The organism is Pseudomonas sp. Pse79 (genome assembly GCF_024519615.1).
Lineage (GTDB): Bacteria > Pseudomonadota > Gammaproteobacteria > Pseudomonadales > Pseudomonadaceae > Aquipseudomonas > Aquipseudomonas veronii.
Map to the genome: position 1 here is coordinate 1 of NZ_JALJRR010000005.1, position 115,343 is coordinate 115,343.

Annotated in this window: 94 protein-coding genes and 3 pseudogenes (1 of these 97 running past the window's edge); 53 read left to right on the top strand and 44 right to left on the bottom strand. The window is 62.2% G+C overall.

The window, feature by feature from the left end; translation table 11 throughout:
- Positions 1-109 precede the first annotated feature (109 nt).
- Genes NR164_RS08350 through glnT form a run of 4 tightly spaced genes read right to left on the bottom strand, consistent with a single transcriptional unit; the run spans position 110 to position 4,396 of the window.
- A complete protein-coding gene (locus NR164_RS08350; RefSeq protein WP_201022139.1) occupies positions 110-1,432 on the bottom strand; it encodes an FMN-binding glutamate synthase family protein in 1,323 nt (440 codons plus the stop codon).
- A gap of 15 nt (positions 1,433-1,447) precedes the next feature.
- Positions 1,448-2,122, bottom strand: coding sequence for a protein glxC (locus tag NR164_RS08355; protein ID WP_046383914.1), 675 nt, complete (start codon positions 2,120-2,122; stop codon positions 1,448-1,450).
- 11 nt (positions 2,123-2,133) lie between these two features.
- Complete coding sequence (locus tag NR164_RS08360) at positions 2,134-3,039, bottom strand: glutamine amidotransferase family protein (protein WP_046383915.1); 906 nt, start codon at positions 3,037-3,039, stop codon at positions 2,134-2,136.
- A 22-nt stretch (positions 3,040-3,061) separates the two neighbouring features.
- Entirely contained in the window at positions 3,062-4,396 is a 1,335-nt protein-coding gene (gene glnT / locus NR164_RS08365; RefSeq protein ID WP_057005902.1) for a type III glutamate--ammonia ligase, read from the bottom strand.
- 282 nt (positions 4,397-4,678) lie between these two features.
- Here glnT and NR164_RS08370 point away from each other — a divergent pair, with 282 nt between their 5' ends.
- From NR164_RS08370 to NR164_RS08410, 9 genes and pseudogenes are all read left to right on the top strand, one after another.
- A complete protein-coding gene (locus tag NR164_RS08370; RefSeq protein WP_046383917.1) occupies positions 4,679-5,278 on the top strand; it encodes a helix-turn-helix domain-containing protein in 600 nt (199 codons plus the stop codon).
- Between the two features lie 342 nt (positions 5,279-5,620).
- The gene (gene purU, locus NR164_RS08375; protein WP_256822605.1) at positions 5,621-6,487 is read left to right on the top strand and encodes a formyltetrahydrofolate deformylase; all 867 of its coding nucleotides are present in this window, start codon (positions 5,621-5,623) and stop codon (positions 6,485-6,487) included.
- On the top strand, positions 6,484-7,389 hold the full coding sequence (gene folD / locus NR164_RS08380; protein ID WP_079443521.1) for a bifunctional methylenetetrahydrofolate dehydrogenase/methenyltetrahydrofolate cyclohydrolase FolD: 906 nt from the start codon (positions 6,484-6,486) through the stop codon (positions 7,387-7,389). The genes purU and folD overlap by 4 nt, the downstream gene beginning before the upstream one ends.
- Positions 7,371-8,612, top strand: a complete 1,242-nt coding sequence (locus NR164_RS08385) for an FAD-dependent oxidoreductase (protein WP_046383920.1) — start codon at positions 7,371-7,373, stop codon at positions 8,610-8,612. The genes folD and NR164_RS08385 overlap by 19 nt, the downstream gene beginning before the upstream one ends.
- A 13-nt stretch (positions 8,613-8,625) precedes the next feature.
- Positions 8,626-8,925, top strand: coding sequence for a sarcosine oxidase subunit delta (locus tag NR164_RS08390; RefSeq protein ID WP_057005905.1), 300 nt, complete (start codon positions 8,626-8,628; stop codon positions 8,923-8,925).
- The gene (locus tag NR164_RS08395; RefSeq protein ID WP_256822606.1) at positions 8,922-11,819 is read left to right on the top strand and encodes a 2Fe-2S iron-sulfur cluster-binding protein; all 2,898 of its coding nucleotides are present in this window, start codon (positions 8,922-8,924) and stop codon (positions 11,817-11,819) included. Before NR164_RS08390 ends, NR164_RS08395 begins: the two co-directional genes overlap by 4 nt.
- Before the next feature lie 3 nt (positions 11,820-11,822).
- Entirely contained in the window at positions 11,823-12,395 is a 573-nt protein-coding gene (locus NR164_RS08400) for a sarcosine oxidase subunit gamma (RefSeq protein ID WP_079443519.1), read from the top strand.
- 480 nt (positions 12,396-12,875) lie between these two features.
- Positions 12,876-13,361, top strand: coding sequence for a flavin reductase family protein (locus NR164_RS08405; RefSeq protein ID WP_057005908.1), 486 nt, complete (start codon positions 12,876-12,878; stop codon positions 13,359-13,361).
- Between the two features lie 143 nt (positions 13,362-13,504).
- A pseudogene (locus NR164_RS08410) lies at positions 13,505-13,615 on the top strand (flavin reductase); the annotation flags it as partial.
- A gap of 53 nt (positions 13,616-13,668) precedes the next feature.
- Here NR164_RS08410 and NR164_RS08415 read toward each other — a convergent pair.
- A complete protein-coding gene (locus NR164_RS08415; protein ID WP_046383925.1) occupies positions 13,669-13,887 on the bottom strand; it encodes a hypothetical protein in 219 nt (72 codons plus the stop codon).
- A 188-nt stretch (positions 13,888-14,075) separates the two neighbouring features.
- On the opposite strand from NR164_RS08415, the gene NR164_RS08420 reads away from it, so the two are divergent.
- On the top strand, positions 14,076-15,119 hold the full coding sequence (locus NR164_RS08420; RefSeq protein ID WP_256822607.1) for an LLM class flavin-dependent oxidoreductase: 1,044 nt from the start codon (positions 14,076-14,078) through the stop codon (positions 15,117-15,119).
- 50 nt (positions 15,120-15,169) lie between these two features.
- On the opposite strand, the gene NR164_RS08425 is transcribed toward NR164_RS08420, so the two are convergent.
- The gene (locus NR164_RS08425) at positions 15,170-16,345 is read right to left on the bottom strand and encodes a XylR family transcriptional regulator (RefSeq protein WP_126587217.1); all 1,176 of its coding nucleotides are present in this window, start codon (positions 16,343-16,345) and stop codon (positions 15,170-15,172) included.
- Positions 16,346-16,484: 139 nt separating this feature from the next.
- On the opposite strand from NR164_RS08425, the gene xylA reads away from it, so the two are divergent.
- The 6 genes from xylA to NR164_RS08455 all read left to right on the top strand — a co-directional run bounded on the left by xylA (position 16,485) and on the right by NR164_RS08455 (position 23,306).
- Positions 16,485-17,801, top strand: coding sequence for a xylose isomerase (xylA, locus tag NR164_RS08430; RefSeq protein WP_017847899.1), 1,317 nt, complete (start codon positions 16,485-16,487; stop codon positions 17,799-17,801).
- 232 nt (positions 17,802-18,033) lie between these two features.
- Positions 18,034-19,032, top strand: a complete 999-nt coding sequence (gene xylF, locus NR164_RS08435) for a D-xylose ABC transporter substrate-binding protein (RefSeq protein WP_017847900.1) — start codon at positions 18,034-18,036, stop codon at positions 19,030-19,032.
- 135 nt (positions 19,033-19,167) lie between these two features.
- Positions 19,168-20,712, top strand: a complete 1,545-nt coding sequence (xylG, locus tag NR164_RS08440) for a D-xylose ABC transporter ATP-binding protein (RefSeq protein WP_169865995.1) — start codon at positions 19,168-19,170, stop codon at positions 20,710-20,712.
- Positions 20,713-21,849, top strand: coding sequence for a sugar ABC transporter permease (locus tag NR164_RS08445; protein WP_057005910.1), 1,137 nt, complete (start codon positions 20,713-20,715; stop codon positions 21,847-21,849).
- A gap of 391 nt (positions 21,850-22,240) precedes the next feature.
- Entirely contained in the window at positions 22,241-22,549 is a 309-nt protein-coding gene (locus NR164_RS08450) for a DUF6124 family protein (protein WP_256822610.1), read from the top strand.
- Positions 22,550-22,997: 448 nt separating this feature from the next.
- Complete coding sequence (locus NR164_RS08455; RefSeq protein ID WP_017847907.1) at positions 22,998-23,306, top strand: DUF6124 family protein; 309 nt, start codon at positions 22,998-23,000, stop codon at positions 23,304-23,306.
- Positions 23,307-23,435: 129 nt separating this feature from the next.
- Here NR164_RS08455 and NR164_RS08460 read toward each other — a convergent pair whose 3' ends face one another.
- Positions 23,436-24,935, bottom strand: coding sequence for a CoA-acylating methylmalonate-semialdehyde dehydrogenase (locus NR164_RS08460; protein WP_046484042.1), 1,500 nt, complete (start codon positions 24,933-24,935; stop codon positions 23,436-23,438).
- A gap of 109 nt (positions 24,936-25,044) precedes the next feature.
- Here NR164_RS08460 and NR164_RS08465 point away from each other — a divergent pair, with 109 nt between their 5' ends.
- Complete coding sequence (locus NR164_RS08465) at positions 25,045-25,983, top strand: LysR family transcriptional regulator (protein WP_017847909.1); 939 nt, start codon at positions 25,045-25,047, stop codon at positions 25,981-25,983.
- Positions 25,984-25,988: 5 nt separating this feature from the next.
- Here the strand turns inward: NR164_RS08465 and NR164_RS08470 are convergent, their stop codons facing one another.
- On the bottom strand, positions 25,989-27,500 hold the full coding sequence (locus NR164_RS08470; protein ID WP_256822612.1) for a serine protease: 1,512 nt from the start codon (positions 27,498-27,500) through the stop codon (positions 25,989-25,991).
- Positions 27,501-27,674: 174 nt separating this feature from the next.
- On the opposite strand from NR164_RS08470, the gene NR164_RS08475 reads away from it, so the two are divergent.
- The 3 genes from NR164_RS08475 to NR164_RS08485 are packed head-to-tail and all read left to right on the top strand — an operon-like array spanning position 27,675 to position 30,403.
- Positions 27,675-28,622 (top strand): ornithine cyclodeaminase family protein, encoded by a 948-nt coding sequence (locus NR164_RS08475; RefSeq protein WP_017847911.1) that lies wholly within the window; start codon positions 27,675-27,677, stop codon positions 28,620-28,622.
- A gap of 21 nt (positions 28,623-28,643) precedes the next feature.
- A complete protein-coding gene (locus tag NR164_RS08480) occupies positions 28,644-29,777 on the top strand; it encodes an FAD-binding oxidoreductase (RefSeq protein WP_057005924.1) in 1,134 nt (377 codons plus the stop codon).
- Positions 29,777-30,403 carry a transcriptional regulator gene (locus NR164_RS08485; RefSeq protein ID WP_017847913.1) on the top strand — a complete coding sequence of 209 codons (627 nt, stop codon included), beginning with the start codon at positions 29,777-29,779 and terminating at the stop codon, positions 30,401-30,403. Before NR164_RS08480 ends, NR164_RS08485 begins: the two co-directional genes overlap by 1 nt.
- A 92-nt stretch (positions 30,404-30,495) precedes the next feature.
- On the opposite strand, the gene NR164_RS08490 is transcribed toward NR164_RS08485, so the two are convergent.
- Positions 30,496-31,272, bottom strand: coding sequence for an ABC transporter substrate-binding protein (locus tag NR164_RS08490; protein ID WP_017847914.1), 777 nt, complete (start codon positions 31,270-31,272; stop codon positions 30,496-30,498).
- A 135-nt stretch (positions 31,273-31,407) separates the two neighbouring features.
- Entirely contained in the window at positions 31,408-32,094 is a 687-nt protein-coding gene (locus NR164_RS08495) for a glycosyltransferase family 2 protein (RefSeq protein ID WP_104903474.1), read from the bottom strand.
- Between the two features lie 199 nt (positions 32,095-32,293).
- On the opposite strand from NR164_RS08495, the gene NR164_RS08500 reads away from it, so the two are divergent.
- Entirely contained in the window at positions 32,294-34,693 is a 2,400-nt protein-coding gene (locus NR164_RS08500) for a DUF3772 domain-containing protein (protein ID WP_256822613.1), read from the top strand.
- A 19-nt stretch (positions 34,694-34,712) separates the two neighbouring features.
- Here the strand turns inward: NR164_RS08500 and NR164_RS08505 are convergent, their stop codons facing one another.
- Positions 34,713-35,495, bottom strand: coding sequence for a DNA-binding transcriptional regulator (locus tag NR164_RS08505; protein WP_017847917.1), 783 nt, complete (start codon positions 35,493-35,495; stop codon positions 34,713-34,715).
- 133 nt (positions 35,496-35,628) lie between these two features.
- Here NR164_RS08505 and NR164_RS08510 point away from each other — a divergent pair, with 133 nt between their 5' ends.
- The 8 genes from NR164_RS08510 to NR164_RS08545 all read left to right on the top strand — a co-directional run bounded on the left by NR164_RS08510 (position 35,629) and on the right by NR164_RS08545 (position 44,570).
- Entirely contained in the window at positions 35,629-37,287 is a 1,659-nt protein-coding gene (locus NR164_RS08510; RefSeq protein ID WP_057005927.1) for a bifunctional 3-(3-hydroxy-phenyl)propionate/3-hydroxycinnamic acid hydroxylase, read from the top strand.
- 1 nt (position 37,288) lies between these two features.
- Positions 37,289-38,242: a 3-carboxyethylcatechol 2,3-dioxygenase gene (mhpB, locus tag NR164_RS08515; protein ID WP_256822614.1), complete on the top strand. Its 954-nt coding sequence runs from the start codon at positions 37,289-37,291 to the stop codon at positions 38,240-38,242.
- A 17-nt stretch (positions 38,243-38,259) separates the two neighbouring features.
- Positions 38,260-39,123, top strand: a complete 864-nt coding sequence (locus tag NR164_RS08520; protein ID WP_017847920.1) for an alpha/beta fold hydrolase — start codon at positions 38,260-38,262, stop codon at positions 39,121-39,123.
- Positions 39,124-39,137: 14 nt separating this feature from the next.
- Positions 39,138-39,944 (top strand): 2-keto-4-pentenoate hydratase, encoded by an 807-nt coding sequence (gene mhpD / locus NR164_RS08525; protein ID WP_256822615.1) that lies wholly within the window; start codon positions 39,138-39,140, stop codon positions 39,942-39,944.
- A gap of 32 nt (positions 39,945-39,976) precedes the next feature.
- On the top strand, positions 39,977-40,912 hold the full coding sequence (locus NR164_RS08530) for an acetaldehyde dehydrogenase (acetylating) (protein ID WP_256822616.1): 936 nt from the start codon (positions 39,977-39,979) through the stop codon (positions 40,910-40,912).
- 10 nt (positions 40,913-40,922) lie between these two features.
- A complete protein-coding gene (gene dmpG / locus NR164_RS08535) occupies positions 40,923-41,933 on the top strand; it encodes a 4-hydroxy-2-oxovalerate aldolase (RefSeq protein WP_108525598.1) in 1,011 nt (336 codons plus the stop codon).
- 84 nt (positions 41,934-42,017) lie between these two features.
- Positions 42,018-43,223, top strand: a complete 1,206-nt coding sequence (mhpT, locus tag NR164_RS08540; protein ID WP_256822618.1) for a 3-(3-hydroxy-phenyl)propionate transporter MhpT — start codon at positions 42,018-42,020, stop codon at positions 43,221-43,223.
- 75 nt (positions 43,224-43,298) lie between these two features.
- Positions 43,299-44,570 (top strand): OprD family porin, encoded by a 1,272-nt coding sequence (locus NR164_RS08545; protein WP_079443506.1) that lies wholly within the window; start codon positions 43,299-43,301, stop codon positions 44,568-44,570.
- A 148-nt stretch (positions 44,571-44,718) separates the two neighbouring features.
- Here NR164_RS08545 and NR164_RS08550 read toward each other — a convergent pair whose 3' ends face one another.
- The 8 genes from NR164_RS08550 to NR164_RS08585 form a co-directional block, all read right to left on the bottom strand.
- Positions 44,719-46,137 carry an aldehyde dehydrogenase family protein gene (locus NR164_RS08550; protein WP_256822619.1) on the bottom strand — a complete coding sequence of 473 codons (1,419 nt, stop codon included), beginning with the start codon at positions 46,135-46,137 and terminating at the stop codon, positions 44,719-44,721.
- A gap of 18 nt (positions 46,138-46,155) precedes the next feature.
- Complete coding sequence (locus NR164_RS08555) at positions 46,156-47,487, bottom strand: aminotransferase class III-fold pyridoxal phosphate-dependent enzyme (protein ID WP_046383948.1); 1,332 nt, start codon at positions 47,485-47,487, stop codon at positions 46,156-46,158.
- Between the two features lie 110 nt (positions 47,488-47,597).
- Positions 47,598-48,878, bottom strand: a complete 1,281-nt coding sequence (locus NR164_RS08560) for an OprD family porin (RefSeq protein ID WP_046383949.1) — start codon at positions 48,876-48,878, stop codon at positions 47,598-47,600.
- Between the two features lie 128 nt (positions 48,879-49,006).
- A complete protein-coding gene (locus NR164_RS08565) occupies positions 49,007-50,632 on the bottom strand; it encodes an ABC transporter ATP-binding protein (protein WP_256822620.1) in 1,626 nt (541 codons plus the stop codon).
- A gap of 2 nt (positions 50,633-50,634) precedes the next feature.
- Complete coding sequence (locus tag NR164_RS08570) at positions 50,635-51,513, bottom strand: ABC transporter permease (protein ID WP_046383951.1); 879 nt, start codon at positions 51,511-51,513, stop codon at positions 50,635-50,637.
- Positions 51,510-52,451 carry an ABC transporter permease gene (locus NR164_RS08575; protein WP_046383952.1) on the bottom strand — a complete coding sequence of 314 codons (942 nt, stop codon included), beginning with the start codon at positions 52,449-52,451 and terminating at the stop codon, positions 51,510-51,512. Before NR164_RS08575 ends, NR164_RS08570 begins: the two co-directional genes overlap by 4 nt.
- A 9-nt stretch (positions 52,452-52,460) precedes the next feature.
- The gene (locus NR164_RS08580; RefSeq protein WP_256822621.1) at positions 52,461-54,044 is read right to left on the bottom strand and encodes an ABC transporter substrate-binding protein; all 1,584 of its coding nucleotides are present in this window, start codon (positions 54,042-54,044) and stop codon (positions 52,461-52,463) included.
- Positions 54,045-54,227: 183 nt separating this feature from the next.
- Positions 54,228-55,109, bottom strand: a complete 882-nt coding sequence (locus tag NR164_RS08585; protein ID WP_046383954.1) for a hydrolase — start codon at positions 55,107-55,109, stop codon at positions 54,228-54,230.
- Positions 55,110-55,239: 130 nt separating this feature from the next.
- Between NR164_RS08585 and NR164_RS08590 the strand changes: the two genes are divergently transcribed.
- The 3 genes from NR164_RS08590 (at position 55,240) to NR164_RS08600 (ending at position 58,407) form a co-directional block, all read left to right on the top strand.
- A complete protein-coding gene (locus NR164_RS08590) occupies positions 55,240-56,118 on the top strand; it encodes a LysR family transcriptional regulator (protein ID WP_177029962.1) in 879 nt (292 codons plus the stop codon).
- Positions 56,119-56,365: 247 nt separating this feature from the next.
- Entirely contained in the window at positions 56,366-57,427 is a 1,062-nt protein-coding gene (locus tag NR164_RS08595) for an aromatic ring-hydroxylating dioxygenase subunit alpha (protein ID WP_046483772.1), read from the top strand.
- Between the two features lie 29 nt (positions 57,428-57,456).
- A complete protein-coding gene (locus NR164_RS08600) occupies positions 57,457-58,407 on the top strand; it encodes a PDR/VanB family oxidoreductase (protein ID WP_046383957.1) in 951 nt (316 codons plus the stop codon).
- Between the two features lie 6 nt (positions 58,408-58,413).
- On the opposite strand, the gene NR164_RS08605 is transcribed toward NR164_RS08600, so the two are convergent.
- From NR164_RS08605 to NR164_RS08630, 6 genes are all read right to left on the bottom strand, one after another.
- Complete coding sequence (locus NR164_RS08605; RefSeq protein ID WP_256822624.1) at positions 58,414-59,127, bottom strand: GntR family transcriptional regulator; 714 nt, start codon at positions 59,125-59,127, stop codon at positions 58,414-58,416.
- Between the two features lie 79 nt (positions 59,128-59,206).
- On the bottom strand, positions 59,207-60,961 hold the full coding sequence (locus NR164_RS08610; RefSeq protein ID WP_256822625.1) for an acyl-CoA dehydrogenase family protein: 1,755 nt from the start codon (positions 60,959-60,961) through the stop codon (positions 59,207-59,209).
- Between the two features lie 42 nt (positions 60,962-61,003).
- The gene (locus NR164_RS08615; RefSeq protein ID WP_169884012.1) at positions 61,004-62,245 is read right to left on the bottom strand and encodes a thiolase family protein; all 1,242 of its coding nucleotides are present in this window, start codon (positions 62,243-62,245) and stop codon (positions 61,004-61,006) included.
- Entirely contained in the window at positions 62,242-64,116 is a 1,875-nt protein-coding gene (locus NR164_RS08620) for a feruloyl-CoA synthase (protein WP_256822626.1), read from the bottom strand. Before NR164_RS08620 ends, NR164_RS08615 begins: the two co-directional genes overlap by 4 nt.
- A 62-nt stretch (positions 64,117-64,178) precedes the next feature.
- Positions 64,179-65,627 carry an aldehyde dehydrogenase gene (locus NR164_RS08625; protein WP_017847932.1) on the bottom strand — a complete coding sequence of 483 codons (1,449 nt, stop codon included), beginning with the start codon at positions 65,625-65,627 and terminating at the stop codon, positions 64,179-64,181.
- Between the two features lie 108 nt (positions 65,628-65,735).
- Positions 65,736-66,566, bottom strand: a complete 831-nt coding sequence (locus NR164_RS08630) for a p-hydroxycinnamoyl CoA hydratase/lyase (RefSeq protein ID WP_046483783.1) — start codon at positions 66,564-66,566, stop codon at positions 65,736-65,738.
- A 213-nt stretch (positions 66,567-66,779) separates the two neighbouring features.
- On the opposite strand from NR164_RS08630, the gene NR164_RS08635 reads away from it, so the two are divergent.
- Positions 66,780-67,268: a MarR family winged helix-turn-helix transcriptional regulator gene (locus NR164_RS08635; protein WP_046383963.1), complete on the top strand. Its 489-nt coding sequence runs from the start codon at positions 66,780-66,782 to the stop codon at positions 67,266-67,268.
- A gap of 4 nt (positions 67,269-67,272) precedes the next feature.
- On the opposite strand, the gene NR164_RS08640 is transcribed toward NR164_RS08635, so the two are convergent.
- Entirely contained in the window at positions 67,273-68,598 is a 1,326-nt protein-coding gene (locus NR164_RS08640; protein ID WP_057005581.1) for an OprD family porin, read from the bottom strand.
- A 312-nt stretch (positions 68,599-68,910) separates the two neighbouring features.
- Here NR164_RS08640 and mhpT (NR164_RS08645) point away from each other — a divergent pair, with 312 nt between their 5' ends.
- Entirely contained in the window at positions 68,911-70,140 is a 1,230-nt protein-coding gene (gene mhpT, locus NR164_RS08645; RefSeq protein WP_017847936.1) for a 3-(3-hydroxy-phenyl)propionate transporter MhpT, read from the top strand.
- Here the strand turns inward: mhpT (NR164_RS08645) and NR164_RS08650 are convergent.
- The 3 genes from NR164_RS08650 to NR164_RS08660 form a co-directional block, all read right to left on the bottom strand.
- A complete protein-coding gene (locus NR164_RS08650) occupies positions 70,137-71,084 on the bottom strand; it encodes a transporter (RefSeq protein ID WP_104903483.1) in 948 nt (315 codons plus the stop codon). The genes mhpT (NR164_RS08645) and NR164_RS08650 overlap by 4 nt on opposite strands.
- Positions 71,085-71,165: 81 nt before the next feature.
- A complete protein-coding gene (locus NR164_RS08655; RefSeq protein ID WP_046383966.1) occupies positions 71,166-71,933 on the bottom strand; it encodes a coniferyl-alcohol dehydrogenase in 768 nt (255 codons plus the stop codon).
- Positions 71,934-71,990: 57 nt separating this feature from the next.
- Positions 71,991-73,466 (bottom strand): benzaldehyde dehydrogenase, encoded by a 1,476-nt coding sequence (locus tag NR164_RS08660; protein ID WP_108525606.1) that lies wholly within the window; start codon positions 73,464-73,466, stop codon positions 71,991-71,993.
- 270 nt (positions 73,467-73,736) lie between these two features.
- On the opposite strand from NR164_RS08660, the gene NR164_RS08665 reads away from it, so the two are divergent.
- Both NR164_RS08665 and NR164_RS08670 read left to right on the top strand, forming a co-directional pair.
- Complete coding sequence (locus tag NR164_RS08665) at positions 73,737-75,509, top strand: sigma-54-dependent Fis family transcriptional regulator (RefSeq protein ID WP_057005577.1); 1,773 nt, start codon at positions 73,737-73,739, stop codon at positions 75,507-75,509.
- A 98-nt stretch (positions 75,510-75,607) separates the two neighbouring features.
- Entirely contained in the window at positions 75,608-76,219 is a 612-nt protein-coding gene (locus NR164_RS08670; RefSeq protein ID WP_017847941.1) for a TetR/AcrR family transcriptional regulator, read from the top strand.
- A gap of 26 nt (positions 76,220-76,245) precedes the next feature.
- On the opposite strand, the gene NR164_RS08675 is transcribed toward NR164_RS08670, so the two are convergent.
- The 4 genes from NR164_RS08675 to NR164_RS08690 form a co-directional block, all read right to left on the bottom strand.
- Positions 76,246-77,349, bottom strand: a complete 1,104-nt coding sequence (locus NR164_RS08675; protein WP_046383970.1) for a polyamine ABC transporter substrate-binding protein — start codon at positions 77,347-77,349, stop codon at positions 76,246-76,248.
- Positions 77,350-77,389: 40 nt separating this feature from the next.
- Positions 77,390-78,727, bottom strand: coding sequence for a hypothetical protein (locus tag NR164_RS08680; RefSeq protein ID WP_046383971.1), 1,338 nt, complete (start codon positions 78,725-78,727; stop codon positions 77,390-77,392).
- A 116-nt stretch (positions 78,728-78,843) separates the two neighbouring features.
- The gene (locus NR164_RS08685) at positions 78,844-80,106 is read right to left on the bottom strand and encodes a serine hydrolase (protein WP_026140145.1); all 1,263 of its coding nucleotides are present in this window, start codon (positions 80,104-80,106) and stop codon (positions 78,844-78,846) included.
- A 183-nt stretch (positions 80,107-80,289) separates the two neighbouring features.
- On the bottom strand, positions 80,290-82,500 hold the full coding sequence (locus tag NR164_RS08690; RefSeq protein WP_108525610.1) for a TonB-dependent siderophore receptor: 2,211 nt from the start codon (positions 82,498-82,500) through the stop codon (positions 80,290-80,292).
- A 116-nt stretch (positions 82,501-82,616) separates the two neighbouring features.
- On the opposite strand from NR164_RS08690, the gene NR164_RS08695 reads away from it, so the two are divergent.
- The 7 genes from NR164_RS08695 (at position 82,617) to NR164_RS08725 (ending at position 90,977) form a co-directional block, all read left to right on the top strand.
- Positions 82,617-83,861: an MFS transporter gene (locus tag NR164_RS08695; protein WP_256822627.1), complete on the top strand. Its 1,245-nt coding sequence runs from the start codon at positions 82,617-82,619 to the stop codon at positions 83,859-83,861.
- 135 nt (positions 83,862-83,996) lie between these two features.
- The gene (locus NR164_RS08700) at positions 83,997-84,512 is read left to right on the top strand and encodes a sigma-70 family RNA polymerase sigma factor (RefSeq protein ID WP_079445008.1); all 516 of its coding nucleotides are present in this window, start codon (positions 83,997-83,999) and stop codon (positions 84,510-84,512) included.
- Positions 84,513-85,490 carry a FecR domain-containing protein gene (locus tag NR164_RS08705; protein ID WP_256822628.1) on the top strand — a complete coding sequence of 326 codons (978 nt, stop codon included), beginning with the start codon at positions 84,513-84,515 and terminating at the stop codon, positions 85,488-85,490.
- Between the two features lie 114 nt (positions 85,491-85,604).
- Complete coding sequence (locus NR164_RS08710; protein WP_256822629.1) at positions 85,605-87,980, top strand: TonB-dependent receptor; 2,376 nt, start codon at positions 85,605-85,607, stop codon at positions 87,978-87,980.
- Between the two features lie 20 nt (positions 87,981-88,000).
- Positions 88,001-89,170 carry an ABC transporter substrate-binding protein gene (locus NR164_RS08715; protein WP_169881428.1) on the top strand — a complete coding sequence of 390 codons (1,170 nt, stop codon included), beginning with the start codon at positions 88,001-88,003 and terminating at the stop codon, positions 89,168-89,170.
- Complete coding sequence (locus tag NR164_RS08720) at positions 89,167-90,228, top strand: iron ABC transporter permease (protein WP_169881429.1); 1,062 nt, start codon at positions 89,167-89,169, stop codon at positions 90,226-90,228. Before NR164_RS08715 ends, NR164_RS08720 begins: the two co-directional genes overlap by 4 nt.
- Entirely contained in the window at positions 90,222-90,977 is a 756-nt protein-coding gene (locus tag NR164_RS08725; RefSeq protein WP_017847952.1) for an ABC transporter ATP-binding protein, read from the top strand. The genes NR164_RS08720 and NR164_RS08725 overlap by 7 nt, the downstream gene beginning before the upstream one ends.
- 122 nt (positions 90,978-91,099) lie before the next feature.
- On the opposite strand, the gene NR164_RS08730 is transcribed toward NR164_RS08725, so the two are convergent.
- The 4 genes from NR164_RS08730 to NR164_RS08745 form a co-directional block, all read right to left on the bottom strand.
- Entirely contained in the window at positions 91,100-91,801 is a 702-nt protein-coding gene (locus NR164_RS08730) for a VacJ family lipoprotein (RefSeq protein ID WP_256822683.1), read from the bottom strand.
- Positions 91,802-91,887: 86 nt separating this feature from the next.
- Positions 91,888-93,282 carry an efflux transporter outer membrane subunit gene (locus NR164_RS08735; protein ID WP_046383979.1) on the bottom strand — a complete coding sequence of 465 codons (1,395 nt, stop codon included), beginning with the start codon at positions 93,280-93,282 and terminating at the stop codon, positions 91,888-91,890.
- Positions 93,279-96,413 carry an efflux RND transporter permease subunit gene (locus NR164_RS08740; RefSeq protein WP_256822631.1) on the bottom strand — a complete coding sequence of 1,045 codons (3,135 nt, stop codon included), beginning with the start codon at positions 96,411-96,413 and terminating at the stop codon, positions 93,279-93,281. Before NR164_RS08740 ends, NR164_RS08735 begins: the two co-directional genes overlap by 4 nt.
- A gap of 2 nt (positions 96,414-96,415) precedes the next feature.
- Positions 96,416-97,600: an efflux RND transporter periplasmic adaptor subunit gene (locus tag NR164_RS08745; RefSeq protein ID WP_046383981.1), complete on the bottom strand. Its 1,185-nt coding sequence runs from the start codon at positions 97,598-97,600 to the stop codon at positions 96,416-96,418.
- Positions 97,601-97,744: 144 nt separating this feature from the next.
- On the opposite strand from NR164_RS08745, the gene baeS reads away from it, so the two are divergent.
- Together baeS and NR164_RS08755 are read left to right on the top strand one after the other, a co-directional pair.
- A complete protein-coding gene (gene baeS / locus NR164_RS08750) occupies positions 97,745-99,130 on the top strand; it encodes a sensor histidine kinase efflux regulator BaeS (protein ID WP_046383982.1) in 1,386 nt (461 codons plus the stop codon).
- Between the two features lie 3 nt (positions 99,131-99,133).
- Positions 99,134-99,817 (top strand): response regulator, encoded by a 684-nt coding sequence (locus NR164_RS08755; protein ID WP_108525618.1) that lies wholly within the window; start codon positions 99,134-99,136, stop codon positions 99,815-99,817.
- 86 nt (positions 99,818-99,903) lie between these two features.
- Here the strand turns inward: NR164_RS08755 and NR164_RS08760 are convergent, their stop codons facing one another.
- From NR164_RS08760 to adhP, 3 genes are all read right to left on the bottom strand, one after another.
- A complete protein-coding gene (locus tag NR164_RS08760; RefSeq protein WP_079443487.1) occupies positions 99,904-100,665 on the bottom strand; it encodes an SDR family NAD(P)-dependent oxidoreductase in 762 nt (253 codons plus the stop codon).
- Positions 100,666-100,758: 93 nt separating this feature from the next.
- On the bottom strand, positions 100,759-101,376 hold the full coding sequence (locus NR164_RS08765) for a LysE family transporter (RefSeq protein WP_046383985.1): 618 nt from the start codon (positions 101,374-101,376) through the stop codon (positions 100,759-100,761).
- Between the two features lie 178 nt (positions 101,377-101,554).
- Positions 101,555-102,565 (bottom strand): alcohol dehydrogenase AdhP, encoded by a 1,011-nt coding sequence (adhP, locus tag NR164_RS08770; RefSeq protein WP_017847956.1) that lies wholly within the window; start codon positions 102,563-102,565, stop codon positions 101,555-101,557.
- A 489-nt stretch (positions 102,566-103,054) separates the two neighbouring features.
- Between adhP and NR164_RS08775 the strand changes: the two genes are divergently transcribed.
- Both NR164_RS08775 and NR164_RS08780 read left to right on the top strand, forming a co-directional pair.
- Positions 103,055-104,446 (top strand): NAD-dependent succinate-semialdehyde dehydrogenase, encoded by a 1,392-nt coding sequence (locus NR164_RS08775; protein WP_046383987.1) that lies wholly within the window; start codon positions 103,055-103,057, stop codon positions 104,444-104,446.
- Between the two features lie 52 nt (positions 104,447-104,498).
- Positions 104,499-104,951, top strand: coding sequence for a VOC family protein (locus NR164_RS08780; RefSeq protein ID WP_017847958.1), 453 nt, complete (start codon positions 104,499-104,501; stop codon positions 104,949-104,951).
- Positions 104,952-105,021: 70 nt separating this feature from the next.
- On the opposite strand, the pseudogene NR164_RS30505 reads toward NR164_RS08780, so the two are convergent.
- A pseudogene (locus NR164_RS30505) lies at positions 105,022-105,333 on the bottom strand (hypothetical protein); the annotation flags it as partial.
- Positions 105,334-105,389: 56 nt separating this feature from the next.
- On the bottom strand, positions 105,390-106,286 hold the full coding sequence (locus NR164_RS08790; protein WP_079443486.1) for a universal stress protein: 897 nt from the start codon (positions 106,284-106,286) through the stop codon (positions 105,390-105,392).
- 416 nt (positions 106,287-106,702) lie between these two features.
- On the opposite strand from NR164_RS08790, the gene NR164_RS08795 reads away from it, so the two are divergent.
- On the top strand, positions 106,703-107,269 hold the full coding sequence (locus NR164_RS08795) for a phosphoribosyltransferase family protein (RefSeq protein ID WP_256822632.1): 567 nt from the start codon (positions 106,703-106,705) through the stop codon (positions 107,267-107,269).
- 874 nt (positions 107,270-108,143) lie between these two features.
- Complete coding sequence (locus tag NR164_RS08800) at positions 108,144-109,418, top strand: glycoside hydrolase family 68 protein (protein WP_017847970.1); 1,275 nt, start codon at positions 108,144-108,146, stop codon at positions 109,416-109,418.
- 628 nt (positions 109,419-110,046) lie between these two features.
- Here NR164_RS08800 and NR164_RS08805 read toward each other — a convergent pair.
- Positions 110,047-110,967, bottom strand: coding sequence for an AraC family transcriptional regulator (locus tag NR164_RS08805; protein ID WP_046383991.1), 921 nt, complete (start codon positions 110,965-110,967; stop codon positions 110,047-110,049).
- 164 nt (positions 110,968-111,131) lie between these two features.
- On the opposite strand from NR164_RS08805, the gene NR164_RS08810 reads away from it, so the two are divergent.
- From NR164_RS08810 to NR164_RS08825, 4 genes and pseudogenes are all read left to right on the top strand, one after another.
- The gene (locus NR164_RS08810) at positions 111,132-112,181 is read left to right on the top strand and encodes an NAD(P)-dependent alcohol dehydrogenase (RefSeq protein WP_128192014.1); all 1,050 of its coding nucleotides are present in this window, start codon (positions 111,132-111,134) and stop codon (positions 112,179-112,181) included.
- Positions 112,182-112,226: 45 nt separating this feature from the next.
- Positions 112,227-113,249 carry an alpha/beta hydrolase gene (locus NR164_RS08815; protein WP_046383993.1) on the top strand — a complete coding sequence of 341 codons (1,023 nt, stop codon included), beginning with the start codon at positions 112,227-112,229 and terminating at the stop codon, positions 113,247-113,249.
- Between the two features lie 88 nt (positions 113,250-113,337).
- Positions 113,338-114,546, top strand: a complete 1,209-nt coding sequence (locus NR164_RS08820) for an MFS transporter (RefSeq protein ID WP_256822633.1) — start codon at positions 113,338-113,340, stop codon at positions 114,544-114,546.
- Between the two features lie 288 nt (positions 114,547-114,834).
- Positions 114,835-115,092, top strand: a pseudogene (locus tag NR164_RS08825) (winged helix-turn-helix transcriptional regulator); the annotation flags it as partial.
- 106 nt (positions 115,093-115,198) lie between these two features.
- Here the strand turns inward: NR164_RS08825 and NR164_RS08830 are convergent.
- A protein-coding gene (locus tag NR164_RS08830; protein WP_046383995.1) for a TetR/AcrR family transcriptional regulator crosses the window boundary here: on the bottom strand, positions 115,199-115,343 show its final stretch. 476 nt of this gene lie beyond the right edge of the window; only the last 145 of its 621 coding nucleotides appear in the window; the start codon falls outside the window, past its right edge; the stop codon is at positions 115,199-115,201.

Here is a 115,343-nt window from a genome sequence, read left to right on the forward strand (position 1 = left end):
CAGGCAACGCGGTCATCCAGGATGCCCGCGTTATCGTTAACGACCTTCGCGAGCAGGCTCGCTCCTACAGGGGTGGAACGCCGTAGCAGCCGGCAAGCCGGCTCGTCACTCAGTAACCGGAACCCGGTATCCAACGGGTCCCCGCCAACGGCACCCGGGCCATGGCGGCCGACTCCACCGTCAGCGCCACCAGGTCCTCGGGGTCGAGGTTGTGCAGGTGCGACTTGCCGCACGCACGGGCCATAGTCTGGGCCTCCAACACCATCACCCGCAGGTAGTTGGCCAAACGACGCCCGCCTTCCACCGGGTCCAGGCGTTTCGACAGCTCCGGGTCCTGGGTGGTGATGCCGGCCGGGTCGCGGCCGTTCTGCCAGTCGTCGTAGAAGCCGGCGGCCGAGCCGATCTTTTTCAGTTCCGCGTCCAGCCGTGGGTGGTTGTCGCCCAGGGCAATCAACGCCGCCGTGCCGATGGCCACCGCATCCGCGCCCATCGCCATGGCCTTGGCCACATCGGCGCCGTTGCGAATCCCGCCCGACACAATCAACTGGACCTTGCGGTGCATGCCCATCTCTTGCAAAGCCTGTACCGCTTGCGGGATCGCCGACAAAATCGGGATGCCGACGTGTTCGATAAACACTTCCTGGGTCGCCGCAGTGCCACCCTGCATGCCGTCGAGCACGATCACATCGGCACCGGCCTTGACCGCCAGCTTCACGTCGTAATACGGCCGGCTGGCGCCGATTTTCACGTAGATCGGTTTTTCCCAATCGGTGATTTCGCGCAACTCGGCAATCTTGATCGCCAAGTCGTCCGGACCGGTCCAGTCCGGGTGGCGGCAGGCGCTGCGCTGGTCCACGCCGATCGGCAAGGTACGCATGCCGGCCACGCGTTCGGTGACCTTCATGCCCAGCAACATGCCGCCACCGCCGGGCTTGGCGCCCTGGCCGAGGACGATCTCGATGGCGTCGGCCTTGCGCAGGTCATCGGGGTTCATGCCGTAGCGCGACGGCAGGTACTGGTACACCAGGTGCCGCGACTGGCCGCGCTCTTCCGGGGTCATGCCGCCGTCACCGGTGGTGGTGCTGGTGCCGGCGATGCTCGCGCCACGGCCCAGGGCTTCCTTGGCGTTGGCCGACAACGCACCGAAACTCATGCCGGCGATGGTCACCGGGATCTTCAGGTGGATCGGCTTCTTGGCGAAGCGGTTGCCGAGGATCACATCGGTGCCGCACTTCTCGCGATAGCCTTCCAGCGGGTAACGCGACACGCTGGCGCCCAGCAGCAGCAAGTCATCGAAGTGCGGCAACTTGCGCTTGGTACCGCCGCCGCGAATGTCGTAGATGCCGGTTTCGGCGGCACGCTGGATTTCCTGGATGGTCAGGCGGTCGAAGGTGGCCGACTCGCGCAACACTGGAGGGTTTTTTTCACTCATGGTGTAGCTCCTGGTTCAGTACGCGGAGGCGTTGTCGACTTTGAAGTTGTACAGCTGGCGGGCCGAGCCGTAGCGCTTGAAATCCGCCGCGCGGTGGGCGAAACCGGCGCGATCGAGCAGCTCCTGCAGCTCTTGCAGGTGCTCGCTGCGCATCTCTTTTTCGACGCAATCGGAGCCCAGCGACTCGACCGTGCCCTTCACGTAGATGTGGGTCTCGTACAGCGAATCGCCCAGCGCATCGCCGGCATCGCCGCAGACGACCAGACGCCCGGCCTGGCCCATGAAGCAGCTCATGTGGCCGATGCTGCCGCCGACCACGATGTCGATGCCTTTCATGGAAATCCCGCAACGTGCCCCCGCGTCGCCTTCGATCACCAGCAAGCCGCCATGGGCCGTGGCCCCGGCCGCCTGGGACGCGCTGCCTTTGACGCGCACAGAACCAGACATCATGTTCTCGGCGCAGCCCACGCCGACGTTGCCGTGTACGGTGATCGACGCCTGTTGGTTCATGCCCGCGCAGTAGTAGCCGGCGTGGCCTTCGATATCGATGGACACCGCCTGATTCACCCCCACCGCAAGGTTGTGCTTGCCGTTGGAGTGGGTGACGCGCCACTCGTTGTCGATGGCCTGGGCGTGCAGCGCCTGGTTGAGGTCACGCACGGTCGCGGTGGAAAGGTCGATGGTTTTCATGTGTGCGCTCCTTAAGCTGACTGGCGTTCCCAGATGTACAAAGTGGCCGGTGCGGGCTCCCAGATGCGGGCATTCTCGATGCCTGGCAGGCTCGACAGCGCCTGGTACTCGGAGGCCATGGCGACGTAGTCGTCGGTCTCGGCGAGGATCGCCGGCTTGCACGCGATCGGATCGCGGATCACCGCAAAACCGTTGCGCGTGCCGATGGCGAAGGTGAAGAAGCCGTCGAGGTCTTCCAGGGCGTGGTCCAGCGCGTCTTTGAGCGAGTCGCCCTGTTGCAGGCGCCAGGTCAGGTAGCCGGCGGCGACTTCGGTGTCGTTGTCGGTTTCGAAATGGATGCCTTCGCGCTTGAGTTCCTGGCGCAGGCGGAAGTGGTTCGACAGCGAACCGTTATGCACCAGGCACAGGTCGGCACCGGTGGAAAACGGGTGGCTGCCTTCCATGGTCACCGCGCTTTCGGTGGCCATGCGGGTGTGGCCGATGATGTGGCTGCCCTGCATGCTCGCCAGGCCGAAGCGCTGGGAAATCTCCTGGGGCAGGCCCATGCCCTTGAGGATCTCGATGCTCTGCCCGGCGCTCATGACGCGCACGCTCGGCGCCAGTTCGGCCAGGGCCAGGCGCACCGGGGCTTCGTCGGCGTGGACCTTCAACACGGCGGCGCTGGCGTTCTGAAACCAGTCCAGCGAACAGCCCAGCCGCCCTTCCAGCTCGCCCATCAGGGCTTTCCAGTCGAAGGCCTCGGTGGTTGCTTGCAGGGTCAGCTTGACCCAGCCGTCAGCGACTTCATCACCGTAGATGGCAAAGCCCGCACTGTCCGGGCCACGGTCGGTCATAGCCTGCAACATCGGTTCAAACAGCTGGCCGAGCTGGGGTTCCAGCCGGGGGTTTTTCAGGTACAGACCTACGATTCCACACATATCAAGTCTCCGTCACACGGTGTCAGAAAAATTCGGTATAGCGCTGGACTTCCCAGTCGCTCACATGGCGGCTGTATTCCACCCACTCCATGCGCTTGAGTTTGATGAACTCACCCACGATCTGCGGGCCGAGCACCTCGGCGAACAGCGGGTCGGCTTCCAGCGCGTCGCAGGCTTCCTTGAGGGATTGCGGCAAGGTCTTGATGCCGCGCTCGGCAATCTGTTCCAGGCTCAGGCTGTAGAGGTTTTCATTGCAGACGTGGTCGATTTCCAGCTGGCGATCGATACCGTCCAGGCCCGCCGCGATGATCGCGGCGCTGACCAGGTAAGGGTTGCAGCCGGCATCCGGCAGGCGGAACTCCAGGCGGCCGTAAGGCACGCGCACCATGGCCGAACGGTTGTTGGCGCCAAACGCGATAAACGCCGGGGCCCAGGTGGCGCCGGACAGCGAGTGGCCCACCACCAGGCGCTTGTAGGAGTTGACGGTGGGCGCGGCGAACGCACACAGCGCCGGGCCATGGGCGAGCAGGCCGGCGGCGAAGTGATAGGCCAGCTTCGACAGGCCCATGCCGCTCGGGTCGCTGGCGTCGTGGAACAGGTTCTTGTTCTCGGCGCTGCTGATCGACAGGTGAAAGTGCATGCCGTTGCCGGCGCGTTTCGGGTCGGGCTTGGGCATGAAGGAACAGATCATGCCCAGGTCATTGGCGATCTCGCCGGCGGCCATGCGGAAGAAGGTGAAACGGTCGGCCGAGGTCAGGGCGTCGCTGTAGGTGTAGTTGATCTCGAACTGGCCGTTGGCGTCTTCGTGGTCGATCTGATAGACCTCGAAATCCACCGCCTGCAAGGCTTCGGTCAGGCGTTCCAGGAATACCCGCGAGCGCGACAGGCCCTTGTAGTCGTAGCAGGGCTTGTCGAGGTTGTCGCTGGGGTCGACCAGTTGCAGCTTGCCCTGCTCGTCGCGGCGCATCAGGTTGAATTCGGGTTCCAGGCCGGTGTTCAGCGTCCAGCCCTTGTCCTGCAGGCGCTGCACCTGCTGCTGCAGCACGTAGCGGCTATCAAAGGGATGGGGCTTGCCGTCGACATGCCCGACGCACACCACGCGCCCGTAACCCGGCTGCCAGGGCACCGGGGTCAGCGTGGACAGGTCACCCCGCGCCATGAAGTCCGGGCCGTGGGGTTCCATGCCCATGCCGCTGATGGCAAACCCGGCAAACCCGGCGCCCTCTTCGGCCACCGTCTTGAGCCCGCAAATCGGCACCGACTTGGTCTTGGCCGCACCGTGTATATCCACAAACTGCGCAAGCACGTACTTGATGCCGTACTTGTCGATGATGCGCTGGGTTTCTGCTGGCAACATTGCGTGTCACTCCTCGCGAAAGGCAAAACCGTGTGGGTGGGCCTGGACTGTCTTTTTATTCCTAAAAAGAAAGTTAGTTTCTCCACAGGAATGCAATACCCTTGCCAGATTCGCGAGCGGCCGATTGAAGTGCCGGTGAAAGCGCTTTTGTGCTGTATATATGGGAAAATTGTTTTCCCCGTGGGAATACGTGCCTGGGCACGGCCGCCAAGCGCCGCTGCTTGCACTTTCCTAGTGCGAAACTAATATTACTGAACGGAAAGCGTGCAGGATCTGATGACTATGTCCACCGAAACCGCCCCCCGCCTCAAGCTGGAGCAATACCTGGGTTTGCAGATCAAACGCCAGCGCCAGGCCCAGGACCTGAAGCTGTCCGACGTGGCGAAGATTGCCGATATCAGCCAGGGCATGTTGAGCAAGATCGAAAACGCCCAGGTCTCCACCAGCCTCGACACCCTCAGCCGCCTGTGCGATGTGCTTGGGCTGCCGTTGTCGAAATTGTTCGCCGAATACGATCAACAGGACGGCAGTGCCTTGCTGGTCAAGGCCGACCAAGGCATGGAAGTGGTGCGCCGGGGGACGGAAAAGGGGCATACCTACCATCTGCTCAACCATACCCGGGGGCCGAAGAAGAGCTTCGAGGCGTACATGGTCAGCATGGATGACGCCAGCGAGGAGTTCCCGACCTTTGCCCACCCTGGGACCGAGTTTCTGCACTTGTTGGAAGGGGAGCTGATTTATCGGCATGGGAATCAGCTGTATCGGATGGAAGCCGGCGACAGCCTGACGTTCGAGGGCGAAATTCCCCATGGGCCGGAAGAATTGGTGCGGGTGCCGATTCGCCTGCTGTCGATCATGAATTACGGCAACGACAAAGAATAATCCGGACTCGCGATACACCTGAAGCACAGAGATCCAATTGTGGGAGGGGGCTTGCCCCCGATGAGGGAGTGTCAGTGAATGCATCTTTCACTGACCCCCCTCATCGGGGGCAAGCCCCCTCCCACATTTTTGACCGCGTTCGACGCCGTCCTCCCCGATAAAAATTCCCCTCAGTTAAAAAACTTTCCCAAAACCCCTAGACGCCCTGCGCCCATTCCCCTATAAAGCCACTTCAGGAATATTTTATTCCTCACAAGAAAATGCGCTCACGGAATGAGCCTGCTGTCCTCTGACGTTTTTTCGCTATGCGATGAGCTGCCGCCATCATCCCGAGGACGTGTCATGCAACACGAAAAAAACCATTTCATCATCAAGGTCACTTGTCCCGCGGTGTCCGGCATTGTCGCTGCCGTCACCACGTACCTGGCGGACAACGCGTGCTACATCGGGGAGATGGCGCAGTTCGATGATGACTTCAGCGGTCGCTTCTTCATGCGTGCCGTGTTCCGTTTCAACGATGGGCATGACGGCGACCTGGAACAGATCCGCGCCGGTTTCGCCGACGTCGCCCAGGCCTTCGACATGCAGTGGGCGCTGTACGACACCCGCGAGCCGATGCGCGTGCTGCTGATGGTGAGCAAGTTCGACCACTGCCTCACCGACCTGCTCTACCGCTACCACAAGGGCGAGATGGACATGACCATCACCGCCATCGTCTCCAACCACCTCGACCTGCGGCCCATGGCCGAGCGCGAGGGCATCCGCTTTATCTACCTGCCCGTGACCAAGGACACCAAGGCCGCGCAGGAAGCCGAGCTGATGAAGATCGTCGACGACACCCGCACCGAACTGGTGGTGTTGGCGCGCTACATGCAGATCCTCTCCGACGACCTGTGCCGGCAACTGTCGGGGCGCGCGATCAATATCCACCATTCGTTCCTGCCCGGTTTCAAAGGTGCCAAGCCCTATCACCAGGCCTATCAGCGTGGCGTGAAGTTGATCGGCGCCACCGCGCATTATGTGACCAGCGACCTGGATGAGGGCCCGATCATCGAGCAGGAAGTGCAGCGCGTGGACCACGTGTACAAGCCCGACGACCTCGTCGCCATCGGCCGCGACACCGAAACCGTGGCCCTGTCCAAGGCGGTCAAGTACCACCTGGAGCATCGGGTGTTCCTCAACCAGGACAGAACGGTGGTGTTCCGGTGAGCGCGCCCAAACTGATCGACGGCAAAGCCGCCGCCGCACGGGTACTGCTGCAAGTGCGCGAAGACGTGGCGCGCCTGCACGAGCAAGCCATTCAACCGGCCCTGGCGGTGATCCTGGTGGGCAACGACGCCGCCAGCCAGGTGTATGTGCGCAACAAGATCCTGCGCGCCGAAGAAGTGGGCATCCGCTCCGTGGAGCATCGGCTGCCCAGCGACACCAGCACCGAACAACTGTTGATCCTGATCGCCCAGTTGAATGCCGACCCGGCGATCCACGGCATTCTCCTGCAATTGCCGCTGCCCAAGCAGATGGACGAACTGCGCGCCCTGGAAGCCATCGCGCCGCAGAAAGACGTGGACGGTTTCCACAGCCAGAACGTCGGCGGCCTCAGCCAGGGGCGCGCCGTGCTCACGCCCTGCACTCCCAGCGGTTGCCTGTACCTGCTGGAGCAAACCTGTGGCGACCTGCGCGGTAAACACGCGGTGGTGGTCGGCCGCTCGAACATCGTCGGCAAGCCCATGGCGGCGCTGCTGCTCAAGGCCGATTGCTCGGTGACGGTGCTGCATTCGCGCAGCCACAACGCCCAGGCCCTGTGCCGCCAGGCCGACATCGTGATCGCCGCCGTGGGCCGCCCACGCTTGATCGATGCCAGCTGGCTCAAGCCCGGCGCGGTGGTGATCGACGTCGGCATCAACCGTATCGATGACGACGGCCGCAGCCGCCTGGTGGGCGATGTCGACTTCGACGCCGCCCTGCCCCACGTCGCCGCCATCACCCCGGTCCCCGGCGGTGTCGGCCCGATGACCATTGCCTTCCTGATGAAAAACACCGTGACCGCCGCCCTTGCGCAACATCACGCCCTACGCAGCCAATCGGAGGCCGTATGCCATTCAATCTATTGAAATACGGGCTGAGTTCGGAGTACCCGGTGGAGGTGGATCTGCCGCCGCCCAAAGAACTCAAGTCGAGTTACGACGTGGTGATCATCGGCGCCGGCGGCCACGGCCTGGCGACCGCCTACTACCTGGCCAAGTACCACGGCATCAGCAACATTGCCGTGCTGGAAAAGTCCTATCTGGGCGGCGGCAACACCGCGCGTAACACAGCGGTGATCCGCTCCAACTACCTGACCAGCGAAGGGGTGCGCTTCTACGCCGAGTCAGTGAAGATGTTCCAGGCGCTGTCCAACGAATTCGATTTCAACATCATGTATTCCGAGCGTGGCCAACTGACCCTGGCCCACACGGACGCCACCGTGCGTTCGTTCCGCCAGCGCGCCGAGGTCAACAAGCACTTCGGCGGGCGCACCGAGATGATCGACCGCCAGCAGATCCGCGAACTGGTGCCCAGCCTCAACCTCGACCCCGGCCACCTGCCGGTGCTCGCCGGGCTCTGGCACATCGACGGCGCCACCGCGCGCCACGATGCCGTGGCCTGGGGCTACGCCAAGCAGGCGGCCAAGCGCGGCGTGGAAATCCATCAGCTCACCGAAGTGCAAGACCTGATCATTGAAAACGGCGCCATCACCGCGGTGAAAACCAATCGCGGCACCATCCGGTGCGGCTGCGCGGTGCAGGCGATTGCCGGGCACAGCTCACTGTTGATGGCCAAGGCCGGCATCCGCTCGCCGATCCAGACCTTCCCGCTGCAGGCCATGGTCACCCAGCCGTTCAAGCCGTTCCTCGACCCGCTGGTGAGCTCCTCGGCCCTGCACTGCTACGTGCAGCAAACCAGTCGCGGCGAAGTGGTGTTCGGCGGCGGTTCCGACCCCTACCCGCTGTTCAACACACGCTCGACCCTGGACCTCAAGGAAAGCCTGCTGGCCCATGCCATCGAGATGTTCCCGTTCCTGGCCAACGCCAAGTTGATGCGCCAGTGGGCCGGGATCACAGACATGACCCCGGACTACAGCCCGATCATGGGCCTGTCGCCGGTGAAGAATTACTACCTCGACGCCGGTTGGGGCACCTGGGGTTTCAAGGCCACGCCGATCTGCGGCAAGACCATGGCCGAGTTGGTCGCCAGCGGCGGCAAGGTGCCGGAGCTGATCAAACCCTTTGGCCTCGAACGTTTCTCGACCTTCCAGCAAGTCAATGAGATGGGCGCCACGGCGGCCAGTCACTGATGGAGAGCGGACTATGAAAATCATGATGTGCCCGCTCAACGGGCCGCGCAATATCAGCGAGTTCACCTACGGCGGCGAGTTCAAGCCCATGCCCGATCCGGTCAACTGCAGCGACGCCGAATGGGCCGACTACGTGTTCAACACCGACAACCTCGCCGGTGTAGTGCGTGAATGGTGGATGCACACGCCGTCCAGCTACTGGTTCCTCGCCGAGCGCCACACCGTCACCGACGAGATCCTGCGCACCTTCGATCCCAAGGAACTGTTCACCCACCGCGTCGACTTCAACACCCCCCAGGAGATCGCCGGATGAACCGCCTCCCCGCCCCCATGGGCCTGCTGATCCAACGCGATCAGCCACTCGATTTCAGTTTCGACGGCCACCCCTACCAGGGCCTGCAGGGCGACAGCATCGCCAGCGCCCTGCTCGCCAACGGGCGCTTTCTGATGTCGCGCTCGTTCAAATACCACCGCCCACGCGGGCCGCTGAGCATGGCCGGCCAGGACGCCAACAGCCTGGTGCAATTGCCCCAGGAACCCAACGTGCTGGCCGATGCCCACGCACTGAGCAACGGCCTGGCGGTGACCGCGCAGAACGTCAACGGCACGCTGGACCACGACCGCGATGCCTATATGGGCAAGTTCTCCAAATTCATGCCGGTGGGTTTCTACTACCGCTCGTTCTACAAGCCCAAGGGCATGTGGAAAGTGTGGGAGCCGATCATCCGTAAAAAAGCCGGCCTGGGCGTGCTCGACCTGAACTTCCAGCCCGAGTACTACGACAAGGCCTACCTGTTCACCGACCTCGCCGTCATCGGCGCCGGCCCCGCCGGCTTGCAGGCGGCGCTGACCGCCGCGAATGCCGGGGCGAAGGTGCTGCTGATCGAGCAGCAGCCGATCCTCGGCGGTTCGCTCACTTATGCGCGTTTCGATATCGCCGGCACCCGCGCCGACAACCTGCGCCGCGAATTGCTCAGCGCGGTGCAGCAACACGCGAATATCCAGGTGCTCACCGAGGCCACCTGCAACGCCTGGTTCACCGACAACTACCTGCCGGTGATCCAGGGCAAGCGCCTGTACAAGGTGCGCGCGCAGCAGTGCCTGGTGTGCAGCGGCTCGTTCGACCAGCCGGTGATCTTTCGCAACAACGACCTGCCGGGGGTGATGCTGACCAGCGCCGCGCAACGCCTGATCAAGCTCTACGCCGTCAAGCCCGGCAAACGCGCGGTGGTGCTCACCGGCAACGATGACGGTTACCTCGCTGCCCTCGACCTGCATGACCAGGGCGTGGACGTCGCCGCCCTGATCGACCTGCGCCACGCCCCCGCCGACCAGGCCCTGGCCGGCGCGCTGGCGCAGCGCAAGATCCGTTGCCTGACTAACAGCACGGTGTTCGAGGCCTTGCATGAAAAAGGCCTGCGCCATGTGAAGGGTGTCGATGTGCGCCAGATCACCGCTCAGGGCCAGGTCAGCGACAAGGGGCAGGTGATCGACTGCGACCTGCTGTGCATGTCGGCCGGCTATATGCCGGTGTACCAACTGCTGTGCCAGGCCGGCGGCAAATTGGCCTATGAGGACTCGCGTGCAGAGTTCAGCCTCAGCGGCCTGCCGCAGAACCTGAATGTGGCCGGTTCGGTCCACGGTCGGCACCAACTGGACAATGTGCTGGCGGACGCGAGCAACGCCGCCCACGACATCGCCCTCGCCCTCGGCTTGAGCCCTGCCGCAGCGCGTACCCCGCTGCGTAGCGAAGCCCAGGTCAACTTCAACTGGCCGATCTTCCCGCACCCCAAGGGCAAGGATTTCGTCGACTTCGACGAAGACCTGCAAGTGGCGGATATCGTCAACGCCACCCGCATCGGCTACCGCGATGTGCAGTTGGTGAAACGCTACTCCACCGTCGGCATGGGCCCGTCCCAGGGCCGCCACTCGGCGTTGCCGACCGCGCGCCTGGTGGCCTGGGCGACCCAGCGCAATATCAGCGAAACCGGGGTCACCACCGCACGGCCGCCGTTCGTGGCGGAGAAACTCGCCCACGTCGCCGGGCGCGCCTTCGACCCCTACCGGCAAACGCCGATGCATGCGCGGCACCTGCAGGCCGGGGCGAAGATGATGCCCGCCGGCATCTGGCAGCGCCCGGCCTATTACGGCAAGGCCGAGGACCGCGACGCGTGCATGCAGGCCGAAGCCCTGCATGTGCGCAACAAGGTCGGGCTGATCGATGTGTCCACCCTCGGCGGCCTGGACGTGCGCGGCCCGGATGCCGCCGAACTGCTCAACCGGATGTACACCTTCGCGTTTCTCAAGCAGCCGGTGGGCCGTTCGCGTTATGCGCTGATGACCAATGAACACGGGGTGGTGATCGACGACGGCGTGTGCGCGCGGCTGGCCGACAAGCACTTCTACGTCACCGCCACCACCAGCGGCGTCGACCGCATCTACCAGCAGATGCTCAAGTGGAACGCGCAATGGCGCCTGGACGTGGATGTGGCCAACGTCACCGCCGCGATCTGTGCGGTGAACGTGGCCGGGCCGGATTCGCGCAAGGTGCTGGAACAGCTGTGCAGCGACCTCGACCTGAGCGCCGAGGGTTTCCCTTACCTGGGCGTGCGCCAGGGCACGGTGGCCGGGATCAAGGCGCGGCTGCTGCGGGTCGGTTTCGTCGGCGAACTGGGTTATGAAATCCACGTTGCCGCACGTCATGGCCTGGCATTGTGGGATGCGTTGATGGCCGCCGGCAAAGCCTTCGACATTCGTCCCTTCGGCGTCGAAACCCAGCGCCTGCTGCGCCTGGAAAAAGGCCACGTGATCATCAGCCAGGACACCGATGGCATGACCCACCCGGCGGAAATCGACATGGGCTGGGCGGTCAGTCGCAACAAACCGTTCTTCGTCGGCCGCCGCTCGGTGGACATCCTCGAAGCCCAGCCGCTGAAACGCAAACTGGTCGGCTTCAGCTTGCCCAAGGGCAGCGTGCAGCCGCTGGAAGGCCACCTGGTGCTCAACGGCCCGGACATCAGCGGCAACGTCACCTCGTGTGAATACTCCGCCAGCCTGGGCCGGATCATCGGCCTGGCCTACGCCGGGATCGACCAGAGCACACCGGGGCAATGCATTCCGATTCGCGTCGAAGGCGGCATCGTCGTCCAGGCCGAAGTGGTGCAGCTACCGTTCTTCGACCCCACCAACCAACGCCAGGAGGGTTAAGCCATGACCAGTCTGAAAGCCCACGAATTGCTCACGCCGCCCTGCCGCCTGATCGACCAGACCGACCTGCCCCGGGTCGGCTTTCGCGGCGCACACAGCGCCGAGTACCTCACGGCCCGCGGTTTCACCCTGCCCGACGCGCCCAACCGAGCGACCGCGCAGGCGGACGGCAGCTGGGTGGCGCGCCTGTCACAGAACGAATACCTGCTGCTGGGCAGCCCGGCGGATCAAGGCCAGCGCATCGCCGATGAAGAAGCGCGCTGGGAACTCGACCACCGCGCCCACTACCTGCTGCCGCGCCAGGACAGTCATGCTTGCGTGCTGCTCAGCGGCACGGTGATTGCCCAGGTGATGGCCAAGCTGTGCGGCGTCGATCTCAGTTTTCCGGCCTTCAAGCCGGGAGCGGTGGCGCAGACGGCGGCGGCGCGGATCAATGTGATCGTCATCCACTCGGGAAGCGTGGACGCGCCGGCGTTCCATATCCTCTGGGACCGCGCCTCGAAGGACTACTTCGACGGCGCGTTGCGGGATGCGTTGGAGGAGTTTGGCGGGGTGGGGCTTGCCGATCGCGCGTAAAACCAGGGTCAACGCGGCGCTCTCGGGGTTTTCGCGAGCAAGCTCGCTCCTACAGATGACCCCGTAGCCGTAGGAGCGGAGCTTGCCCGCGAGGGTCGTTAACGATGACGCGGTAAGCCAGGGTCAACGCCGCGCTCTCGCCAGAAAAACCTGTTCAGTCGGTATACCCCAACCGCCCCGCCCTGACCGCCTGCGTGTGCTGACGCGTCGCCAGGCAGCAACCGATGAGGATCACGCTCGACAGCGCCACACGCCCCCCAGTTTTTCACACGACTGATCCGTAGCTCTGGCGCTAATCTGATCGGCTAATGTGCCGCATGGCCAATAGCTATCTATCGCCTTTACCCCAGTATTTATTGGTTACAAGACCAAGAATTGACGTTCATCGGGCGCTTGAAAAAGCAGTTGCATGCCTTATATTACGGTATACCATAATACCTACAAACCTATAAAAACCGCTCCACCGCCGAGGACCGTCCCATGATCGATGCCGCTATCTACAAACAAGTGATGGGTTCGTTTCCGTCTGGGGTCACCGTGATCACCACGCTCGATGACGACGGGCAAATCGTCGGGCTGACCGCCAGTGCTTTCAGTTCGTTGTCGATGGACCCGGCGCTGGTGCTGTTCTGCCCCAACTACAGCTCCGACTCATACCCGGTGTTGATCAAGAACAAACGCTTTGCCATCCATGTGCTCTCCGGCGGCCAGCAAACCGAAGCGTATGCCTTTGCGCGCAAGGGCAAAGACAAGGCCCAAGGCCTCGAATGGACGCTCAGCGAGCGGGGCAATCCGATCCTGGCGAATGCCACGGCGGTGATCGAATGCGAGCTGTGGCGCGAGTACGAAGGCGGCGACCACGCGATCATGGTCGGCTCGGTGAAGAACCTCATCGTGCCCCAGCAGAACGCCGCGCCACTGGTGTATTGCCACGGCAAGATGGGCGCATTGCCCATGCCGGCTTAAGCCACACACAAAACTTTGTGGGAGGGGGCTTGCCCCCGATGGCGGTGGGTCAGCTACAGATAAGCTGGCTGTTCCTCCGCCATCGGGGGCAAGCCCCCTCCCACAGTTTGATTGCGGGGTGTCAGCCCCTCCCAGTGGCGTGAGACCACGCGATCATGGTCGGCTCGGTGAAGAACCTCATCGTGCCCCGGCAGAACGCCGCGCCACTGGTGTATTGCCACGGCAAGATGGGCGCATTGCCCATGCCGGCTTAAGTCACACACAAAACTTTGTGGGAGGGGGCTTGCCCCCGATAGCGGTGGGTCAGCTACAGATAAGCTGGCTGTTCCTCCGCCATCGGGGGCAAGCCCCCTCCCACAGTTTGATTGCGGGGTGTCAGCCCCTCCCAGTGGCGTGAGACCACGCGATCATGGTCGGCTCGGTGAAGAACCTCATGCACGTTGAGGATGATCAGCACAGCCACCAGAATCACCGGTAGGCTGGCAATCACCGCAAAGGCCAGGATCAGTTTTTGTTTTATGTTCATCGGGCTCGCCTTCCTTGTGAGGTGGGGGTGTAATCGTTGGAGAGAAAAGTTTTGTGGATATTCCATATTATGGTATACCAACAATCAATCCGCCGAACAGCCGTTATCCCCGGCAAGCGTTACAACGGCGAGAGCACTTAAGGGCCCGCGGTCGACAGGCCGATCACAATAGATCCGAGGTACGCGTCATGAAGTTTTCCCTGTTCGTACACATGGAACGTTGGGACGAGAGCATCAGCCACCGCCAGTTGTTCGAAGACTTGACCGAATTGACCCTGATGGCCGAAGCCGGTGGCTTCAGCACCGTATGGATTGGCGAACACCACGCCATGGAATACACCATCTCGCCAAGCCCGATGCCGTTGCTGGCTTACCTCGCGGCCAAGACCACCACCATTCACCTGGGCGCCGGCACCATCATCGCGCCGTTCTGGCACCCGCTGCGGGTGGCGGGTGAATGCGCCTTGCTCGACGTGATCAGCAACGGCCGCATGGAAGTCGGCCTGGCCCGTGGCGCCTACCAGGTTGAGTTCGACCGCATGGCCGGCGGCATGCCCGCTTCCAGCGGCGGCCAGGCGCTGCGCGAAATGGTCCCGGTGGTGCGCGCGTTGTGGCAAGGCGACTACGCCCACGACGGCGACATCTGGAAATTCCCCACCTCCACCAGCGTGCCCAAGCCCGTACAGAAGCCCAACCCGCCGATGTGGATCGCCGCCCGCGACCCGGACTCCCACAACTTCGCAGTGGCCAACGGCTGCAACGTGATGGTCACGCCGCTGATGAAGGGCGACGAAGAAGTCCTGGACCTGAAAAACAAATTCCAGACCGCCCTCGACAACAACCCCGGCGTGCCGCGCCCGCAATTGATGGTGCTGCGCCACACCCACGTACACGCCGCCGACGACCCGGAAGGCTGGAAAGTCGGGGCCAAGGCGATCTCCAAGTTCTATCGCACCTTCGATGCCTGGTTCGGCAACAAGGAAGTGCCGATCAATGGCTTCCTGGCGCCAAGCCCGGAAGAAAAATTCGCCGGCCGCCCGGAGTTCGAGCTGGACAGCCTGCACAAGACCGCGATGATCGGCACCGCCGCAGAAATCATCCCGCGCATCAAGTACTACCAGGAACTGGGCGTGGATGAGTTCAGCTTCTGGTGCGACAACAGCCTGCCCCATGCCGAGAAGAAAAAGTCCCTGGCGCTGTTTATCGAGCAGGTCGTGCCAGCGTTTCGTTGATCGGTGAATGACCAAGCCGCTTGCCTCTTCACGGAGCAGGCGGCTTTTTTCTAGGCCGCGCCTTGCTGGTACTCCCGCGGCGTACAGCCAAACTCACGGCGAAACACCGTATGCAGGTACTGCGCCGACTTGAAGCCGCACTGCTGCGCCACATCGGCAATCGCCAGGGCGTGGTTTTCCAGGCCCTTGGCGGCGGCGGCGAGTTTGAAGCGCAGGATCTCGTCATGCACGCTGCACCCGCGTGTCTTGCGAAAGTGCGATTCCAGGGATGAGCGCGACACGCCGACATACGCCGCGACCTGGGCCGTCTTGATGCCCTGGCAGGCGTACTGGCGGATGAACAGCAGCGCCTGCATCACATACGGATTGCCCAACGGCTGATGCAAGCTGGAAGCCTGCACATTGATTGCATCCGGTGGCACCAGGATCTGCGTGCCGGTGCAGGGTTTGCCGTGCAGCATCTGATGCAGCAGCGCAGCGGCCGTGCGGCCCATGGTTTCCGTGCCCTGAATCACCGAACTCAGCGGCACCCGCGTGAGGGTGCGGGTCAGCGGGTCGTTGTCGATGCCGATCAGCGCCACCTCCTCCGGCACGGCGATACCGGCAGTGAGGCAGGCCTGCAGCAATTGCCGGGCGCGGGCGTCGGTGACGGCGATGATGCCGATGGGCTTGGGCAGGCTTTGCAGCCAGGCGATCTGCTGCTCCACCGCGCTGTCCCACAACGGCGCGCTGGTGCCCAGGCCGCGGTACACCTCCACCGGCAAACCATCGCGTTGCAGCAGGTGCTTGAAGGCCTTTTCGCGCTCCTGGGCCCAGCGATTGGCCTGGGCTGGCGGCAGGCTGAAACAGGCAAACCGGGTCAGTCCGGCCTCGATCAAATGCTCATACGCCAGCTTCATCAGCGCATGGTTGTCGGTGGCCACGTAGGGGATGCCCCTGGGGTAGGCACGCGCATCCTCATAGGAACCGCCCACCGCCACCACCGGCAGCTTGATATCGGCCAGTGCCTCGCCGATCAGCGGGTCGTCGAAGTCGGCAATGATGCCGTCGCCCTGCCAGCGCTCGATGCCTTTGAGGCGGCACAAAAAATCTTCCTCCAGGAACAAATCCCAGGACGCGCGGGTGCTGCTCAGGTAATTGCCGATGCCGGTGATGATGCCGCGGTCATAGATTTTGCTGCCGTTGAACAGCAAGGCGATGCGGTGGACGGGCGGTAGGGTTTTCATTGTTTTTGTCCTGAGGCCGGTCGCCACAGGTTAGACCCCGCCACTCAAAATCGCACTACACCTTGACGATTTTCATAATCGCCGGGCCCAGTGCCGTTGCTAGTATCCAGACACCGCCAAGAACAATAAGGAACACGCCATGACGTACTTCCCCGGTGTCGAGAAGGTTCGCTTCGAAGGCCCCGCCAGCGACGCCCCCCTCGCCTTTCGCCACTACGACGCCAACAAACTGATCCTCGGCAAACCGATGCGCGAACACCTGCGCATGGCCGCCTGTTATTGGCACACCTTCGTCTGGCCCGGCGCGGATATGTTTGGCATGGGCACCTTCAAGCGCCCGTGGCAGCGCAGCGGCGAGCCGATGGAAGTGGCGATCGGCAAGGCCGAGGCGGCCTTTGAGTTTTTCTCCAAGCTGGGCATCGACTACTACAGCTTTCACGACACCGACGTGGCGCCGGAAGGCAGCTCGCTCAAGGAGTACCGCAACCACTTCGCGCAGATGGTCGATCACCTCGAACGCCACCAGGAACAGACCGGCGTCAAACTGCTGTGGGGCACCGCCAATTGCTTCAGCAACCCGCGCTTTGCCGCCGGCGCCGCGAGTAACCCGGACCCGGAGGTGTTCGCCTACGCCGCCGCCCAGGTGTGCAGCGCGATGAACGCCACGCTGCGGCTCAAGGGCGCCAATTATGTGCTGTGGGGCGGCCGCGAAGGTTACGAAACCCTGCTCAATACCGACCTCAAGCGCGAGCGCGAACAGCTCGGGCGCTTTATGCACATGGTGGTGGAGCACAAGCACAAGATCGGCTTCAAGGGCGACCTGCTGATCGAACCCAAGCCCCAGGAGCCGACCAAGCACCAATACGATTACGACAGCGCCACGGTGTTCGGCTTCCTGCATGAATACGGCCTGGAACACGAGATCAAGGTGAATATCGAGGCCAACCACGCGACCCTGGCCGGGCACAGCTTTCATCATGAGATCGCCACCGCCGTGTCCCTCGGGATCTTCGGCAGCATCGACGCCAACCGCGGCGACCCGCAGAACGGCTGGGACACCGACCAGTTCCCCAACAGCGTCGAGGAGATGACCCTCGCGACGTATGAAATCCTCAAGGCCGGCGGCTTCAAGAATGGCGGCTACAACTTCGATTCCAAGGTGCGCCGCCAGAGCCTGGACGAGATCGACCTGTTCCACGGCCACGTCGCCGCCATGGATGTGCTCGCCCTGGCGCTGGAACGCGCGGCGGCGATGGTGCAGAACGATCGGTTGCAGCAGTTCAAGGACCAGCGCTATGCCGGCTGGCAGCAACCGTTGGGCCAGGCGGTACTGGCGGGCGAATTCAGCCTGGAATCCCTGGCCGAACATGCGTTTGCCCACGAACTCAACCCGCAGGCCGTGAGTGGTCGGCAGGAGATGCTGGAGGGCATCGTGAATCGATTTATCTACACCTGATCACGCAGCCCTCTGCGTAGGAGCGAGCTTGCTCGCGAAAAACGTCAACGATGACGCGTGATGCCTGGATAAACGTGTCGAGTTCGCGATTTTCGCGAGCAAGCTCGCTCCTACACAGGGGGCGGCGGTGACATTTGCGCGACAAATCTACGCACAGAGCGTCGAGGGACGCTCTACAGTTCTACCCGCATCACGCTGTGTCTTTCCAACAACAATAAAAGGACGCACCACCATGAAGTCATTTAAACGCACCCTGCTCGCCTCTGCCCTGGCCCTGCTCGCCCTGCCGGTCATGGCCGATCCGGCCCATCCGAAAATCGGTTTTTCCATCGACGACCTGCGCCTGGAACGCTGGTCCCGCGACCGTGACTACTTCGTCGCGGCGGCGGAAAAACTCGATGCCAAGGTGTTTGTGCAGTCGGCCGATGCCAACGAGCAAAAGCAGATTTCCCAGATCGAAAACCTGATCTCCCGCGGCGTCGACGTGATCGTGATCGTGCCGTTCAACGCCACCGTGCTGACCAACGCCATCGCCGAAGCCAAGAAGGCCGGGATCAAGGTGGTGTCGTATGACCGCCTGATCCTCAACGCGGATATCGACGCCTACATCTCCTTCGATAACGAAAAGGTCGGCGAGATGCAGGCCAATGGCGTGCTGCAGGCGGCGCCCAAGGGCAACTATTTCCTGCTCGGCGGTGCGCCCACCGACAACAATGCCAAGGTCCTGCGCGAAGGCCAGATGAAGGTGCTGCAACCGGCCATCGACAAGGGCGACATCAAGATTGTCGGCCAGCAGTGGGTCAAGGAATGGAACCCGACCGAAGCCCTGAGCATCGTCGAAAACGCCCTGACCCGGAACAACAATAAGATCGACGCCATCGTCGCCTCCAACGACGCCACCGCCGGCGGTGCGATCCAGGCCCTGGCCGCGCAGAAGCTGGCGGGCAAGGTGCCGATCTCCGGGCAAGACGCCGACCTCGCCGCCGTCAAGCGCGTGATCGACGGCACCCAGACCATGACCGTGTACAAGCCGCTCAAACTGATCGCCACCGAAGCCGCCAAGCTCTCGGTGCAACTGGCGCGCAACGAGAAGCCCACCTACAGCTCGCAATACGACAACGGCAGCAAGAAAGTCGACACCATCCTGCTCACCCCGACCCCGCTGACCAAGGCCAATATCGACCTGTTGGAGAAGGACGGCTTCTACACCAAAGAGCAGATCGGCCTGTAGGAGCGGGCTTGCCCGCGAAAAACGTCAACGATAACGCGGGCATCCTGGATGTGCGCGTTGCCTGGGGGTTCTTCGCGAGCAAGCTCGCTCCTACGGGAAACCGCGTTTCTTCGGCCTTTTGTGTGAGCCATCGCCATGTCGCACTACCTGCTGCAAATGAACGGCATCGTCAAACGCTTTGGCGGTGTCAACGCGCTCAACGGCATCGATATCAAGGTGCGGCCGGGGGAATGTGTCGGCCTGTGCGGCGAGAACGGTGCCGGTAAATCCACCTTGATGAAGGTGCTGTCGGCGGTTTATCCCCATGGCACCTGGGACGGCGAAATCCTCTGGGACGGCCAGCCGCTCAAGGCCCAGTCGATCAGCGAAACCGAGGCCGCCGGCATCGTCATCATTCACCAGGAACTGACCCTGGTGCCGGACCTGTCGGTGGCCGAGAACATCTTCATGGGCCACGAGCTGACTCTGCCCGGCGGGCGCATGAACTACCCGGCGATGCTGCACCGCGCCGAAGCGTTGATGCGCGAGCTGAAGGTGCCGGACATGAACGTCGCGCTGCCGGTGTCGCAGTATGGCGGTGGCTACCAGCAACTGGTGGAGATCGCCAAGGCCCTGAATAAACAGGCGCGCCTGCTGATTCTCGACGAGCCCTCCTCGGCCCTGACCCGCTCGGAAATCGAGGTGCTGCTGGAGATCATCAAGGGCCTCAAGGCCAAGGGCGTGGCCTGCGTGTACATCTCCCACAAGCTCGATGAAGTGGCGGCGGTGTGCGACACCATCACGGTGATCCGCGACGGCCAGCACATCGCGACCAGCGCCATGGCCGACATGGATATCCCCCGGATCATCACGCAGATGGTCGGACGCGAAATGAGCAACCTCTACCCCACCGAGCCGCATGAGATCGGTGAGGTGATGTTCGAAGCACGCCATGTCACCTGCTACGACGTCGACAACCCCAAGCGCAAACGCGTGGACGACATCTCCTTCGTACTCAGGCGCGGGGAAATCCTCGGCATTGCCGGGCTGGTCGGCGCCGGGCGCACGGAGCTGGTCTCGGCCTTGTTCGGCGCCTACCCCGGCCGCTACAGCGCCGAAGTCTGGCTCGATGGCCAACTGATCGACACGCGCACGCCGCTCAAATCGATCCGCGCCGGGCTGTGCATGGTGCCCGAGGACCGCAAGCGCCAGGGCATCATTCCCGACCTGGGCGTGGGCCAGAACATCACCCTGGCGGTACTCGACACCTACGCGCACCTGACGCGCATCGACGCCGAGGCCGAACTGGGCAGCATCGACCGGCAGATCGCGCGCATGCATCTCAAGACCGCCAGCCCGTTTTTGCCGATCACCAGCCTGTCCGGCGGCAATCAGCAAAAGGCCGTGCTGGCGAAAATGCTCATGGCCAAGCCCAAGGTGCTGATCCTCGACGAGCCCACGCGCGGGGTGGATGTGGGCGCCAAGTATGAGATCTACAAACTGATGGGCGCGCTGGCGGCCGAAGGCGTGGCGATCATCATGGTCTCCTCGGAACTGGCCGAAGTGCTCGGCGTGTCCAACCGCGTGCTGGTGATCGGCGACGGCCAGTTGCGTGGGGATTTCATCAACGAAGGCCTCACCCAGGAACAGGTCCTCGCCGCTGCGCTCAGCCAAAATAATAATGATCGGAAGACCGCTTAGATGAATCAGCTCAAACAGCTGTTTACCCGCTACAAAATGCTCGCGTTGGTGATCGCCGTGGCGTTCATCTGGCTGTTTTTCAGCTGGCAGACCGAGGGCGGCTTCCTCACCCCGCGCAACCTGTCCAACCTGCTGCGGCAGATGTCGATCACCGGGATTCTGGCCTGCGGCATGGTGCTGGTGATCATCAGCGGCGAGATCGATTTGTCGGTGGGCTCGATGCTCGGCTTGTTGGGCGGGCTCGCGGCGATTCTGGACGTGGTCTATCACCTGCCGCTGCTGGCCAACCTGAGCCTGGTGGCGCTGTGCGGGTTGATGATCGGTTTGGCCAACGGCTACATGACCGCGTACCTGCGCATCCCGTCGTTTATCGTCGGTTTGGGCGGCATGCTGGCGTTTCGCGGGATTCTGCTGGGCATCACCGGCGGCACCACCATCGCGCCGGTGTCGCCGTCGCTGGTGTACGTGGGCCAGGGCTATCTGCCGCATGCGGTGGGCATCGGCCTCGGGATTTTGCTGTTTGCCCTGACCCTGTTTTTGACCTGGAAACAACGGCGCAACCGTGCACTGCATGGCTTGGCCTCACACTCATTGACTCGCGACGTGCTGCGCGTGGCGGTGATCGGCGCGGTGCTGGCCGGGTTCGTCACCATCCTCAACAGCTACGACGGCATCCCGGTGCCGGTGCTGCTGTTGCTGGTGTTGCTCGGCGTGTTCAGCTACGTCACCAGCCAGACCGTATTCGGCCGCCGCGTGTATGCGGTGGGCAGCAACATGGAAGCCACGCGCCTGTCGGGCATCAACGTGCAGGCCGTCAAACTGTGGATCTTCGGCATCATGGGCGTGATGTGCGCCCTCGCCGGCCTGGTCAACACCGCACGCCTCGCCGCCGGTTCACCGTCGGCGGGCAACATGGGCGAACTCGACGCCATCGCCGCCTGCTTTATCGGCGGCACCTCCATGCGCGGCGGCTCGGGCACGGTGTATGGCGCGCTGCTCGGGGCGCTGGTGATTACCAGCCTGGATAACGGCATGTCGATGCTGGATGTGGACAGTTACTGGCAGATGATTGTGAAGGGCAGCATTTTGGTGCTGGCGGTGTGGGTGGATGTGAGTACGCGGGCGGGTCGGCGATAAACCCCATTCTTCCATGTGGGAGGGAGCTTGCTCCCTCCCACATGGACCGCATTTCATTGGAGTTAGTGGCATTTGGTCATGGTTTTTAAAGGGCCAGCAAGTCGGGTCGCTTTAAATTGCAGGACGTTTCCTAGACAATCTGCGCCGCCTTGTGCCTGTTGGAATCGATGGCTAGTCTGCGGTCCGTCACTGCCAAATCAGTGATCGGGTTTAGTCGCCCGACCTCTCATCACGTGCACGGTCTTCCATCAGTTTTTATGGTGGCTGTGCGCAGGGCGCCTTCGGGTGCGCCGGATTTTCGTGATGACCGGTCGACTAACCTGCGTACAGCCGCCACCCTACGTTTAGTCGCGGCGGGGTGGCGAATCTCAATCCATCACGGAATTACACCATGAATAAAGTCCTACCCGACCCACCCATCAATCCCACCAAAGACCGCGCTGCCTTCAACCGCGCCATCGACCATTACCTGCCCACCCAAGGTTTCCACGCCGTCAACGAAGACCTGAGCTTCGAAGACGCCCTGCTCTACACCGCCAGTTTGCTGGACAGCGCTTCAGCGACGGCGCTGGATTGCGGGGAGCTGCTGGAGAAACCGGAGCGGGCGAAGATCCTCGCGGTGTGGCATTTGCTGGAAATCGCCAAAACCACGGTTGACCGCTCCATCGAATGCCTCAAGCCCACGAAGACCACTGCCTGACCACGCACAAAAAAAGTGGGAGGGAGCTTGCTCCCGATAGCGGTGGTTCAGGCACTCATGCAGTGATTGCCACTCCGTCATCGGGGGCAAGCCCCCTCCCACATGGACCGCATTTCATTGGAGTTAGTGGCATCTGGTCATGGTTTTTAAAGGGCCAGCAAGCCGGGTCGCTTTAAATTGCAGGACGTTTCCTAGACAATCTGCGCCGCCTTGTGCCTGTTGGAATCGATGGCTAGTCTGCGGTCCGTCACTGCCAAATCAGTGATCGGGTTTAGTCGCCCGGATTCAGAACAGGCGCATGGTCCCATGAAGCTCAATGGTGGCTGTGCGCAGGGCGCCTTCGGGCGCGCCGGGTTCCTGTTCTGACCGGTCGACTAACCTGCGTACAGCCGCCACCTTCGTTTAGTCGCGAAGAGTGCCGTCTCCTTGATCAGACAGGAGTTTCACCATGACCAAAGCCCTACCCGACCCACCCCACGACCCCGCCAAAGACCGCGCTGCCTTCAACCGCGCCATCGACCATTACCTGCCCACCCAAGGTTTCCACGCCGTCAACGAGGACCTGAGCTTCGAAGACGCCCTGCTCTACACCGCCAGTCTGCTGGACAGCGCTTCGGCGACGGCGCTGGATTGCGGGGAGCTGCTGGAGAAACCGGAGCGGGCGAAGATCCTCGCGGTGTGGCATTTGCTGGAAATCGCCAAAACCACGGTTGACCGCTCCATCGAATGCCTCAGGCCCACGAAGACCACTGCCTGACCACGCACAAAAAATGTGGGAGGGAGCTTGCTCCCGATAGCGGTGGTTCAGGCACTCATGCAGTGACTGCCACTGCGCCATCGGGGGCAAGCCCCCTGCCACATGGGTTTCTCTGTGTTCCTTAGGCTGTCATTTGGAGACGGGCATCGCAAACTCCGCACCTTGCTCAATGCTCTCCGACCAACGCTGCATGATCGACTTCTGCTTGGTGTAGAAGCGCACCCCCTCAGTGCCGTAGGCATGCATATCGCCGAACAGGCTCTTCTTCCAGCCGCCAAAGCCGTGCCAGGCCATCGGCACCGGGATCGGTACGTTGATGCCGACCATGCCCACTTCGATACGCCGTGCGAATTCGCGGGCGATGTTGCCGTCGCGGGTGAAGCAGCTGACGCCGTTGCCGAATTCGTGGTCGTTGACCAGTTTCACCGCTTCGGCAAAATCATTCACGCGCACGCAGGCCAGCACCGGGCCGAAGATTTCTTCGCGGTAGATGCTCATCTCTTGAGTCACATGGTCGAACAAGGTCGCGCCGAGCCAGAAGCCGTTTTCCAGGCCGGGTTCGGTCGGCACGTAATCGCGGCCGTCGAGCAGCAGTTGCGCGCCGGCCTGGACGCCTTGTTCGATATAGCCGCTGATGCGCTCCAGTGCGGTGCGCGAGACGATCGGGCCCATTTCGGCCTTGAGGTCGCGGCCATCGGTGATGCGCAGCTGCTTGGCCCGCTCGGTCAGGGCGGCGATGACTTTGTCACCCACATCGCCCACCAGCACCGCCACCGAGATCGCCATGCAGCGCTCGCCGGCACTGCCGTAGGCGGCGCCCATCAGCGCGTCGACGGTGCGTTCGATGTCGGCGTCGGGCATCACCACCATGTGGTTTTTCGCGCCGCCCAGGCCTTGCACGCGCTTGCCGTGGCGCGCGCCGGTTTCGTAGATGTATTGGGCGATCGGCGTGGAGCCGACAAAGCTCACGGCCTTGACGTCCGGGTGTTCGATCAGCGCGTCCACCGCTTCCTTGTCGCCCTGCACCACGTTGAACACGCCGCTGGGCAAACCGGCTTCGCGCAACAACTCGGCCATGAACAGCGCGGCGCTCGGGTCGGTCGGGCTGGGCTTGAGGATGAAGGTGTTGCCCGCCGCGATGGCGATCGGGTACATCCACATCGGCACCATCACCGGGAAGTTGAACGGCGTGACGCCAGCGACCACGCCCAGGGGCTGGCGCATCGTCCAGTTGTCCATGCCTCGCGAGACCTGGTCGGAGTGTTCGCCCTTGAGCAGGTTGGGAATGCCGCAGGCGAATTCGAGGATGTCGATGCCACGGTCGACTTCGCCCTGGGCATCGGTAAACACCTTGCCGTGTTCGGCGACGATGATGCGCGCCAGGTCGTCCTTGCGTGCGCGCAGCAGGTGCAGGTATTCGAACAATACGCGGGCGCGGCGGATCGGCGGGGTATCGGCCCAACTGGCGAAGGCGGCTTGGGCAGCGGCGACGGCTTCGCCGACGGTCTGGCGGCTGGCCAGGGCGACGCGCCCGGTCACGGCGCCGGTGGCCGGATTGTAGACGTCCTGATAGCGATCATCGCGGCTCACGCGCTGGTCGTTGATGTAGTGCTCGATGGTGCTGGTCATGGCAGTAGGTCCCAGGTGGGTAGCGTTGGGACACACGATAGGCTTTCGATTTGTTCCGAACCAGAGCAGAATCCAGAACTGATTGTCCTTATAGGCGAACAATAACCCCATGGAAAAGTCTGAGATCGAAGGGCTGTGGAGCCACATTCACTGGCTCTCGGTGCTGGAAGAACACGGCACCTACACCGCCGCCGCTGCGCGCCTGGGGGTGAGCAAATCGGCGGTCAGCCAGCGCATCAGCGACCTGGAAAAAGCCACCGGCACGCGCCTGGTCACCCGCACCACCCGCAGCGTGCGCCTGACCGACGCCGGGCAGTCACTGACGCGGGACGTGCGCAGCGCCTACGAACAGATCGCCCGCAGTTTTTCTTCGGTGCGCGACGCCGCCGGGGAAATCCGCGGCCTGGTGCGCTTGACCGCGCCGGTCGCGTTCGCCCGGCAGCAACTGGTGCCGCACCTGTCGGCCTTCCTGCAACTGTACCCGCAGGTGCGGGTCCAGCTGGAGGTGTCGGATGCCTTGAGTTCACTGGCCGCCGAAGGCTACGACCTGGCGGTGCGCCACGGTTTTCAGGTGCCGGAAACCCACGTCGCATGGAAGCTGTGCGACACCACCTCGGTGCTGGTCGCCACCCGCGACTACCTGCAACGCCACGGCGAACCGCGCAGCCCCGGCGAGCTCAGCGCGCATAACTGTCTCTACTACCCGCGCGGCACCGAGCAGCCCGCCTGGACCTTCGAGCGCGGCGGCAAAACCCTCGAACGGGTCACCGTGCCGATCGCCGGAAGCTTCTCGACCAACAACAGCGAAGCCTTGCGCGACTCGGCGCTCAATCACCTGGGCATCGCCCTGCTCCCGGATTTCAGCGCCCATGCGGCGCTGGCCGGCGGCACGCTGGTGCAGGTGCTCAAGGGCTGGACGCTCAAGGGCGCGTTTGCCGATGAGATTTACTTGATACGGCCCTACTCGCCCCATGTACCCAAGTCCGTAAGTGCATTGGTGGGTTATCTGAAGGAAAAACTCTCCGGAGGCTTTCGTGTCACAGGTTGACCGCCTCATCGCTGAGACGCTGCCGGCTGGCGCGTTTGGGTGGGCGGCAGGTAGGCGGATCGCTCGATCACATCCGTGCGTACCGCCGAAGGTTGCCCCGCCGGGTTACGCGCAAAGCTGCACAGGGTGACGGGCAGTTGCGAGAGCGGGTAACTCGTTCCGCCCGTGGCGAGGATGTAGCGGACGTCGTCATTGTCACGGCAGGCAGCTTCCGCCGAGGTGTCCACATAGAAATAATGGTGGCTGAAGGCGGTTTGCGGGTCGTCCCAGTTGACGCTGTAGTTCAGGCCGATGCGCGGGACTGGCGCCGGGTCGGTCAAGAACACCGAGTGGGTGAACGCATTGTGCAGCAAGGCCGGCGTCAACGGCTCGTCGGGGGTTTGAACGCCGATGATGCACAGCACATACGCCCCCAGCGCCGGGCCGATGGCCTGATTGATGTAGCCCTGGGTTGACGCAATGGCACGTTGATAGCCATTGGGCAGCCTGCATTCATTGACGTTGCGCACAGCCTTGAAGCGATAGAACGGGTCCTGGATCGAGAACCTGATGTTCCAGGTGGGCTGCACACTCTGCCCGAATTCGCCCAGTTGCATATGCACATAGGGATTGAGCTTCCAGGGTTCCTCAAGGTGGATATCGACGGCTTTGAGCTGGCAAGCGGGCGTATCGTTCGAGAATTGGCCCTCGACAAAACAACGGTGCAGGTCGTTGGCGGGATAGCTGTAGTTGAACTTGGCCGCTTCACACGCCGAGACGTTCTGGCAGTTGTTGAGGATGTCTTTTTTAATGACCGCCGCGACTTTGCTGACAATGCCGGTGACTTCATTGGTATGCCGGTCCAGCATCGGGCTGCCGGAACTGCCGTACTGCAGGTCATTGCAGCGGTTTTTCAGGGCGCCGGGAAACACCCCGGGATGCTCGACAAAGCTGTTGGTCGCGGTTTCCTTGCAGGCACTCATACGCAAGCCCTTCTGGCGAAACCCGCTCGGCGAACCGACATTCACGACCTCACGTTCCCCGGTACTTTGATGGGTGGCGAGCTTGAGCGGCATGATGCCGTCGGTGATCAGCCCGGCGAGTGAGGTATCCAGTTCGAGCACCGCCAGATCAGTGCCGACCATGCTGGTCCAGTGCGCCGTTTTAATGCGAAACGTGCGCTGTTGCGCCGGCGTGTCGTGGAAATAATTGAACGTGATGCTCGCCTCGATGGCTTGGTTGACATGGGCCGTGCCGAAGCTGAAGTACACGCAATGCCCACTGGTCAAGACATACGCCGGGCCGACGGCCTTGCTCTGGCGGTTGCGGGTGTCCAGCAGCACCGCGTTGCAGGTTTGGCCGATCGCATTTTTCAACAACCCGATACCGGACCACAGCGCGTAACGCTGGTCGTGGTTCTGCAGCGCCAGGGAGGCGCTGCCATCGTTCAGTCCCTCGGCCAGGTCTCTGGCGTGGGTGAGGCCGGTAAGGCAAGGCAACAGCAGTAACACGAGGGGGAAGATGCAGCGGGTCAGCATGGTCGAACGTCCGGGTGGCAACAGGGGTGGTGCCGAAACGTACTTGAGGCGTGGCGAACAGGTGACCTACATAGATGTGGGGGCTGCCGGTTTGAACGTATTTTTTTCGCCGGGATATTGCCCGCAACGACTAAAAGTCCATAATGGACAAATTAGTTTACAGCGGAGTTCCCCATGTCCAGCACGCCCCATGTCATCCAGCAGGCCCAAGCGCGCGAGTTACTCGCTCAGATCGACGTACCCCAGATCCTGCACAAGCTGTTCCGCGACCTCGCCGCCGGGCTGGCGGTGCAACCGCCGCAACAGTTAGTGGCGTTTCCGAAGGGCGCCGGCGACTTCATCAACTACCTGGGCGTGCTGGCCGAGGACGGCGTGTACGGGGTCAAGACTTCGCCGTACATCGTAGGGGAGCAAGGGCCATTGGTGACGGCCTGGACGCTGTTGATGTCGATGCACAGCGGCCAACCGTTGCTGCTGTGCGATGCCCATGAACTGACCACGGCACGCACCGCCGCCACCACGGCCCTCGCGGTGGACGCCCTGGCGCCATTGGCGGCCCGGCGCCTGGCGATCATCGGCAGCGGCAAGGTCGCCCAGGCGCACTTGCGCTACGTGCAAAACCTGCGGGACTGGCAGCACATCAGCCTGTTTTCACCGAGCCTGGCCAGCGCCAGCCCCGCCACCCTCGCGCAGCTCACCGGCCTCGACCCGCGCCTGAGCATCGCCGACAGCTGCGCGGCGGCCGTGGCGGATGCCGACGTGATCATGCTGTGTACCTCGTCGGCAGGCCCGGTGCTCGACCCGGCGCACCTGAGCAAACCGGCGCTGATCACTTCGATCAGCACCAATGCGCCCCGCGCCCATGAAGTGCCGCCCCACAGCCTTAACGCGATGCAGGTATTCTGCGACTATCGCCAGACCACTCCGGACGCAGCCGGCGAAATGCTGATCGCCAGCGAACAGCACGGGTGGGACAAACGCGCGGTGATGGGCGACCTGCCCGAGCTACTCAGTGACATGGCACAGCGCCCGGACTACCAGCGCCCGGTGTTTTTCCGGTCCATCGGGCTGGGGCTGGAAGACATTGCGCTGGCTAACGCGCTGTACCAGCTGCAGCGCTAACCCCACCTTCAGGAGATGTTCATGAGCCACGCAGACTTCATCATCATCGGCGGCGGGATTGCCGGCGCGTCCACGGGTTTCTGGCTGTCGCCCCACGGCAAGGTACTGGTGCTGGAGCGTGAGGCCCACCCCGGCTATCACTCGACCGGGCGTTCGGCCGCGCTCTACAGCGCCGCCTACGGCACCCCGCAAGTGCGCGCACTGACCCTGGCCAGCCGGGCGTTTTTCGACAACCCGCCCGCCGGTTTCTGCGAACACCCGCTGCTCACGCCCCGGGGCGAGATGACTGTGGACTTCAGCGGCGACCCGGCCGAGCTGGACAAGCAATACCTCAGCGCCAAGGCCACCGTGTCGCAGGTCGAACGACTGAGTGCCGACGAAGCCTGTGCACGCTTGCCGATCCTGCGGCGCGACAAAGTCCACGGGGCGATCTACGATCCGACCGCCAGCGACATCGACACCGACGCCCTGCACCAAGGCTACCTGCGCGGCATCCGCCGCAACCACGGCGAAGTGCGGACCGACAGCCACGTGCTGGGCCTGAGCCGCACTGCCGACGGCCTGTGGCACGTACAAACCCAGCATGAAACCTGCACCGCGCCGATCATCATCAACGCTGCCGGCGCGTGGGCCGACCATATCGGCGGGCTGGCCGGCGCCGCGTCCGTCGGCCTGCAACCCAAGCGTCGTTCGGCGTTCATCTTCGCCGGCCCCGAAGGCGTGGACAGCCACGCCTGGCCGATGCTGGTGGCCCTCGACGAAGCGTTCTACATGAAACCCGATGCCGGCATGTTCCTCGGTTCGCCGGCCAACGCCGACCCGGTGGAACCCCAGGACATCCAGCCCGAAGAACTGGACATCGCCATGGGGATCCACCAGATCGAAGAAGCCACCACCCTGACCATCCGCCGCCCGACCCGCACCTGGGCCGGCCTGCGCAGTTTTGTCCACGACGGTGATTTGCTGTCCGGCTTCGATCCGCGGGTGGCCGGGCTGTTCTGGGTGGCGGCACAGGGCGGGTACGGCATCCAGACCTCGCCCGCGATGGGCCAGGCCAGCGCGGCCTTGGTGCGCGGCGCGGCGCTACCGGAGCCACTGACGCGGTTCGGCCTGGACGCTGGTATGCTCTCCCCCGAACGCCTGGAGCCGCATTGATGAACACCGCTGAACAAGACAAGGTCCTGCAGAACTTCCGTGCGATCGCCGATGCGATCGCCACGTTGTTCTTCCCCCACGCCGAAGTGGTGCTGCACGACCTGCGCACGCAAAAGGTCGACTACATCGCCAACAACCTGTCGAAACGGGCCATCGGTGACGATTCGGCGCTGGAAGACATGCTGAGCGACGACATCCGCGAAGTGAATATCGGCCCCTACGAAAAGCTCAACTGGGACGGTCAGAAAATCCGCAGCCTGAGCACCGTGCTGCGCGACCACAAGGGTCGCCCGCTGGCCGTGCTGTGCATCAACCTGAATATCTCGCTGTTCGAAAACGCCAAGGCGGCGCTGGACCTGTTTCTGTCACCCAGCAAACTGATCCCGCAACCGGACTCACTGTTTCGCGATGACTGGCAGGAACGGATCAACACTTTCTTGCACGCCTGGCTGCGCGAACGCCAGTTGAGCCTGAACCTGCTGACCCGCGACCACAAGCGCGAGCTGGTGCTGGCGCTGCACGCCGAAGGTGCGTTCAAGGGCAAGAGCGCCTCGAACTACGTGGCCAATGTGTTGGGCATGGGGCGGGCAACGGTCTACAAGCACTTGAAGGAACTGAAGGGCTGAAGCCGGCAGCCGCGATCAAATGTGAGAGCGGGCTTGCCAGGGCTCGACAGCTCTCACACTGACCTACAGCGTTTTCAAGTGCGTATTCAGCATCAGTCGCCGTAGATATCGGACTTGAAGTACTGCGCGGAAATCTTCTGGTACTCGCCATTGGCGCGGATGCCGTCGATGGCCGCATTCAACTCACTGACCAACGCGCTATTGCCCTTGCGCACCGCAATGCCGGCGCCCTCGCCCACGTATTTCGGGTCTTTGAGTTCCGGCCCGACAAACGCATAACCCTGGCCTCGCGGCAGCGACAGGAAGTCACTCAGGGGGATGGTGTCGGCAAAGATCGCATCCAGGCGCCCCGCCGCCAGGTCCATGTAGATTTCTTCGTTATTGCTGTAGCGCTTGACGTTGATGCCCTTGGGTTCGAACACCTCGGTGGCATACCGGTCGGTAGTCGTGGCCCGCTGCACGCCGACGGTCTTGCCTTTGAGGCTGGCGTACTGGTCGTCCACCACCGCGCCGTCCTTCATCACCAGACGCGATGAGGTGAAGTAATACTTGTGGGTGAAATCCACCGACTTCTTGCGGTCTTCGTTGATGGTCATGGACGACAAGGCCATGTCGATTTTCTTCACTTTCAGCGAAGGAATCAGCCCATCGAACTCGCCTTCGACCCACACACACTTGACTTTCATCTGCGCGCACAAGGCGTTGCCGATGTCATAGTCGAACCCGACGATTGTGCCTTCCTGGGTCTTCGATGCGAACGGCGGGTAAGCCGCCTCGATGCCGATGCGCAGGGTTTTCTCGGCGGCCAGGGCGTGGCCGCAAGCGAACAGGCTCAGGGCCAGGGCGGTGATGAGGGAGCGTTTCTTCATGGTCGTGGTCTCGCAAGTTATTGTCGATTTGGCAAGATTGAAGAAAAAGTCAGGCGGGTTTTTTGTACTTATAAATCCATAATGGACTTTGGCGTATTTTCCGTCAATCGCTTCCAGGCAATCCACGCACGGGGCTCAGGTGCAGGGGGAATCGGCTTCGGTGTGAGCGGACGGCGGGATCAGCGAAGCCAGGTATTCGCCAAACCCGCCCTGGCACTTGTAGTCCCGACGCGCGCTGGTAATCACCGGAATGGTGGCCGTCCAGGCGATCCGCGCGCCGGTCCGTTCAAGGTCGGCCACCAGGCGGACGTCTTCATCCGCGGCCAGGTGCTGAAACCCACCGGCGGTGCGATAGGCCTCGGCACTCAACCCAAGATTTGCACCATGGATGTGGCGGTGGTTTTCGATGAATCGGTAGCGCTCCAGGTATTGCGCGCGCACCCGTTCGCCGTGCTCGTTCCAGCTGTCGACCTCGACGGTGCCGCACACCGCGTCAGCGCCAAACCCGAGCTGGCGCACCAGCCAATCCTGGGGAACCCGCGTGTCTGCATCCGTGAAGGCAAGCCACTGCACGCCGCGCTTGAGCAACGTCTCGGCGCCGACGGCTCTGGCCTTGCCCACATTCTGAAAACGCACGTCGAGTGTCGCCGCACCGTGGGCCGCCGCCAACGCGTCGGTGCGGTCGGAACAGTCATCCAGAACCACGAGTATCTCAACCGGGCGGCCGTCAAGCGCGGGATGTTCACTGGCGAGCCGCACAGAAGCGAGGCACTCGCTGATCTGCCGCTCTTCATTATGGGCGGGTATCACGACTCCTATCATTGGCGTTGCCTCAGCTGGCGAAGTATGTCCAGCTATCGACATAGCGCTGAGGCAGAAGGTTTAAACAATCTTGTGCCGCCGCCTGACGACGCGCATCGTTGCCGCCGTGCCTCCCCAAAAAATTCGCACGAATGGCTTGCCTTCGCCTCATAGAGTGGTGACGCTTAGGTATTTGGGTAACCGTCAAAGGGCAAGGCGCATGCATCGAGTCACCACGAGCCGTTTTTTCACCGGGCTGTTCGCCCTGCTGATGCTGTGCGCTACGTTGCCCAGCCTCGCGCAGGCTGCGCCTTCGCCGATCAGCGACCCGCGCAGTGTGCCGCTGCTGGCTGAGGACGCCAGTGTGCAAGACCTCAACGACCAACTCGACCTGATCCGCCAGAAAGTCACGGGCAGCGCCAACGACGACCTGCTCTCGACCTTGCGCCAGGCCGCCTTGCAGGTGCAAAAACAGGCCGACACCCTGGCCGCCAAACAAATCCTCGATCTTGAACACCTGGATGACCAGCTCAACGTGCTTGGCCCAGTACAGGTCAATGAGCCTCCCAGCCTGACCCAACAACGCAGCGCATTGACCCGGCAGAAGAACACCCTGCTCAACGAGCAGCGCCAGGCCAGCAGCCTGAGCCAATCCGCCAGCGACATGGCCGCGCAGATCTTCAGCCTGCGCCGCAGCCTCTTCGACTCACAGATCAGCACCCGCTCGGCGAGCCCGATCAGTGTGGTGTTCTGGTCCAACATCATCCGCCCGACCGACGACGATCTCAGCCGTTTACGCGGCCTGTACGCCGATGTCCGCAGCGTGACGGACACCGCCGTGGCGCCGGGAAACCGCTGGTTTTTCGTGAGCATGCTGTTCGGTGCGCTGCTGGTCTGGGTGACGGGACGACGGGTGTTGGAGCACACGCTGGTCCGGCTGACGGTGCGCTGGATCCCCGAAGGCCGCCTGCGTCGCAGTGCCCTGGCGCTGGCGGTGGGGCTGGCCACCGTGCTGACCATCAGCCTGGCCGCCACGCTGCTGCGCTGGGGCGTGCTACGCGACACCGTGCCCAGCGCCGACATGCTCACGCTGCTCGATCAATTGCAGACCCTGGTGGTGTTCTGCGCCTTCATTGTCGGCCTCGGTCGCGCCCTGTTAATGCGCGCGCATCCGTCCTGGCGCCTGCCCCAGATCCCCGACCAGATCGCCGTCGCCCTGGGTCCCTTCCCCGTGCTGATGGGCCTGGCCTTGATGCTGATCGGCACCCAGGAACGCATCAACAGCGTCATCGCCAGCAGCCTGGCACTGACCGCGGCGGTGAACGGCCTGACCGCGCTGGCCATCGCGCTGGTGTTCTTCTTCGGCCTGCTGCGTTACCGCCGCACCCGCCGCCGATACGCGCTTGAACGCATGAGCGGCATCGCCGGGCTGATTCCGTTTGTCGCCGGGACCTGGATCGGGATCGCCCTGCTGGCGCTGTTGAGCGGCTACCTGACCCTGGCTTACTTCCTCACCGTCAAACTGCTGTGGATGAGCGTGGTCGCGGCGACGGCTTATCTGCTGATCGCCTGCTTCGGCGACCTCTGCGAGACCCTGCTCTCGCCGAAACAGCCTGGCGGCCTGGCGCTCGGCTCGGCCCTGGGCCTGTCCGAACGCCACCAGGCACAGGCCAGCACGATACTCGCGGGCGTGGGCCGCACCCTGCTGATGTTCACCGCGGTGCTGTTGGCGTTCCTGCCCTCCGGCTCCAGCCCGGGCGAGCTGCTGGCGGGGCTGACGCAACTCGACCTGGGCAGCAAGCCGCTGGGCAACCTGAACATCGCGCCCGGCGATATTCTGCTGGCCCTTGTCCTGCTCGCGATCGGCCTGTTCGGCGTGCGCGTGCTCAAGAACTGGCTCGGCGAACGGCTGCTGCCGGAAACCAACATGGACGCCGGCATGCGCGCCTCGCTGGTGACCCTGGTGGGTTACATCGGCTTCGTGCTGGTCGCGGTGGTGGTGATGTCCACGCTGAATATCAGCCTGACCAACTTGACCTGGGTGGTCAGTGCGCTGTCGGTGGGCATCGGTTTCGGCCTGCAGGCGATCGTGCAGAACTTCATCTCCGGCCTGATCCTGCTCACCGAACGCCCGGTCAAAGTCGGCGATTGGGTCAGCCTCGCGGGCGTCGAAGGCGATATCCGCCGCATCAACGTGCGCGCCACGGAAATCCAGATGTCCGATCGCTCAACGGTGATCGTGCCCAACTCGCAGTTCATCACCCAGAACGTGCGCAACGTGACCATGGGCAATGCGCTGGGCGTGGTCGGCATCACCCTGACCCTGCCGCTGGAAACCGATGTGCTGCAGATCCGCGAACTGCTGTTGACGGCATTCACCGAACACGAAGACGTGCTGGACACGCCGGCGCCGTCGGTGACGTTCAAGGACCTGACCGCCAACGGATTGGTCATCGGCGTCAGCGGTTACGTCAACAGCCCGCGCTCGGTGGGAACAGCCCGCAGCGACCTGCTGTTCACCGTCCTCGGGCGCCTGCGCGAACTCGGCGTGGCGCTGTCATCGCCGCAGAGTATGGTGCTGATCAATGAGGCGGCGGAAAAAGCCTCGCCGGCCGATTAGAGCGCCACACAACCAAGCATCAGCACTCCGCCAATTGCGTTCTGATTTTTTCCACCACGCCCTGCATGGCCGGCAGATAGCGGCGGGCGGCTTCCTCAACTGACATCGCCTTGGCGATGTAGACCAGATTCAGGCAGCCCATCACCCGCTCCTCGTGCCTGATCGGAATCGCAATCGCAGCGATTTTACGCTCAAGGCCCCAGTGGGAATTGTTTTCGCCGTAGCCCTTGCCGAGGGTGTGCTCGACCAACCGATCGACAAAGCCGCGATCCGCCGCCAGCGCCGACTGTTCATCGTCGCGGCTGATCAACAACTCGATCAGCTCTTCGCGCTCGGCCGGCGGGCAGAACGCGAAGTACGCGCGCCCGATGGCGGTCATGAGCAAGGGTAAACGCCGGCCGACCATGGAGCGGTGAAACGACAGGCGACTGAAGCGATGCGTGGTCTCGCGTATCACCATGGCGTCGCCGTCCAGCGTACACAGGTCGGTGGGCCAGACCACTTGTTGCAGCAACTCGCCGAGCAGCGGTGCGGCAATCGACGAAATCCATTGCTCGTCGCGAAATCCCTCGCTCAGTTCACGGACTTTCAGCGTCAGGCGATAGCTGTCATCCGACTCGCTGCGGCGCACATAACCCTCGGCCTGCAAGGTCTCCAGCAGCCGGCGAACCGTGGTCCGGTGCAGCCCGCTTTGCTCGGCCAACTGCGCCGTACTGGCCCCGCCATCGAAACGATTCAAGCCATTGATCAGGGCCAAACCCCGCATCAGCCCACGAACGGTTTTGTATTCTGTTTCGCTCATGGACGCTCCATTATCGTTTCAAATCAACGCTGTGCACCTGGTGCACACTAGCAGGGGTTTTCGTTGTCCACCAGCCTCGTGATTTCCATACTGCGCCCCACAAGAAATCCAAAAACGCTGTACGGAGATACCCATGAGTCTTGCACCCGCTCCTTCCACATTGGAGCTGACCGCCGACGTTGCCATCGTCGGCGCCGGCCCTGTCGGCTTGATGATCGCCAATTACCTGGGACAACGTGGCGTGAACGTCACCTTGGTGGAAAAGCTCGACACCCTGATCGACTACCCCCGCGCCATCGGCCTGGACGATGAAAGCCTGCGCACATTCCAGGCCGTCGGTCTGGCGGACAAGGTGCTGCCGCATACCACGCCTTGGCACGCCATGCGTTTCCTGACGCCCAAGGGTCGCTGCTTTGCCGATATCCAACCGAAAACCGACGAGTTCGGCTGGTCCCGCCGCAACGCGTTCATTCAACCTTTGGCCGACCGCGTGCTGTTCGACGGCCTGCAGCGCTTCAGCAACGTCAAGGTACTGTTCAGTCGCGAGCTAGACAGCTTTGAACAAAGCGACAGCGCGGTGGTGCTCAACCTCAAGGATCAGCATGGCCGCAGCGAACGCCTGAATGCCCGTTACCTGATCGGTTGCGACGGTGGCAACAGCCTGGTGCGGCGCAGCCTGGACATCAGTTTCGAAGGCAAGACCGCGCCCAATCAGTGGATCGTGGTCGACATCGCCAACGACCCGCTGGCCACGCCCCATGTCTATCTGTGCTGCGACCCGGTGCGTCCTTACGTGTCCGCCGCCCTGCCCCACGGCGTGCGTCGTTTCGAGTTCATGGTGATGCCCGGCGAAACCGAGACCGAGCTGAGCAAGCCCGAGAACCTGCGCAAGCTGCTGAGCAAAGTCTTGCCCAACCCCGACCGCATCGAGCTGATCCGCAGCCGCGTCTATACCCATAACGCGCGTCTGGCCGGGCGGTTCCGCCAGGGCCGGGTGCTGCTGGCCGGCGATGCCGCGCACATCATGCCGGTATGGCAAGGCCAGGGTTACAACAGCGGCATGCGCGATGCCTTGAACCTGGCGTGGAAACTCGCGCTGGTGATCAAGGGCCTGGCCGCCGACAGCCTGCTCGACAGCTACGAACAGGAACGCCGCGACCACGCCAAGGCGATGATCAACCTCTCCGTACTCGCCGGCCACGTATTGGCGCCGCCGAAACGCTGGCAAGGCACCCTGCGCGATGGGGTGTCGTGGTTGCTCAACTACCTGCCGCCGGTCAAGCGTTACTTCGTGGAAATGCGCTTCAAACCGATGCCGCAATACACCCGGGGCGCGTTGATCGTGCCGACTGCAAAAGGCTCGCCGGTGGGCAAGATGTTCATTCAGCCAAAGGTCTTGACCGACGCCGGCACCACCGTGCTGCTGGACGAAGTGATTGGCGACAACTTTGCGATCATCGCCTGGGGCTGCGATCCAACCTGGGGCCTGTCGGCCACGCAAATCGCCCATTGGAAAGCCCTGGGCACGCGCTTCATCCAAGTGTTGCCGGACGTCCAGCTCCGAGTACCGAGCGATGCCGGCCAAGACGTGATCCGCGTGGGTGACAGCAGCGGGCGCTTGAAAGAATGGTTCGCGCTCGGCACCTCGTCCATCGCCCTGGTGCGTCCGGACCGCTTCCTCGCCGGCCTGGCCATCCCGCAAACCGTCGGCCAGGCCTGCGATGACCTGGCCCGGGCGCTCAAAGCCGTGCCACCGACCTCGGCGAACGCTGTTGTCAGCAAGGTCGCGTGACATGAGCGCCTTTGTGCATTGTTTGTCTCATACGCCGTTGGTGGGCTACGTCGATCCGGCGCCGCATGTGTTGGCTGAAGTCGACGGCGTGATCGACGCCGCGCGCGAGCGTATCGCCCGCTTCGACCCGCAGTTGGTGGTGCTGTTCGCTCCCGACCATTACAACGGCTTTTTCTACGACGTGATGCCGGCCTTTTGCATCGGCATGGCGGCCCACGCGATTGGCGATTTCGACACCGCCGCCGGCCCGCTCGACGTGCCCAAAGCGCTGGCCGAATCCTGCGCCCAGGCGGTGCTGGATGCCGGTGTCGATGCCGCGGTGTCGTATCGCATGCAGGTCGACCATGGGTTCGCGCAACCGTTGGAACTGTTGCTCGGCGGCTTGCAGCGCTGCCCGGTGATTCCGGTGTTTATCAACTCGGTGGCCGTACCGCTGCCGAGTTTCAAACGCGCCCGACTGCTGGGTGAAGCGATCGGCCAATGGGCCAAAGCGCTGGATAAACGTGTGCTGTTCCTCGCTTCCGGTGGTTTGTCCCATCAGCCACCGGTACCGGAACTGGCCAAGGTCGACGCGCGCATGGCTGACCGTCTGATGGGCAGCGGGCGTCAGCTCCCCGCCGATGAACGACAGGCCCGCCAGAACCGGGTGATTCAAGCCGCCCGCGCTTTCGTCGAAGACCCGAACAGCCTGCACCCGCTGAACCCGGCCTGGGATCAGCAGTTTCTCGACAGCCTCGAACAGGGCCGCATGCGCGACCTCGACAGCTTGGGCAATGACGCGTTGTCGGCGCTGGCCGGCAAGTCGACCCACGAAGTCAAAACCTGGGTCGCCGCCTTCGCTGCCCTGAGTGCCTTCGGCCCGTATCAGACCGAAGGCCGCTACTACCGCCCGATTCCCGAGTGGATCGCAGGTTTCGGTGCGCTTGGCGCACAGCCGCAGCCCCCTCACCCATGAATTCAAGGAACACTGCCATGACTGCCACTGCTTTCAGTGAAGCCTCCACCAGCCGCTTTGCCCGTATCAAGGAAGGCGACCTGGACCTGCAACTGCACTACAACGATCTTGGCGAAGGCGCCGACACCGTGGTCATGCTGCACGGCTCCGGGCCGGGCGCGAGCGGCTGGGCCAACTTCAATCGCAATATCGAGCCGCTGGTGAATGCCGGTTTTCGCGTGATCCTGATGGATTGCCCCGGCTGGAGCAAAAGCGACACGATCGTCAGCGAAGGCTCGCGCTCGAACCTCAATGCCCAAGCGCTCAAGGGCCTGCTCGATGTGCTGGGACTGGAGCGCGTGCACATCATCGGCAATTCGATGGGGGCCCACAGCACCGTCGCCTTCGCCCTGGAATACCCTGAGCGGATCGGCAAGCTGATCCTGATGGGCGGCGGCACCGGCGGCCCGAGTGCCTTCGTGCCGCAGCCCACCGAAGGCATCAAGCTGATCGGCGCGCTGTACCGCGACCCGACCATCGAGAACCTGAAGAAGATGATGAATGTCTTCGTTTTCGACGCCAGCGGCCTCACCGACGAACTGTTCCAGACCCGCCTGGACAACATCCTGTCGCGCCGCGATCACCTGGACAACTTCGTCAAGAGCAGCACGCTCAACCCCAAGCAATTTCCGGATTTCAGCCACCGCCTGCACGAAATCAGCGCCGACACCCTGCTCGTCTGGGGCCGCGAGGACCGCTTCGTGCCGATGGACACCGGCTTGCGCCTGCTGGCCGGCCTGCCCCGGGCGCAGTTGCATGTGTTCAACCGTTGCGGCCACTGGGCGCAGTGGGAACACGCCGAGAAGTTCAACCGCATGGTCCTGGACTTCCTGACCCACTGATCATCGAGGCTGACATGACGCTGACTCAAGACACCCTGCAACAACTCGCCGCCGACCTGCGCCAGGCCGAAGACCACGGCGAAGCCATCGGGCCGCTGCGCGAGCGGATCGGTGCAGACAACGCCGCCGCCGCGTATGCCATCCAGCGCCTCAACGTCGACCACGGCGTGGCCAACGGGCGCCGCGTGGTCGGGAGCAAGATCGGCCTGACCAACCCCAAGGTCCAGGCCCAGTTGGGCGTGGACCAGCCGGACTTCGGCACCCTGTTTGCCGACATGTGCTACGGCGACAACGCCACCGTGCCGAGCGGCCGCGTACTGCAACCGAAGATCGAGGCTGAAATCGCGCTGATCCTCGAACGCGACCTGCCCCGCGCCGACACCACATTCGCCGACGTGATGGCGGCCACCGGCTGGGTCGTGCCGGCCCTGGAAATCGTCGGCAGTCGCATCCAGGGCTGGAACATCCGCTTCGTCGATACCGTGGCTGACAACGCGTCCAGCGGCTGCTTCGTACTCGGCGGCCCGGCTCGACGTCTCGATGGGCTCGACCTGCGCCAGGCCAGCATGCGGATGACCCGCAACGCTGAAGAAGTGTCCAGCGGCAGTGGCGCCGAATGCCTTGGTCACCCGCTCAATGCGGCGGTCTGGCTGGCCTGCGCCATGGCGCGCCTGGGCGATCCGCTGCGCGCCGGCGACATCATTCTCACCGGCGCGCTGGGGCCGATGGTGGCGGTCGCTGCCGGTGATCGGTTCGAGGCCGAGATCGACGGCATCGGCCGGGTCGGCGTGAACTTCTCGGTAGACAGTCGCGCCGAGTAATCGGCGACTTGCGTGCATATGAGGCAATAACAATGAATAAACTCAAAGTCGCCATCATCGGTTCCGGCAACATCGGCACCGACCTGATGATCAAGATCCTGCGCAACGCCAAACACCTGGAAATGGCGGTCATGGTCGGCATCGACCCGGCCTCCGACGGCCTCGCCCGCGCCCAGCGCATGGGCGTGGCCACCACCCATGAAGGCGTCGAAGGCCTGACCCGCATGGACGTGTTCCAGCACATCGATTTCATCTTCGATGCCACCTCGGCCGGCGCGCATGTGCAGAACGATGCGTTCCTGCGCGCGATCAAGCCCGGCATCCGCCTGATCGACCTGACGCCGGCAGCCATCGGCCCGTACTGCGTGCCGGTGGTGAACCTGGAGCAGAACCTCGATCAGCTCAACGTCAACATGGTCACCTGCGGCGGCCAGGCGACTATCCCGATGGTCGCCGCGGTGTCGCGCGTGGCCAAGGTGCATTACGCCGAAATCGTCGCCTCGATCGCGAGTAAATCCGCCGGCCCCGGCACCCGCGCCAACATCGACGAATTCACCGAAACCACCTCTAAGGCCATCGAAGTCATCGGCGGCGCGGCCAAGGGCAAGGCGATCATCGTGATGAACCCGGCCGAGCCGCCGTTGATCATGCGCGACACGGTGTTCGTGCTGTCCGAAGCGGCGGACCAGGCGCTGGTCGAAGCCTCCATCGTCGAAATGGCGGCGGCCGTGCAGGCTTATGTGCCGGGCTATCGCCTCAAGCAAAACGTGCAGTTCGACGTGATCCCGGCAGATGCGCCGCTGAACATCCCTGGCCTGGGCAAATTCTCCGGCCTGAAAACCTCGGTGTTCCTCGAAGTCGAAGGCGCCGCCCATTACCTGCCAGCCTACGCCGGCAACCTCGACATCATGACCTCCGCAGCCTTGGCTACCGCCGAGCGCATGGCGCAGTCGATGCAACAGGCCTGAGGAGAGCGACATGAACGCTAAGAAAATCTACATCTCCGACGTGACCCTGCGCGACGGCAGCCATGCGGTGCGTCATCAGTATTCGCTGCAGAACGTGCAGGACATCGCCCGTGCCCTGGACAAAGCGAAAGTCGACTCGATCGAAGTCGCCCACGGCGACGGCCTGCAAGGCTCGAGCTTCAACTATGGCTTCGCGGCGCACACCGACCTGGAATGGATCGAAGCCGCCGCCGATGTGATCAGCCACGCCAAGATCACCACGCTGTTGCTGCCCGGCATCGGCACTGTGCATGACCTCAAGGCGGCCTACAACGCCGGTGCCCGCGTGGTGCGGATCGCCACCCATTGCACCGAGGCCGACGTCTCCAGACAGCACATCGAATACGCCCGCGAACTGGGCATGGACACCGTCGGTTTCCTGATGATGAGCCACATGATCCCGGCCGAGCAGCTCGCCGCCCAGGCCAAGCTGATGGAAAGCTACGGCGCCACCTGCGTGTACATGGCCGACTCCGGCGGCGCGATGAACATGCAGGACATCCGCGATCGCTTCCGTGCGTTCAAGGCCGTGCTCAAGCCGGAAACCGAAACCGGCATGCACGCCCACCACAACCTCTCGCTCGGCGTGGCCAACTCGATCACCGCGGTCGAGGAAGGCTGCGACCGCATCGACGCCAGCCTTGCCGGCATGGGCGCCGGGGCCGGCAACGCGCCGCTGGAAGTGTTTATCGCCGCCGCCGAACGCCTGGGCTGGAACCACGGCACCGACCTCTACACCTTGATGGACGCAGCGGATGACATCGTGCGGCCGTTGCAGGACCGGCCGGTGCGGGTCGACCGCGAGTCGCTGGCGCTGGGGTATGCCGGGGTCTATTCGAGCTTCCTGCGCCATGCCGAAATCGCCGCGGCCAAGTACGGTTTGAAGACCGTGGACATCCTTGTCGAGCTGGGCAAACGGCGCATGGTCGGTGGCCAGGAAGACATGATCGTCGACGTCGCGCTGGACCTGCTCAAACGCTGAACCGTGCATTCCCCCGTCCAGTCGCCCACGCAGCGGCCGGACGGTTTTGCTGTGCCCATTACAACAATAAAACGGGTATTTCCCATGACATCGCTAAACGTGCTGACACCGTTGTATATGGCGCGGACCATCGGTCTGTGCTTCCTCGTCGCCCTGATGGAAGGCCTCGACCTGCAAGCCTCGGGCATCGCCGCCCAAGGCATGGCGGCCGCGTTCCAACTGGACAAACTACACATGGGCTGGGTCTTCAGCGCCGGCATTTTCGGCCTGCTGCCCGGAGCGTTTCTCGGCGGTTTGCTGGCTGATCGGATCGGCCGCAAACGGGTGTTGATGGCCTCGGTGGCCCTATTCGGATTGTTCTCGCTGGTCACGACCATGGCCTGGGACTTCAACAGCCTGCTGGTTGCGCGCTGCCTCACAGGCGTCGGCCTGGGCGCGGCACTGCCTAACCTGATCGCGCTGACCAGTGAAGTGGCTGGCCCGCGCCTGCGTGGCAGCGCCGTGAGCCTGATGTATTGCGGCGTGCCCTTGGGCGCGGCGCTGGCGGCCAGCATTGGCATCGCGCAACTGGCCGGCGGCTGGCAAGTGGTGTTCTACGTCGGTGGTATCGTGCCGTTGCTGATCGTGCCGCTGCTGGGGGTTTATCTGCCGGAATCCGCGGCGTTTCGCAGCGTGCGCGACGCCGCGCCGATCAGTGTGGCCAGCGGGCTGTTCCGCGGGGGCGCGGCATGGCCGACCGTGATGATCTGGGTCAGCTACTTCTTTACGCTCATGGTGGTTTACATCCTGATCAACTGGCTGCCGAGCCTGTTGGTCGGCCAAGGCTTCAGCGGTTCTCAAGCCAGTTGGGTGATGCTCGCGCTGCAATTTGGCGCGGCGGCCGGCACGTTGTTGCTGGGCTGGGTCATGGATCGCCTGCCGGCCTGGGCGTTGTCGGCGCTGATTTACCTCGGCATCCTCGCGTCACTGACTGCGCTGGGCATGGCCACCCAATGGCACAGCATGCTGGCGGCCGGCTTCGTCGCCGGGTTCTTCGCCACGGGCGGGCAATGTGTGCTGTATGCCTTGGCCCCGCATTTCTATCGTCCGTCAATTCGCGCCACGGGCGTCGGCAGCGCGGTGGCCATTGGCCGGTTGGGTGCGATGAGCGGCCCGTTGGTGGCCGGCAAGATGCTCGCACTGGGCACGGGCACCACGGGCGTGATGATGGCCTCGGCACCCGGCATTGTCATCGCCGCGCTGGCGATGTTTTACCTGTCGCTGCGCCGCAACCGCTACCCGGCTGACTGAGCGCCAATCCGTACTCGCCTTCCGCGCCACGATGGCGCGGGGGTTACTCCAACAACAATAAAAGTGAACACTGCCATGCTCAGGAACTTCTTTCGGGGCGTCAGCGCCTGCACCTGCGTTTTTTTCGTAGACCAGGCCTGCGCCGCCGGTTTTGTCGACGACAGCCAGGCCGATCTGGTGATACGCAACTATTACTTCGATCGCAATTACGTGAACGCCACGCCGCAGGCGGCTGCCCGCGAGTGGGCGCAGGGCTTCATTCTCAACATGCGCTCGGGCTATACCGAAGGGCCTGTCGGCTTCGGCCTGGACGCCCAGGGTTTGCTGGGCGCACGTCTGGACTCCTCGCCCGCACGCACGGGCACCGGCCTGCTACCGTACAACCACCAGACCCGTGAACCGGCCAGCGAATATTCGGAGCTGGGCCTGACCGCCAAGGCCCGGGCCTCGAAGAGCGAGTTGCAACTGGGGACCATCAGCACGTTTCTGCCAATCGCCTTCGCCAGCCCTACCCGCCTGCTGCCGCAGACCTTCCGCGGCACGTACCTCAAGTCCCAGGAAATCGACAACCTGACCCTGCACGTCGGCTGGCTCGACCGCATCAACCTGCGCGACGCCACCCACTACCAGAAAATGTCGGTAGCCTCGCCCAACGGCCGCTTCAATGGCGCCGCCGAATCCGACCGTTTTACCTTCCTCGGTGGCGACTATGCCTGGTCGCCGCAACTGACGCTCAAGTACTACCACGCCGAACTGGCTGACCTTTATCGCAAGGATTTCTACGGTTTCGTCGACAATCGCCCGATGGGCCCCGGCCGCCTGAAAAGCGACGTGCGCCTGTTCGTCACCGGTGAAAACGGTGCCGCCAAGGCCGGCCCCGTGGACAATCGCAACGCCGCCCTGATGCTGACGTACAGCCTGGGCGCGCACAAATTCGGCGCCGGCTACATGCAACTGACCGGCAAGACCGCCATGCCTTACCTGTTCGGCACCGAGCCGTTGGTGATCACCGAAGGCACGCTGAGCTCGGAGTTCCTCAACCCCAAGGAGCGCAGTTGGCAGGTGCGTTATGACTACAACTTTGCCGCGCTGGGCTTGCCCGGGCTCAATGGCATGCTGCGTTACGTCAGCGGCGACAATATTGAGTTACCCAAACTGGGCGGCAGCAACCTGAAGGAAAGCGAAAAAGATATCGAACTGAACTATGTGCTTCAGAGCACGCCCCTTAAAGGCCTGAATCTGCGCGTGCGCAACGCATGGTACCGCAATGATTTCGCCGCCCAGGCCAGCCATCGGGACGACAATGAGCTACGGGTGAATGTCGATTACACCTGGAAGCTATGGTGAATGACCGCCCAGTGATTCACCTGGGCTGGGCGGATCGTTCAAATGTGGCCGTCGCATAGGCCTTCTGGAGCAACACAAACCCGGCCTCGGGCCGGGTTACCCCGCGTCGCGGCCAGGTGCTCATCGGGGCGCCCCTACCTGTTCCTTTCTAATAGCCAAACACTGACTTTGTCTCCAGGTACTCCTCAAACCCGAACACCCCCCATTCCCGCCCGTTTCCGGACTGTTTGTAGCCGCCAAAAGGCGCGTCCTGGTCGGCCTTGCAACCATTGAGGTGGACCATGCCGGTACGCAACTGTCGAGCGATAGCCCTGGCGCGTTCGCGGTCCGACGAGGTGACGTACCCCGACAGCCCGTACACGCTGTCGTTGGCGATCCGCACCGCCTGCTCCTCGCTGTCATACGGAATGATCGCCAGGACCGGGCCGAACACTTCTTCGCGAGCGATGCTCATGTGCGGCTCGACATCGGCAAAAATCGTCGGTTTGACGTAGAACCCTGTCGTCACGCCGTCTGGGCGCCCTGTTCCACCGGCCACCAGCAACGCGCCTTCGCACAGCGCCTGCTCGATCAACTGCTGGACCCGATTGAACTGCATGACGTTGGCCACCGGCCCGATGGCCGTGGCAGGCCGGCTATCATCGAAACACACCTGGGCCGCCACCTCGCAGGCGATTGCGACCGCCTGGGCATGCAACGCCCGCGGCACCAGCATGCGGGTCGGTGCATTGCACGACTGGCCGCTGTTGCGCATGCAACCCAACACCCCATGGCGCACCGCGCTGGGCAGATCGGCATCGTCGAGCAGGATATTGGCCGACTTGCCGCCCAGTTCCTGGGCGACTCGCTTGACCGTATCCGCCGCCGCCTTGGCCACTGCGATACCCGCCCGCGTCGAGCCGGTGAACGAGATCATGTCGATATCGGCATGCTGCGACAGCGCCGTGCCGACACCCGGACCGTCGCCATTGACCACGTTGAACACCCCCTGGGGCACGCCGGCCTCGTGCAGAATCTCGGCAAAAATCAGCGCCGACAGCGGCGCGCGCTCACTGGGCTTGAGCACCACCGTGCAGCCGACGGCCAGCGCCGGGGCGACTTTGCAGGTGAGCTGGTTGAGCGGCCAATTCCAGGGGGTGATCAGGCCACACACGCCAATCGGCTCACGCATCACCCGCGAGCTTCCCAGCATTGTTTCGAACGGGTAGCGCTTCAACACCTCCAGGGCCCGCACCAGATGGCCCAGCCCCGCCGGCACATGGGCCGTTCTGGCGAGTGACAGCGGCGCGCCCATTTCCTGATGCACCGCAAGAGCCAACGCCTCACTGCGCCGCTGATAGCCGTCGATGATCCTCTCGAGCAGTTCGATACGCTGCTCGGGCGCGGTCGCGGAGAAACTCGCGAATGCCGCTTTGGCCGCCGCCACCGCACGGTTCACGTCGCGTTCGTTGCCCAGGATGATCCGCGCAACCACCTGCTCGCTGGACGGATCGATCACGGCTTCGATCACCTGGCTATCGGGCCTGACCCAGGCCCCGTCGATGTAAAAATCCAATAGATCCGTCATAACCGCTCCTCGACTCAATCACGCAACCTGGCATAACGCCTCGCGCAAGGTTTCGAATACCTGCGCGATGTGTTCCGGGGAAATAATCAGCGGCGGCGAGATCACGATGGTGTCACCCGAGCCCCGTACCAGCACGCCGTGATCGAAACACCACTGCGCCACTTGCGCGCCCCTGACACCCGGCGCGGCTGGCAACGCTTGCAGCTCGACAGCACACAGCAAGCCAATCGCGCGGACATCCACCACCGGCCCGACGCCTTTGAGCGACAACGCGGCCGCTTGCCAGAGATCGCTGACCGCCAGCACGTGCTGGTTGATCCCCAATTCCTCATGCACCCGCAGCGTCGCCAGGCCGGCCGCACAGGCCAGCGGATGGGCGGAATAGGTGTAGCCGTGCATCAATTCGATAGCGTTCTCCGGGCCGGCCATAAAGGCTTCATAGACCCGCCCGCTGACGAGCACGCCGCCCATCGGCACCGCGCCGTTGGTGAGGCCCTTGGCGGTGGTGATCAGGTCCGGAGTGACGCCGAACGCCTGCGCGGCGAAGCTTGCGCCGACACGACCGAAACCGGTGATCACTTCGTCGAAGATCAGCAGCACGCCGTGCCGAGTACAGATGTCGCGCAGCCGCTGCAAATACCCCTGTGGCGGCGGATAGACACCGCCGGAACCGGTGACCGGCTCGACGATCACCGCCGCCACCGTGCTCGGGTCTTGCACTTCCAACAGCTGCGTCAGCGCATCGGCGTATTCGACGCCAGTGGCCGGTTGGCCCGCGGTAAAGCGCATGCTCGCGTCATACGGCAAGGGCAGGTGCGAGACCTCCCCCAGCAATGGCCCGAAATCGCGCTTCTGACGCCCCAGCCCAGACACCGAAAGGCCGCCGAACCCCATGCCGTGGTAGCCCTTGGCACGCCCGATGAACTTGGTCCTGCGGCAATCGCCACGCGCCTGATGGTAGGCCCGGGCAATCTTCAGCGCGGTGTCGACCGCTTCGGAACCGGAGTTGGTGAAGAACACCTGCTCGATGCCGGCCGGGGCAATCGCGATCAAGCGCTCAGCCATTTCCAGCGCGTGGGGATGGCTCATTTTGAATGAGGATACGAAGTCCAGGCGCCCGGCCGATTCGCGAATCGCCTCGACAATTCGGGCCTGGCCGTGACCCGCATTCACACACCACAGACCGGCCATGGCATCCAGAATGCGGCGGCCATCGGTGGTGGTGTAATGCATGCCCTCGGCGCTGGCGAACATCATCGGCTGCTTTTGAAACTGGCGCATCGGTGTGAACGGCGCCCAAAACGCCGAGGCGGCCTGGGGCGTAGGGGTGTTGCCGGAAAGATCGCTCATGGGCGCTCCTTGATGATCGGTGATGAAAAAACCTCAATCCGCACAGCACAACGCAGATCGGTTGTAGGCACCGGCAAGCCGGCGCCTACGGCAGTGCATGGCATCGACGCCTACCAGAGCGCCAGGGTGTAGCCCAGGATCAGGCGGTTTTCGTTGGTGTCACGGGTGTAGTTGCTTTTCGCACTCGCGTTCTGCCAACGCAGCGAGACGTTTTTCAGGCGCCCGCTCTGCACCACATAGCCGAGGCTGAAGTCGCGTTCCCACTCGCGGCCCTCGCCCTGGAAGCCTTTGACTTTGGCGTTGTCACCATTGGCATAGCGCGTCGAAAACAGAAGCCCGGGCACCCCCAGCGCGGCGAAGTCGTAGTCATAGCGGGCATGCCAGGTGCGCTCCCCGGTCTGGGAGAAGTTACTCAATTGGTATTCGGTGAACAGGTAGGTGTTAGTGCCGTCGACGTAAGTGAACGGCGTCGTGCCGTATTGCGCCTGATAGCCGCCACTGAGGCTGTGGCCCTCCAGGCTGTAGCCGATGCGCGTGCTCAGCGCCTGGTTATCCACCTTGCCCGCCAACCCCGCGCCATCCTGGCTGGCATCAAAGTAACGGATGTCGGTTTTCACCGTCCCGGGCCCGAGGCCGAAGCTGTTTTTCAGGCCCAGGTATTGCTGTTTGTACAGGCCATCAAGTTGCGCCCACTGGTAGCTGGCCAAAGTGCTCGCGCCGAGCTTGTAATCCGCGCCGGCGTAACGAAACCGGTCACTTTTGGCCGAACTCTTATAGGCCCCGGACTGGCTGGTCAGGCCCATGTCCTCGTAGTCGGTCGAGTCACGCTGCTTGACCTTGTCCAACTGGCCGAGACTGATCGTCAGCCCGCTGAGGTCTTTGGAGGTCAACGCGGTACCGCTGAAGCTTTGCGGGAACAAGCGACTGAGGTTGGGTTGCAATGTCGGCAGGTCCGGGACCATATAGCCGACCCGCAACTCGCTCTGGGCAAAGCGCGCCTTGCCGGTCACGCCAAACTTGGAGTACTCGTCGTGCGCGCGCCGGGCGTAGCTGGGTTTGCCCGGTTCTGGCTCACTGTTGCGCGACAGCAGGCCTGAACCGGAACGGTCGGGGCTCGAGTCGAGTTTCAAGCCGAGCATGCCGACGGCGTCGAGGCCAAAGCCGACGGTGCCTTCGGTGAAACCCGACTGCAGGTTAAGCAAAAAGCCCTGCGCCCATTCCGCGCGCTGGGACTGGCCCGTGCCTTCGCGGTAGTCGCGGTTGAAGTAGTAGTTTTTCAGTTCCAGTGACGCACGACTGTCCTTGATAAAATCCGCCTGAGCGAACGCAGGCAGTAAACCGGCGCCGATCAGACCTGCTCCGGTGACGACATGGGTGATGGTGTTTTTCATGGTGCTGGCTCCTGGCAGTACGGGGGTTGGGTGATGTTTTTGTTTTCTTCGGGCATGGCGTTGCCCGTCACGTCAATCGGCGATTGACGCGAGGCGGGACAGCGTTCAGGTCCTGGGTGAAGCAATGCCTAGCGCGTGCGGATGCGATAGCCTCCGCCAGCCAGTCGTTCCAGCGGGCTGGCGGCAGCCAACAACTGCTGGGTGTAAGGGTGTTGCGGCGTGTCGAAAATCGCGTCGCGGTCGCCGATCTCGACCACTTCGCCCTGGTTCATCACGGCAACGCGATGGGCGATACGCTCTACCGCCGCCAGGTCATGGGAAATGAACAGGCAGGCAAAGCCGTACTGTTTCTGCAAGCGTTCGAACAGCTCCAGAATCTGTTTCTGAATGGTCATGTCCAGCGCCGAAATCGGCTCGTCGGCAATCACCAACTGCGGACGTCGCACCAGTGCCCGCCCGATTGCCACGCGCTGACGCTGCCCACCGGATAATTGGTGGGCAAAGCGTTCGACGAAATGTTCGGCAAGCCCGACATCCACCAGCGTTTCGGCGACACGCTGCCGACGTTGCGCGGGGCTCATGCCCGGCTCGTGGCGCAGGGGTTCAGCCAGAATCTGGCCAATTTTCATGCGCGGATCGAGGGAGGAATACGGGTCCTGGAAAATCATCTGGCACTGCAACCGGTGTACGCGGTTCGCGGCCTTGAGGATGTCCACGCCCTTGAAGCGGATAGCCCCGGCGCAGGGGTTGACCAACCCCACCACCGCCCGCCCCAAGGTAGTCTTGCCTGACCCGCTGCCGCCAACCAGGGCCAGGGTTTCGCCAGGCGCGATGCTCAGGTCCACCCCATGCACCACGCGTTTTGGAAGGCTTTTGCCCCAGAACGAACGCGGCCCCGGGTGCTCGATGCACACGCCTCGGACTTCGAGCAACGGCCCGTTGGCGGGCGGCAATGGCGCCAGCACGCCGCGGCTGGGCAAGGCCTCCAGCAACTGACGGGTGTAGTCGGCGCGCGGTGCCAGCAGAATCTCCTGGATGCCGCCCTGCTCGACCGCTTTGCCGTTGCGCATGACCACTACCTTGTGGGCACAACGCGCAACCAGCGACAAGTCATGACTGATGAACAGAATCGCGGTGCCCTGCTCGCGGGTCAGCTCCAGCATCAGCTCGATGACGTCCAACTGCGCCAGACAGTCCAGGGCCGTGGTTGGCTCATCGGCGATCAACAACGCAGGACGCAGCAGCATCACCGAGGCCAGCATGATGCGCTGGCGCATACCGCCGGAAAACTGGTGCGGGTATGACGCCAGGCAACGCTCGGCGTCCTTGATGCCGATGCGTTGCAGCATCTGCAGGCAACGCCGACGGATTTCGGCCGCGTCCAGGTCGGTGTGCAGCTTGAGGGCCTCACTCATTTGCCGGCCGATGGTCAACGACGGGTTGAGCGAGACCATCGGCTCCTGGAAGACCATGCCGATCTGCGCGCCACGCACCCGCCGCATCGCGGGAGCGTCGCGGCTGTCGAGCGCTACGCCTTTGAACTCGATACGTCCGCCACACACCTGCATCGGCGCCGGCAGCAAGCCAATCGCTGCGCGTGCGGCCATGGTTTTGCCGCTGCCCGACTCGCCCACCAGGGCGACGATTTCGCCCGGGGCCATTGTGAAGCTCAGGTCGTCGACGGCCAGTTGGCCTTGCACGCCCGCACGGATTTTCAGGTGCTGCACAGACAGCAAGGCAGTAGGAACAGTCATGATCATTTCCTCATGCGCGGGTCGAGACGATCGCGCAGGGCATCGCCGAACAGGTTGATGGCAAGCAGTGCCAGGCTGATGAAGAGGCCGGGGAAGATCCCGAGCCAGGCAGCCGATGCGATATAAGGCCGGCTGGCCGCCAACATGCTGCCCCAAGTGGCCGCCGGTGGCGGTACACCCAGCCCGAGGAAGCTCAAGGCGCTTTCCGAGAGCAAGGCCCAACCGAACATGCTGGTGGCCAACACACACAACGGTGCCAGGCAATTGGGCGCAATGTGCCGCAGCATGGTGTAGAACTCGGAGTTGCCGATCACCCGCGAGGCTTCGACAAACTCCAGTTCGCGCAGCGACAACACACTGCCGCGCACCACCCGCACCACCGACGGCGTATAGGCGATCCCCAAGGCCAGAACGATGCCGTACTGGCTGGCGCCGATGATCGCCATGATCCCCAGGGCCATGAGGATCCCGGGGAATGCCAGCAAGGCGTCGTTGAGCATCATCAGCACCCGGTCGGTCCAGCCGCGCAGGTAACCGGCCAGCATGCCGATCAGCGTTCCGGCCACCACTGCGAAACTCACCGACAGCAGGCTGATCCACAGGCTGGTGCGCGCCCCCATCATCATCCGGCTCAAGGCATCGCGACCGAACTCATCGGTGCCCAGCCAGTGCGCCGCACTCGGCGCCTGGAACCGCGCGAGCAAGTCCAGGCGCAACGGCTCGTAGGGCGTCCAGACCAGGCCGAGCAAGGCCATGCCGATCAGGACCAGTAACAAGCCCCCGCCGATCAGGGCGTTGAGTGGCGGGTAACGCCAGGCGCGTCGGGCCGGCGCCGCGACACTCCGCGCCGGCTCAGCTGGCAGCGTTCGCTTGGCACTCATAACTTCACCCTCGGGTCGAAGAGCGGATACAGCAGGTCGACACACAGGTTGACGAGCACGTAGATACAGGTAATCAGCAGCAAGCAGCCCTGCAACACCGGATAGTCCCGGGCGAAGATCGAGTCCACCATCAGGCGCCCGACGCCCGGCAATGTGAACACCGTTTCCAGCACCGCAATGCCGCCGAGCAGGTTGCCCAGGATCAAGCCCACCAACGTCCAGGTCGGCGCAAAGGCGTTGCGCAAGGCATGGCGCCACAGCACCGCACCTTCGGACAAGCCTTTGGCGCGGGCATGGGCGATATAGTCCAGGCGCAGCACTTCAATCGTGCTGGCCCTGGCCATGCGGGCGATGGCGCCAAACTCCACCAGGGTCAGGGTGACAATCGGCAGCACCAGATAGGTGATCGCCTTGAGCGGATCATCCGCAAACGTCACGTAACCCACCACCGGCAGCCAGCCCAACTTGATCCCGAAGGCGTACAGCAGCAGCAGGCCGAGCCAGAAGCTGGGAATCGACAACAACAACGTCGCGCCGGCCACCAGCCCCAGGTCCATCGCGCTGTTCTGCTTCCAGGCGGCAAACAGGCCCACCGGCACGGCAATCAGCGTGGCCAGCGCAACCGCTACCAGTACAATCGTCGCGCTGACACTGAAGCGCTCGAGCAACAGCGGCAATACGGCTTGTCGCGTGCTGATGGAGAACCCCAAGTCACCGCTGAGCACTGACTTTATCCAGATCAGGTATTGGGTCACCACCGAGTGATCCAGCCCCAGCGAACTGCGCATTTGTGCCAGGCTCTGGGCATCCGCCATGTCGCCCAGCATCAACAACGCAGGGTCACCGGGGATGAAGCGGATCAGTGCAAACACCATCACCGATATCAGCAACAGGGTGGGCACAGCCATCCCCAGCCGATGCAATATGAATCGAAACATGGGAACGCCCTACTTTGATGTTGCCGCCAGCGACACGCCCCACAGGCGCGGTTTAGAGATCGGCCAGGAGCGATAGCCCTCGATGCCGGCTTTTACGACACCGATACTGGTGCCGTTGTAAATCATCACCATTGGCACATCGGCCAGCATCAGCGTGTGCAATTGATCGAACAGCGCTTGACGTTTTGGCGCGACGGACTCGCTCTGGGCTTCACGCAACAACACCAGCGCCTTGGGGTTGTCCCAGACTTTGCGCGGTTCCTTGTCTTTGTTCCCCGTCACCGACTCATAGCTCAGCGCCGCGTCAAAGCGTGGCGAATACGAGAACGCCATCATCTGGAAGTTGCCGCTCTGATAACGCTCCAGTTGGGCGCCCCACTCCAGGGTTTCGAGCACGATATTCACCCCGACAGCCTGGAGCATTGCCTGGCTCAAGACGCCCATATCGAACATCTGCGGGTAGCGCTTGTTGACGATCAGCTTGATCGGCTGGCCGTGGTAACCCGCCGCTTTGAGCAGGCGCCGGGCCTCGTCGAGGTCGTAGGGGTAACCCGTATGCGCCGTCGCGTCGTAATACGCGCTGGTGGTCGGAATGATCGAGTTGTTGACGGTGGACAGGCCATTGGAAAGCGTTGCGACCATCTGCGAATAGTCCAGCGACAGCGCCACGGCGCGGCGAATACGCACGTCGCCGAGCAACGGGTCACGGGTCTGGAACAGCAGCCCGCCGAGCGTCATCACCGGGCTGGTGCGTACCTGCATGCCGGGGACATTTTTCAACTCCGCCTCATCCATTGCGGTCACGTCCGGCAGTACGTCGACACCGCCGGAAAGCAGTGCGGCCTTGGCCGAGGCGGCGTCCGGGATGACCACAAACCGCACGCGGTCAACGAACGCTTGCTTGTTCCCGGTAAAGCCGTCTGGCTTCGCTTCGGCGCGCGGGGTGTAGTCCTTGAAGCGGTTCAACTCGACGTACTGGCCTTGCTTCCACTGACCGAGGGTGAACGGACCGGTGCCAATCGGCGCGATCCAGGTGCCATCGGCCGCGACCGAATCGGGATGCACAATGCCGCTGCCGCCACAGTCGGGCCGGGACATGGTCGCCAGCAGCACGCCGTTGGGCTTATCGATGCGGAACACCACCTTGAGCGGTTCCGGAACCGAGATGTCGAGGATTTTCGAGACCCCGCGCCCATCAAACTCCGGCAGGCAGCGCCATTGGGTTTTCGGGTCGAGGTAGTGCTGCCAGGTCCACTTCACGTCCTCGGCGGTCAGGGGCTTGCCGTTCTGGAACTTGACCCCTTCACGCAGGGTGAAGGTATAGGTGAGCCCGTCGTCCGAGATCGTGACGTCTTTAGCCAGCATCGGCCCGACTGACGCATCTTCGCGGTAGGCCACCAAACCTTCGACGATGTGCATGATGAACGCATCGGAGTTTTCATCGCGATTGACCCCAGGTTCAGTGCTGCGGATATCACCGTTGAAGCCAACCTTGATCAGGCTCGGTTCGCCGGCTTGCAGAGTAAGGGCGGCAAGGCACAGGCTGAGGGTCGGCACGCCGAGATACAGGGCTTTTTTGACGTAGTGATGCATGGGAGAAAGACTCCTTGAACAAAATTTTCCGGTCGATGGACTAAGCCATGGGCAGGGCCGGGAACGGAATGGGTAGGTCGTGATTATTTTTATAGCAACCGATCGCGCGTACTTTTGTCAGATACCAACGCAATCATCAGGGACGTCAATTGCGCCCCTTGCACCTCTTTACAGCGGTATCGATCAACGCCGGCCGCGACGAACTCGCAACACCTCGGCGAAAAAGTCCTGGGCGGCCGGCATCGCCTTGATCCCCTGATGAGCCACATTGGGCAGCACATCGAAACGCACCTTGACCCCCTGAGCCTCGAAACTCGCCTTGAGTGCCGCCAGCCGTTCAGGCCGCGTGCAACCGGCGCTATTGGCGCCGGGCATGTAATGTTTGCCGCCTTCGCGGTGAGTGATTTCCCAGGTTTCGAGGTCGGCCTCGCCCACCACCATATGAATCGGCACCTGACGCAGGGCGTCGAGGTCCAGTGGCTTGGCAAACCGGGTCTCGAAGTCGCGCACACCGACCCACCAATTCTGCTTGGGGTCCAGCAAGGTCACCGAGCCTGGCGCACCGATCGAGGCGGCCCACAGCTTCTCGGGGTGCAGGTAACAAAACCGGTGGCTGAACTGTCCGCCACCGGAGTAACCAAACAGGGCGAACGTATCGAAGCGGCGGTTGTACTTCTGGCCGACGCTGGCGACCATGTCCAGCAGGACTTGGTCGTAACGGATATCGCCTTCCACCAATTGCTTGTAACCGTCGCCGTTGCCATCTCCCAGCACCCCCACCGGAAACAGTGGCGACAGAATCACACAATCGTTCCAACGACCAAATTCGGCGAAGCCATTGCGGTAGATTTCCATGGCCCGGGTTGAGCCGTGCAACGACACCACGAGGTCGACCGGGCGCTCAGGGTCCTCAATCGAGGCGGGTACATACAGCGTGTAGGCAAAACGGCTATCGGCAGTGTGCGAGTACACCGTCGTGGCGCCGAGGTGATAAACACTCTTGGCGGCTTGGCTCGCCACTGCATCGGCGGCGGGATTGATTGCTTCATTCGACTGGCTTTTCATAGGGTCATCGCTGCTTCCAGAACAGCGTCCAGTATTCTGCCGCGCCAGACGAAAGAAAATCTAAATTACCTTTATCCAACATAAACAAACCCTTTACCATCCCTGACACTGAACCCGTCGGAAACACCCAATGAGTACCATCCGTTTTCTGAAAACCTTCATTGCCGTCGCGCAATACGGCAGTTTTGCTGCCGCAGCAGATCGAGTGTCCCTGACCAATGCCGCCGTCGGGCAACAAATGCGTGCGCTCGAGGATGAGATCCGGCGCCCTCTGTTCGATCGCAGCCAGCGTCAGATCAAGCTCAACCGTGAAGGCCTGCTGTTGCTGCCCAAAGCCAAGAAGCTGGTCGACGATTACGCGGCCATGGTCGCCGGCGACGATACTGACCTCACGATGGAAGGCGATGTGACGATCGGCGGGATCACCTCGGCAATGGGCTTGCTCGCCAACTGCCTGGTCAGGCTCAAGGAGGTTTATCCCAAGGTGTCCGTCACCCTGGTGACCGCGCGCTCGGACGAACTGGCGCACCGGGTTCTCACCGGAGAACTGGATGCCGCGCTCTTGATCGAGGCCACACGCCAGGACTTCAAAGGCTTGAGCTGGACAAGGTTGTACGAAGAACCGTTGGTGTTGTTGGTCAGCGCAACCCACTCGCAGGGCACCGACGATGCCATTGAACTGCTCAGGACACAGCCGTTCATTCGCTATGACAGAACCACCGCCGTGGGCCGAAAAGTGGAGCGCTTTTTCCGACGGGAAGCGATCGAGCCCAAGCAGATCCTTGAACTGAACTCAATCATCGGCATCGCGGAACTAGTCCGACAACGCGTCGGCATCGCGATTATTCCGCTGCTCAGAAACTTCGACTGGCAACACGACCCACAGCTGCGTGTCCTGGCGTTGCCGGGTGCGGTGGAGCAGCGAACCGTCGGCATCCTCGAACAAGGCAGCAAAAGCCATATCACCGGTGAAGTGCGCAACTTTCTGATGGCGACAAACACCGAGTGAGCCTGCGCCCAGGACCCTGCAAACGCTCCGCGCCGTCATGCCGGCGTTGTCCAGCGAGAGCGACGAGGTGCTCGGGCCGCACGGCGTGGCAACCAGGCAAGCGCGCATTATGGATCCAGTAAATAAAAACTGATCGATAATCGCCCAAATAAATCTCGACACTGCCGAACCACAGGTTGACTCCAAGTGGCGCACTTCATTTAATGGATCCATTAAATAAGAACAATCACTCGCCTGGAGAGTCACCATGTACCCCAAGAACACGTGGTATGTCGCCTGCACCCCCGATGAAATCGCGCAAAAGCCGCTGGGTCGGCAGATCTGCGGGGAAAAAATGGTGTTTTATCGCGGGCTGGAAGGCGCCGTCGTGGCTGTCGAGGACTTCTGTCCGCATCGCGGCGCGCCGCTCTCGTTGGGCTATGTGGAGAACGGCAAGCTGGTCTGCGGCTACCATGGCCTGGTCATGGGGGACGACGGCAAGACCGTCGAAATGCCCGGGCAGCGGGTGCGCGGGTTTCCCTGCAACAAGACCTTCGCCGCGGTGGAACGCTACGGTTTCATCTGGGTGTGGCCCGGCGATCAGGCCCTGGCCGACCCGGCGTTGATCCACCACTTGGAATGGGCCGTGAGCGACCAGTGGGCCTATGGCGGCGGCCTGTTTGACATCCAGTGCGACTACCGCCTGATGATCGACAACCTGATGGACCTGACCCACGAAACCTACGTCCACGCCTCCAGCATCGGCCAGAAGGAAATCGACGAAGCGCCGCCTGTGACCACGGTCGAAGGCGATGAAGTCGTCACCGCCCGCCACATGGAAAACATCATGGCCCCGCCGTTCTGGCGCATGGCCCTGCGTGGCAATAACCTCGCCGATGACGTGCCGGTGGACCGCTGGCAGATCTGCCGCTTCACCCCGCCCAGCCATGTGCTGATCGAAGTCGGCGTGGCCCACGCCGGCAAGGGCGGCTACCACGCCGCGCCCGAGCACAAGGCCGCGAGCATCGTGGTGGACTTCATCACCCCGCAAACCGAGACATCGATCTGGTACTTCTGGGGCATGGCGCGCAACTTCAATCCTCAGGACCAGGCACTGACCGCCAGCATTCGCGAAGGCCAGGGCAAGATTTTCAGCGAAGACCTGGAGATGCTTGAACGCCAGCAACAGAACCTGCTGGCCCACCCGACGCGCAATCTGCTCAAGCTCAATATCGATGCCGGTGGCGTGCAGTCACGCAAGGTCCTCGAACGGCTGATCGCCAAGGAGCGCGCCCTCGCGCCGCAACTGATCACCACGACCCGCGCCTGAACCGCGCGCTAACGCTACGAGGACTGAACATGATCGATGTGGTGGTGGTATCCCGCAACAACGAAGCCCAGGACATTTGCAGCTTTGAATTGGCCCGTGTCGATGGCCAGGCGCTGCCGGCCTTCAGCGCTGGCGCGCATATCGACGTGCACCTGCCCGACGGCGTGGTCCGTCAGTATTCCCTGTGCAATCACCCGGAAGAACGGCATCGCTACCTGATCGGCGTGCTCAACGACCCGGCCTCCCGTGGCGGCTCCCGCTGCTTGCACGAACACATACAGAAGGGCGCCCGCCTGCAGATCAGCGAACCGCGCAACCTGTTCCCGCTGGCGCACGAAGCCCGACGCAGTCTGCTGTTCGCCGGCGGCATCGGCATCACCCCGATCCTGTGCATGGCCGAGCGCCTGGCCCATGTCGGGGCTGACTTCGAACTGCATTATTGCGCCCGCGCCAGTGAACGCGCCGCCTTTGTGCAACGCCTCAAGGACTCATCGTTCGCCGAACGCGTGTTCCTGCATTTCGACGAGCAGCCCCATACGGCAATGAACACCGCCCAGGTGCTGGCGGCGCCCGACGCCAACGTCCACCTGTATGTGTGCGGCCCCGGCGGCTTCATGCAGCATGTGCTCGACAGCGCTCGGGCCCAGGGCTGGCAGGAGGAATGCCTGCACCGCGAATACTTCGCTGCGGCGCCGCTGGACAGCAGCCTCGACGCAGGGTTTTCGGTGAAGCTCGCCAGCAGCGGCCAGGTCTTCGACGTACCCGCCGACCGGAGCGTGGTCCAGGTCCTGGAAAGCCACGGTATCGAGATTGCCGTGTCGTGCGAACAAGGGATTTGCGGAACCTGCCTGACCCGCGTGCTCGAAGGCATACCGGAGCACCGCGACCTGTTCCTCACCGAGCAGGAACAAGCGCTGAACGACCAGTTCACCCCCTGCTGCTCGCGCGCGAAAACCCCGCTGCTGGTGCTCGATCTCTGAAAGGCGTCACGCCGTGGGCAAAATGACCTTCATCCGCGCGTTGGCGGTCGCGGAACCGAAGATCTCGGCATAGCGCAAGGTCGCGTTGGCGTGCTCGCGCATGATCGCTTCGGCCCGCGCGCCCTGGCGATTGACCAGGGCATCGAAGACCGAGTGATGTTGCATGTGGGCATAGTTGAAACGCCGGTATTCGCGGACCATGTCGTCGCGATCCACCGCCAGCGCGGTGACCGATGCGAACGGCAGGTGATCATTGCGTGCCAGTGCGTCGGCGATCGCCGGGTTGTGGCTGCCTTCAACGATGACGCGGTGAAAGCGCATGTTCAGGTCGTGATAGACCTCAAGGTCGTCCTCGGTCACGTACCCTTTGTCGAACAGTTGATCGCCTTCCACCAGGCAGCGCTCGAGCGTGGCACGCGCCACGTCGGACAACCCGCGCTCGGCGGTTTGACGCGCAGCCAGGCCCTCGAGCACGCCACGCACTTCGACGGCGCCGGCAATGTCGTCCGGGCTGACCGAACGCACCTGATACCCACGCCCGCCAAACGGCACCAGCAGCCCTTCCTGCTCAAGGGTACGGAACGCCATACGCACGGGCATGCGTGACACACCGAACAGTTGCGCCGTGGGAATCTCCATCAGCCGCTCGCCCGCCGCCAACTCGCCGCAGGCGATCATCTTGCGCAGTGCAACCAGCACCAATTGACCGGGTTTACTCATCCAGGCAACTTCCAGAAAACGTGGGTCGCCATAGTACCGCTAGTAGTACCGCAAGTAGTACCGCAAGCATCCGACCGCGTCAGACGAACGCCAACGCCGCGCGTGCCGCGTCTATCGCGCCCAGGTGCTGCGCCAACCGGGACGGCAGGTAATCGAAAAAGAACCCGGCGCTTTGCAGCTTGGCGGCGCGCAACGGATCGTCCTCGGGCAATGCCCGGGAAACCCGAGCGGCCCGCGCCCATGCCAGGGCCAGCAGGGCCACGCCGCATAACTGGAGAAAGTCCGGCGCGGCCCGATAGGGGTACTCGCTGTCTTCCAGCGCCCGTTCACGTATGGCCTCGACCACACGGGCCAGCGCGTCACACAGGCTGCCCAGCGCGTAGGCGAAACCTGCACACGCGGCGCATTGGCCGCCCTGCCCGGCCTCGGTGCGCAGCACTGCCAGCAGCAAGTCGAAGGCTCGCCCCTCATCGCCCAGCACCTTGCGCAGCAGCAGGTCATTGGCCTGGATCTCGTTGCTGCCCTCATAGATCATCGCGATGCGACTGTCGCGCAGCGTTTGCTCGATGGCGAACTCGGCGACGTAGCCGTAACCGCCGAAGACCTGCAAGGCATTGCTCGCCTGACGAAAACCCTGCTCGGTGAAAAACGCCTTGATGATCGGCGTCAGCAACTGCGCCAGTTGACCGGCGCACGCTCGTGCTTGCGGGTCCGGGTCATGCTCGGCCTGATCGAGCAAATGCGCGGCCCAATAACCGATGGCCCGCATCCCCTCGCTGGCCGTGCGCAACTCCAGCAACACGCGGCGCATCGCCGGGTGATAACGGATAGGGTCAGCCGCTTGGGCCGACGCCCCTTGCGGCCTCGACGGCGCACGCATTTGCACGCGCTCGGCGGCGTATTGCGCAGCGTTCTGCCAAGCCGCCTCGACATGCCCCAGGCCTTGCAGGCCGACATGCAGGCGCGCCGAGTTCATCATCACGAACATCGCTGCCAGGCCGCGGTTGGCGTCGCCGATCAGCCAGCCTAGGGCGCCGTCGAACACCAGCGAGCACGTGGCGCTGCCCTTGATGCCCATCTTGTGTTCAATGCCGTCGCAATGCACAGCGTTGGCCTGGCCGTCGTCCAGTCGCTTGGGCACCAGGAACAGTGAAAGGCCGCGACTGCCCGGCGGCGCATCGGGCAGGCGCGCCAGTACCAGGTGCAGGATATTGGGCGTGAGGTCGTGCTCGCCGCCGGAGATAAACAACTTGTTGCCCTGCAGGCGATAACGGCCATCGCCCTCGGGGGTCGCGCGACAGCGCAGCAACCCGACATCGCTGCCAGCCTGGGGCTCGGTCAGGCACATGGTGGGCAAGGCATGCCCACTGATGATCTCGGGCAAGTAACGCGCCTGCAACCAGGGCGCGGCGTGGGTCTTGAGGCAGAGGTAGGCACCGTGGGCGATCCCGGTGTACATGGCCCACGCGTGGTTGCTGGCGTAGAGCATCTCTTGCAGCGCCGCGTCGAGCAGTTGCGGCAACCCCTGGCCGCCCTGCCCTTCAGCGCACGCCAAGGCCGGCCAGCCACCGTCGACATAGGCGCGATAGGCCTCGGCGAAACCGTCCGGCGTGCTGACCTGGCCGGCGTTCCAGCGACAGCCTTGACGATCGCCGCTACTGTTCAGGGGCGCCAGCACCCCCTGGCTGAAGCGCGCCGCTTCCTCCAACACTTGAACGGCGAGAGACATGTCCAACGCTTCGAACGCCGGAACATGGCTCCACGCCTGGGGGGCTTGCAGCCAATGTTCAAGCACAAATTGCATATCGCGCAGCGGCGCCTGATAGCTCCACATGGCAAACCTCATCGAATAAAAAGGAGTTACACCGTTGAACGCTCAACCGCGATAGGCCGGGTTCTCGATCAACAACGCCATGCCCTGCCCACCGCCGACACACGCAGCGGCAATCCCGTAGCGCAGGTTGTGCCGGCGTAATTGCCCGGCCAGCGTCATGACCAAGCGCAGGCCGGTGGCAGCCAATGGATGCCCCACCGCCAGCGAACCGCCCTGGACGTTGAGCCGGGTGCTGTCCAGCTCCAGTTCCTGGGCCACCGCCAATACCTGGGCCGCCTGCGCTTCGTTGATCTCGAAACGGCCGATGTCATCCAGGCTCAACCCGCTGCGATGCAGCAGCAAGCGGATCGCCGGCGCCGGACCGATGCCCATGAACTCCGGCGCCACACCGACCACCGCGCTGGCCAGCAGCCGGGCCAGGGGCGCACGCGGGCAGGCCGAGGCGCGCCCGACCAGGGCTGCCGCCGCACCATCGACCACCGCGCAGCTGTTGCCAGCGGTTTGCACGCCATTGGCATGCACGGCGCGCAAGCGTGCCAGGGCCGCAAGGTCGGTGGGCCGTGGGTGGCTGTCCTGGGTGACGGCAGCGGCGCGGCGCGCCAGGCTGATGCCACGCGGCTGATACCCCTCCAACTCGAACACTTGGTTATCGACCGTCACGATCTCTTCAGCCCACGCGCCGTCACGCTGCGCCTGCAACGCACGCTGATGGCTCGCGCAGGCGTAACGGTCCACGGCCTCGCGGCTCAGGCCATGGCGGCGCGCCAGGTGGTCGGCGGTGGCGATCATGTCCAGCCCCGGGGCCGGGTCGTATAGGGCTTCCCAGAGAAAATCCTTGAATTGCACCTCGCCACCGAGACGAAACCCATCCCGGTGGGTGTAGGCCGCAATCGGGTTGCGGGACATCGACTCACTGGCCACGCACAAGGCCAGTTGCACCTCGTCGCGCAGTTGCTCAGCGGCCTGGCGCAACAACTCGAAACCCGTGGCGCAGATGCGCTGCACCCCCAGCGCCGGAACCGATTGCGCCACGCCGCTGTACAACCCGACATGCCGCGGCAGCAAATAGGCATCGAAGCTGGCCTGGGCCATGGAGCCGGCCAGCACGCTGTCCACCGCCAGCGGGTCGATACCGGCACGGGCCAGGACTTCACGGCCGACCTTGATCCCCAGGTCGATGGGCGAGACCAGGGACAAGGCGCCACCGAGGTCGACCCACGGCGTGCGTAGCGCCTCGTAAATCGCCACGTCGGCAAACGCCGAATACTGCCCCACGCCGCTCAAGGCTTGGGCTCGGCACGCAGGATCGCAGCATCTTCACCGCGATACAGCGCCTCGACCTTGGCCGCGCGCCATTGCAGTACCGCACGCTGGTTGATCGACCCCTTGTCGGTAATTTCCCCACGGTCGATAGACGCCGGCTCGTCGAGCAAGGCAATCCATTCCAAACGGCTGGCATTGCCGGTGGCGTCGCGATTGAGGCGCTGCAACCAGTCGCCGAACCATTGGCGCACCGGCACGCTGGCGAGTACGTCGGCGTCGCTCGCGTCGGCGTTCAAGCCCGCCAGCCGGCGGCATTCGTAGAGCCTGGGGAAGACCAGGGCGCCCAGGCATTCGCGGTCCGGCGCGGCAATCACCAGGTCCTGCACATACGGCGACCCCTCCAGCACCGCGCGATTGCGCAACGGCCCGACGCTGACAAACACCCCGGAGGACAGTTTGAAATCCTCGGCGATGCGCCCGTCGAACATCAGCCCCAGTTGCGGCCGATTCGGGTCGGCGAGCTTGATCGCGTCCCCCGAACAATAGAAGCCGTGCGGGTCAAACACCTCGGCGGTTTGTTCCGGCGCCCGCCAGTACCCCGGCATGATGTGCGGCCCGCGAAAGCGCCCTTCGAACTTGCCGTCCACCGGCACCAGGCGCACCTCGCAGCCCGGCGCGGGCAAACCGATATAGCCGGCCATGGACAACGGCCCGGTGGTGAAGGTGCAGGATGGCGCGGCTTCGGTCATGCCCAGCCCGGCCATCATGCGGATGCGTTCTCCGCAGTGCTGTTCGGCCACCCGGTCGAGGCGGTCCCAGACACTTTGCGACAGGCCCGCGGCGGCGAAGAAAAACAATTTCATTCGCGCAAAAAAGCACTCGCGCAACTCGGCATCCTGCTCCAGGGCGCTGACCAACTCTTCCCAACCCTTGGGCACCGTCAGATAGGCCGTGGGCGACACCTCCTTGAGGTTGCGCAGGGTCTCGGCAAACCCCTGGGCCGTGGGCTTGCCAGCGTCGAGGTAAAAGGTGCCGCCGTTGTAGAGCACGATGCCGACGTTGTGGCTGCCGCCGAAGGTGTGATTCCACGGCAACCAGTCCACCAGCACCGGCGGCTCTTCGCCGAACACCGGAAACGTCTGCAACAGCATCTGCTGGTTGGCGCAGAGCATGCGTTGCGTGGTGATCACCGCCTTGGGCAATTTGGTCGAGCCCGAGGTGAAAAGAAACTTGGCGATGCTGTCCGGGCCGGTGACATTGAACGCCTGATCGGCCGCACTGCCGCCCGGGGTTTGCAGCAGGCTCGCGAAGCTGACCTGGGTGCGTCCCGGCACATGGCCGCGCACGCAGATCAGCGGCGTCTCGGCCGGCAATACCGCGTCGATCGCGCGCTGGTAGGCCGCCGCATCGCTGACGAACACCAACCCCGGCTGCAGCAGGTCGCATACATGCCGCAGCTTGGCGAAGTCCTGGGACAACAACGAATACGCCGGCGACACCGGGCAGTAAGGGATACCGGCGTACATCGCGCCGAGGGCCAGTTGCAGATGCTCGATGTCGTTGCCCGACAGCAACGCCAGCGGCTTGTCTGCCGACAGGCCGTAACTCAGCAAGGCCTGGGCAATCGCCCGCACGCTCTCAAGCATCTGCGCGTAGCTGACGCGACGCCAGTCACCATCGGCCTGGCGTGCGGCAATGAAGGTCTGCTCGGGACGCACCCGGGCCCAATGCACCAGACGATCGAGCAAGCGCGCCGGCAACTCGGCCAATGGCTCCAGGGAACGCATATGCAGCACGCCCTGCTCTTCAGTGACCGCCACCGGGGCGTGGCCGATGGAGACCTCGCGGTAGCGCGGTGCGGGCTGGGGTTGCGGTCTGAATTCGGAACTCACAAGGGTGTCCTCCAGCAAGGCGGATCACAGCCGCCTTGTTATTGTTATGTCGCGACGCCTGCTCAGATCGGGTAATGCCGCGGCCCGTTCTGCAAGGTCACCCAGCGCAATTGCGTGAAGTGTTCAATCGACGCCTTGCCGCCAAAGCTGCCGTAACCGCTGGACTTGACCCCGCCAAAGGGCATCTGCGCCTCGTCATGCACGGTCGGCCCGTTGATGTGGCAAATGCCCGACTCCACCCGCTGCGCCAGCGCCAGCGCACGCCCGGTGTCGCGGCTGAAGATCGCCGCCGACAGGCCGAACTCGGAGTCGTTGGCCAGGCGCAGCAGTGCTTCATCACCGTCACCGCGCAGCAACACCGCCACCGGGCCGAAGGATTCTTCGCGGTACAAGCGCATGTTCTCGGTGACGCCATCGATCAGGGTCGGCTGCAGAATGCTGCCCTCCAACTGGCCGCCCGCGACCAGCCGCGCGCCCTTGCCCAGCGCATCGTCGATCAGGGCCTTGATGCGCGTACCGGCGCTGGCATCCACCAGGGAACCCAAGACCGAATCCGCCGCCGCGGGGTCACCGGCGCGCAGGCTGGCGACCTTGGCGGTCAGCTTGGCGATAAACGCATCGGCGACCTTGGCATCGACAATCAGGCGCTCGGTGGACATGCAAATCTGCCCCTGGTTGAAGTAGGCACCAAACGCTGCCGCGGCAACCGCCGCATCCAGGTCGGCGTCGTCGAGCACCAGGAGCGGCGCCTTGCCGCCCAGTTCCAGCAAGGCCGGCTTGAGGTGACGCGCCGAGAGTTCGCCGACAATCCGCCCGACATGGGTCGAGCCGGTGAAGTTGACCCGGCGCACCGCCGGGTTGGCGATCAGCCGTTCGACAATCGCGGCGGCATCGGCCGGTGCGTTGCTGATGACGTTGACCACGCCATCGCCCAGCCCGGCATCCTGCAAGACCTGGCCAATCAGGCGATGCACTGCCGGGCTTAACTCCGAAGCCTTGAGCACCACGGTATTGCCACAGGCCAGCGGCATGGCGATGGCGCGCGTGGCGAGGATGACCGGGGCATTCCACGGCGCAATCCCCAGCACCACGCCGCACGGTTGACGCAGGGCCATGGCGAAACTGCCGGGCACATCGGAGGGAATCACTTCGCCCGTGATCTGGGTGGTCATCGACGCTGCTTCACGCAGCATGTTGGCCGCCAGGCGCACGTTGAAGCCATACCAGTTGGCCATGGCGCCGGTTTCGCCGGCGGCGGCAATGAATTCGGCGCTGCGCGCCTGCAAGTGCTCGGCCGCCTTGAGCAACCGGGTGCGGCGTTCGTTCGGCGCCAGCGCGGCCCAGCCGGGGAACGCCGCCTGGGCTGCGGCCACGGCGGCGTCGGCATCGTCCAGGGTCGCGGCGGCAACCCGCGAAACCACTTCACCGGTCACCGGGTTGCGACGCTCGAAGGTTCGACCGTCACGGGCGGGGCACGACCGGCCGCCGATCAACAGGGGCACGTCCAGCATGGTGATTCCTCTTTATTGTCTTTATGGGGAATGCATTCAAGCGATGTCACAGTAGCGCCAGGGTGAGGCGGCGAACAGCGGGATGCGCCCGCCATTCGCCGGCCAGCCTCAGCGTTTGTACGTCTGCAGGCCGGGCTTGATGCTCTTGTCGTCGAGGAACTGCTTCATGCCCTGCTCGCGGCCGCCTTCGGTGTCGAGCAAGCGCGACTGATCGAGCTTGGCGTAGAGGTAATCCTCGTTCTGCTCCCAGGTCAGTTCGCGGCAACGCTTGAAGCCATGCTTGGCCGCCCGCAGCACCACCGGGTTTTTCTCCAGCAGGTTGCGCGCCAGTTCGATGGTCACTTCGCGCAGTTGCGCCAGCGGTACGCTTTCGTTGACCAGGCCCATCTCGGCGGCCTTCTGCCCGCCGAAGGTCTTGCCGGTCATGATGTAGTACAGCGATTGACGATGGCCCACGGTGTCGGCCATGGCCTTGCTCACCAGGTTGCCCGGTGGGATGCCCCAGTTGATTTCCGAGAGGCCGAAGGTGGCTTCGTCGGCGCAGATCGCCAGGTCGCACGCCACCAATGGGCTGAAGCCGCCGCCGAAGCACCAGCCATTGACCATGGCGATGGTGGGCTTGGCGTACATGCGCAGCAGTTTCCATTGCCATTGCGAGGCTTCGCGGCGGATTTTCTCCTGGAGGATTTCCGGGCCGGCATCCACTTCGCGAAAGTATTCCTTGAGGTCCATGCCGGCGGTCCAGGCTTCACCGGCACCGGTCAGTACCAGTACGCCGGCGGCGGGGTCCTGCTCCAGGGTTTCCAGGACGTCGATCATTTCGCGGTTCAGGGTCGGGCTCATGGCGTTGCGTTTTTCCGGGCGATTGAGAATGACCCAGGCAATGCCTTCCTCGATTTCAACCTTGACGGTGGTCCAACGGCCTTCGTAATTGCTCATGACGGTACGCTCTTGTTCTTGGTTGGAAGATGATTCGAAATTAAACCGCAAATATAGTTATGTCAATTAACTATTAACCTTGATAACCAATATTTTCCCCTTGTAAAACCTAAGCCGCTCGGGCGTTATGAAAAGCCGGCATAGCCATGGCTCGCGAACCTCGGCAAACTAGATAGCTTTCTTAACCTCCACCTTCTGAGGATTGCACTGTCAATGGCCAAGCCTTCCAACATCGCCGACGCCAACCTGGCCCTGCCCGACACCACCGAGGGGCGTGCGCCGCTGGATTCGGCCCTGGACGACCTGATTGGTTACGCCATACGGCGTGCGCAGCTCAAGCTGTTCCAGAACCTGATCGGTCGGCTTGCCGAGCACGACCTGCGCCCCGCTCAGTTCTCGGCCCTGGCGATCATCGAGCAGAATCCCGGCCTGATGCAGACCGACCTGGCTCGCGCGCTGGCGATTGAGCCGCCCCAGGTGGTGCCGTTGCTGAACAAGCTGGAAAGCCGCGCCCTCGCCGTGCGTGTGCGCTGCAAACCAGACAAGCGCTCCTATGGGATCTTCCTCAGCAAGACCGGCGAAACTCTGCTCAAGGCGCTCAAAGAGATCGCCGTCCAGAGTGACCTGGACTCCACCGCAGCCCTGGACGCTGAGGAACGTGCAGAGCTGCTGCGCTTGCTGAAGAAGGTGTATCAGGACTGACGGCTTACCAGAGCGCCACGGTGTAGAGCACCAGGAAACGGGTCTGGTTTTCATCGCGAAATGCCGCGCCAGCCGGGAAGTCATTGCGATAGATCGACTTGCGCGCCAGCAGCCCGACGTTCTTCAGCGGGCCGCTCTGGATCACGTAGCCCAGCTCCATCTGGAACTCGCGCTCCTTGCGATCCTCGGCGTTGAATGCCGCCAGCTCGATGTTATCGCCGCGCACGTAACGCAGCCGGCCCTTCAGGCCCGGTAAACCGGAAGCCGCGAAGTCGTAGTCGTAGATCGCCTGCCAGGTGCGCTCCTTGGCGTTGAGAAAGTCCGAACTCATGGTCAGTTCGCTCATGCCCATCAGCTCCGTCCCGGAGATATAGGGCGTGGCCGTCTCCCCACTGGAATGCATGTAGCCCAGGCTGAATTTGTGACCGCCCAGGCGGTAGCCAAACAACGCCGAGAGGTTGCGGTTATCCACGTTCCCCGCCTTGGCGCTGCCGTCCTCGCGACTGAAGAAACTGCGCAGGTCGCTGGTGAGCACGCCATCGCCCACGGGCAGATTGTGCAGCAACGCCAGGGTGTCCTGCTGGTAGAGGTCGGCTATCTGCGAGTGATAGGCGCGCAGGCTGAGGTCTTTGTTGACCTGGTAGTCACCGCCGACGTAAGCCAGGTGCGAGGTGGTGGCGGTGGCGTTGAAACGCCGGTTGGGCGAGGCGATGGTCATGGCCTGGTAGCTGGTGGAGTCGCGTTTGTTGATGCGGTCGATATAGCCGGTATTGAAGGTCAGGCCGTCGATGTCCTTGGAGCTCAAGGTGGTGCCGCGAAAGGTTTGCGGCAGCAGGCGCGACGGGCTGGCAAAGGCGAACGGCAGGAAGATCGACACGTCACCGGTCTTCACGGTGGTTTGGGCAAACCGCATCTTGGCGGTCGGCGCCAGGCGCGAGTACTCATCGGCGGCACGCTTGTCGCTGGCCGACACCGGCAACAACTCGGTGCCGCTGCGGTCCGGCGAAGAATCGAGCTTGACCCCCATCAACCCGCGCACATCCAGGCCAAAGCCCAGCGGGCCCGGGGTGTACCCCGATTCCAGGTTGAGGATGAACGCCTGGGCCCATTCTCGCGCAGCGGTCTTTGCACCGTCGTCCTTGTAGTCGCGATCCAGATAGTAATTGCGCAGGGTCAAGGTGCCGTGGCTGTCGTCGATAAAGCCGGCCGCCCACAGCTGGGAGGGCAACACGCTCAAGGCCAGCAACGCCATGACCAGGCCTGGCTTGCGGTTCGACACACAGGAGACGGACGCCACTGCAACGGCGTCCTCCATCGGGAGTTTTGGCATGTTCGTTGTCCATTTTTTGTTGTTGTTTTTGGGGGTGGCACACGCTCGGCCCGTTCGGCTTCGCCAATAGAGAATGGAAACAGCCGACGGCACTCGTCAACAGCGACTGACCGATAATCGAACATTAATAAAGCTATCTATTTTTATGATGAACACTGACACGCATCACAACAGCATGAATTTAAAGCACTTATTTACTGTTTTTAGCATTTTTAATACGCCATTCATTTTTTAGTTATCTTTGTTATCTTAATCAGCAGCAGCCACTTGCGCTCGCCACCACAACAAAAACAACAACAATGAGGTTTGCCCATGGACAGTCCATCGCGTCGTTCGACGCTGACTATCGCGTTGTGCTTTATCGTTGCGCTGATCGAAGGGTTCGATCTGCAAGCCGCCGGAACCGCCGCCGCGGGGTTGCGCCAGAGTTTTGCCCTGGACCCGAAGATGCTCGGTTGGGTGTTCAGCGTCGGGATCATTGGCCTGCTGCCGGGGGCGTTCTTCGGCGGCTGGGTCGCCGACCGAATCGGGCGCAAGAAAATCCTGGTGATCGCGGTGCTGCTGTTCGGGCTGTTCTCGCTTTGCACCGCGTTTGTCGAAAGCTACTCGAGCCTGCTGTTGGTGCGCTTTCTGACCGGCCTCGGGCTGGGTGCCGCGCTGCCCAACCTGATCGCGCTGTGCGCCGAAGCGGTCAGCGAACGCAGCCGGGGCACCGCCATCAGTGTGATGTACTGCGGCGTGCCGTTGGGCGGCGCATTGGCGGCGGTGGTGGCGATGTTTTCCAGTGAACACTGGCAGACCACCTTTATCATCGGCGGCCTGGCGCCCTTGCTGGCCGTGCCGTTGATGATCCTGCTGCTGCCCGAGTCCAACGCCTTTCGCCAACAGCTCGACAATACCCTCAGTGCCCGCCCCTCCACTCGCCAGGCGCTGTTCGGCGAAGGGCGCGCAGGCACCACGCTGGCCTTGTGGCTCAGCTACTTCTTCACCCTGACTGTGATGTACATGCTGCTCAACTGGCTGCCGTCGTTGTTGCTCGAACAAGGCTTCAGCAAACCCCAGGCGGGCATGGTGCAGATGCTGTTCAACATCGGCGGCGCCCTTGGCTCGCTGCTCGGCGGTGTCCTGCTGGACCGCTGCAATGCCCTCAGAGTGGTGCTGTTCGTGTATGCCGGGCTGCTCGCGGCCCTGGCCGGGGTCGGGCTGTCGGTGGGCATCGTGCCCATGGCCATCGCCGGTTTCGCCGCGGGCTTGTTCGTCATGGCCGCGCAGTTGGTGCTCTATGCGTCGGCACCGCCCTCCTATCCAACGGCGGTGCGCGCCACCGGCGTCGGTGCGGCCGTGGCCATCGGCCGGCTGGGCTCGGTGGCCGGACCGCTGGCGGCGGGACAACTGCTCGCCGCAGGTGCGGGCACCACAGGCGTCCTGCTGGCGACCTCCCCCGGGTTGGCGATCGCGGCGCTGGCCATCATCACCGTCATGGTGCGTAAGGCGCCACTGAACCTGTCCACCCCGGAAGCGGCCGGGCACACCAAAGCCTAGAACTTGTGCAGCCAATTGAGCACCAGTTTATTGCCCTCGGTGCGGTTCTCAGCCTGCTGTTCAAAGTAGGCGTTCACCGATAGCACGTTCTCCTTGTTGAAGGCGTATAACAGGCCTGGGCCCATGGCCCAGACCTTCTCCCGGCGCCCGCTCACGGCGTGCCCGTCCACCTGGGTGTCGGTGATCTGCTTCAACCAGTAGCCGTTCACCCCCACGCTCAGTTGCTGGCTCAAGGCATATTGCACGGTCAGGTTGGCATGCAACGCCTGGCCGGCCTGGGTATCGGAAACATCCCCAAAGCCGGCCTGCGGCTCATCATTCTTGCCATTCCACAGGTACATGAAACGCCCGCTCGCCGACCACTTCGGGCTGAACCAGTACGTTGCCGCGTAATACGGGTTGAATGACCAGAAGTTGCTGCCTGGGTTGATCGAGCGCTTGCGGTCATAGGCCCCCACCGGCACCGAGATATCGGCTTCGACACGTTGGGTCAACAACGGGCTGCCATCCGCGCGGCTCAGGGTCGGCAGTTGCAGGAAGGGCCCCACAGTCACATCACCAAACCCGGCGCGAGAACTCAGCGCCGCATTGTTCAAGCCATCGTCGACATCTGCGTGGACCAGGGAGGTGTTGATCAGGGTGAATCCCGGCATCGCACCATTGGCCAGGGGTTGCCCGAGGTAGATGATCTGCGTGGTGGGCGCCACCACGTCCAGGTCCTGCCTGGGCAACGCCAGCTTGTGACCGTTGGCGTCATTGAAGCGGCTGGCCCGGGAGTACGTCAGGTATTCCTCCAGGTACCAGCCAGGGCCGGCCGGGGCCGGTGAGCCGTCGTAGAAACTGGTGCTGCCGAGGTTGAGCCCGGGCAGGTCGTAAGCGTGTGCAATCGATGACAGTGCGACAAAAGGCATGGCCGCAACCGTCCGCAAGATAGGCTTGAGCATCTTGGATGTCCTGTATTTTTGTTGTTGTTCAAGACCCCCGGCGCGGAGGCGCCGCGCCGGGGTTTAGCGCCGTTGCAAGCGCTACACGTAGGTCGCGGCCAAGCCACCGTCCACCGGCAGATTGACCCCGTTGACCCAGCGCGCGGCGTCCGAGCAGAGGAAGGCAATCACCGCCGCCACCTCATCGGCCAGGGCTGGCCGGGTCATGCGCTGGCTGTCTGCGGCCACCCGTTCCGGCCCGAGCATGCTGACGAAATCGCCGAGGATCGGGGTAAACACCGGCCCCGGCGCGACGCAGTTGATGCGTACCGAGTGATCGCGAAACCAGCCCTGGGATTGCTGGAAGCTCCACACGATCAGCGCTTCCTTGAAGTACTGATAACAGTTGTCCTGCTCCACCGGGTTGGCCGCCAGCCACTGCTGCCCTGCCTCGAAGCTTGGCGTCGCGGCCAGGGCCTTGTGCCGCTCCAGCCGTTGCGGCCATTGCGCACCGAGGACCGAGGCGACATTGACGATGCTGCCGCCCGCCGACATGCGTGGCAGCAGCGATTGAGTCAGGTGCCGCAGCCCCAGGTAATTGACCGTGGCCACCGCTTGCAAGGGCGCCGTACCGGGCACGCCGGCAATGTTGCACAGCCCATCGATGCGCGCCGGCAGGCGTGCCACCAGCGCATCGATGCTGGCAGGGTCGCCCAGGTCAGCCTGGACGAAGCTATCCAGGGTCAGTTGCGGTGCATGGCGATCAACGCCGATCACCGTGGCCCCCTGGAAGCGCGCAAGCCGCGCCAGCTCGGCGCCAATGCCGGAAGCGACGCCAGTGACGATCAAGGTTTTGTTCTGCAGGTTCATGTTCAAGCCCTCTTGTTTTTGTATAGGCATGGGTGGATCAAACCGATGAGCCAGGGCTCAGAACGGATAGGCAGGCGGTGTATTTTTCAGCGTGACCCACTGCCACTGGCTGTACTCGTCCCAGTCGGCCGGCCCGCCCACGCTGCCGCCATTACCGGAGGCGCCGCGCCCGCCGAACGGGTTGATGCATTCGTCGGCCACGGTCTGGTCGTTGATATGCAGCAGGCCGCAGTCAAGCCGCTCGCCGATGGCCATGGCGCGCCCGACCGACGGCGAGATGATGGCGGCCGACAGGCCGTACTCGGTGCGGTTGGCCAGTTCGATGGCCTCCTCGTCCGTGGCGAAGCTGACCACCGTGGCCACCGGGCCGAAGATTTCATCCTCAAACGCGCGCATACCCGGACGCACGCCACTGAGCACGGTGGGCTGGTAGAACAACCGGTCATATTCGCCGCCCGCCTCCAACCGCGCGCCCGCTTGCAGGCTGTCGCTGACGATTGCGTGTACGCGCTGCAATTGCCGTTGGTTGATCAATGGGCCGAGCGCGGCCTCACCCCGGGCGGCATTGCCCACCGTCAACGCCCGGGCCTTGTCCACCAACTTGCGCGTGAGGCGTTCGGCGATGGATTCATGGGCGAGAATCAAGCCGGTCGCCATGCAGATCTGCCCCTGGTGCATCCAGGCGCCCCAGGCGGCATTGCTCGCGGCCAGGTCGAGGTCGGCGTCTTCGAGAATGATCAGCGGGTTTTTGCCACCCAGTTCCAGCGCGACTTTTTTCAGGTGTCGCCCCGCCACTTCGGCGACTTTGCGCCCCGCCGCCGTGGATCCGGTGAACGCAATCATCCGCACATTCGGATCGCGGCACAGCGCCTCCCCCTCCGGCGCAGCGCCGGGCAACACCTGCAGCAGGCCCTTGGGCAAGCCCGCCTCCTCGAACAGCCGGGCGATGAGAAAACCACCGCTGACCGGCGTCTGCGGGTCGGGCTTGAGCACCACCGCATTGCCCGCCGCCAGCGCCGGCGCCACCGAGCGCAGCGACAGGATCAGCGGAAAATTGAACGGCGAAATCACTCCGACCACGCCATGGGGCTGACGCCGCGCATAGGACAGGCGCCCGGCTTCACTGGGCAGCACCACCCCGTGCGGTTGGGACAACAGCCCCGCCGCCTGATGCAGCAGCACTATCGCTTCGCGCACTTCGTGTTCACCCTTGAACAATGCGCCGCCGGTTTCCCGGGCGACATACAGCGCCAGTTCCGCGAAGGACTGCTGAGCCAGGTCCGCCGCCTTGCGAAACACCTCGGCGCGCTCCCGAGGGCCGAATGCAGCCCATGCCGGCTGCGCCAGGGCCGCGTTGCGGCAGGCGATGGCGATGTCGGCCGGGGTGGCCATGGCGCAGCGCATCAGGGGTTCGCCGGTGGCGGGTTCGATCACCGCGATCACGGACCCCGAGGCGGGTATCCAATCGCCGTTGAACAGACATTCGGACGCAATGGCCCGCTGTAGAAAGTGAGTGGTTTCAGACACTGACATGGCAACTCCGAGTTCTTGTAATTGTCATCGCCTGCACAGGGTGCAAACGCCGCATCAAGCCTTGAGCAAAGGCTGTGCCGCTTGCGCGCAAAGCTGCTGACGTAACGCGTCGAGGGCTCTGGGTCGCGGCCCGCCGCGTCGCGCTCACACCCCACCGAGCGGTTGCCTGCAAGAACCGGGGCCCTGCCACTTGTTCAATTGATAAGGTTATGTTTAATAACTATCTGAGCAGTTACTCATATCGTTCACTCGCTTTGCAGGGGCATAACAATGACTAATCCCCCCAGTGCGCTGCCCGACGACCGGGTGGCCAATGCGGCCTTCCATCCGCGCGGCGACAGCCGCCAACTCAGTGCCGGCAGCTCGCCCACGCCGGCGGAACTGACCGACTGCCTGTTTTTTTCTCCCGAAGACGGGCGTATCTGGCTCAACGATCAACGCATGTTGTTGCTGCACAGTTCGTCGTTCGGCGCCCTGCGCGGGGAGGTCATCGAGCGCCTGGGCCTGGAGCAGGCGCGCGGCCTGTTCACCCGCACCGGTTATGCCTCCGGCGCGCGGGATGCGCGGTTGATACGCGAGCGCTGGCCACAGGCCGATGCCGCCGCGGTGTTTCGCGCCGGGACACACCTGCACACCCTGGAGGGCATGACCAAGGTCGAGCCGCTGCACTTCAAGTTCGATGCCGATTCGGGGTTCTATGAAGGTGAGTTCCTCTGGCACCACTCCTGCGAGGCCGATGAGCATGTGCGCGCCTACGGCATCGGCCAGGACCCGGTGTGCTGGACTGAAACCGGCTATGCCATCGGTTTCGTCAGTGGCCTGTTCGGGCAAATGGTGATTTTCCGCGAAGTGGAATGCCGTGGCATGGGCCACCGCAGCTGTCGGGTGATCGGCAAGACGGCCGAGCAATGGGGTGACGTCGAGCAGGACCTGCGCTACCTGAATGTGTCCCAGGCCGTCACCAGCACCACGCTCGCGCCCACGCCCGAGCACCCGGTGAGCCGCAGCGCCAGGGCCAACCCGCCGCAAACGCTGGTGGGCGCCAGCGCCGCGTTCAACGCCGCGACACAAGCCCTGCAACGCGTCGCGCTGACCCCGGCAACGGTGTTGATCAGCGGTGAGTCCGGGGTGGGCAAGGAGATGTTTGCGCGCCAGTTGCACCAGCTCAGTCACCGCCATGACGGCCCGTTCGTGGCGCTCAATTGCGCCGCCATTCCGGATAACCTGATCGAGGCCGAACTCTTCGGTGTCGAACGCGGTGCCTATACCGGCGCGACGCACTCGCGCCCCGGACGTTTCGAACGGGCCCAGGGCGGCACGCTGTTCCTGGATGAAATCACCAGCCTCAGCCTGGGCGGGCAGAGCAAGTTGCTGCGGGCCCTGCAGGAGCGGGAAGTCGAACGGGTCGGCGGCGTGCGCGGTATCAAGGTGGACGTGCGCGTGGTCGCCGCCACCAATATCGACCTGCGTAAAGCCGTGGCTGACGGTACGTTTCGTGAAGACCTGTTCTACCGGCTGAATGTCTACCCCATCGCCCTGCCACCGCTACGCGAACGCAGGGACGACATCCCGCTGCTGATCAACGCATTCCTCACGCGCTTCTGCCAGGAATACGCGCGAACGCCGGCGGGCCTGACCATGCGCGCCCTGAAGGTTTTGCTGCGCTATGACTTCGCGGGCAATGTGCGCGAGCTGCAAAACCTGATCGAACGCGGCCTGATCGCCAGTGACGAAGGCCAAGCGATTGACCTGGTGCACCTGTTTCGCAACGAGCCGATGCCCGCCGATCCCTATGGCCTGGACGACCACGGCAGCCTGTCAAATAGCGGGCCGCAGCTCACCACCACAGCGCCCCGCCCTGCACTGCTGGACACCCTTGGCCAGCTGGACCAGGGGTTTTCCATCGACGGCCTTGAATCGCGCCTGATCAATGAAGCGCTGCAACAAAACGCCGGCAACCTGGCCGCCGCCGCCAGGCTCGTGGGGCTCAGCCGCGCTCAATTTGCCTACCGATTGAAGAAGCATCAGCGGCAAACCCCTTGAATGGCAATTAGTGCTTTAAAAGCTTTACCCAATTAAGTATTTTGCAGGGATACCGGGGCGACAAGCGCCCCTCTTTTTACTCGTGACAAGGATCTCCTGTGAGCGGACTGCGTGAACGTCAGAAAGCCGAACGCCGGCAAGCTATCAGCAAGGCCGCGATCGAACTGTTTGAGCGCCAGGGTTTCCAGAACACCACCATCGAACAGATCGCCAGCCAGGCCGGGGTGTCGCCGCCGACGGTGTTCAAGTACTTCGGCAACAAGCAGGAAATCATCCTGGAAATCCTGCACCACGCCGATCAACGCGCGATCATCGACACCCGCAGCCGGATCCACGAAATAGACGACCCGGTCGAGGCGCTCTGCCACCTGGAACGCCTGCTTACCGGCTATGCGTTGGAAGTCATGCACCCCAGCCTGTGGCGTGAACTGCTGCCGCTGATTCTCTTCGGTGGCAACAATGAACTGCCGGCAGGCTATCGGGCCATGAACGATGCGCTCAGGGCCGAAATCAGCGAATTGCTGCGGGAATTGCAACGGGCCGGCAAGCTGCGCCCGCAGCTCGATGTGGAATTGGCCGCGTTCCTGTTGAACGACTATTCGCACCTGCAACTGTTCCGACTGGTGAACCAGGAACACCCGGATATCGACGCGCACTCTACCCAGGTCAGGCGTATCACCGAGTTGCTGTTTTACGGCATGCAGGCCTGACCCATTGCGGGGTCAGGCCATACTGATCAGCGGTTGCTCTTGATGGCGGTCCAAGTGCGGGTACGGATGCGCTCCACGGCGGCCGGGATCGGCTCCAGGGCGAACAGGGTCTTGCGCGCTTCCTCCGGCACATACATGTTGGGGTCGTTGCGGATGCTGGCGTCCACCAGCGCAGTGGCGTCCTTGTTCGGGTTGGGGTAGCCGATTTTGTTGCTGATGCGCGCAATCACGTCCGGGCGCAGGATGTAATTGATGAACGCATGGGCCTCTGCAGTATCGGGCGCATTGGCCGGGATCATCATCACGTCCGCCCACATCGGCGCGCCTTCCTTGGGCAGTGCCATCTCGACCTTGACGCCCTTGCCGGCGGCATCTGCCAGTCGCGTGGCCAATGCGACACCGCCGGACCAGCCCACGCCCACACAGATATCACCGTTGGCCAGGTCCATGCCGTAGCGCGACGAGTTGAAGTAAGTGACGTAAGGGCGAATCTTCATCATCACGGCCTGGGCTTGCGCATAGTCCTCACGCTTCTGGCTATTGGGGTCGAGGCCCTTGTAGTGCAAGGCAATCGGCAGGATCTCGTTGCCGGCGTCGAGGAAACCCACGCCACAACTGGCGAGCTTGGCGAGGTTTTCTTCCTTGAAGATGATGTCCCAGCTGTTCATCTGCACGTCGGCGCCCAAGGCTTTACGCACCTTGTCGACGTTGTAGCCGATCAATGTGGTGCCCCATAGGTACGGCACGGCGTAGCGGTTGCCGGTGTCCCCCACCGCTTCCAGGGATTTCATGAACTCGGGGTCCAGGTGCTGCCAGTTCGGCAACTGCGCGCGGTCCAACGGTTGGACGGCACCGGCGGTGATCAGGTGCCCCAGGTTGGCGGTGCCCGGGAATACCACGTCATACCCGGAGTTTCCCGTCAACAGCTTGGACTCCATGGTTTCGGCGCTGTCGAATACATCGTAGATCGGGCGGATTCCGGTCTCTTCCTGGAAGCTCTTGAGCACTTCCGGCGGCAGGTATTCGATCCAGTTGTAGATCCTTACGGTTCGTTCTTCGGCCAGGCAAAAACCGCTGATCAACAACGAAGCGACAGTGCCCAACACGGTATTACGCAAAAAACTGTTCATGATAAAAACACTCCAGCGCGGCCGCAAAGGCTCGCGGCACTTAATAGCGATAGGTGAAATACAGTTCCAACGCACTGAAGGTCTGGTCGTCACCGAACACCTGCTTGGCGGCGGCCAGTGGTTTGACCCAGTTATAGGACAGCGACGTATAGAACGACGGCGTGGGCGTCCAGTCGAGGAATATCACGCTCTCATCGGCAAAGCGCCGATCGCGGACCGCCGCGCCCATGTAGTTTTTCTCATCGAGCCAGAACTGGTAGTGAATGGCGCCGAGGGTCAGGGTCTCGTTGAGGTGGGTCTTGAGCGAGAACTGTTGGACATTTTCGTTGCTGTTGAACAGCAGGTAGTTGCCGACCACGTCGCCGACGAGCCACGTACTCCAGTCGACGAAGCCCTTGCTCAACGGGTCCCAGGCTTTCTGGCGGTTATCGCTGAGGTTGTCATCACCGGAAAAGCTCGCGTAGCGATAACCGATGACGGGCGTCAACGGCAACGTGCTGAAGGCATAGTCGGCCTGGCCGTACCAGGCGTTGGCATCGTAATCGACCCCCTCGCCGCTACCGCGCTCCAACGCGTACTCCGCATTCAGAGTCAGCGCCGGTACGCCGGGCACCTTGGCATTGAGCGCCCGCAGGTTGTACACCTGCATGCCGTCGCGACGACGAGGCAGCGTACTGCCTTTGGGCCCCAGGGCGTTGACCCGCATGGCCATGGCACCCAGGGTCACTTGGTCGTCGAGGTTGTAATCGAGGTTGACGCCGGTCATGCGGAAATCACCCAGGTCATCGTCGGTGCGCAGGGTGAATGCCTGAGACTTCAAGGCGCCATGTTCCCAGGCCAGGATCGCCGAATCCTTGAAGGCGGTTCGAGGGCCCAGCCAGTAGGCGCCGTCCTTGAGCTGGTCCAGGTTGCCGTCCATGACGATGAACCCCGTACCGACCATGTAGTTCTGGCGGCCAGCCGTGAACTTCCACTCACCGGCGCGGAACCCGCCGTACAGTTCTTCAGCGGCAACCTTGCCGTCGGAACTGCGGGTAAAGCCGCCCGCATCGCCGTCGCCGAACGTGCTTGCCGCGACCAGGGAACCGCCGGCCAGCAAGCTGAAATCGGGTTGCAACGCATACTCGAGTTTGACCCCGGGCTTTACGTAGAACTCTTGCCAGTCGATCTTGGTGCCGCCATTTTTACCGTTGCGCGCATCGACCCGGCCGCTGCCGAAGTTGACGCCGCGGGTCGATAGCGTCGCGCCCCCCGCGGTGAGGTTGACTTCGCCCTTGAGATCGCCGTCCTCAAAGGTGTAGCCCGCCAACGCGACGTGGGTGGTCAAGGGTAAGCCGACCGCTATGAGCGCTCGAGAGAAACGCTTGATGAAAACCATAAGAAGCTCCTGTGTGATTATTGTTGTTACAGGGCAGTCAATGGCAACGCAAAGCGCCGCCAACACATGGCAAAGCCAGGTGAATAGAACGCAAGACTCTTATTTTTCGGGGTGTGTCAGTGACTCAGGTGAGCGCTGATAGCGCGCAGCATTCGCACGCTATCGGCATCGAACGGGCCGACCGCATCGGTCAGCGACGATTGCTTGACGATCACGACGCCGGAGGGCTTGTCGATGAACAGGTACTGGCCGTGGATGCCACCGGCCATCAGGGCCTGGCTGTGATCGTTGAACACGTACCACTGGCTTCGATAGGAGGCACCCGGTGTCCAGCCGGAGAACTCGGCATTTTGCGCGTAGATCGCCGGATCCCCACCGGCGGCGATACGTGCCACGGTCTCGGGCGACAGCAGCTCAACCCCCTCGTGACAACCATCGTTGGCCAGCAGACGGCCGAAGCGCGCCATGTCTCTTAACGTCGCACTGAAACCCGCCCCGGCGACGTTACGTCCCCAGGGATCAGCCATGAAATAGCCGTCGCGATCACAGCCCAGCCGGCTCCAGATTTCTGCCAACAACTGACTGCAGGCCTTGCCCGAGGCGCGCTCCATGACCCAAGCCAAGGCTTCGGTGGTCGCGGTCACATAATGGAAAAAGCCACCGTGGCTGGCGCGCTTTTTGAGGGATGGCAGGTACTGGTACAACGACTCGAATTGAGCGTATTGCGCCGGTGCCGGTTGAAACCCGCAGGCGTAACCGTACTGCGAACTCTCCGAGTTGGGATCGTCGTACACCTCGCTGTAGTCGATGCCCACCGCCATATCGAACAACTGGCGCACCGTCGCATCGCCAAACGCGCTGCCCACCAGTTCGGGCACGTAGTACGCGACGGGTAACCCGGGCTCGAGCACGCCACTGGAAACCAGCTGTTCGCCAAGGGTGCCGATCAGCGATTTGGTCACCGAAAACATGATGTGCCGGTCGCAGGCCTGCTGACCGTTGAAGTAGCGCTCGAACAATACCGTGTCGCCCTGCATCACCAAAAAGGCGTCGGTCTGGCTGGCCTCGAGGTGATCGATGACGCTGATGCTCAGCCCACACTCACTGTCGAAACACAGCTGGTCCAGCGCATTGGGAGCCTGCTTGAGCGTACCGACCGGCCCTGGGCCCGCCGGTACGTCGATGGTGGGGCGCAAGCGCGCCAGGTTGCGGAACCCCCACTGGCTGAAGGGCGGACGCATCCAGTTGTGCCACGTGACTCGGTGTTCCGGCTCGGCGGGAAAGCCATGCATCAGCAAAGGGGCCGCGCAAGTGGCCGACGACGATTCAGTGGCCTCGACGTAAAGCGTCGCAAGAAAAGACGGGTTTTTATGACTCATCGGGAGATGACCCTGGAGATGACTCTGCATGAGAGCAGATGCGCAGAAATCATTACCCGATATTTATTTTTAGTCAATAAAACTTTTTACTCGATAACACTCACTCCGCTATCGCTGCATCGAGCCGGTCGCCGGCGGTGCGCGGCACATTCGCCGTCATGAAAAGCACACTCCACACCGACCTCAGAAATCAACCGTGGCCGACAACTGCAAGGTGCGCGGAGATCCCGGGGAAAAGGCGCCGTAGGAGGCGACGCCCGACCAGTACTCACGGTCGAATACGTTCTGCACGGTGGCGCGGAACGTCGTAGGTCGCCCTTCTATCTTCGTGGCATAACGCGCGCCCGCATCGATGCGAGTCCAGGCGTCCAGTTCCTGGGTGTTGGCCTGGTTGACGTATTGGCTGTCGGTGTAGATCGCGCCGCCGGTCAAGGTAAAGCCTTCCAGCCATGGGGTATCCCATTCGGCCCAGAGGTTGGCCTGGATGTCGGGCACGCCGACCGGTTTGTTGCCCCGGTTGGCCGCGGTGGCGGACTTCGTCAACTCGCCGTCGAGGAACGTCACGCCCCCCATCAAGCGCGTGCCCGGCGCGACTTCCCCGTACAGGCTCACTTCCACGCCACGGTTGCGTTGCTCCGATTGCACGGAATACACATTGTTGGCACCCAGCTCGCCGCTGGGTTTTTCGATCTGGAACAACGCCACGCTCGTGATGAACGTGTGGTGTTCATACTTCACGCCGAGCTCGTGCTGTTTGGACACATAAGGGGCGAATGTCTGGCCGCCGTTGTTCGCGGTGCCCGGGGCGGTATCGCCCTTGCTCAAGCCCTCGACATAGTTGTAATACAAAGACACGTCATCCCAGGGCTTGACCACTACGCCCAGCAACGGCGTCGTGGCAGTGTCTTTGTTGCGGGAGCTGACAGCCCCGGCGGCATTGTAGTTACGCGACTCGATCGCTTGCCGGCGCAGGCCGAGGGTCAGTTGGAGGCGGTCGTCCAGCATGCCCAGGGTGTCCGTCAGTGCGACGCCGGACAGTTCCGTCTCCGAAATGCGCAGCACCTTGGGGGCGTCGAGGTATTGCTTGGGCGTATCCACCGGGTGATAGATGTTGGAGCGGATCTCCTTACCATTGGTGATGCCTCGGGACAGTTCGTCCCGGTAACGGGTCGCCATCAGCGTGGTCATGTGCGTCACCGGCCCGGTGGCGAACAGCCCGCGAAGGCCCGCATCGGCGGTCGAACGGTCGACGTTGAACTTGTAATAACCCGGGATATTGCTGGTATCGCCGGCATCGTTGAGGATCCTGGGCACCTGGTCGGACAGGCGCTTCACGTCCGACTTGCCCCCGCCGGCATGGGCGAATACGGTCAGCGCATCGCTCAAGTCATACTCGCCGCCGAGCAGTGCCGACTGTTCCTTGGTGTCCGACCAACCCCATTTTTGCGGCAGGCTGGTGCGGCCATTGGCGGCAGATGGCACGTCGACGCCCGTTGCGACGGTGAAGGGGCGCGAGGCGCCGTCAAAGTTTTCTTTCTGGCTGATGTAGTCAAGGTTCAGGCGCAACCGCTCGCCGCGATAATCCAAGGCAATGGCCCCGATATCCACCTCGCGCTTCTGATTATCGACGGCGGTGTCGCCGCCCTGGAGGCTGCCGTTGAAGCGCAGGCCAAACTGGTTTTCTTCACCAAAGCGCCGGCTGATGTCCAAGTGGCCGCCCACTTGGGAGTCCGATGCGTAACTGCCGGTAAAGCGCGTCAGGTCTTCATCCAGCGCCCGCTTCGGCACGATGTTGATGACGCCGCCAACGCCGCTGTTCGGCGAGACACCGTACATCAGCGCACCGGGCCCCTTGAGCACCTCGATGCGTTCGGCGTAGTCGGTGAACGTCCGGTAGTTCGGCGCCACACCGTACACGCCGTCATAGGCCAACTCGCCAAGGTTGCCTTCGCCGATGGCAAACCCACGGATGAAAAACGAATCGACGATACCGCCCGTCTGCCCCGTGGACCGCACCGAAGGATCGCGCTCCAGGGCGTCGGCCGCCGTCACTGTTTGCAGGTCGGCCAGGGTTTTGGCGGTGTAGCTGGTCACACTGAACGGGGCGTCCATCACATCCTTGTTGCCCATCATCCCCAGGCGCGCGCCACGGGCGACCTGCCCGCCGGCCAGTACCGGCGGCAATGCCGTGGGGCCAGCCTCGCGGGCGTCGATGGTGGTGGTGTCGAGGATCAGGCTCTGCGCGCTGTCAGGCGTTGACGCGTCGCCCGCTGCGGGCTGTGGCGTAGCCGCCGAGGCGTTGGCGCTGCATGCGACCAAGACGACATTCAGCATGGCGCTCCGAATCGCGAGGGTTAACACACGTTCACCATAGGGACGACAGATAACGGGCATGACGAGAGGATCCTTTCAACGTAGGAAAATGGGAATCACTCCTAATGCCAGCCGACTTGCGAAAAAGTATCATCCCTCCCTGTTTTTTTACCGGGTTCATCCGCCGAGGCCGTCTCATGTCCCATGCAGGTGTCATTCAGGGTTCAAGTGTCAGAACCCTTGTTTATCTTTTGTTCGCGATCCAACTGGTCTCCATGGGCGCGATGGAAATGAGCGGGCCGTTCTGGCCCGTACACCTGCGCGGGCTGGCCTCTTCGGAGGCGCTTTTCAGTTTCGCCAGCATCGCTGTGTACGTGGGACCGATGCTGGGCATCATGCTGACCAGTGCGTTCTGGGGCCGTATCGGCGATCGATACGGGCACAAGTTGATGATGATCCGCGCGCTCGCCGGGTTGTCCTTGACCCAGCTCGGCCTGGCGTTTTTCAGCGACATCTGGGCGATCCTGGCCCTGCGTTTCCTGCAGGGTGCCTTCGCGGGCTACATTGCCCCGGCGCAGGCCTACGGCGTGAGTATCGAAAGCCCGTCGCGCCGGGCCCGGCTGTTCGCGATTCTGCAGATCTCGACCAACGTCGGCTCGTTGCTGGGCGCCGTGCTCGGCGGCCTGATTCTCGATTACGCGACGTTTTTCTGGATCAATATCGTGGCCTCGGTGTTATGCGCCGCCTGCACGGTGATCGCCGCCATGACACTGCCGGACGTCCCCCCCGTGGAAAAAACCACGCTGGTAAACACCTCTGCCCCCGCCCAGGCCAGCGCTGCCGGCTGGCGCGGCTCGCCCCTGCTGTCGCTGTTGGGCATCATGGGGATTCTGCTGTTGGCGCGAATGCTGCCCCAAACTTCGTTCTCGCTTTACGTCAGCTCCACATTCGATGTCAGCCACTCAGTGGTCGGCCTGTGCTACGGGCTATTGGCCCTGGGCTTCATTCTTTCGGCGACGGCATGGTCGCGCTACTTCGAGCAGCGCTCTCTACGCCAGACGCTGCAGCGCATCACTTACGTGGTGATCGGTTGCATCGCGCTGACCGCCGTGGCGGGCATTACCCGCAACCCCGTGGTGTTTATCCTGGCCTACTTCGTCTGGGGAGTACTGCTGGGTGCCACGACGCCAGTGCTGATGGCACTGATCTCGACCACCGCCGACAGCGCCCGACAGGGCTATGTACTGGGTATCGCGCAAAGCACCGCGCAGTTTGCCTCGATTGCCGGTATCTGCATCGGCGGCTTGCTCAGCCAAGCGTATGGCCTGCCCTACACGTATCTGTTCGTTTGCCTGGCGTATGCGCTGGCGCTGGTGCTGATCGTCGCTCTGCGTTATTGGCCCGCGGGCAAGCAACCCCACCAAGTCGCGGGTCGGGATTGAACCAGGTGCCTGGCGATGAAGGACACGCCAGCACAGGGGATCGCACCGATCGCGAGGCACTGATCCCCCCTTGCTTTTCAAGCATCTTGTCAACTAGCATTGGGAATACTTCTCAATTAGATGCACGCCCGCGCCATGAGCCAAACCCACTCCGCGAACAACCCGAGTCACCTGCGCGCGATTGAGGCCCTGTACAGCGGGCATCACAGCTGGCTGTACGCGACGCTGAAAAGAAAACTGGGCAACGCCATGGATGCGGCGGATCTGGCGCAGGACACCTTCACCCGCATCCTGGCTTCACAGGTCACGGTAATCGAGCAGCCTCGCGCCTACTTGAGCTGCGTGGCCAAGGGCATCCTGATCAACTGGTACCAGCGCAAGGCGCTGGAGCGTGCCTACCTGGAGGCACTCGCCAATGCGCCCGCACAGGATGTGCCGTCGCCTGAATCGCACTTCATGGTGCTGGAAACCCTGCACGAAATCGACGCCATGCTCGATGCCCTGCCGCCGCTGGTGAAGCGGGCGTTCCTGCTGTCGCAGATCAACGGGCTGAAATACGACGACATCGCCAAGCAACTGGACGTCTCGCTGATCACCGTCAAACGCTACATGAAACAAGCGTTCCTGCACTGCATGATGATGGTCGAATAGATGCGCGCGCTGCGCAGAGAGCCACCGCTGAATCCCGACGTGCTTGAAGAAGCCGCCGAATGGCTGATGCGTTTGAGCGACAACGGGTTGAGCGACAACGAACGTGCCGAGTGGGAGCGCTGGAAGGTCAGCAGCCCCGAGCGCGATCGCGCGTGGTCGCGGGCGCAATTGCTGCAAAGCAAGCTGGGCGGCTTGCCGTCTTCCCTGGCGATGTCGGCGCTGGATCGGCCAAGCAATCCGGAGCGGCGTGCCGCCCTGGGTAAATTGGCCCTGCTGCTGGCGGTGATACCGGCGGGTTGGGGCAGCTGGAAGCTGGTGGAGTCAGGCCGATGGTCGTCCGACTACCGCACGGCCGTGGGCCAACAACGCGAATTGACCCTGGCCGATGGCTCACGCATCACGTTGAATACCGACACCGCCATGGATGTGCTGTTTGATGGCCAACAGCGGCTCATCCATCTGCGCGAAGGCGAAATACTGGTGCAGACCGCACCGGATACCGCTTCCGTCCCCCGCCCCTTCCTCGTCATCACCCGACAGGGCCGCATGCAGGCCCTGGGCACGCGCTTTACCGTGCGTGAACTGGGCCCGCGTACCCAGCTCGCCGTACTGGAAGGCGCAGTGAAAGTGGAACTGGCCGAAAACCGCCAAACCGCGCCGCTGATCGTCAACGCCGGGCAGCGCACCGACTTTTCCTCACAGACCTTTGGAGCGCTGACTGCCGCCGGTCGCTACGTCGGTGCCTGGGCCCAGGGCATGCTGATGGCGGACAAGATGCGCCTGGCGGATTTCGTTGCCGAGCTGGCGCGTTATCGTCGTGGTTTTGTGCGCTGTGATCCGGCCATTGCCGACCTGCGCGTCTCCGGTGCCTTCCCGATCAGCGATATCCAACGCACCTTGAACATGCTGGTGCAAACCTACCCGGTGCTCGCCACCGGCCATTTGAACGGGTATTGGGTCACGCTGTCGCCCGCCTGACGCCGCGAAGGCAAACCTCGCAAAAAAATAAAGCGTTGCCAGACTGATACTTTTTTTGATCTCAACTGGCAATGAAGGAACAGCCACTTCCTCTCGCCACAGGGCCTCCCATTGATGCCGGTCATTCGCAGCGCGTTGCTCAGCCTGACCCTGATCGGTGCGGCCTGCCCTTTGGCCCGGGCGGACGCGCCGGTGCAGCTGGATTCAGTGACCGTGCGCGCGTACAACCTTGCCCCCGGACCGCTCGGCGCAACCTTGTCGAGCTTTGCCGTGGAGGCCGGCATTGCCTTGTCCTTCGAGCCGTCGATCACTGAAGGGTTGATCAGCCCAAGGCTTTCTGGAAATTACTCGACCCAGGCGGCAGTCGCGCATTTGCTGGCCGGCAGTGGCCTGGACATGCTGCTGCGCAACGACGGCAGCTACACCTTGGCGCTCCGCAGGGTCACCCTGGCGCAGACCACCATCAGTGGCCACGACCAGCCGGCCGAGACCTTGCCCCCGGTGTATCCGGGGGGCCAGGTGGCCGCGGGAGGACGCCTGGGCATGCTGGGTAATACCGATGTAATGGACGCCCCCTTCAGCGTCAGCACTTACACCTCGTCGCTGATCAAGGACCAACAGGCAACGACCGTGGGCGACGTGCTGGAGCGCGATTCGTCGGTCCGCGCCACCGGGCAGACCGGCGGGATTGTCGATTCTTTTTTTATCCGTGGGTTTCCGGTCGGCGAAGGCAACCTCGGTGAGCTGGCCTTCGACGGTGTCTATGGCGTGGCCTCCAACTATCGGGTGTTCACCGAATACGCCGAACGCATCGAGGTCGTCAAAGGGCCGAGCGCACTGCTCTACGGCATGTCGCCCAACAGTGCCGTCGGCGGGGTGATCAATGTGGTGCCCAAGCGCTCCCTGGATGAAGACTTGACGCGGTTCACCGCCAGTTACGCCCAGGATGCGCAACTGGGGAATCATATCGACATCAGCCGGCGCTTTGGCGAGGAACGCCGATGGGGGGTGCGGGTCAACGCCAGTGTCCAGCAAGGCAACACCGTGATCGACGACCAATCGCGCGCCGTCGGGCTCGGCGCCGTGTCCCTGGACTACCGGTCCGATCGCCTGCGAGGCAGCCTGGACCTGATCTCCCAGCAAGAAAAGTTCGATGCGGCATCTCGACCGTTCCTGATCGACACGGGCGTGGAGATGCCTTCCGCCGCCAATGGGCGGACCAATGTGAGCCAAGACTGGGGCTGGTCCGAAACCCGTGATAAATCCGCGTTGCTCAGCGGTGAATACGACCTCACCGACGCCTTGACCGTCTTCGCCCATGCCGGTGGCGGCAGGTCGGCTGTCGCGCGCATGTCCGACCAGACCCCAACCCTCCTCAACGCCGCCGGCGACACCGCCTCGACACCCGGCTATTACAAGTTCAACGTGCAGCGCTATACCGTCGATGCGGGCACGCGCCTACGCTTCGACACCGGGCCGGTCGGCCACGTCACGGCCCTGCAAGTCTCGCGTTATCGCGATGAGTTGTCCCGTGGCATCACATCCGGCGCGGTCATCCTGTCGAACATCTACCACCCGATCGATCAGCCCAAGCCTTCGATTGCCGAGCCGGATACGCCAAAGGTCTCCGCGACGCAATTATCCGGCATCGCCATCGCCGACACCCTGTCGGTGCTCGAGCAACGCCTGCAGGTCACCTTCGGCCTGCGCAGACAGCATATTGAGTCGAGCAACTACAACGCCTCCGGTACGCTGAGCACGTCGTATGACGGAGGCAAGACCACGCCGCTGTTCGGGGTGGTGGTCAAACCCTGGGACCATGTGTCGCTCTACTACAACTACCTTGAGGGCCTGAGCAAGGGCGACGTCGCCCCGGCCAACGCCGCCAATGCAGGCCAGATCTTCGCCCCTTACGTTTCCCGGCAGCAGGAGATCGGGGTCAAGCTCGACTACGGCACGTTCATGGCGACCCTGGCGCTGTTCCAGATCAAGAAGCCCAGCGGCGAGTTGTCGGGCGGGACGTTTTCGGTGCAAGGCGAACAGCGCAATCGGGGCATCGAGCTGAACCTGTTTGGCGAGGTCGCCCCAGGCGCGCGCCTGCTCGGGGGCGTGACGCTGCTGGATGCACAGTTGACCAAAACCGGCATTGCCGCCAACCGAGGCAACACTCCGGTCGGCGTGCCGGATGTACAAGCCAACCTCTGGGCCGAATGGGACATCCCCTGGGTCGAGGGGCTGACGTTCACCAGTGGCGCGATCTATACCGCCCGCCAGTACGTCAACCAGGCCAACAGCCAACAACTGGATCCCTGGACCCGCATCGACCTCGGCGCACGTTACACCACGCGTATCGCACAGCGGCCGACAACGTTCCGCGCCACGGTGCAAAACCTGTTCGATCGCGAGTACTGGTCGGGTGTCGCCTCTTATGGAGCGTTTTCCCAGGGCTCGCCACGCACGCTTTTACTCTCGGCCACGGTCGACTTCTGACACCTGCAAAGGCTTTAACCATGGTTACCATCGTTCGACGCAGCCACGCCTTCGCGGCGCTGTTAGTGGCTGGCTTGCTCGGGGCTTCACTGCCCGCCCCCGCCGCCGAGGCGGATGCCGCGCGCAGTACCGTCACCGACCTGCTCGGCCGCGAGGTCAAGGTCCATCTGCCGGTCAGGCGGATGATTCTCGGGGAGGGTCGCCAGTTGTACCTGGTCGCCGCCCTGGATACGCAAAACCCCATCGAACGCATCGTCGGCTGGCGCAAGGATCTGATCCAGTCGGACCCGGACACCTACGGAGCCTACCTGCGCAAATTTCCCGCCATTGCCAGGATTCCCACCTTTGGCGGTTTTGAAGACGGGACCTTCGACATCGAACAAGCGATCGCCCAGCACCCCGACGTGATCATCCTCAACATCGAGGCACAGCATGCCACCGAGGATGCGCGCTATATCGAGAAGCTCGATGCCCTGGGCATACCGGTGGTGTACGTCGACTTTCGCAATCAACCGATGCAGAACACCGAGCCGACCATGCGCCTGTTCGGCCGGCTGTTGGGCAAAGAAGCGCGTGCCGAGGCTTTCATTGATTTTCGCAACCGGCAGATCCGCCGGGTGACCGACGTGATCGCGGCGCAGCAGCCTGTGCGCCCCGCGGTGTTTATCGAACGCATCGGCGGTTACACGGACGATTGCTGCCTGAGCTTCGGCAACGAAAACTTCGGGCTTTTTGTCGACATGGCCGGTGGCGACAATATCGCCAGAGGCATTATCCCCGGCACCTTCGGCCAGTTGAATCCCGAACAGGTCATCGTCGCCAACCCGGCGCACGTGGTAGTCACCAGCGCCAACTGGGAGGCGTTCGCCCCTGGCGGCCATTGGGTCGGCGTCGGCCCGGGCGCCGACATGACGCAAGCCCGGCACAAACTGGCCTGGTACACCCAACGGCCAGCCTACGCAGGGATCAAGGCGCAGGACAACCAGGCCTTTCATGCGATCTGGCATCAGTTCTACAACAGCCCTTACCAGTTCGTGGCCATCCAGCAATTGGCCAAATGGTTTCATCCCAGGCTGTTTGCCGACCTGGACCCCGAGGCCTCCTTTCGCGAGCTGCACGAGCGGTTTCTGCCGGTACCTTACGAGCCGGGCTATTTCGTCAGCTTGCGCACCCCCGAGGTCAAGCCATGAGCGCACCGAGCGACACCCTGGTGGCGCAGCGCGAGACCTACCGTCGCCTGGTGCTGCGCAAGCGGCTGATCCTCGCCGGGCTGATGACGCTGCTGCTCTGCAGTGTCCTGCTTGACCTGGCCCTGGGCCCGGCGAGTTACAGCCTGCGCGAAGTACTCGGCGCACTGTTTTCACCGGATGACGCTTCGGCGCAGGTGCGCGTGGTGATGTGGGATATCCGCCTGCCTGTCGCCCTGATGGCGGTTGCCGTGGGCGCGGCATTATCACTGGCGGGCGCGCAGATGCAGACCATCCTCAACAACCCGCTGGCCAGCCCCTTCACCCTGGGCATTTCTGCCGCCGCCAGCTTCGGCGCGGCCATGGGCCTGGCGTTTGGCGTGGCCCTGTTCCCATTGGCGGCACAGTACATGGTGCCGGTGAACGCGTTCGTCATGGCCATGCTCTCTGCCTTGCTGATCCACTTCCTGAGCATGCGTCGCGGCGTCACCGCTGAAACCATCGTGCTGCTCGGCATTGCCCTGGTGTTCACGTTCAACGCGTTGTTGGCCCTGGTGCAGTTTTTTGCCACCGAGCAAGCCGTGGCGGCCGTGGTGTTCTGGACCATGGGCAGCCTGACCAAAGCCACCTGGCCCAAACTCGGAGTGATCTGCCTGGTGATCGTGGTCACCCTGCCGATTTTCGCCAGGCGCGCCTGGGCCCTCACAGCCCTGAGGCTGGGCGACGACAAGGCCGCAAGTTTTGGTATCAACGTGCGCAGCCTGCGCTTTCAGACGTTGATCATGGTCAGCCTGCTCGCCGCGTTTCCCGTGGCCTTCGTCGGCACCATCGGCTTTATCGGGCTGGTCGGCCCGCACATTGCGCGGATGTTGATTGGTGAAGACCAGCGGTTCTTCCTGCCGGCGTCGCTGCTGACCGGCGCACTGATTCTGTCCGTCAGTTCGGTGGTCAGTAAGACCCTGATTCCGGGCGCGATCTTTCCGATCGGCGTGGTCACATCGTTGATCGGCGTGCCGTTCTTCATATCTCTGATTCTCAGCGGGAAGAAAAACTCATGGTGACGATCCAACTGGAGAACCTTGGTGCCCGCTACGGTCAACGCACGATCATCAGCGGTGTCACGACCGGCGCATTTATGGGTGGCCAAGTGGTCGCGGTGGTCGGCCCCAATGCCGCCGGCAAGTCCACTCTGTTCAAGCGCATGGCAGGCTTGATCGACGGCCCCGGCCGGGTGATTCTGCAGGGCTCGAAAAAGGGCGTGCGGGGCATCAGCTACATGCCGCAGGGCTTGAACGGCAGCGCTCGATTGACGGTGTACGAATCGGTGCTTCTGGCACGTAAACAACTGTCGCCCGGCTGGGTCGTCCACGATGATGAGCTGACGCTGGTCGACGAGATATTGCAGGCGCTGGGGATCACCGGCCTGTCCTTTCGCAACCTCGGCGAACTCAGCGGCGGGCAGCAACAGCTCGTGTCCATCGCGCAGACCTTGGTGCGCGAGCCGGAGATCCTGTTGATGGACGAACCCACCAGCGCCCTCGACATGCACCGCCAGGTCCAGGTGTTGGACTTCATGCAGGCATTGGCCCGCCGGCGTCGGGTCATTGTGTTCATCGCCATCCATGACCTGAACCAGGCGTTACGTTTTGCCGATCAGGTGCTGGTCATTGCCGACGGTACCGCACAAGGCAGTGGCGCGAGCCGTGAGGTCATTACAGAACAGATGCTGCGCACTGTGTACAAGGTCCAGGCGCGCATTGAACAGTGCAGTCGCGGGCAGCCTCATATCCTGATCGACGATATTGTTTGAGGGCCGCGAGCACTCCAGCCTGTATTCCACGGCCGCGCCGGCCATCAGTGCCTGGGCTTCGATGGGCGGCGCATCCGGATAGTGTCAACGGGTAACTTGATCCCGAGGTCGAACCGCGCTGATCAAAAGTCGTCCTTTACGTTGCCATCGTTGATCTTGAACTCCCGGTGTTGCAGATAAACGCTTCGAATGAAGTTGTATTTATCCCCGGTGACGAGCTTTTCAGATTTTATATATTGAGCGCGTCCGTCGATCATGCCGAGGCCGTACAGGCTATTACGCGTCGGAACGTCGCCGATGTAACGAACCGGGTTGGCGTAGATATCGGGAAAGATGGCCGGCGCATCGCGAAGTGTACTGGGCCCCAAGAGTGGCAGCACAAGATAAGGACCACTATCTACCCCCCAGTAACCGAGGGTTTGACCGAAATCTTCGTCATTGCGCTGCAGCCCCATGGGCGTCGCGACATCGACCAATCCTGCCAGGCCAATGGTGCTGTTGAGTAAGAAGCGGCTCGTATCAACCCCGGCGCTATAGAACTTGGCTTGAAGTAAGTTGTTCGCCAGGTTCTTGACCTCCCCCAGATTGTTGAAAAAATTATGCACGCCGTCTTGCGCAATGCGCGGGGTGACAAATTGATAACCCTGGGCAAGGGGTTTCAGTGCGTAGGTATCCAGCGTGTCATTGAATGAGAAAATGGGTCGGTTGATACGCTCCCACGGGTCCTTGTCGGAATCCGCCTGGCAAAGGGCTGAAAGCGTTATGAAACTGGCGCAGGTCAGTACCTGAGCGCAACGGCTTAAAGTGGAACGAGATGCACGCATGTTGATTTCCCATTGAATGAAGTCAGCCGATTTGACGCGCGCCAGCCGTTCCATCGCGGCGATTGTGTGTGCAAGAGACAGGGCCATTAATTCCAACCGCCTCCCAACACTTTGTACAACGTGATGCGGTTACTCTGCTCGGTCAGACGCAGGGTGATCAGGTCCTGCTGGGCGCTGTAGAGCGAGCGTTGTGCATCCAGGGCTTCCAGGTAGCTTTGCGACCCGCCCCGGTACAAGGCGTCCGAGAGTTCGAAGCTCTTGCGGCTGGCGTCGGTCAGCGCCTGTTGCGCGGCGATCCGGCGATCCAGGGTGCTGCGCACGGCCAGCGCGTCGGCCACTTCGCGGAACGCGGTCTGCAGGGTCTGCTGATAAGTCTGTATCTGGATGTCGCGCTCGACCTTGGCCGAATCCAGGGTCGCGCGGTTACTCCCGGCGTCGAAAATCGGCACGCTGATGCTCGGGGCAAAGGTCCAGGCACCGCTGCCGGATTTGAACAGGCCGGCCAATGCCGAGCTGGACGAGCCGGCGTTGGCGGTCAGGCTGATGCTGGGGTAAAACGCCGCACGGGCCGCGCCGATGTCGATGTTCGCCGACTTGAGCGTGTGTTCCGCCGACAGCACATCCGGGCGTTGTTGCAAGAGGCTCGACGGCAGGCCCGCCGGTATGTCCACCAGCACCGCCGCCGACGCCAGGTGCGTGCCCGGCAAGAGTGCCTCGGGAAGGTCGCTGCCGACCAACAGGCGCAAGGCATTGCGGTCCTGCAGAATCTGGCTCTCGTAGGACGCCACGTCGCCGCGCGCCGACTCGACCGTGGTCTGGGCTTGCGCCACGGACAGCGCGGAGGAGCCGCCCAGGGCATAGCTGCGCTGGGTCAGGTCGTAGGTGGCCAACTGGCTGGTCAGGGTTTGCTGGGCCAGCAGCAGCCGTTCGTTGTCGGCGGCCAGGGTCAGCCAGGCGGTGGCCACTTCGGCCACCAGGCTGATTTGCGTACTGCGTCGGGTTTCCGTCAGCGCCAGGTAGTCTTCCAGCGCCTCATCCCGCAGGTTGCGTAGCCGGCCAAACACGTCCAGTTCATAACTGCTCAAGCCCAATTGCGCACTGTAATCGTGAGTGGTGGCCGCCGTGCCGGTGCTGGACAACGACCCTGGCGTGCGGCTGTGGGTGCCGCTGACGCTGGCATCGATGGTGGGAAACAGGTCCGCGCGCTTGATGCGGTACTGCGCCTGGGCCTTTTCGACATTCAGGCTGGCCAGGCGCAAGTCGCGGTTATTGGCCAGCGCCAACGCCTGCAACTGTGCCAGGCGGCTGTCGGTAAAGAACTGCTGCCATTTGACATCGGCCCCCGCCTGCCCTTTCGGCAGGCTGGCCGTCGGCAGCCATTGCGCGGAAACAGGCGCTTCCGGCCGCTCATACTGGGGTGCCAGGTTGACGCAGCCACCCAGGACCATGGCGGCCAGCAAAGGCCAATGTGACTTGATCATGCATCACCTGTCGGGGCAGATTGACGAGTACTGCGCTCGCTGCCGAAACGGCGGCGGATCAGCACAAAAAACAGCGGTACAAAGAAGATCCCCAGCACCGTGGCGCTGAACATACCGCCCAGCACGCCCGTACCGATGGCCTGACGCCCGGCGGAGCCTGCGCCGCTACTCAAGGCCAACGGCAACACGCCGAACATGAAGGCCAGGGACGTCATCAGGATCGGCCGCAAGCGTTGGCGCACCGCGATCAGCGTCGCATCGATCAGGCTGTTGCCCTGCTCTTGCAGGTGCTTGGCGAACTCCACGATCAGGATCGCGTTTTTCGCGGCCAGGCCCACGGTGGTCAACAGCCCCACCTGGAAATACACGTCGTTGCTCAACCCGGCGACACGGGTCGCCAGCACTGCACCGATCACCCCCAGGGGGACCACCAGAATCACCGAAAACGGCACCGACCAACTCTCGTAGAGCGCGGCCAGGCACAGGAACACAAACAATACGGAGAGTGCATAGAGCAGCGGGGCCTGGGAGCCGGATAGCCGCAACTGATAGGACTGCCCGGTCCATTCGTAGCCGATGCCCTGGGGCAATTGCCGGACGATGGCTTCCACCGCGTCCATCGCGTCGCCGGAGCTCACGCCTGGCGCGGGGTCACCGACGATTTCCAGGGAGGCGTTACCGTTGTAGCGCTCCAGCAAGGGCGAGCCGTAACTCCAGGTGCTGCTGGCAAACGATGAGAACGGCACCATTTCATTGCTGCTGTTGCGCACGAACCAATGATCAAGGTCCGCGGCCTGCATGCGCGAGGATGCCTGGCCCTGCACGTAGACTTTTTTCACCCGGCCCTGGTTGAGAAAGTCATTCACATACGTACCGCCCAACGCCGTCGACAAGGTGGTGTTGATGTCGCTGGTACTCAGGCTCAGCGCTCCGGCCTTGCGGTCGTCGATGCTGACCTTGAGCTGCGGCGCATCGTCCAGACCGTTGCTGCGAACGCCCAGCAAGCGCGGGTCTTTTCTGGCCAGCTCAAGGAACTGTTCGCGGGCCGCCACCAGCGCATCATGGCCCAGGCCGGCGAGGTCCTTGAGTTGCAGGTCGAACCCCGAGCTCTGGCCCAGGCCGCGCACCGTCGGTGGTTGCATGACGAAAGCGTCGGCATCGCCGATGCTGGAGAGCGCCATGGTCGCCCGTTGGGCAATGGCCGCCGCCCCCTGGCCGGGCCCACCGCGTTCGTCCCAGTCCTTGAGGCGGATAAACGCGCGCGCGGTGTTCTGGCTGTTACCCCCCATGCCCAGCCCGCTGATGCTGATCATCGCTTCGACTTCGGGCTGTTTCAGGATGTAGTCCTCGAACTGCTTGATCACAGCTTGCGTGCGGCTGTCCGTCGCCCCGACTGGCAACTGAATCTGTGCCATGAGGATCCCCTGATCTTCGTCCGGCAGAAACGACGTGGGCAGGCTCATGTACCCCACCGCCATGACCACCAGCACCGCGCCATAGAGCAACAGGCTGCGCCCCCAACGCCGCAACACCACACCCACCCAGCGCTCGTAACCGGCGCTGGCACGTTCAAAGGTGCGGTTGAACCAGCCGAAGAACCCGTGCTGAGCACCATGCCCGCGGCCATCACGCGTTTTGAGCAACGAAGCACAGAGCGCCGGGGTCAGGGTCATCGCCACCAGCACCGACAGGACCATCGCCGAAACAATGGTCACCGAGAACTGCCGATAGATAATCCCGGTGGAACCGCCGAAAAACGCCATGGGGATAAACACCGCGCTCAGCACCAGCGTGATGCCGACCAGTGCGCTGCTGATTTCACGCATCGATTGACGCGTGGCCGCCACGGGCGATAGCCCCTCGCCCATCAGCCGCTCAACGTTTTCCACCACCACGATGGCGTCGTCCACCAGCAAGCCGATCGCCAGGACCATGGCAAACATCGTCAAGGTGTTGATCGAATAGCCAAACATCGCCAACACGCCGAACGTGCCCAGCAGCACCACCGGTACAGTAATCGCCGGGATCAGCGTCGCCCGCAGGTTTTGCAGGAACAGGAACATGATCAACACCACCAGCACGATGGCCTCGCCCAAGGCCTTGACCACTTCCTCGATGGACAGGCTGACAAACGGCGTGGTGTCGTAGGCAATCACGTTTTTAAGCTGCATTTCAGTCGGGTAGAACGGCTCCATCTCTTTGAGCTTGGCCTTGACCGCCTTGCCGACGCTCAGCGCATTCGCACCTGCCGCCAGTTGCACGCCCATGGCCGCGGCGGGCTTGCCGTTGAGGGCGCTGCTGATGTCGTAGCTTTCGCTGCCCAGCTCCAAGGTCGCGATATCGCCCAGCAACACCACGGCACCGTCGCTGCTGGACTTGACCACCACGTTGCGAAACTCTTCGACGGTCTGCAGTTTGCTGCGGGCGCTGATCGTGGCGTTCAACTGCTGCCCCTTGATCGCCGGCAAAGCACCCAGCTGCCCGGCGGAGACTTCGGTGTTCTGCGCCTCCAGGGCACTGCTGACGTCCGAAGGCATCAGCGCGTATTTTTCCAACAGGGCCGGGTCCAGCCAGATACGCATGGCATAGCCTGATCCCAGAGTCTGCACATCGCCGACGCCGTCTATGCGGCTGATGGAGTCGAGCAAGGTGGTGGAAATGTAGTCGCCGATCTGAGTCCCGGTAACGCTGGGGTCATCCGATGCCAGGGCGACAATCATCAGGAAGTCCGAGCCACCCTTGGTCACGGTCAGGCCTTCGCTTTGTACCGATTGCGGCAGTCTCGACTCGGCTTGTTGCAGCTTGTTCTGCACCTGCATCTGGGCCACATCCGGGTCGGTGCCGGCGGTAAAGGTCAAGCTGATGCTGGCGCTGCCCGCCGAACTGCTGTTGGCCGACATGTAGGTCAGGTTATCCAGGCCTTTCATCTGCTGTTCGATGACCTGGGTCACCGAGTCTTCCACGGTCTTGGCCGAGGCCCCGGTGTAGGTCGCGGAAATCTTCACCGTGGGCGGCGCGATGTCGGGGTATTGCTCCAACGGCAACTGGCTGATGGACAGGCTGCCGCCGAGCATGATCACGATGGCGATGACCCAGGCGAAAATCGGTCGATCAATAAAAAACTGCGCCACGCTTAACCCTCCTTCACAGGGGTGGACGGCGTGGCCGCCTGAGCATTGGCGTCCTGCACCTGGACGGCGGCGCCGGCACGGACTTTTTGTCCGCCTTCGACGACCAACTGATCACCCGCCTTCAGGCCCGCGGTGATCCACCACTGATTGCCCACCGCGCGATCGATGGTCAGCTCACGCTGTTCAACCTTGCCGTCGACCACCAGCAACGCAGTGGTCACCCCGCTGGCGCTGCGGTTCACCGCTTTTTGCGGGATCAGAATGGCCTGGTCATCGCGCGCCTGTTCCAGCACCGCGCGGACATACATGCCCGGCAGCAGCAGGTGGTCCGGGTTGGCGAATTCGGCACGCAGGGTGACGGTGCCCGTGCCCTCGTTGACACTCACCCCGCTGACCTTGAGCCGCCCTTGCTGGTTGTAGGTGGTGCCGTCGTCCAGCTTCAGGCTGATGCGCGCCTCGCCGTTGCCATTGGACTGCAACACGCCGCTGGCCAGGTCACGCTTGAGGCGCAGCAGTTCGGTGGTCGATTGGGTAACGTCCACGTAGATCGGATCGAGTTGCTGCACGGTGGTCAATGCGCTGTCCTGATTGGCCACCACCAGCGCGCCCGGGGTCACCGTGGATGTTTCAATGCGCCCGCTGACCGGCGAGGTGATGCGCGTGTAAGCCAGGTTGATGCGGGCGGTTTGGACTTCAGCCTCGGCGACTTGCACGTCGGCGGCGGCCGTCAGCAAGGTGGCCTGAGCGTCTTCGTTAGTTTGCTGACTGATGGCATTGATCTTCACCAGTTCGGCGTCGCGCCTGGCGGTGGCCTGCGCCGATTTAAGGGTGGCGCGGTACTTGGCCAGGCTCGCCTCGGACTGCGCCAGGGCGGCGGTATAGGACGCCGCATCCAATTGGTAGAGCGCTTGGCCGGCCTTGACATCCGCCCCCTCGACAAACAGCCGCCGCTGGACGATACCGCCGACTTGCGGGCGAATCTGCGCCACCATGAAGGCTTGGGTACGCCCCGCCAACTCGGTGGTCAGCACTTGGCTCTGGGGTTTTATGCTGATCACCGAGACTTTCGGAGTGATCGCTTGAGGTGCCGGCTCGCCGCCGGAGCAACCGCCCAGCAGGACCAGAATGAACAAGGACAGGCAAACCGCGGCGGTTACCAGGTATTTGGCGAAGATTTTCGTCGACATAGCGGCCTCTACAAGACGGAATGGCTTGAGTCAGCGCCATCGTGCAAGGCAAATGTGCAGGAAAATTGAAGATTGCCCGGCCGGGTTGAATCTTTTCTTCGCCAGGGCCTAAATGGCCCAATCCATTCTTAACGGCCCACCTCCATGAAGTTGAGTATCTCCACCAAACTGTTTATTGCGGTACTGGCCGGCGTGCTGCTGGTCATCCTGAGCATGGGGGTGGCGACGAGCTGGAGTTTCGGGCGGGGCTTTCTCGGCTATCTCAATGAGCAGGCGCTGGAGCGCATGGCCCCCGTGCTGCCGCGCCTGGCCAGCGCCTATGCGCGCGAAGGCAATTGGGAGTTCCTGCGCAACCGGTCGGATCGCTGGTTCGACATCATGCGGCCCGAGGTCGGCGAAGATCCGGCGAAGAACGATTTGCGCACGCCCATGGCATCGGACCTGACAGGCGCGCTGTTTCGCATCGCCTTGCTGGATGAACACAAAAAACGCGTGAACGGCTACCCGGATATCGGCAACGATGCGTTGTTGCGCGCGATTGTGGTGGCCGATAAAACCGTTGGCTGGCTGGCCGTGACCCCGTTCCAGAGCGTGACCGAAGCCGGCGGCGAACGGTTCCAGCAATACCAGTTACGCACCAGCCTGGTGATGGGCGCCTTTTCGCTGTTGCTGGCGATGCTGATTGCCTGGTGGATCGCCCGCACGCTGTTGGAGCCGGTGAAAAAGGTGGCGGCGGCGACCCACCGCCTGGCAAGCGGCGACTACGGCAGCCGGGTGGCCGTGGCCTCCAATGACGAAGTGGGCCAATTGGCGCGGGACTTCAACCAACTCGCCTACACCCTGGAGCGCAATGAACAGATGCGGCGCGAGTTCATGGCCGATGTCTCCCACGAGTTGCGCACCCCGCTGTCGGTGTTGCGCGGTGAGCTGGAGGCCATCGAGGATGGCGTTCGCACCCTGAACCAAGGGTCGATGAAGTCCTTGCAAGGTGAGGTCAGCATGCTCAGCAAACTGGTGGATGACCTGTATGAACTGTCCCTGGCGGATGTGGGCGCACTGACCTACCGCAAGAGCGCGTGCAGACTCGATCAACTGCTGCAAGCCAGCGTGTCGATGTTCCAGGAACGCTTGAACGACCGGCATCTGCGCGTCGAACTGGAGCTGCCGTCGCAGCCCCTGGAATTGTTGGCCGACGCTAGCCGCCTGCAGCAATTGTTTTCCAACCTGCTGGAAAATGCCGTGCGCTACACCGACCCGAACGGGCTCATCCGCATCCGCGCCGTCGTCGATCGCGCCAATGTGTGCATCGACTTCATCGACTCCGGCCCAGGGGTTTCGGCCGAGCAACTGCCGCGCCTGTTCGAGCGCTTCTATCGCGGCGAATCATCGCGCAACCGTGCCAGTGGCGGTGCCGGTCTGGGCTTGGCGATTTGTCACAACATCGCCCTCGCCCACGGCGGCAGCCTCAGCGCCGCTCACTCGCCCCTCGGCGGCCTTTGGCTGACCCTGCGCTTGCCACGGGATATCTGAACCATGACCGACAAAAGCCCGATCCTGATTGTCGAAGATGAACCGAAGCTGGCCGCCTTGATGCAGGATTATCTGGTCGCGGCAGGCTACTCGACCGTGTGCCTGGACAACGGCTTGCAGGTGGTGCCGACCGTGCGTGCGCAAACACCGCGCCTGATCCTGCTCGACCTGATGCTGCCCGGGCGCGACGGCATGCAAATCTGCCAGGACCTGCGCGGTTTCAGCGCCGTGCCGATCATCATGATCACCGCCCGCGTCGAAGAGGTGGACCGCCTGCTGGGCCTGGACCTGGGAGCCGACGACTACATCTGCAAGCCTTTCAGCCCCCGGGAGGTGGTGGCCCGGGTCAAGGCCATCCTGCGTCGCGGGCCCCAACTGCTGGTCAGCTCGGCGCCGCGCCTGCTGATCGACGAAGCGCAGTATCGCGCCTCGATAGACGGCATCGCCCTGGACCTCACCCCCCTGGAGCTGCGGCTGCTCAGCACCTTCGCACGTTCCGCCGGGCGGGTATTTTCCCGTGACCAACTGCTCGACAAGATCTACTCCGACCACCGCGTGGTCACCGACCGCACGGTGGACAGCCATATCCGCAACCTGCGGCGCAAGCTGGAGCAGGCGTGCCCAGGGGAAACGCCCATCGAATCGTTGTATGGGGTCGGTTATCGGTTTCAGCTTTCCGAGGCCTGATACCTCGGAATAATACACATCGGCACCGTCAACGAGGCGCAAGCGGAACGCCTGCAACCATCTCCAGATACCGGAGCACGCTAAACCTAGGTCAGATTCAACCCGCCGTCTGAGAGGAGTATCTCGCCGGTCAAGTAGTCCGACTCGACCAGCATTACAACAGCGTTTGCGATGTCATCTGGGCTAGCGGCCCTGCGCATAGGGGCGCGAGTTCGCCACAACTCTTGGGCCTCTGTCCACTCTGCGGTCAGCGGCGTGTCGACCAAGCCAGGCGCCACAGCGTTTACGCGAATTTCTGGCCCCAGCGATACCGCAAGCAAGCGGGTCATGTGATTAAGCGCAGCTTTGCTTACCGCATAGGGAATAGATGCGCCCTTAGGACGGATACCGGCATGCGAACTGATGTTTACGACGCAACCTGCTCGACGGTAACAGGCGGCATCGCGCAATGCCGACTCGGCCAATGCGACTAGGTGGAACGGCGCCACGACATTAACCTCGTTAAGTTCGTGCCACACCGTCGAGTTGGCCGAGGCAAGGTCGCCGTGCGGAATGACTCTGCTAATACCAGCGTTATTGACCAATACGTCGAGCTGCCCCCACGCGGCGATCGCCTCATTAACAAGCCTGACCCTGTCAGCTTCAAAAGCAAGATCAGCTTGCACGTAAATAGCCTGCTTCATTTCGGCAACCATAGCGCGTCCCGTATCCGCAGAGTTTCGCGAATGGAGCACCACTGCATAGCCTGCCCGGCTTAGTGCACGTGCAATGGCTGCGCCGATACCGGAAGTGGACCCTGTAACCAACGCGACGCGTAATACGTTATCGATTGTCGGATTGGGTTTCATAGGGACATCTCGAATGGGTTGCTAGAAAGCCATCACCGTAGCACCCAGCGGGCAACGTCGGCATCACTGCCAGGGTAAACCAACGGCTCGTATTCAGCGCATGGCGACCAGCTTGACGCCGAACCCCAGCAGGCAAACGCCGGCCAAGCGCTCCAGCAGATTGGCGATGCGCGGGTTGGCCCGCATGCGCTGAGCGAGCTTGTGGGTCAATAGGACGGCTATCAAACCATAGAGGAACGTCACCACCGCTACGGTCGCGGCCATGAACGCGAATGTCACTATGCCCTGATGCTTCACCGGATCGACAAACAACGGGAAAAAGGCCATGTAGAAGATGATCGCCTTGGGGTTGAGCAACGTGATCATCATGGTCTGACGCAGGAAATGGCCGTTATCCATCCGGCTCTTGCGCGGCGCGGCCCCAGCCTGACTAAACAACATTCGCAGGCCCAGCCACGCCAAGTACGACGCACCCAACCATTGAATGAGATGGAACGCTGCCGGATACGCGGCCAGCAGGGTTGCGACGCCAGCGACCGCCAGCCATAAGAGCACCTGGTCACCGAGTATCACTCCGCACGTCGCGGCCAAACCCGCTTTTATCCCACCTTTGCCGGTCGCCGTGATGAGGGCAAAATTGCCGGGGCCAGGAATGGCCAGGACGATGATAAAGGCGATGATGAAAGCGCCATAGTCGGTCACGCCAAACATCGGTTATCTCCCGCGCAGGATGGTTTTGGACGCAGAACCTATCATCAACCTCGCCTCAATATCTAGCGATGCAAGTGAGAAAACCATCCAGAAACTATCGGCAAAAGCGATCGGCTGCGCTTCTCGTCGCGAGGAGCCAACGGTATTGGCAGCCGCCCGAGCGACTGCCAATGGCCCGTCAATGACTCAAATCAATCACCATGCGGCCTTTGATTTTCCCTTGCTGCATTTCATCGAAGATCTCATTGATATCTTCGATCGGACGCAATGTTACCTTCGGCACCACCTTGCCTTGCGCGGCAAACTCGAAGGCTTCTACGAGGTCTTGTCGAGTACCGACCAGTGAGCCGACCACCTCGATCCCGTCAAGCACCAACCGAGGAATATCGAGGCTCATGGCTTCAGGCGGAAGCCCAACTGCGACCAGGCGCCCACCGGCACGCAGGGCATCCACCGCAGAGTTGAACGCGACCTTGGCGACGGCCGTCACGACAGCCGCGTGAGCTCCGCCGACCTTCTCCTGGATAACTTTTGCGGCATCCTCGTTGCGGGAGTTGATGACCAGGTCAGCGCCCATTTCCCTGGCGAACTGCAGTTGATCATCGTTGATGTCCACGGCGATCACTCGGGCGTTGAATACATTTTTTGCGTACTGCAACGCCAGATTCCCCAGGCCGCCCAGCCCGTAGATCGCAATCCATTGCCCAGGGCGGATATTGGAAACCTTCACAGCTTTATAGGTCGTTACGCCAGCACAGGTCACGCTGCTCGCCGCCGCAGAATCAAGCCCATCAGGCACTTTCACCGAGTAGTCGGCGACGACAATGCACTCTTCGGCCATTGCGCCATCCACGGTGTAACCGGAGTTTTTTACGTTGCGGCAGAGTGTCTCGTTGCCGCTGTTGCAGTATTCACAGTGCCCACAGCCCTGGAAGAACCAGGCTACGCTGGCACGGTCACCGGGCTTCAGAGAGGTGACGCCTGGTCCTACCTGCTGCACGATACCGATGCCTTCATGGCCTAGGATCACCCCGGTTTTATCACCGAAATCGCCGTTCTTGACGTGCAGGTCGGTATGGCAGACCCCGCAGCACTGCATTTTAAGGAGAGCCTCACCATGTTTCAGAGGCCGTAATGTTTTTTCGATCACATTCACGCGTTGCCCTTGGGCAACAACAGCAGCTTTCATGCTTATCTCCTTGTATCCGTGAGTGAGCTTGCGTTACAGCGGGCCCAACAAATGCCAAAGCAGTACAGCACCACCCTTCCAGCGCTCCGAAGTCTGGCGCAATGCCCGCCACCCGGCCCCAGGGTCGGGGAGTCAATGGATGCTATTGCTGCGCCATCGGGTCGCCAACGCTACCGGTCTTATGGCACAAGTCGCGCAAAAGGGGGATGCCTATTAGTCAGGCAAGCCGCGCAAGGACGCCTCTTCTTTGCCTTTCTATGACAAAGATCAACAGGAGACGCTGATCGGCAGATCATCGTGGCCGCTTTGAGTGACCGTCGCCGCCGCCCTGAACGTCAAGGGCGCTCCCCGATCTCTCGGGTCTGGGTGGGCCTGCGACCTTTGGCTCCATGTTTGAAACCTGTTCCTCGTGTACCTTCGGCAGGCCCGGCATATGCACTCAGCGGCGGGTTGGCCATTTAGTCGAAACGGTTCTGGAGTAGCTTTTACATGGCATACGCAACAATCAATCCCTATACGGGCGAGACACTGCAAACCTTTCCCGATGCGACCGATGCAGAAGTCACCGCGGCCATCGGCAAGGCCCATGAGGCTTTCCTGGCGTGGAAGGACACATCTTTCGCCGAACGTGCGCGCATCCTGCAGAATGCGGCCGATATCCTGCGCAAGGACAGCGACGCCTTTGCCAGGGTACTGACGCTGGAGATGGGCAAGCTGTTTGCCGAGGCGAAAGCCGAGGTCGAGCTGTCGGCAAAAATCTTCGAATACTATGTGCGCAATGCCGAAACCTTGCTCAAGCCGGAGAAACTCCCGGTCCTCGACCCTGCCGAGGGCGAGGCGGTTCTCGTCTGCGAACCGCTCGGCGTGCTGCTGGCGATCGAGCCGTGGAACTTCCCTTATTACCAGATCGCCCGCATTCTGGCGCCGCAGCTTTCTGCCGGTAATACCGTGCTTCTCAAACACGCAGCGAATGTGCCGCAAAGCGCCGCTGGCTTTCAAAAGTTGATGAAGGATGCCGGCCTGCCTGACGGCGCCTTCCGTAATCTGTACGCCACGCGTTCGCAGATCGAGCTGATCATCAACGATGCCCGCGTGCAGGGCGTTGCCTTGACCGGCTCGGAAGGCGCCGGTGCAGTGGTTGCGTCGCAAGCGGGCAAAGCGCTGAAAAAATCCACCCTGGAACTCGGCGGCGCCGACGCCTTCGTCGTGCTGGCCGACGCGGACCTGGCGAAAACGAGCAAATGGGCGGTGTTCGGCCGGCATTGGAATGCCGGGCAGGTCTGCGTGTCCTCCAAGCGCATGATCGTGGTCGATGCGGTCTATGACGACTTCCTCGCGCTCTATCGCAAGGGCGTCGCGGAGTTGGTGGCCGGCGATCCCTTCGATGCGAAGACGACCCTGGCACCGCTCTCCTCGCAAAGCGCGGCCAATGAGGTCAAGCAAAAGATCCTCGAAGCCGTGAAGCTTGGCGCCAAGGCCGAAGAAGTCGGGCCGCCCGTGCCTGTCGATGGGGCATTCGTGCAGCCGACGATCCTGACCGATGTCGCCGAAGACAACCCCGCTCGCTACTGGGAGTTCTTTGGCCCGGTGTCCATGGTGTTCCGCGCCAAGGATGAAGACGATGCAGTACGTATCGCCAACGACTCGCCGTTCGGCCTCGGCGGTTCGGTATTCACCTCGGACACGGCGCATGGCGCAGAAGTCGCGAAGAAAATCTCCACCGGCATGGTGTTCGTCAACCATCCGACCAAGGTCGAAGCCGACCTGCCTTTCGGTGGCGTGCGCCGCTCGGGGTACGGCCGCGAGCTGATCGGGCTCGGGCTCAAGGAGTTCGTCAACCACAAGCTCATTGTCGTGGTCGATATCGACGCCCCGTTCTGAGTTCAACAGCGCTCTTTGTCCCAAGAAACCGAAATCGAGGAGACCTGACAGGATGAACGTCATCGGGATAGACCACTTGGCTATTCGTGTCAGTGATCTGGACCGCTCCAGGGCGTTCTACGATCAGGTACTCGGTTTCTTGGGATTCACCATAGAGTGGGAGTTCGACCGGGTTATTGGTTGGACCAATGGCGAAACCCTGTTCTGGATCACCGAAGCCGATGCCCAGGGGCGCAAACACAAGCACCGGACCGGCGATGTGGGCTATCACCACTATGCGTTCGAGGTTGCCGCGCGCGAGGACGTCGATGCGCTCTATGCGTTCCTGCTGGATCAGGCGGTTACGATTGTCGACGCACCCGCTGACTATCCGGATTATGGCGAGGGCTACTATGCGGTTTATTTCCTCGACCCCGATAATCTGAAGCTCGAAGTGATGTTCTTCCTGGAAAAACAAAAGCGGCGCTTGCTTGGAAAATCACGAGGAAGTGATCGCCGGGAATAAAATTTCTTCATCGGCATACACGCCTGAAGAGATTGATAAAACGAGCGTGCGTCAGAATCCTGATACGCCTCAAGTTATCCAGGCGCTGCTCCGTTTCCGTGAGCAGGTCAAACAACAGCGAACCCAAGCCCTGATGGGTCAGTACATCGGCCATGTATTGATTACGCGGGCTCAAACGGCCACTACCGCTGCCGTGTACGAAAACGAGCAAGGCGCGGGTGTTGGTCGGCAAACGCAAATCGGCGTTCCGTTCAACGCCCCGGGGCAACGCGAGAATGATGACGTCAGACCCGTTGGCGTATTTGAGCAAGGGTTCCACCAGTCGTCGACCGGCCTCGACGCGGTTTGGCAAGAGGGTTTGCAATGAGGGACTAAGGATCACGAGGACCTCCTCCGACGATCACGCCTGTGATTTCGGAATAGGCGGCCCTCGCCGCGCTAGATAGCCAGAATGCTGCAGGACACCTGATACAGGAGATGTTCGGTGGTGCTGCCCAGCAGCTTGTCCAGTCCGTGGGACTGGACCTTGCCCATCACAATCACATCCATATGCTGCTCATCGGTGAACGCATGGAGCACCGCGACAGGCTGTCCTTCAATGAAATGCCGCCGGTCGGCAGGCACGCCATAACGGTCGGCCAGTTCGAGGAATGACTTTTCATGACCTTTGCGCAACTGCCTGCCAAGGTCCGAAATTGTCAGGCCCCCGCCGCCCATATCGCCCAGGTACACCATGGAAATGTCGCAGGCATACAGCAAGTGCAACTCGGCCTGACACTGGATGGCGAGACTGGAAGCCTGCTGGATGATCCGTTCATTGAGCTCGTTGTCCTGGGCAAGGGTATTGGAGGCGTCGACCGCCGCCACGATCTTGCGCGGCAAGGGCAGGTCGTCTTCGCTGAGCAGATAGACCGGTATCGGACAGTGACGCAGTAAACGCCAATCCAGCGGGGTGATGAATGCACGCTTGAGTGCCGGTTCGCGCTGCACCTGCTTGATCAGCAGGTCTGGCTGCATTTCTGCGACGTAATCGAGAATCTCCTGCTGCAGGTCGTCGGCCCACTTCGCTTCAGCCGTCACTTCGATACCTTTATGACTATCACGCAGATGAGCTGCCTGGTATTTGAGCCAATCGCGATGATCTTGCAGATAATTTTCGCGAGCTTTTTCCCGGTCACCCTCTTCGAGCAGCGACAACAGGTTCCAGGTCGGGATCAAGGCAGCAATGTGCAGGCTGGCACCGCTGACCTTGGCCAGAGCGGCAGCATGGTTCATGGCTTGAGACCGGCGCAGCGCCGGGTTGATGATCAGCAATAACCGTTGATACTGGCTCATGATCGGACTCCATGGGCTTGCACGTTTGTCATTGCCCGCAATGGCGGACAACTGTCGTGTTCACCGCCGAACCGAGCACCTTCTTTATGAACTCAGAATCCTCCGTCGATGCGGCCTTGGAGTTGATTTATATCAAGTGCCCGGGCACGCAATACATTCACTCGCGGCAGCTTGTGCCCACACCTCTGGCGCCACCGCAGATTCGCGTCGGTTGAAAGGATCGGGCGTTGGATTGATCGCGATTGATCAATATCAATCCTGCCAGGGTCAGCCGGTCTACATTGACCCAACATGCACTCGCAAGGGTGCGGCACCTCAGGAGTTCAGACTCGCCGATTGCACACGTATCTCATGGCATACGCCTGCTGCCGTAGCCGGCACCGCATGACCCCATGTTTCCTGAGCAGGAGAAAGCAATGACGATCCTAGTGGCAAGTCAACGGTTGCGCCTGTATGACAGTGATGAGCTGGATGTTGTGTTGCAGACGATGGCGCGCAAGGCCGCCACCCTTCTGCCACCGACGCATGCGGCACTGATAGGCATCGAGCGCAGGGGCCTGCCCCTGGCTCAAAGGTTGCGCGAGTATATTGCGCGTCAGACCGGCCGGCCGGAACTCCCTGTTTACCCGCTGCAGGTCAAGCGCTACGCCGACGACCTGCAAGTGCTGCATACCTACACGCAATTGACCGAAAACCCGGACCTGGGCAGGTTGGATCTGGCCAATACCACGTTTCTGGTGGTCGATGATGTGCTCTTCGAAGGCCATTCCCTCCTGCGCACTTGCGCATATCTGGCACAACTGGGGGCTCGTCGGGTCCATACGGCGGTACTGGTCGACCGGCATGTCCGTCAGCAGCCGATCCGGGCCGACATTGTCGGTATACACCTGCAAGTCGCCGCCACTGATATTGTCGAATGCAACGTACCGCCCTACGAACAGGCCTTTTGCATAGAAGTGGTACGACACGGCGCCGCCCGCTGACGGTGGAAGCGTTCAGGGCTTCGCCGAGTCACCGGGCTTGAGCGGTGGAGAACGCTCGGCGCCAACAATTCAGGACTTAAAAGCACTGGACGGTGCTGGATGTCAGTGGTTCCCGTCGGAACGGAAAAAGGACCCGAAGGTCCTTGTTTCGATCGCTGACAGAATTCCACTGAATTCTGTAGCGCTATGTTTGGAGCGGGAAACGTCGGCGCCACGGACTGGCCGACCAGCTCCGCTTTGGTAGCTTTCACGGACCTAGGCCTGGGATGAGATCGCCATCAGTTCATCCAAGTTTGCGTCCGTACCTCCGGTGAGTCGACTTTGTATCGGTACTAACCCCTTGGGGTGATGTACCCGATCCCAGGCAACCTGATCAGCTTGATTGGCTCGGTAGCATCGTTGCTGTCGGCTTTCGAAACAGCTGCGAAATTAATTCGACTGACTTAACCCACAATCCGCAGCCCCTAACTTGCAAGTATTAATGCCGGTTGAGCCTCTCGGTGACGTGCCCGCGTATCGATTGCACCGTTCATTGCCTGACTCCTACTGATAGTGATGCAGGCGTTGAAGACGCAGGGCTACGTCCATGCCATCGCACCAAAACTCTTTGCAAGGTTCGACAGCGTTGATCGATTTGACCACCTGCGTCTACCCAGCATCATGCAGGTAACGTCGCTGATCGGTCCGAGAACAAACCTCTAGAAACATCACAAGCTGAAACGTATCAGCCTCAACAAAAAACTCAATTATGCATAAATGCATTTTTTCCCTTGACCCGAAGGGAGGAGTCTTTTACAGTTAAATGACTGTATATAAATACAGTGTTTTTTGATCAGTATTTATTTGAATCCATTCATGGACGAGGTTTTTCCCTATGAAAAGCAACACTGAGAAATTTGGCAAAACACCCCATCAACCCAGCCTGTGGACCCGAGCCGATGCGCTGAAAGTCCGCGCGGACGACCCCACTACCACCCAGCCACTGGTCAGTGCGAACTTCCCGGTACTGAGCGACGAGGTATTTATCTGGGACACCATGCCGCTGCGTGATATCGACGGCAACATCACCTCTGTCGATGGCTGGTCGGTGATCTTCACCCTGACTGCGGATCGTCACCCGAACGACCCGCAATACCTCGACCAGAACGGTAACTACGACATCACCCGCGACTGGAACGATCGCCATGGCCGGGCAAAGATGTACTACTGGTTCTCCCGCACCGGCAAGGACTGGGAACTCGGCGGCCGAGTGATGGCTGAAGGGGTTTCGCCGACCGTTCGCGAATGGGCCGGCACGCCGATTCTGTTGAACGAGCAAGGCGAAGTGGACCTGTACTACACCGCGGTCACGCCGGGCGCGACCATCGTCAAGGTGCGTGGCCGTGTGGTGACCACCGAGCATGGCGTCAGCCTGGTCGGCTTCGAGAAGGTCAAGCCGCTGTTCGAGGCCGACGGCAAGATGTACCAGACCGAAGCGCAAAACGCCTTCTGGGGTTTCCGTGATCCATGGCCGTTCCGCGACCCGAAGGATGGCAAGCTGTACATGCTGTTCGAGGGCAACGTGGCCGGCGAGCGCGGCTCGCACAAGGTCGGTGAAGCAGAAGTCGGTGATGTGCCGCCGGGTTATGAAGACGTCGGCAACTCGCGCTTCCAGACCGCCTGTGTCGGCATCGCAGTGGCCCGTGACGAAGACGGCGACGACTGGGAAATGCTGCCGCCGCTGCTGACCGCGGTAGGCGTCAACGATCAGACCGAACGCCCGCACTTCGTGTTCCAGGACGGCAAGTACTACCTGTTCACCATCAGCCACACCTTTACCTATGCCGATGGGGTGACCGGGCCAGACGGTGTGTACGGCTTTGTCGCAGATTCGCTGTTCGGTCCTTACGTACCCTTGAACGGTTCCGGCCTGGTACTGGGAAATCCGTCTTCCCAGCCGTTCCAGACCTACTCGCACTGCGTGATGCCCAACGGCCTGGTGACCTCATTTATCGACAGCGTACCGACCGACGAAACCGGCACGCAGATTCGTATCGGCGGCACCGAAGCACCGACGGTGGGGATCAAGATCAAAGGGCAGCAGACGTTCGTGGTTGCCGAGTACGACTACGGTTACATCCCGCCGATGCTCGACGTCACGCTCAAGTAATCGCTACCCAGGGCTTTCAGGCAGCGGGTTTGAGCTCGATGAAAAACTCGTTGCGGATAGGATCGAGATATCCCACCTAACTTACTGCGACTTTGCTCGGGAACCCTCTTGAACAATACGTAGTAACAACCCTTTGTTACTGGCTGCAAGGAGGCAGCCAGTAACGGGTATACACCCAATTGGTTCTGCTGGCCCGGCCCGCCGCCCTCTACCGCCGGCCGGAACATCCACTACTCCAGCAGACTCCCCCCGTTCACCGACGCAGGTGCCGGGCTATGCCTGGTCCTTCGTGATGCTCGACAAGTCTCTCGCCCCGCGCCTGCGCGCGATGTTCATCATGAAACAGAATCAGGCGATACTGGTGGGAACTGACCTTTGACAACCCGTCGTTGCTACGCGACCTGACGTTGTGTGGCGACAACCTCCTGTTCACCTGAAACTCTTGGCTGGATCATGACGCCCGTAATGGCGGCCTAGTAAACTTGCGCGCCTGTTACATCCCGAACTTTTGCCATCGGACATGTGTATCGAGTGCGCCATCGTGCAACTGGCGGGACGTACCCTATCGCCACCCGAGCAGCGGCTGGTGAATCGGACCCTTGCTCGGATCTGATTCGCCAAGAAGACCTCACAATGTCGCTAGCCTGCCCTTTCGTAACACTGCGATATCTCGTTTAGGCGCAACACCAAAGAATCGACTGTATTCGCGGCTGAACTGGGAGGGGCTTTCATATCCAACCTTGAAAGCCGCACTGGATACGTCTTGGTGTTCATTGAGCATCAATCGCCTTGCCTCGTTCAGCCTCAGCCATTTTTGATACTGCAAGGGGCTCATTGCGGTGAGTTGGCGGAAGTGGTGGTGGAAGGTTGGCGTGCTCATCTGTACACGGGCCGCTAGCTCATCGACTCTAAGCGCCGAAGTGTAATTCAACTTCAACCAATCGATGGCTTTCGCGATCCGATAACCTTGGCCATCGACAGAAGTTATCTGTCGAAGCCGGCCAGCCTGATCACTTTTCAAGAGACGGTAGTGAATTTCACGCTGGATCAAGGGGGCGAGAACAGGAATAGCTTCCGGCTCATCGAGCAGCGCCAACAAGCGCTCGAACGGCGCCAGCATGGCTGCGGTCACTGAACCGATGCCTACCCCTTTCGCGGCCGAGCGTTCACGGGTGGGCGGCAGATCACTCTGCGCTATCAGCTCTGCCAGCATGCGCAAATCGAGCTTGAACGTCAGGCCCAGGCACGGTTGCTCCGGGCTCGCCTTGAGCACCTCCGAGTTGGCCGGCAAATCCAGTGAGGTGACCAGAAAACGCGAGGTGTCATACGGATAACCCTCACCGCCTACCCACAGCTGTTTCTCGCCTTGGGCGACAAGAATGATGCTCGGTTCGACCATGCAAACAACAGGCGGCGACGGGTGTTCGCGCCTAAAGAAGCCGAGACCCGCAATCGATGTTGCGTAGTCACCGGGTTTCAAGACCCGCGAGCCAATGACCTGGACGAGCGCCTCTTGGGGCGATGTGGGGGTTTCGTGTGGGGGCATCATGTTCGTCTCGTACCTCTTCGCTGAACTCTAACTCGCCCGCGCGCAACCGTCCTGCAAAAGAACGCAGACTCATAGAATCAGGCAAGTAATCCAGCGCAATGCACTGTTTGCAGTCAGGGCAGAGCGGGAAAATGTTCATCCGACACACCATCGAGGACTCTCCCATGCTTGTACAAGCCTATGGTGCTCATGCGGGCGACAAACCCCTTGAGCCTTTGCAGATCAGTCGCCGTTCCCCCGCCACCCATGACGTTCAGATCGACATCGCCTTCTGCGGTATCTGCCATTCGGACTTGCATCAGGTGCGTGCCGAATGGGCAGGCACGCAGTTCCCCTGCGTACCGGGACACGAAATTGTCGGCCGCGTATCGGCGGTCGGCGCCCATGTAGCGGAATTCAAAGTCGGCGATCTGGTCGGTGTCGGTTGCATCGTCGACAGCTGTAAACACTGTGACGACTGTGAATCCGGCCTGGAAAACTATTGCGACGGCATGATCGGAACCTACAACTTTCCTACCCCAGACGCTCCTGGCTGGACGCTCGGCGGCTACTCACAAAACGTTGTGGTGCATGAGCGTTACGTCCTGCGCATCCGCCATCCCGAGCAACAACTGGCCGCCGTCGCACCGCTGCTGTGCGCGGGCATCACCACGTATTCGCCGCTGCGCCACTGGAACGTCGGGCCGGGTAAGAAAGTCGGCGTGGTCGGTATTGGTGGGCTAGGCCACATGGGCATCAAACTGGCCCATGCGATGGGCGCCCATGTCGTGGCATTCACCACATCGGAATCCAAGCGCGAAGCGGCAAAGGAATTGGGCGCGGACGAAGTGGTGGTATCGCGCAACGCTGAGGAGATGGCCGCGCATACCAAGAGCTTCGACTTCATCCTCAATACCGTCGCAGCGCCCCACGATCTGGATGCGTTTCTGGTGTTGCTCAAGCGCGACGGAGCGCTGACGCTGGTCGGTGCCCCCGCCTCCGCGCATCCATCACCCAACGTGTTCAACCTGATCATGAAGCGCCGAACTATTGCCGGCTCGATGATCGGCGGCATCCCTGAAACACAGGAGATGCTGGATTTCTGTGCCGAGCACAACATCGTCGCCGACATCGAACTGGTTCGAGCCGATCAGATCAACAACGCCTACGAACGGATGCTCAAGGGTGACGTCAAGTATCGCTTTGTGATCGACAACGCCACATTGGTTGGCTAGTCGAAAGACTCCAGCCGGTAACGACTCAACCGAAAGGATGATCCAGTGAAAGGTATTTTTCTCGCCCTCGGGCTACTTGTTACCTCTTTCTCTTCGATGGGAGCCGATATGTCAAACGGTGCAGACAACTTCTACAAAAGCGACAAAGTGACGGTGGAAAAGGTCACCTTCAACAATCAATACGGAATGAAAGTCGCGGGCAACTTGTTCACCCCGAAAGACCTCGACCCGAAAACGAAAAACGCCGCCATCATCGTTGGCCACCCCATGGGCGCGGTAAAGGAGCAAAGCGCAAACCTCTACGCCACCAAAATGGCCGAGCAGGGATTTGTCACGCTGTCGCTGGACTTGTCCTTCTGGGGCGAAAGTGCGGGCACACCTCGCCAAGCGGTCTCGCCTGATATCTATGCCGAAGACTTCAGTGCCGCCGTGGACTTTCTCGGCACTCAACCCATTGTTGATCGCGAGCTTATTGGCGTCATTGGCATCTGTGGCAGTGGCAGCTTCGCCATCAGCGCGGCCAAGATTGATCCGCGCCTCAAGGCGATCGCCACCGTCAGCATGTACGACATGGGCGCAGCCAATCGTAACGGCCTCAAGCATGGCGTAACGTCGGAACAACGTCAGCAGATCATTCGCGAAGCGGCGCAGCAGCGTGATATAGAGTTTCAGGGTGGTCAAATCCGTTATACCAGCGGCACGCCGCTGAAGCTGACCGGTAACGCCGTGGGTGACGAGTTCTACGATTTCTACCGCACCCCGCGTGGCGAGGTTACGCCTGCCGGCGCATCGGCGCAGACCACCACCATGCCTACACTGACCAGCAACGTGAAGTTCATGAACTTCTATCCGTTTAACGACATAGATTCGATCTCCCCTCGCCCACTGCTGTTCATTGCTGGTGCCAAGGCACACTCGCTCGAGTTCAGTGAAGACGCCTACAAACGCGCTGCCGAACCCAAAGAACTGCTGATCATTCCAGATGCCGGACATGTGGATCTTTACGACCGGGTCAACCTCATTCCATTCGCTAAGTTGACTTCGTTCTTCAAAAGCAACCTGAAGTAAATGGCCGGTGCCCCTGGCCGGGCACCGGTTCTCTCGCGCGGCCTCATTTACGGGGCCGCAACGCTTCGCGCATGACAGGATTCAATCAATGAGCAACCACTCCCTCCACGCCCCCCGGAAAGCTGAACAATCGTGGGGCGCGGTATTAGCCATGTCGCTTGCAGCCTTCGTGCTGGTGGCATCGGAATTCATGCCCGTCAGCCTGCTGACGCCGATTGCCGCCGACTTGCATATCACCGAGGGGCAAGCGGGCCAGGGCATTTCTGTCTCTGGGCTGTTTGCGCTGTTCGCCAGCCTTCTGATCGCTTCGGTGGCGGCGCGGGTCGACCGCAAACCTCTGCTGTTGTCACTGACTGTGCTGATGATCATTTCGGGAACAGTGGTCGCTTTCGCGCCGAATTACTGGGTGTTCATGATCGGTCGCGCGTTGATCGGGGTAGCGATAGGCGGCTTCTGGTCGCTGTCGGCCGCAACCGCCATGCGCCTGGTGCCTGAAGACCAGATCACTCGCGCCATGGCAATCGTCAACGGCGGCAACGCTCTGGCAACAGTGATTGCAGCGCCGCTGGGCAGTTTCCTTGGCGCGTTGATCGGCTGGCGCGGTGCATTTTTGTGCGTTATTCCGGTCGCGGTGATCGCCTCTGCCTGGCTTCTATTTAGCCTTCCGGCGATGAAGTCACAAAGTGGTTCGGGCACTGGGAATGTCTTCAAGTTGATGAAAAGCCTACCGGTCGCGTTAGGCATGGTGGCGGTCAGTGTCTTTTTCATGGGGCAGTTTATGCTGTTTACCTACCTGCGCCCGTTCCTTGAAACGGTCACGCACGTCAGTGTTTCCACGCTATCGCTGATGTTGCTCGTCTTGGGTCTGGCTGGGCTCGCGGGAACCTTCCTGATTGAAGCCTTCTTGAAAAATGGCCTGCATCGCACCCTCATCGTCATTCCGATATTGATGGCGGTGATCGCACTGGCGCTCGTTTCATTCGGCAGTTCGGCGGCCACCACCACTGTCTTGTTGGGTCTCTGGGGACTGGTTGCAACGGCAGCTCCAGTGGGATGGTGGACATGGCTGGCCAGAACATTGCCAGAGGCTGCTGAAGCGGGAGGCGGCTTAATGGTGGCGATCATTCAACTGGCCATTGCCTCGGGTGCAACCGTTGGCGGGCTGGTGTTTGACTTGAGCGGCTATCGCGCAACCTTCGAGTTGAGCGCCGCATTGCTGGGCGTGGCGGCTGTGCTTGCCTTCCTGGCTGCACGCTCTGCCACGCGGGAGCCGGTTGCATCGGTGAACATCGCATAAAAAACACAAGACACGCCAAGGCGTCTTTTATCGCGAACAGCGTTTTGTGTCATGAAGGAGGCGGCCAAGAGGATGAGTGCTACGACTGCCGGGAGAAAACCTTTGGGTTTGCGAACACCCAGGTGTGCTAGGGCGGAGAGCAGCAGATGATAAAACATGCCGACATAAGCCAGATCACTGAGCGCCACGTTAAAGCACCAGAGAATCGTGGCAGGACCCAGTACTTTGACCACGATCATCAAAGGCACAAGGTGGGAGGCTGAATAGCCCAACTCCGCTTGTGCGTTTGCGATTAGCGGTATCACACAACACATGCTGACGGCGCAACTCCGAGAGCTTGAAAACGATGGCCGGATCTCGCGAACAGTCTTCGCGGAAGTACCACCGCGCGTCGAATATGAGATGACAGCCAAGGCGAGTGCGCTCGGGCCGACGATGGCGGCACTCGCCACCTGGTGGAGCGAGTACGGGAAAAGCGTCCCCGTAAATCCAAATCCACGTGGCCGAAAAGCTAACAGCACCCGCAAAGGTGATGGGGCGGTTTAAACCTGAGCGATTCACTGCAGCCGAGGTGATGTGCGACGTGCCTCCTGCGCCTTGAAAGCCAGCTGATTCAGAACCTCCAACGCTTACTCAAAAGTCAGTTAGCTATCTAGTCAATTTGCGTAATCGAATTCCAAGCAGCTTTCGCGAGAAAGTCCTGATACTGCTTCGGGCTTTTTTCGACCCTCCCGGAAAGCCAGGCACGCGAATAGCTTTCTGTCGCGCCGATGATGAGTGACGGTAAGAGTTCTACA

Coding starts and splice junctions, on each gene's coding strand:
- NR164_RS08780 (WP_017847958.1), top strand. CDS start 104,499: ATGAACGTCATCGGGATAGACCACTTGGCTATTCGTGTCAGTGATCTG.
- NR164_RS08505 (WP_017847917.1), bottom strand. CDS start 35,495: ATGAGCGAAACAGAATACAAAACCGTTCGTGGGCTGATGCGGGGTTTG.
- NR164_RS08610 (WP_256822625.1), bottom strand. CDS start 60,961: ATGTGGAGCTATCAGGCGCCGCTGCGCGATATGCAATTTGTGCTTGAA.
- mhpD (WP_256822615.1), top strand. CDS start 39,138: ATGACGCTGACTCAAGACACCCTGCAACAACTCGCCGCCGACCTGCGC.
- NR164_RS08775 (WP_046383987.1), top strand. CDS start 103,055: ATGGCATACGCAACAATCAATCCCTATACGGGCGAGACACTGCAAACC.
- NR164_RS08680 (WP_046383971.1), bottom strand. CDS start 78,727: ATGGTTTTCATCAAGCGTTTCTCTCGAGCGCTCATAGCGGTCGGCTTA.
- NR164_RS08575 (WP_046383952.1), bottom strand. CDS start 52,451: ATGTTTCGATTCATATTGCATCGGCTGGGGATGGCTGTGCCCACCCTG.
- NR164_RS08625 (WP_017847932.1), bottom strand. CDS start 65,627: ATGCTGGACGTGCCCCTGTTGATCGGCGGCCGGTCGTGCCCCGCCCGT.
- NR164_RS08630 (WP_046483783.1), bottom strand. CDS start 66,566: ATGAGCAATTACGAAGGCCGTTGGACCACCGTCAAGGTTGAAATCGAG.
- NR164_RS08725 (WP_017847952.1), top strand. CDS start 90,222: ATGGTGACGATCCAACTGGAGAACCTTGGTGCCCGCTACGGTCAACGC.
- NR164_RS08705 (WP_256822628.1), top strand. CDS start 84,513: ATGCGCGCGCTGCGCAGAGAGCCACCGCTGAATCCCGACGTGCTTGAA.
- NR164_RS08455 (WP_017847907.1), top strand. CDS start 22,998: ATGACCAAAGCCCTACCCGACCCACCCCACGACCCCGCCAAAGACCGC.
- NR164_RS08545 (WP_079443506.1), top strand. CDS start 43,299: ATGCTCAGGAACTTCTTTCGGGGCGTCAGCGCCTGCACCTGCGTTTTT.
- NR164_RS08805 (WP_046383991.1), bottom strand. CDS start 110,967: ATGATGCCCCCACACGAAACCCCCACATCGCCCCAAGAGGCGCTCGTC.
- NR164_RS08480 (WP_057005924.1), top strand. CDS start 28,644: ATGAGCCACGCAGACTTCATCATCATCGGCGGCGGGATTGCCGGCGCG.
- NR164_RS08450 (WP_256822610.1), top strand. CDS start 22,241: ATGAATAAAGTCCTACCCGACCCACCCATCAATCCCACCAAAGACCGC.
- NR164_RS08395 (WP_256822606.1), top strand. CDS start 8,922: ATGAACCGCCTCCCCGCCCCCATGGGCCTGCTGATCCAACGCGATCAG.
- NR164_RS08470 (WP_256822612.1), bottom strand. CDS start 27,500: ATGCTGACCCGCTGCATCTTCCCCCTCGTGTTACTGCTGTTGCCTTGC.
- NR164_RS08700 (WP_079445008.1), top strand. CDS start 83,997: ATGAGCCAAACCCACTCCGCGAACAACCCGAGTCACCTGCGCGCGATT.
- NR164_RS08425 (WP_126587217.1), bottom strand. CDS start 16,345: ATGAAAACCCTACCGCCCGTCCACCGCATCGCCTTGCTGTTCAACGGC.
- NR164_RS08790 (WP_079443486.1), bottom strand. CDS start 106,286: ATGAGCCAGTATCAACGGTTATTGCTGATCATCAACCCGGCGCTGCGC.
- NR164_RS08360 (WP_046383915.1), bottom strand. CDS start 3,039: ATGTGTGGAATCGTAGGTCTGTACCTGAAAAACCCCCGGCTGGAACCC.
- NR164_RS08640 (WP_057005581.1), bottom strand. CDS start 68,598: ATGCCAAAACTCCCGATGGAGGACGCCGTTGCAGTGGCGTCCGTCTCC.
- NR164_RS08760 (WP_079443487.1), bottom strand. CDS start 100,665: ATGAAACCCAATCCGACAATCGATAACGTATTACGCGTCGCGTTGGTT.
- NR164_RS08800 (WP_017847970.1), top strand. CDS start 108,144: ATGAAAAGCAACACTGAGAAATTTGGCAAAACACCCCATCAACCCAGC.
- NR164_RS08810 (WP_128192014.1), top strand. CDS start 111,132: ATGCTTGTACAAGCCTATGGTGCTCATGCGGGCGACAAACCCCTTGAG.
- baeS (WP_046383982.1), top strand. CDS start 97,745: ATGAAGTTGAGTATCTCCACCAAACTGTTTATTGCGGTACTGGCCGGC.
- NR164_RS08385 (WP_046383920.1), top strand. CDS start 7,371: ATGCCATTCAATCTATTGAAATACGGGCTGAGTTCGGAGTACCCGGTG.
- NR164_RS08485 (WP_017847913.1), top strand. CDS start 29,777: ATGAACACCGCTGAACAAGACAAGGTCCTGCAGAACTTCCGTGCGATC.
- NR164_RS08635 (WP_046383963.1), top strand. CDS start 66,780: ATGGCCAAGCCTTCCAACATCGCCGACGCCAACCTGGCCCTGCCCGAC.
- NR164_RS08500 (WP_256822613.1), top strand. CDS start 32,294: ATGCATCGAGTCACCACGAGCCGTTTTTTCACCGGGCTGTTCGCCCTG.
- NR164_RS08665 (WP_057005577.1), top strand. CDS start 73,737: ATGACTAATCCCCCCAGTGCGCTGCCCGACGACCGGGTGGCCAATGCG.
- NR164_RS08370 (WP_046383917.1), top strand. CDS start 4,679: ATGTCCACCGAAACCGCCCCCCGCCTCAAGCTGGAGCAATACCTGGGT.
- NR164_RS08560 (WP_046383949.1), bottom strand. CDS start 48,878: ATGAAAAACACCATCACCCATGTCGTCACCGGAGCAGGTCTGATCGGC.
- NR164_RS08710 (WP_256822629.1), top strand. CDS start 85,605: ATGCCGGTCATTCGCAGCGCGTTGCTCAGCCTGACCCTGATCGGTGCG.
- NR164_RS08675 (WP_046383970.1), bottom strand. CDS start 77,349: ATGAACAGTTTTTTGCGTAATACCGTGTTGGGCACTGTCGCTTCGTTG.
- mhpT (WP_256822618.1), top strand. CDS start 42,018: ATGACATCGCTAAACGTGCTGACACCGTTGTATATGGCGCGGACCATC.
- adhP (WP_017847956.1), bottom strand. CDS start 102,565: ATGAAAGCTGCTGTTGTTGCCCAAGGGCAACGCGTGAATGTGATCGAA.
- NR164_RS08755 (WP_108525618.1), top strand. CDS start 99,134: ATGACCGACAAAAGCCCGATCCTGATTGTCGAAGATGAACCGAAGCTG.
- NR164_RS08550 (WP_256822619.1), bottom strand. CDS start 46,137: ATGACGGATCTATTGGATTTTTACATCGACGGGGCCTGGGTCAGGCCC.
- NR164_RS08600 (WP_046383957.1), top strand. CDS start 57,457: ATGATCGATGTGGTGGTGGTATCCCGCAACAACGAAGCCCAGGACATT.
- NR164_RS08720 (WP_169881429.1), top strand. CDS start 89,167: ATGAGCGCACCGAGCGACACCCTGGTGGCGCAGCGCGAGACCTACCGT.
- NR164_RS08355 (WP_046383914.1), bottom strand. CDS start 2,122: ATGAAAACCATCGACCTTTCCACCGCGACCGTGCGTGACCTCAACCAG.
- glnT (WP_057005902.1), bottom strand. CDS start 4,396: ATGTTGCCAGCAGAAACCCAGCGCATCATCGACAAGTACGGCATCAAG.
- NR164_RS08580 (WP_256822621.1), bottom strand. CDS start 54,044: ATGCATCACTACGTCAAAAAAGCCCTGTATCTCGGCGTGCCGACCCTC.
- NR164_RS08745 (WP_046383981.1), bottom strand. CDS start 97,600: ATGTCGACGAAAATCTTCGCCAAATACCTGGTAACCGCCGCGGTTTGC.
- NR164_RS08350 (WP_201022139.1), bottom strand. CDS start 1,432: ATGAGTGAAAAAAACCCTCCAGTGTTGCGCGAGTCGGCCACCTTCGAC.
- NR164_RS08595 (WP_046483772.1), top strand. CDS start 56,366: ATGTACCCCAAGAACACGTGGTATGTCGCCTGCACCCCCGATGAAATC.
- NR164_RS08650 (WP_104903483.1), bottom strand. CDS start 71,084: ATGCTCAAGCCTATCTTGCGGACGGTTGCGGCCATGCCTTTTGTCGCA.
- xylF (WP_017847900.1), top strand. CDS start 18,034: ATGAAGTCATTTAAACGCACCCTGCTCGCCTCTGCCCTGGCCCTGCTC.
- NR164_RS08490 (WP_017847914.1), bottom strand. CDS start 31,272: ATGAAGAAACGCTCCCTCATCACCGCCCTGGCCCTGAGCCTGTTCGCT.
- NR164_RS08465 (WP_017847909.1), top strand. CDS start 25,045: ATGGAAAAGTCTGAGATCGAAGGGCTGTGGAGCCACATTCACTGGCTC.
- NR164_RS08565 (WP_256822620.1), bottom strand. CDS start 50,632: ATGACTGTTCCTACTGCCTTGCTGTCTGTGCAGCACCTGAAAATCCGT.
- NR164_RS08530 (WP_256822616.1), top strand. CDS start 39,977: ATGAATAAACTCAAAGTCGCCATCATCGGTTCCGGCAACATCGGCACC.
- NR164_RS08570 (WP_046383951.1), bottom strand. CDS start 51,513: ATGAGTGCCAAGCGAACGCTGCCAGCTGAGCCGGCGCGGAGTGTCGCG.
- xylA (WP_017847899.1), top strand. CDS start 16,485: ATGACGTACTTCCCCGGTGTCGAGAAGGTTCGCTTCGAAGGCCCCGCC.
- NR164_RS08695 (WP_256822627.1), top strand. CDS start 82,617: ATGTCCCATGCAGGTGTCATTCAGGGTTCAAGTGTCAGAACCCTTGTT.
- xylG (WP_169865995.1), top strand. CDS start 19,168: ATGTCGCACTACCTGCTGCAAATGAACGGCATCGTCAAACGCTTTGGC.
- NR164_RS08605 (WP_256822624.1), bottom strand. CDS start 59,127: ATGAGTAAACCCGGTCAATTGGTGCTGGTTGCACTGCGCAAGATGATC.
- dmpG (WP_108525598.1), top strand. CDS start 40,923: ATGAACGCTAAGAAAATCTACATCTCCGACGTGACCCTGCGCGACGGC.
- NR164_RS08445 (WP_057005910.1), top strand. CDS start 20,713: ATGAATCAGCTCAAACAGCTGTTTACCCGCTACAAAATGCTCGCGTTG.
- mhpT (WP_017847936.1), top strand. CDS start 68,911: ATGGACAGTCCATCGCGTCGTTCGACGCTGACTATCGCGTTGTGCTTT.
- purU (WP_256822605.1), top strand. CDS start 5,621: ATGCAACACGAAAAAAACCATTTCATCATCAAGGTCACTTGTCCCGCG.
- NR164_RS08415 (WP_046383925.1), bottom strand. CDS start 13,887: ATGAACATAAAACAAAAACTGATCCTGGCCTTTGCGGTGATTGCCAGC.
- NR164_RS08520 (WP_017847920.1), top strand. CDS start 38,260: ATGACTGCCACTGCTTTCAGTGAAGCCTCCACCAGCCGCTTTGCCCGT.
- NR164_RS08400 (WP_079443519.1), top strand. CDS start 11,823: ATGACCAGTCTGAAAGCCCACGAATTGCTCACGCCGCCCTGCCGCCTG.
- NR164_RS08820 (WP_256822633.1), top strand. CDS start 113,338: ATGAGCAACCACTCCCTCCACGCCCCCCGGAAAGCTGAACAATCGTGG.
- NR164_RS08460 (WP_046484042.1), bottom strand. CDS start 24,935: ATGACCAGCACCATCGAGCACTACATCAACGACCAGCGCGTGAGCCGC.
- NR164_RS08690 (WP_108525610.1), bottom strand. CDS start 82,500: ATGCCCGTTATCTGTCGTCCCTATGGTGAACGTGTGTTAACCCTCGCG.
- NR164_RS08555 (WP_046383948.1), bottom strand. CDS start 47,487: ATGAGCGATCTTTCCGGCAACACCCCTACGCCCCAGGCCGCCTCGGCG.
- NR164_RS08735 (WP_046383979.1), bottom strand. CDS start 93,282: ATGATCAAGTCACATTGGCCTTTGCTGGCCGCCATGGTCCTGGGTGGC.
- NR164_RS08685 (WP_026140145.1), bottom strand. CDS start 80,106: ATGAGTCATAAAAACCCGTCTTTTCTTGCGACGCTTTACGTCGAGGCC.
- NR164_RS08495 (WP_104903474.1), bottom strand. CDS start 32,094: ATGATAGGAGTCGTGATACCCGCCCATAATGAAGAGCGGCAGATCAGC.
- NR164_RS08655 (WP_046383966.1), bottom strand. CDS start 71,933: ATGAACCTGCAGAACAAAACCTTGATCGTCACTGGCGTCGCTTCCGGC.
- NR164_RS08420 (WP_256822607.1), top strand. CDS start 14,076: ATGAAGTTTTCCCTGTTCGTACACATGGAACGTTGGGACGAGAGCATC.
- mhpB (WP_256822614.1), top strand. CDS start 37,289: ATGAGCGCCTTTGTGCATTGTTTGTCTCATACGCCGTTGGTGGGCTAC.
- NR164_RS08715 (WP_169881428.1), top strand. CDS start 88,001: ATGGTTACCATCGTTCGACGCAGCCACGCCTTCGCGGCGCTGTTAGTG.
- NR164_RS08510 (WP_057005927.1), top strand. CDS start 35,629: ATGAGTCTTGCACCCGCTCCTTCCACATTGGAGCTGACCGCCGACGTT.
- NR164_RS08590 (WP_177029962.1), top strand. CDS start 55,240: ATGAGTACCATCCGTTTTCTGAAAACCTTCATTGCCGTCGCGCAATAC.
- NR164_RS08475 (WP_017847911.1), top strand. CDS start 27,675: ATGTCCAGCACGCCCCATGTCATCCAGCAGGCCCAAGCGCGCGAGTTA.
- NR164_RS08765 (WP_046383985.1), bottom strand. CDS start 101,376: ATGTTTGGCGTGACCGACTATGGCGCTTTCATCATCGCCTTTATCATC.
- NR164_RS08660 (WP_108525606.1), bottom strand. CDS start 73,466: ATGTCAGTGTCTGAAACCACTCACTTTCTACAGCGGGCCATTGCGTCC.
- NR164_RS08585 (WP_046383954.1), bottom strand. CDS start 55,109: ATGAAAAGCCAGTCGAATGAAGCAATCAATCCCGCCGCCGATGCAGTG.
- NR164_RS08390 (WP_057005905.1), top strand. CDS start 8,626: ATGAAAATCATGATGTGCCCGCTCAACGGGCCGCGCAATATCAGCGAG.
- NR164_RS08730 (WP_256822683.1), bottom strand. CDS start 91,801: ATGCGTGCATCTCGTTCCACTTTAAGCCGTTGCGCTCAGGTACTGACC.
- NR164_RS08795 (WP_256822632.1), top strand. CDS start 106,703: ATGACGATCCTAGTGGCAAGTCAACGGTTGCGCCTGTATGACAGTGAT.
- NR164_RS08405 (WP_057005908.1), top strand. CDS start 12,876: ATGATCGATGCCGCTATCTACAAACAAGTGATGGGTTCGTTTCCGTCT.